This window comes from Dokdonella sp. (assembly GCF_035511235.1).
In the GTDB taxonomy this organism is placed as follows: Bacteria; Pseudomonadota; Gammaproteobacteria; order Xanthomonadales; family Rhodanobacteraceae; genus Dokdonella.
Genome location: NZ_DATKFQ010000021.1, coordinates 1 through 106,279 on the forward strand (window position 1 = coordinate 1; position 106,279 = coordinate 106,279).

The following is a 106,279-nucleotide window of genomic DNA, read 5'->3' on the forward strand; positions in this document are numbered from 1 at the left end:
CCTGCGTCATGCCCTGATAGTCGTCGGCCTCGATCCGCGCGATCAGCCGGACCGGCAGCTTCAACCGTGCCGCGACCTCATCGCGCGTCCAGCCCTTCGCCTCGCGGGCGGCACGCAGGTGCTGCCCCAGCGAACCCTCACCGGCGTCGATGTCCCCCTGAGCAGACGCCGCCGCCGGTACTCCGGTTGCGTCCGCAAGACTTTCCGATTCGATAGCCATTGCTGTGCCTGTGCTCTCGATTGTGTCCTGGCCAGTCTCCAGGTGCAGCGGCAGCTGGCCGTTGTCGTTGTCGTCGCTGGATCGTTCTCGCGCACGCGTCCCCCCTGCGACATCCCCGCGCGAGCCTGGGAGTGTCCGGTTGTTCATGTCACGACGTCCCCGGTGCATCCAGCATGCGAGCCTGCTGCGAGTTGGGGAAATCCTGCAGCAGGCGGCGGGTGTAATCCCTGACGCCGTCGGCATTGCCGAGCTGCAGTTCGATGTTGCGGCCGAGCATCAGCGTCTCCGGGCGCGCGCGCGCCATGCCCTCGTAGCGCTGCATGAACGCGCGCGCGCGAAAATACTCGCGCCGCGCATAGAGCACCGAAGCCATCTGGAACAGCGCCTCGGTATTGTTCTGGTCCTGCTCGAGCGCCACGCGCAGCTTCTGCTCGGCCTCGTCGTAGCGGCCGGCACGCGCCAGGCAGATGCCGGCATTGCCGAGCGCCAGCGCCGGCGTGCGGTAGAACGGGTCGGCGATCGCGCGGTCGAAGTACGCCGCGGCTTCTTCCGGCTTGCCGTTGTTGCACAGATACCAGCCGTAGTTGTTCGCCTCGGCGCCGCTGTCGGGCTTGAGCTGCGCGGCGCGGCGATAGTGCTCGCCGGCCTTCTGCGGATTGCCGATGCGCTCGTAGAGCACCGCGATCACGGTATGCGCGTCGGCATAGGCGCCGTCGGCCTCGAGCGCGCGCGTGAGCTTTTCCATCGCCAGTTCGAGCTGCCCCTGCTGCATGTAGCGCTGGCCGAGCTCGGTGTTGGTGCGCGCCGCTTCCTGCTTCCTGGTCGGGTTGTTGTTGTTCGATACGCCGCCGCCGCTGGTGGCGCAGCCGACCGTGCCGCACAGCAGCAGGGCGATCAGGGCCGGCCGGAGGCTAGGCCGCATCGGCCACTCCCCGCTCCAGCGTGCGCCGGAATTCGGCCTGGCGGCGCGTGCGGTCGACCACCTGCCCCTTGAGCTGGCCGCAGGCGGCGTCGATGTCGTCGCCGCGCGTGCGGCGCACCATCGTCAGCACGCCGGCGTCGAGCAGGATCTTCTGGAACGCGCGGATCGTGGCCTCGTCGGAGCGCTCGAAGCGCGTGCCGGCGAACGGGTTGAACGGAATCAGATTGACCTTGCTCGGCACCGTGCGCATCAGCTTGACCAACTGGCGCGCGTGCTCGGGCAGGTCGTTGACGCCCTTGAGCATCGTGTATTCGAACGTGATCGTCGTGCGCGGCCGCTTGGCCGCGTAGCGCCGGCACGCGGCCAGCAGCTCGGCAATCGGGTACTTCTTGTTGAGCGGCACGATCTCGGTGCGCAGCTCGTCGACCGGCGCGTGCAGCGAGACCGCGAGCGAGACGTCGCTGGTTTCCGACAGCTTGTCGATCATCGGCACCAGACCGGCCGTCGACAGCGTGACGCGCTTGTTGGCGAGGCCGAAACCGAGGTCGTCGCGCATGATGCTCATCGCGCGCACGACGTTGTCGAAATTCAGCAGCGGCTCGCCCATGCCCATCATGACGACATTGGTCAGCTTGCGCTGATGGTGCGGCACGTTGCCGAGATGACGCGCCGCCACCCAGACCTGGCCGATGATCTCGGCCGTGGACAGGTTGCGGTTGAAGCCCTGGGTCGCGGTCGAGCAGAACTGGCAGTTGAGGCCGCAGCCGACCTGCGAGGACACGCACAGCGTGCCGCGCGAGGTCTCCGGGATGAACACGGCCTCGATCGCGTTGGCGCCGTCCATGCCGAGCAGCCACTTGTGCGTGCCGTCGGCGGACTGCTTCTCGAACAGGACGTTCGGCGGCACGATCTCGGCGACCGCCTGCAGCTTCTCGCGCAGCGCCTTGCCGACGTCGCTCATCTGCGCGAAGTCGGTGACGTGACGGTGATAGACCCACTTCATGACCTGATCGGCCCGGTACGGCTTCTCGCCGAGCTGCGCGAAGAACGCACGCAGCTCGGCGCGATCGAACCCGAACACGTTGGTCTTGGGGGTCGTCACGGCGTCCATCTCAGCGCGAGACGACCTCGGTCGCCGCGAAGAAGTAGGCGATCTCGGCCGCGGCGGTGTCGGCCGCGTCGGAGCCGTGGACGGCATTGGCGTCGATCGAATCGGCGAAGTCGGCGCGGATCGTGCCCGGGTCGGCCTTCTTCGGATCGGTCGCGCCCATCAGCTGGCGGTTCTTGGCGATCGCGTCCTCGCCCTCGAGGGCCTGGATCATGACCGGGCCGGAGATCATGAACTCGACCAGCGCGTTGAAGAACGGACGCTCGCGGTGCACCGCGTAGAAGCCTTCGGCCTCGGCGCGCGACAGCTGCTTGTAGCGGGCGGCGACGATCCTGAGGCCGGCCTTCTCGAAACGCGTGTAGATCTCGCCGATCACGTTCTTGGCGACCGCATCGGGCTTGATGATGGACAGGGTGCGCTCCAGCGCCATGAAATGGTTTCTCCGGAAAGTGAATGCGTGGCCGCGCTGCGAGTGCGCGGCCGTGGGCATATGAAGAATCCGCGAACTTCCGCGGGGTTAGCAGATGTATGAACGGAAGATTCTAGCCGGTTCCGCCGCCCGGCGCCATGCCGGAATGGCGACTGAGCCACGTTTTTACACGCGCGGTGCCGCCCGGCGCGGGCGCACCGATGCTGCAGCGCGGTTTGACGGGGGTGACGGGACTGGCTTAGATTCAAACGGTCGTTTGATTCATCTCTCATGGGACCACCCGTGGACCTGACCCCGTTCTCGACCCGCCAGCGCATCCTCGGCGCTGCCGAGGAGCTGTTCGCCCGTCACGGCTTCGCCGGTGCTTCGCTGCGCCAGGTGACCGCCAGCGCCAAGGTCAATCTGGCCGCGGTCAACTACCACTTCGGATCGAAGGAGAACCTGATCGAGGAGGTGTTCCGGCGCCGTCTCGACGAGCTCAACGCACGCCGCACCGAACTGCTCGCGCAATGCCGCGAGCGCGTGGACCTGAGCCTCGAGGACGTGCTCGACGCGTTCGTGCGACCGGCGCTGGAGCTGTCGCTGAGCGATGCCGGCGGCGCGGCGTTCGTGCGCGTGCTGGCGCGTGCCTACGCCGAGCACGACGAGCGCCTGCGCCGCTTCCTGTCCGACAACTACGGCCACGTGCTCAAGGAGTTCGCGGTCGTGTTCGCGCGGCTGCTGCCGCAGCTCGACAAGGAAGAACTCTACTGGCGGCTGGACATCGTGTCCGGCGCCCTCACCTACGCGATGGCCGATTTCGGCGTGCTCAAGCGGCGCGGCGACGTCAGCGAACAGGAACATCGCGAGCGCACCGCGTCCCATCTGATCCGTTTCGCCGCCGCCGGCCTGCGCGCCGCGTGAGCGTCCCGCCTCTTTCACCATCCGCATCGGAGAGCTCGATGTCCGTCACCCCTCTGCTGATCCGCAAAGCCGCCGTGCTCGGTGCCGGCGTCATGGGCGCCCAGATCGCCGCCCACCTGACCAATGCCGGCATCGACACGATCCTGTTCGACCTGCCGGCCAAGGAAGGCGACAAGAACGGCATCGTCGCCAAGGCCCTGGCCAACCTGACCAAGCTGTCGCCGGCGCCGCTGGCCGATCCCTCGCTGGCCGCCGCGATCACGCCGGCCAACTACGAGGACGACCTGGAGCGCCTGCGCGGTTGCGACCTGATCATCGAGGCGATCGCCGAGCGCATGGACTGGAAGCTCGACCTGTACCGCAAGATCGCGCCGTACGTGTCGGACAGCGCGTTCATCGCCAGCAATACCTCGGGCCTGTCGATCAACACGCTGGCCGAGGCGCTGCCGGCCGCGCTGCAGCCGCGCTTCTCGGGCATCCACTTCTTCAATCCGCCGCGCTACATGCACTTGGTCGAGCTGATTCCGGCACGCGCGACCGACCCGTCGCTGCTGGCCGGGCTCGAGGCGTTCCTGACCACCCGGCTCGGCAAGGGCGTGGTCTACGCGCGCGACACGCCCAACTTCATCGGCAACCGGATCGGGGTGTTCTCGATCCTGGCCACGATGCACCACACCGAGCAGTTCGGCCTCGGCTTCGACGAAGTCGACGCGATCACCGGTCCGGCGATCGGGCGTCCGAAGAGCGCGACCTACCGCACCTCCGACGTGGTCGGCCTCGACACGATGGCGCACGTCATCAAGACGATGGCCGACACCCTGCCCGACGATCCGTGGCATGCCTACTTCAAGGCGCCGGCCTGGCTGCAGGCGCTGATCGACCAGGGTGCGCTCGGCCAGAAGACCGGCGCCGGCTTCTTCCGCAAGGTCGGCAAGGAGATCCGCGTACTCGACCTCGGCCTGCACGACTACCGCGCGGCCGACCGCGGCGCCTCGCCCGAGGTCGCCGCGATCCTCGCGATCCGCGATCCGGCCGAGAAGTTCGCGAAGCTGCGCGCCTCGCAGGACCGCCAGGCGCAGTTCCTGTGGGCGACGTTCCGCGACCTGTTCCACTACGCCGCGTATCACCTGGCCGACATCGCCGATACCGCGCGCGAGGTCGATTTCGCGATCCGCTGGGGCTACGGCTGGAAGCTCGGTCCGTTCGAGACCTGGCAGGCAGCCGGCTGGCGCCAGGTCGCGCAGTGGATCAACGAGGACATCAGCGCCGGCAAGGCGATGAGCACGGCGCCGCTGCCGGCCTGGGTCACCGACGGCCGCGACGGCGTGCACGGCGCCGACGGCTCGTGGTCGGCCAGCGCCGGCAAGCCGCTGCCGCGCTCGGCACATGCGGTCTACCGCCGCCAGCGCTACCCCGACGCGCTGCTCGGCGAGCGCTTCGACACCGGCACCACCGCCTGGGAGAACGACGGCGTGCGGCTGTGGCATCTCGGCGACGAGGTCGGCATCGTCTCGTTCAAGACCAAGATGAACACCGTCAACGACGCGGTGCTCGACGGCATCCAGCGCGCGATCGACGAGGCCGAGAAGGCGTTCAAGGCGGTCGTGCTCTGGCAGAGCGGCGAGCCGTTCTCGGCCGGCGCCGACCTCAAGGGCGCGCTCGGCCTGTTGCAGGCCGGCAAGATCGACGCGTTCGAGGCGATGGTCGCCAACTTCCAGGCGACCAGCCAGCGCATCAAGTATTCGCTGGTGCCGGTGGTCGCCGCGGTGCGCGGCATGGCGTTCGGCGGCGGCTGCGAATTCCAGATGCATTCGGCACGCACCGTCGCCGCGCTGGAGAGCTACATCGGCCTGGTCGAGGCCGGCGTCGGCCTGCTGCCGGCCGGCGGCGGACTCAAGGAGATCGCGTTGCGCGCGGCCAGCGTGCCCGGCGCCGATCCGTTCGACGCGATCAAGCGCATGTTCGAGACCGTCGCGATGGCCAAGGTGTCCGGCTCGGCGATCGAGGCCAAGCGCCTGGGCCTGCTGCGCGCCGACGACGTCGTCGTGTTCAACGCCTACGAACTGCTGCACGTCGCCGCGGTGACCGCCGCGGCGCTGGCCGACCAGGGCTACCGGCCGCCGCTGCCGGCCCGCGCGATCACGGTCGCCGGCGACGTCGGCACCGCGACACTGAAGATGCTGCTGGTCAACATGCTCGAGGGCCGCTTCATCTCGGCGCACGACTTCGACATCGCCAGCCGCATCGCCGACACGCTGTGCGGCGGCGCGATCGAGCGCGGCTCGCAGGTCGACGAGCGCTGGCTGCTCGACCTGGAGCGCCGGCACTTCGTCGAACTGGCGCAGACCGCCAGGACCCAGGAGCGCATCGCGCACACGCTCGCCACCGGCAAGCCGCTTCGCAACTGACGAGGGGCCCGGCGCAGGCGCCGCACGGCGCCGCGCCGGACCGCTTCCCGATCTTCTTCGGAGACTTCCAGATGACCAAGCAAATCCAGGATGCCTACATCGTCTCGGCGGTGCGCACGCCGGTCGGCAAGGCACCGCGCGGCGTGTTCCGCAATACGCGGCCGGACGACCTGCTCGCGCACGTGCTGCGCGGCGCGCTGGCCGCCGCACCGGGCGCCGATCCGGCCGAGATCGCCGACGCGGTGATCGGCTGCGCGATGCCGGAGGCCGAGCAGGGCATGAACGTGGCGCGCATCGGCGTGCTGCTGGCCGGCCTGCCCGACACGGTGCCGGCGCAGACGATCAACCGCTTCTGCTCCTCGGGCGTGCAGGCGATCGCGCTGGCCGCCGACCGCATCCGCACCGGCGACGCCGATCTGATGCTGGCCGGCGGCACCGAGTCGATGAGCATGGTGCCGATGATGGGCAACAAGATCGCGATGAATCCGGCCGCGTTCGCCGACGAGAACGTCGCGATCGCCTATGGCATGGGCATCACCGCCGAGAAGGTCGCCGAGCAGTGGAAGGTCAGCCGCGAGGACCAGGACGCGTTCGCCGCGGCCAGCCATGCCAAGGCGCTGGCCGCGATCGCCGCCGGCGCGTTCGCCGACGAGATCCTGCCGGTCACGCTGGACGACCATTATCCGGATCTGGCCCGGCGCACGATCATCACCGACGGCCGCACGATCGGCACCGACGAGGGTCCGCGTCCCGGCACCAGCGTCGAGACGCTGGCCAAGCTGCGTCCGGTGTTCCGCAACGGCGGCAGCGTCACCGCCGGCAACGCCTCGCAGATGTCCGACGGTGCCGGCGCGCTGCTGCTGGCCAGCGAGAGCGCGCTCAAGCGCTATGGCCTGACGCCGCTGGCGCGCTTCGTCTCGTTCGACGTCGCCGGCGTCAAGCCGGAGATCATGGGCATCGGGCCGATCGCGGCGATTCCCAAGGCGCTGAAGCTGGCCGGCCTGACGCGCGACCAGCTCGACTGGATCGAGCTCAACGAAGCGTTCGCCGCGCAGGCGCTGGCGGTGATCCGCGACGTCGGCCTCGACCCGGCCAAGGTCAATCCGCTCGGCGGCGCGATCGCGCTCGGCCATCCGCTCGGCGCCACCGGCGCGATCCGCGCCGCGACGCTGATCCACGGTCTGCGCCGCCGCAAGCAGAAGTACGGCATGGTGACGATGTGCATCGGCACCGGCATGGGCGCTGCCGGCATCTTCGAGGCGCTCTGAGCGAACCAGACCGGATGGCGGCCGACCGGGCCGCCATCCCGGGCAAGGCATCGCGGCGCCGATCAGCCCTCGACCGATCGACCGCCGCGCGTGCCGAGCCAGGCCCCGGCCAGCAGCACCACGAACGCCACCGCCTGCGTCCAGTGCGGCCGTGCCGCGCCGAAGACCAGCAGCAGCAGCGTCGACAGCAGCGGCGCCGCATACGACAGCGCGCCGAGCAGCGCGATGTCGCCGTGCTTGGTGCCGCGATCCCAGAGCAGGAACGCCGCGCCGACCGGCCCCAGCCCCATCACCAGCAGCACCGCCCACTGCATCGGCGTCGGCATCACGAACGATTCGAACAGGCCGTGCGCGGCCGCGCCCGCTGCGGCCACCAGCAGGCAGCTGCCGGCCAGTGCGCTGCTCGGCACGCCGGCGTAGCGGCGGTTGAGCACCGAATAGGCGGCCCAGGTCACGGCGGCAGCGGCGGCTGCGAGGTAGCCGGGCGCATATGCCGGATCGAGGCCGAGCCGCTCGCTGCGCGTGACCAGCAGCACCGCGCCGCAGAGGCCGAGCAGGGCGCCGCCGATCTGCCGCCAGCCCACGCGCGTGCCCGGCAGCAGGCCGGCGAACAGCACGATCAGCAGCGGCCACAGATAGTTGATCAGGTTCGCCTCGACCGCCGGCGCGCGCTTGAGCGCGATGAAGTACAGCGCGTGGTAGCCGAACAGCGCCGCGGTCGACAGCGCCAGCGCGGCGGCCGGCTGACGCAGTCCGGCCAGACCGGCGCGACCGCGCGCGAATGCCCAGCACGTGCCGGCGAGGCCGGCGATCGCGAACGTCGTGGCGAGCACCTGGAACGGCGGCAGGCCGTCGGTCGCGGTCGTCAGCACCGCCAGCGCGGACCACAGCACGATCGCCGCCAGGCCGCTCAGCGTCCCGCCGCGCAGCGCATGCTGCGCCGGCGAGGCCGCTGTCGCTACACTGTCGTCGCCTCGTCGCATCGATACGCCCCTGCACGGCCGGCGCGCATCTTGCGTCGCCGCGCCGATGCCGGCAACCCGTCCCGTCCTGCAACGCTCGAAACCATGCCCTATACGCCCATCGTCGCCACGCTCGGCTACGTTCTGTCGCCGGATCGCTCGCAGGTTCTGCTGGTCCATCGCAATGCGCGGCCGGACGACCAGCACCTGGGCAAGTACAACGGCCTGGGCGGCAAGATGGAGCCGGACGAGGACGTCGTCGCCTGCATGCGCCGCGAGATCCGCGAGGAGGCCGGCATCGAATGCACCGACCTGCGCCTGCGCGGCACGATCAGCTGGCCGGGGTTCGGCAAGCACGGCGAGGACTGGCTCGGCTTCGTGTTCCTGATCGACCGTTACGAGGGCGAGCCGCTCAACGAGAATCCCGAGGGATCGCTGGAGTGGGTCGCGATCGAGCGGATCTTCGAGCTGCCGCTGTGGGACGGCGACCGGCACTTCCTGCCGCTGGTGTTCGACGCCGACCCGCGCGCGTTCCACGGCGTCATGCCGTATCGCGACGGACGCATGGTGTCCTGGTCGCACAGCCGGATCTGAGGCGCCGGCGCGGTTCCGCCGCCGCTCAGCACGGCCGGCGCAGGCTGCCGCGATGACCGCGCCCGCCCCACCGCGTCGCCACGCCCGCACCAGTCGACGCGCAATCCGCCGGGCGGACCGCTACAATGGCGGGCTCACTCCGCTCACCGCGCTGCCGTTCCGGCGGCCCTCCAGGTGATACACCATGTCCGATCCCATCGCCGGTGACGCCACGGCAGCCGTCTCGTTTCGCGATCTCGCTCTCGGAGATGCCCTGCAGCGGGTGCTGTCCGAGGTCGGCTACGAGGCCCCTTCGCCGATCCAGGCGGCGACGATCCCGCATCTGCTGGCCGGTCGCGACGTGCTCGGCCAGGCCCAGACCGGCACCGGCAAGACCGCGGCGTTCGCGCTGCCGATCCTGGCGCGCCTGAAGACCGACGCGGTCAAGCCGCAGGCCCTGGTGCTGGCGCCGACGCGCGAACTGGCGATCCAGGTCGCCGAGGCGTTCCAGCGCTATGCCGCGCATCTGCCCGGCTTCCACGTGCTGCCGATCTACGGCGGTCAGAGCTACGGCCCGCAGCTGGCCGGCCTCAAGCGCGGCGCGCACGTGGTCGTCGGCACGCCGGGGCGCGTGATCGACCATCTGGAGCGCGGCTCGCTCGATCTGTCGCAGCTGACCACGCTGGTGCTCGACGAGGCCGACGAGATGCTGCGCATGGGCTTCATCGACGACGTCGAGACGATCCTCGCCAAGACGCCGCCGCAGCGCCAGGTCGCGCTGTTCTCGGCGACGATGCCGGCGCCGATCCGGCGCATCGCCCAGACCCATCTGCGCGACCCCGCCGAGGTCACGATCAAGACGCGCACCACGACCGCCGCCAACATCCGGCAGCGCTACTGGTGGGTCAGCGGACTGCACAAGCTCGACGCGCTGACGCGCATCCTCGAGGTCGAGACCTTCGACGCGATGATCGTGTTCACGCGCACCAAGCAGGCCACCGAGGAACTCGCCGAGCGGCTGCAGGCGCGCGGCCTGGCCGCCGCGGCGATCAACGGCGACATGCAGCAGCAGCAGCGCGAGCGCACGATCCAGCAGCTCAGGGACGGCAAGCTCGACATCCTCGTCGCCACCGACGTGGCCGCGCGCGGTCTCGACGTGGAGCGGATCAGCCACGTGCTCAACTACGACATCCCGCACGACACCGAGTCCTACGTGCACCGGATCGGCCGCACCGGCCGCGCCGGCCGCAGCGGCGAGGCGATCGTGTTCGTGACGCCGCGCGAGAAGCGGCTGCTGCAGGCGATCGAGCGCGCGACGCGCCAGCCGATCGAGGAGATGCAGCTGCCGACCGTGCAGACCGTCAACGACAAGCGCATGGACCGCTTCCTGCAGAAGATCACCGACACGCTCGCCGCCGGCGAGCTTGGCCTGTTCCAGTCGATGGTCGAGCGCTACCAGCAGGAGAAGAACGTGCCGGCGATCGAGATCGCCGCGGCACTGGCGCGCATCGTCCAGGGCGACAAGCCGCTGCTGCTCGAGCCGCCGGCGCGTCCCGAACGCAAGCCGTTCGCGCCCGCCGCCGGCACCGAGCGCGAGCGTCCGGAGCGGCGCGAGCGCCGCGAGCCGGGCGCGCGTCCCGAGCGCGCGGCACCGCGGCACGAACGCACGCCGCATGAGCGTGCGCCCCTCGAGCGCGCGCCGCGCGACACGCCGGCGTTCGCGCCGGCGACCTCCGGGGACGGTTTCGCGGCCGGGCCGGGCGATACCACGCGCACCGAACGTCCGCGCCGGCCGGCCGCGGCGCGCGCGCCGGAGCCGGGCATGGAGACCTTCCGGGTCGAGGTCGGCCACGTGCACGGCGTCAAGCCCGGCAATCTGGTCGGCGCGATCGCCAACGAGGCCGGGCTCGAAAGCAAGTACATCGGCCGCATCGAGATCGAGCACGACCACAGCCTGATCGACCTGCCCGAGGGCATGCCGCCGGAGCTGCTGTCGCACCTCAAGAAGGTCTGGGTGTCCGGTCAGCGGCTGCGCATCAGCCGCGTCAAGAGCGGCGGCGACGAAGGCGGCCGGCCGCCACGCCGGCCGGGTGCGGCGCCCAAGCGCAGCGGGCCGCCTAAGCGGCCGCGCTCGGACGGCTGATCGCGCCGACTTCACCCCGGCCCGGGTGTCGCGCGGCGCGGCGACGCCTCCTCGCCGGATCGCGCGCGCATGATGGGCATGGGACATGCCGCTGCATAGCAGACGCTGCGAATCTCATGGCCTTCCGCGAGCGCCGCGAGCCCGGTCGCACGATCGCAGCGATCGCGCCTGACAGGTGCCGCGCCCGGCGCCGACGCGCCGGATAGACCGGGATCATCACCGGCCGCCGCCGTGCGATCGCCGGCGGCGCAATCGTTCGAATGCCCGAGGCTGCGATCGAGCGCCTCGGGCGGGCAGCGCACACGCCGTGCAAGCGCGCCGCGACCACGCAACCGCCTCTGCACACGAGCGGCCTTTTCGTGTACCTCGAGCCCACTCGAAGCGGCGGCGAGGGATGCTACGGCCCGTCGAATCCGTCGCGCAGCAGGATGTCGTCCGGCTCGCGCACGTCCGGGACCGCGAACGGCGTGCCGAGCGTGCCGGGGCCGAGCGTCTCGCCTTCGATCACCTGCAACGGCGCGACGTCGCCGTCGGCCGTCGCATCGAAGACCAGCAGGCGGTTCGTCGCCGGATCGCCGTTGGAACTGATCGCGACCATGATCCGGTCCAGATCGGCGTCGTAGCCGAGCCCGGTCGGGTAGTACGACGTCGAGCTCGGAATCGACAGCTGCGTCGCCGGTCCGGCGATCGTGCGCAACGGCGCAGCGGTGCCCGCGGCGGCGGCGTCGAAGATGCGGATCAGCGCATGCCGGTCCGCGCCGGTCGTCTCCTCGGCCAGGATCATCAGCGTACCGGCGGTTGGATCATGCGCCATGCCGCGCGCATTGGCGGTGTGCGCGCTCTTGAGCACGCGCGTCGGCGCGACGAAGCCGTTGGCGGTGCGTGCGTGGAACACGATCTGGGTCGTGCCGTCGCCGTCGTAGTCGAGCACCGCGGCCTCGTCGCTGGCCGGCAGGTAGGTCAGCGCGAACGGATTGGCGAGCCGGGTCAGGCTGCCCTGCACGCCGCCCCAGTTGATCCGGCGCAGCGGCTCCACGTCGGCGCCGTCGCCGTCGATCGGATAGGTGTAGATGCAGCAGTTGGTCGAGATCACCAGCAGCTCGCCGTGCGCCGGCACCGGCGCGCTGGCGCGGGTCTGGGAGAGCGAAGGCGGATTGAGCACGCGCAGCGGCGCGACGTCGCCGCCGGCGCGCGCCGGATAGACGCGCACCGCCTCGCCGTAGAAGTCCGAGACGTAGATGACGCCTTCGCCCGGTTCGTAGACGCCGAACGCCGGCGTCAGCAGCTGCGTCGCCGGGCCTTCCAGCCGGCGCAGCGGCGCGGCGCTGCCGGTCGCGTCGCTGGCGAACACGCTCAGCGGATGCGTGGTCTGCTCGAACGGCGGGAAGCCGCCGATCAGGATTTCGGCTTGCGCCGCCGGCAGCGCGCCGGCCAGCATCCAACCCAGCAGCATACGGACTCGCATCGCGGCACTCTCCGATCGGATCATGCCGTCCTCTACGCAGATCGGTACCGCAAATCCCAACGCGGCCGCGCCGCGGCGCTGCGAGAAACCGCGCCGGCGCGCGATAATCGCGACCTGCCCCGTTCCGGAGAACCCGATGTCCGCCACCGGCAATCGCCTCGATCCCACCCGCACGATCCGTGCGCCGCGCGGCAGCCAGCTGTCGTGCCGCAGCTGGCTGACCGAGGCGCCGTTCCGCATGCTGCAGAACAATCTGGACCCCGAGGTGGCCGAGAACCCGGCCGCGCTGGTCGTCTACGGCGGCATCGGCCGCGCCGCGCGCGACTGGGCCTGCTACGACGCGATCCTCGCCGCGCTGCGCACGCTCGGCGACGAGGAAACCCTGCTGGTCCAGTCCGGCAAGCCGGTCGGCGTGTTCCCGACCCATGCCGACGCGCCGCGCGTGCTGATCGCCAACTCGAACCTGGTCCCGCACTGGGCCACCTGGGAGCACTTCAACGCGCTCGATCGCCAGGGCCTGATGATGTACGGCCAGATGACGGCCGGCTCGTGGATCTACATCGGCTCGCAGGGCATCGTCCAGGGCACCTACGAAACCTTCGTCGAGCTCGGCCGCCAGCACTACGGCGGCACCTGGAGCGGCCGCTGGATCCTGACCGCCGGCCTCGGCGGCATGGGCGGCGCGCAGCCGCTGGCGGCCTCGCTCGCCGGCGCCTGCAGCCTGACGATCGAATGCCAGCAGAGCCGCATCGACTTCCGCATCAAGACCCGCTACGTCGACGAGCAGGCGACCGACCTGGACGACGCGCTGGCGCGCATCGCGCGCTACACCGCGGCCGGCGAGGCCAAGTCGATCGCCCTGCTCGGCAACGCCGCCGAGGTGCTGCCCGAGCTGGTGCGCCGCGGCGTGCGTCCCGACGCCGTCACCGACCAGACCAGCGCGCACGATCCGGTGCACGGCTACCTGCCGATCGGCTGGAGCGTGGAGCGCTGGCAGGCCGAGCAGACCACCGATCCGGGCGCGGTGCGCGACGCGGCGAAGCGCTCGATGCGCGTGCACGTCGAGGCGATGCTCGCGTTCCATGCGCAGGGCATTCCGACGATCGACTACGGCAACAACATCCGCCAGATGGCCAAGGACGAGGGCTGCGAGAACGCGTTCGACTTCCCGGGCTTCGTGCCGGCCTGCGTGCGGCCGCTGTTCTGCCGCGGCGTCGGCCCGTTCCGCTGGGTCGCGCTGTCGGGCGATCCGGAAGACATCTACAGGACCGACGCCAAGGTCAAGGAGCTGATCCCGGACGAGCCGCATCTGCACCGCTGGCTCGACATGGCGCGCGAGCGCATCAGCTTCCAGGGTCTGCCGGCGCGGATCTGCTGGGTCGGCCTGGGCACGCGCCACAAGCTCGGCCTGGCGTTCAACGCGATGGTCCGCAACGGCGAGCTCAAGGCGCCGGTCGTGATCGGCCGCGATCACCTCGACTCGGGCTCGGTGGCCAGCCCGAACCGCGAGACCGAGGCGATGCTCGACGGCAGCGACGCGGTCTCGGACTGGCCGCTGCTGAACGCGATGCTCAACGTCGCCGGCGGCGCGACCTGGGTCTCGCTGCATCACGGCGGCGGCGTCGGCATGGGCTACTCGCAGCACAGCGGCGTCGTGATCGTCTGCGACGGCAGCGAGGCGGCCGACCGGCGCATCGCACGCGTGCTCTGGAACGATCCCGGCACCGGCGTGATGCGCCATGCCGATGCCGGCTACGAGATCGCGATCGACTGCGCGCGCGAACAGGGCCTCAAGCTGCCGATGATCTGAGCGCATCGATCGACCGCGCGCCCGGCGCGTACCGGGCGCCGGACGCTCAGGAACCGCAGCGCGCCGCTCAATCGGCGCCGCGCTGCGCCAGCCAGCGATCGAGCTGGTTCGCGAAGGCCTGCCGCTCGCGCGGTCCGAGCGGCGGCGGACCGCCGGTGGCGACGCCGGCGCCGCGCAGCTCGTCCATGAAGTTGCGCATCGACAGGCGCTGGCCGATCGTGTCGGCGGTGTAGCGTTCGCCGCGCGGATCGATCACCGCGGCGCCCTTCTCGACCACGCGCGCGGCCAGCGGGATGTCGGCGGTCACGACCAGGTCGCCCGGCTCGCAGCGCTGCACGATCTCGGTGTCGGCGACGTCCAGACCGGACGGCACCTGGATCGCGCGGATCCACGGCGACGGCGGCGTGCGCAGCCACTGGTTGGCGACCAGCAGCAGCGGCAGCCGCGCGCGTTCGGCCGCGCGGAACAGGATGTCCTTGATCGCGTTCGGACAGGCGTCCGCATCCACCCAGATCGTCATCGTTGATCCCGCCACCAGGGGCCGCGATGGTACGCGCTGCCGGCGCGGGCGCCAGCCCGGCGCAGGCGGCGCCGCCCCGCGACTTTCACCGGCGCCGACTTTTGCGCACACTCGCCGTTCCGGCCCGCCCGAGCGGCGGCCGGCCCGTTCCCGCAGCCGCCCAGGATTCCGGATGACCCCAGCCCGCCCCGCGACCGACCCGGCCGCGCGCATGCCGCGCCAGATCCCCTTCATCATCGGCAACGAAGGCTGCGAGCGCTTCAGCTTCTACGGCATGCGCAACATCCTCACGCCGTTCCTGATCACCTCGCTGCTGCTGCAACTGCCCGAGAGCGAACGCGCCGGCGCGGCCAAGGACGTGTTCCACACGTTCATGATCGGCGTCTATTTCTTTCCGCTGCTCGGCGGCCTGATCGCCGATCGCCTGCTCGGCAAGTACCGCACGATCCTCTGGTTCAGCCTGATCTACTGCCTCGGCCATGCCTGCCTGGCGCTGTTCGAGGACAACCGCGACGGCTTCTTCCTCGGCCTGGGACTGATCGCGCTCGGCGCCGGCGGCATCAAGCCGCTGGTCGCCTCGTTCGTCGGCGACCAGTTCACGCAGTCCAACAAGCATCTGGCCAAGATCGTGTTCGACGCGTTCTACTGGATCATCAACTTCGGCTCGCTGTTCGCCTCGATGCTGATGCCGATCTTCCTGCGCAGCTACGGCCCGGCCGTGGCGTTCGGCATTCCGGGACTGCTGATGCTGATCGCGACGATCGTCTTCTGGGCCGGCCGCCGCCGCTACGTGCTGGTGCCGCCGGCGCCGCCGAGCCCCGATTCGTTCTCGCGCGTGGTGCGCTCGGCGCTGCTGGCCGAACGCGCCGGCGCCGGCCGGCCGGGCCTCTGGTTCGCGCTGACCGGCTGCGTGCTCGCGCTGGCCTCGTTCGCACTGATGCCCACGCTCGGCTTCGTGATCTGCGCCTGCGTCGCGCTGGTGCTGTTCCTGGCCGGCATCGGCGGCGGCGCCTGGCTGCAGCTCGAACGTGCACGCGGCCTGCATTCGGACGCCGCGGTCGACGGCGTGCGCGCGGTGCTGCGCGTGCTGGTGATCTTCGCGCTGGTCACGCCGTTCTGGTCGCTGTTCGACCAGAAGGCCTCGACCTGGATCCTGCAGGGCAACCAGATGGCGATTCCGGGCTGGCTGCCGGACTGGCTGAACCAGCCGGCGCAGATGCAGCTGATCAATCCGCTGCTGGTGATGATCCTGATCCCGTTCAACAACCTCGTGCTGTATCCGGCGCTGCGCCGCATGGGCTACGAGCCGACCGCACTGCGGCGCATGACCGTCGGCATCGCCTTCAGCGGCCTGGCCTGGATCGCGGCCGGCGGATTCCAGCTGCTGATCGACGGCGGCGACCCGCTGTCGATCCTCTGGCAGATCCTGCCGTACGCCCTGCTGACGTTCGGCGAGGTCCTGGTCTCGGCGACCGGCCTGGAGTTCGCCTACAGCCAGGCACCCGCAGCGATGAAGGGCGTGATCATGAGCTTCTGGAACCTCACCACGACGGTCGGCAATCTGTGGGTGCTGCTCGCCAACGCGGCGGTGCGCAACGACGCGGTGATCGGCTCGATCGAACGGACCGGCCTGAGCGAGGCGGCGTTCCTGATGTTCTTCTTCGCCGGCTTCGCGCTGCTCGCGGCGCTCGCGTTCGGCCTGTATGCGCGGCGCTACCGCGAGGTCGACAACTACCGCGCAGCCTGACCGACGCCCCGGCACGCCGTCGCGAGGCGGCGCGCCGGGGCGATCTTCGCACCGACGGCCAACGGCGCGCAGCGCCGCGCCGCGGTCAACGGTCAGCGGTCAGGCCTGCCAGGGGTCGTAGCTGCCGAACCACCACAGATGCCCCTCCGGATCGCGGCACAGATAGCCGCGCCCGCCGTAGTCCTGGCCCGCGATGCCGATGAGGATCTCGGCACCGGCGGCCTTGGCGGTCGCGTAATGGGCATCGGCATCGGCGACGACCACGCAGCAGCTCTGCGTCTCGCGGCCGCCGATCTGGTCGGGCTGCACGATGTGCCTGCCCCATTCGCCGGCGTTCTGCGCCGAGCCGAGCATGATCATGCCGGCGCCATGCACGAGCTGGGCATGATGGACCACGTCGCCGTCGGCATAGACGGCCTGCTTCTCGAAGCCGAACGCGCGGCACAGCCAGTCGATCGCCGCGAGCGCGTCGCGGTAGCGCAGGCACGGAATGATCGTGGAGCCGGATGTGGTCATGGCATCTTCCTCGCGCGATGGCATGCGCGCGATCTTACTCCGCAGCCGGCTCCGCCGCGGCCCGCCGCGTCAGCAGCGGATGGGCGAACACCGCGCCGACGATGATCGCCACGCCGGCGTAGAACGCGGCACCGAGCTCGCGCTGCTCGTCGAGCAGGACGATCGCGAGCACGACCGCGTAGACCGGCTCGAGATTGACCGCGAGCTGCGCCGAGAACGCGCTCAGATGACGCAGCGCGACCAGCGACAGCGCGAACGGCAGCAGCGTGCACGCCAGCGCCAGCACGACCAGCAGCCAGGCATCGGTGCCGGTGGGCGGCGTGAACGTGGTCATGGCGCCCGGCCAGACCAGGGCCAGCAGGCCGAGGAACACCACGCCCGCGCCGAGCTCGACGCAGGTCACCGACAGCGGCGCGGCCTGCTCGACCAGGCGCTTGTTCAGCGCACCGAACAGCGCGACCAGCAGCGCCGAGACGATGCCGACCGCGATGCCGAGCCGCATGCCCGAGGGCACGGCGCCGACCACGCAGGCGACGCCCGGCACGACCGCGAAGCCGATGCCGAGCTCGCGCCAGTCGAACCGGCGCCGCGCCAGCAGCGGCTCGATCAGCGCCAGGAACACCGGCGCGGTCGCGATGCAGGTGGCCGCGACCGACGCGTTGGCGAGCTTGATCGCGCCGTAGAACGTCAGCCAGTGCAGCGCGACCAGGACGCCGATGCCGGCATAGGCCAGGATCAGGCGCACCGGCATCGCGCGCAGCCCGCGCCAGACCCACGGCAGCGCGATCAGCACGCCGACCACCAGCAGCATGCGCCACCAGACCAGGGCCAGCGCCGGCAGGCTGATCAGCTTGCCGAGGATCGCCGTGAAGCCCCAGAGCAGGACGCAGAAGTGGATCTGCCATTGGGCACGCGTATGGGCGCGCATCGAAGCTCCGCGGCTTGGCATCGGGGCGAGGGAAGGACCGGGCATCGCCGGCCGCCCGAAGACCCGCCTGCTCCGGCGGCGATTCTCGCAGAAGGCCTGCGCGCGCGGCACGTGCCGCCCGGATGGTGCGCTGGATCCCGGCGCGTAACCGGCCGGCGCGGCTTTCTTCAGTCCACGCGGACCCGGTAGCACGGCACGTAGCGCGTGCCGGGCAGCTTCATGCGCTGCTGCACGACGAAGCTGGCCAGCATCGCGTCGAGCGCGTGCATGACCTCGCGGTCGCCGTCGATCTCGAACGGGCCGTGCCGCTCGATCGCGCGCATGCCCTCCTCCTTGACGTTGCCGGCGACGATACCCGAGAACGCGCGGCGCAGATCGGCGGCCAGCCGGTGCGCGGGCTGGTCGCGGTGCAGGTTCAGCGCGGCCATCGCCTCGTGCGTCGGCCGGAACGGCACCTGGAAATCCTGCTCGATCGTCAGTGCCCAGTTGAAGAAGAACGCGTCCTTGTTGTCGAGGCGGAACGCGCGCACGCGCTCGATGCCCTTGGCGGCCTCGCGGCCGACTGCGGCCGGATCGTCGATGATGATGCGGTAGCGCCCGCTCACCGCATCGCCGAGTGCGAGCCGCAGAAAGCGGTCGATCTGCTCGAAGTACGCCGCCGACTCGCGCGGGCCGGTGAAGATCAGCGGGAACGGCATCGCCGCATTGACCGGATGCAGCAGGATGCCGAGCAGGTAGAGGATCTCCTCGGCCGTGCCGACGCCGCCGGGAAACACGACGATCGCGTGCGAGATCCGCACGAAGGCCTCCAGCCGCTTCTCGATGTCCGGCATGATGACCAGGTGGTTGACGATCGGGTTCGGCGATTCGGCCGCGATGATGCCCGGCTCGGTGATGCCGATGTAGCGGTTGCTGCGGCGGCGCTGCTTGGCATGGGCGATCGTCGCGCCCTTCATCGGCCCCTTCATCGCGCCGGGACCGCAGCCGGTGCAGATGTCCATGCCGCGCAGGCCGATCTGGTAGCCGACCTGCTTGGTGTAGTCGTACTCGCTGCGCGGAATCGAATGGCCGCCCCAGCACACCACCAGGTTCGGATCGACATTGGCGCGCAGCACGCGCGCATTGCGCAGGATCTCGAACACCGCGTGCGTGATGCCGACCGAGCTGCCGAGGTCGAACGCCTCGGCCTCCAGCTGCGCGGAGATGTAGACGATGTCGCGGATGACCGCATGCAGCAGCTCGTTGACGCCGCGGATGATGCGTCCGTCGACGAAGGCCTGCGCCGGTGCGTCGATCAGCTCGACCTTGAGGCCGCGGTCCTGCTGCAGGATCTGGATGTCGAAGTCCGGATAGCGCTCGAGCAGCGCGCGCGCGTCGTCGCTGTCGCTGCCCTGGGTCAGCACCGCCAGCGCGCAGCGGCGCAGCAGCGGATGCAGGCCGCCGGCGCTGGCGTCGCGCAGCCGCGCGACTTCGTGGCGGGACAGTATGTCCAGGCCGGGCGCGGGCGCCAGGCGCGCGCTGACCGTGGCGGTCGCCGGTATTCCGGCTGCGGTGGGCATCGTCATCGAGGTCTTGGAGTCCTTTTCGGGCCGGACATCCTACAACGTCGGCGCCGGCCGGGCCCGGCGGCAGCGGGCACGAAAAAGCCGGCGTCCTCGCGGACGCCGGCTCGGGTGTGGTCGAGCGGTCGAGATCAGAACCGGTAGCGGAAACCGACCTGGAGCGACCAGCGCGAGACGCCGGTGTTGACGCCGTCGCCGTTGACCTCCTGCGTGGTCAGGCGCTGCGCACCGGTGAAGCGGTAGACGTAGCGGCCGGTTTCCGGATCGATGCCGGCGAAGTTGGCGACCGCCAGGTTCGAGTTGAAGCCGGCGTCGTCGATCTGGCCCCATTTCTTGTTGAGCAGGTTGCCGACGTTCATGATGTCGAACCAGAACTCGGCCTTGTGCCCGTCGAAGAAGCCGGGCAGCTCCTGGCTGAAGCGCAGGTCGAACATGTTGAGCCAGCCGGCGCGCATCGCATTGGCCGGCATCACGCGGCCGCCGTAGCGCGCCACTTCCGGATGGTCGGCCAGCCACTCGAAGAACGCCGCTTCCTCGGCCGGGTTCGAGAAGATCACGTCGCCCGGACCCGACGGCACGTAGAACAGATCGTTGAACGAACGGCCGTCGCCGTTGACGTCGTTCCAGAACACGTAGCTGTACGGACGGCCGGTGCGGCCTTCGTAGACCAGCGAGGCGATCGTCTTGTTGTCGCCGAAGAAGTTGAACTCCTTGGTCAGCACGCCGGTCACGCGGTGCTTGAACGCATAGCGCGAGTCGTAGGCGACGTTCTCGTTGGCCTGGTAGATCAGCGTGTTGTTCCAGTTCGAGGTGTTCTGCGAGCTGGTCAGCGGGCTGACTTCCTTGGCCTGCGTGTGCGTGTAGGCGGCCATCCACGACCAGCCGCCGTCGTTCATCGGCTGGGCCAGGCTCAGCGTGATCTGGTTGCCGCCGCCCTTGTCGGTGTTCTTGGCGAGCATCACGTCGCCGATGTCAGACGGACGGTTGGCGCGCGCGAAGCCCGACGAGGGGCTGCCGAGGCAGCTCGAGCAGGTCCAGTTGGCCGGGTCCAGCGCGGCCGAGCTCCAGTAGATCGTGCGGCCGTCCGGGCCGGTCGCGGTCGGCGCGCCGAGATCGAGGCGCTCGAAGTACAGGCCGTCCTTGTTCCAGTACGCCAGGAATTCCACCGAGGCGACGATGCCGTTCCACGGCAGCTCGTGGTCGAGCGCGACATTGGCCTTCCAGACCGAGGGCATCTTGAAGTTGGGGTCGATGATGTCGACGTTCTGGCGCGCGCCGACGTTGCCGCTGATCGGCTGGTTGCGCGGATCGGGACTGAAGATCGGGCCGAGGCCACCGCTGTTGTTCTCGGTGTACTCCAGATAGTTCAGACCGGTGTTCTGGTAGACGCCGGCCAGCCAGACGTTCGGCGGGGCGCCCATGAACAGGCCCATGCCGCCGCGGACCTGGGTCGGACGGTCGCTGTCGAAGCTGTAGTTGAAGCCGAAGCGCGGCTGGATCACTTCCTTCTCGGGCAGGTGCGTGTTGTCGTAGCCGTACAGCTGCTGGATGCGCGCGTTGTACAGCGGCGTGCCCTTGAAGTCCGGCTTGTCCACGCGCACGCCGAAGGTCAGGTTGAGGTTGTAGTTGACGGCCCAGCTGTCCTGCACGAACAGCGCGTTGTTGGCGAGCTCGTAGGCGGCCGGGATGTCGGCCAGGCTGCCGCCCGGACGCGGTGCGCGGTAGGCGTACTCGCGCGGAATGCCCTGCTCGAACAGCTCCAGGCTGCCGAAGCGGTACACGCCGTTGAGGTTGCGGCCGTAGAAGTTGAAGATGTCGTTGTTGCTCCAGTCGAAGCCGAACTTCACCGTGTGGTCGCCGAGGAACAGGTTGCCGGCGAAGAACGCGCTCTTCTCCTTGGTCTGCACCGCGTTGACGTGGGTGTTCTGCTCGGTGCCGAACAGCAGCTGCTGGTTGCCGAAGTCGACGCGGATGTGCGGCAGGTACGAGTTCGGCTCGCGGATCGACTCGTAGTCGCGATAGGAGACCTTGATCTCGGTCGAGAACACGTCGCTCCAGTCGCTGAACAGCTCGCCGACGTAGCTCTCGAACGTCTTGGCCTGGTTGTACCAGTACGAGTTCAGCGAGATCTGGTTGTTGCTGAAGCCCGGCAGCTTGGCGACGTTCTGGTCCATCTTGCTGTAGCGGAACGAGGCGCGGTGGTTCTCGTTGATGTTCCAGTCGATCTTGCCGGCGTATTCCTCGATGTCGGTGCCGAGGCTGTTCACGCCGTCGAGCGAACCGGCGTCGAAGCCCCACACGTCACGCGCGATGCGCTGCACTTCGGCGATGTCCTCGGCGCTGATCGCACCGGTGCCGAACGGCGAGTTCAGCAGGTCCGGACCGGGCGCGCGGCGCTTGAACTTCTCGTAGTTGAGGAAGAAGAACAGCTTGTCCTTGACGATCGGACCGCCGAGCGTGAAGCCGTAGGTCTTCTCGTCCTTGAAGCCGGTGAAATCGCGGCCGTTGCGGTCCTCGCCGACCATGTTGTGGTCGCGATAGAGGCCGTAGACGCTGCCGTGGAATTCGTTGGTGCCGGACTTGGTCACCGCGTTGACGACCGCGCCGGTACCGCCGCTGGTGGTCACGTCGTAGTTGGCCAGACCGATGTTGATCTCCTCGATCGCGTCCATCGACACCGGCTGACGCTCGGTCGGCAGGTTGTTCGATTCCAGGCCGAACGGATCGTTGGTCGACACGCCGTCGATGCGGATCGCATTGAAGCGCGTGTTCTGGCCCATCGCCGAGATCGCGCCGTCGGCCTTGCTGACCTGCGAGATGCGCGGATCCAGGCGCATGTAGTCCTGGATGTTGCGGCCGATCGACGGCAGCGCCTCGATCTGCGCGAGCGACAGGTTGGTGCCGGTGCCCATGTTCTCGGCACTGAACACCGAGTTGGTCGCGCTGCCGGTGACGACCACTTCCTCGAGCTGCTCGGTCGCGCTCAGCGTGGCGCTGACCGTGTTGGCTTCGCCGAGCTGCAGGAACACGTTCTCGCGCACCTCGGTCTCGCCGCCACGGGTGATCGTGATCGTGTACGGACCGCCGACGCGCAGACCGCGCGCCGCATAACGGCCGGCGGCATCGGTGGCGGCGCGGCTGACCGTGCCCGACGCGCTGTGCGTGATCAGCACTTCGGCACCGGAGACCGGCTGGCCGCTGGCATCGGTCACGACACCGCCCAGCGAGGCCGACGTCGTCTGCGCATAAGCGCCCGACATCGCGAAAATCGAAGACAGCACCAGCGGCAGCAGCCGCACGCCAACCCGCTTGCTCAAACGCTCGCTCATGTGATCGCCCCGTGATTCGTCGCGAAAAAAAGGCGGCCGGGCCCTGAGCCGAGTCCGGAACCGCCGCTGTGTCCCCTGCCATGCTCGGGCGGCATCTGCGCACGCTCGAGCACCATTAACTACAGTTTAACAGTGTTTGATGACGGTTTTGTAACCTCAGGCCCGCCGATTGCTGCGATGCGACATCCTGCCCGAGGGCGCCCGCGACGGTCGGGCCGGGTCGACGAAGCCGCCATGTGCCCGCGTCGTGAAACCGGGAATCTTCATTGTAATCAACCAGATGACGCGCTGCCGTGAAAACGGCTCGGGCGCCTACGCCTCGTCGGCGGTATCGGAACGCAGCGCCATCCGCGGCTGTGCCGCACGCGATATGGACGTGCCGGTCGGCGCGCCCTGGAAACGAAAAAGGCGGGCCCGAGGCCCGCCTTTTCGATACGGCCGCAGATCGCGTCCGGATGTCAGGCCGCGCCTTCTTCCTCGGCGACCGCCTTCATCGACAGGCGAATGCGGCCCTGCTTGTCGACCTCGAGCACCTTGACCTTGACGATGTCGCCTTCCTTGAGCTTGTCCGAAACCTTCTCGACGCGCTCGTTGGAGATCTGCGAGACGTGGACCAGACCGTCCTTGCCCGGCAGGATCGTCACGAACGCGCCGAAGTCCATCAGCTTGGCGACCTTGCCCTCGTAGATGCGGCCCGGCTCGACGTCCGAGACGATCTGCTCGATACGGCGCTTGGCGGCGTCGGCCGCCTCGCGGTTGACCGAGGCGATCACGACCGTGCCGTCGTCGGTGATGTCGATCGTCGTGCCGGTCTCCTCGGTGATCGAGCGGATCGTCGCGCCGCCCTTGCCGATGACCTCGCGGATCTTGTCCGGGTGGATCTTGATCGTCAGCAGGCGCGGTGCGAACTCGCTCATCTCGGTGCGCGCACTGGTGATGACCTTGTTCATCTCGCCGAGGATGTGCAGACGGCCGCGCTGCGCCTGGGCCAGCGCGGTGCGCATGATCTCCTCGGTGATGCCGTCGATCTTGATGTCCATCTGCAGCGCGCTGATGCCTTCGGCAGTGCCGGCGACCTTGAAGTCCATGTCGCCCAGATGGTCCTCGTCACCGAGGATGTCCGACAGCACGACGAAATCGCTGCCTTCCTTGACCAGGCCCATCGCGATGCCGGCGACCGGTGCCTTCAGCGGCACGCCGGCATCCATCATCGCCAGCGACGAACCGCAGACCGACGCCATCGACGAGGAGCCGTTGGACTCGGTGATCTCCGAGACCACGCGCAGCACGTACGGGAACTGCTCGATGCTCGGCTTGACCGCCTGCACGCCGCGCTTGGCGAGACGGCCGTGACCGACTTCGCGGCGCTTCGGGCCGGCCATGCGGCCGGTCTCGCCGACCGAGAACGGCGGGAAGTTGTAGTGGAACAGGAACGTGTCCTTCGACTCGCCTTCCGGCGCATCGATGATCTGCGCGTCACGCGTGGTGCCGAGCGTGACCGTGACCAGGGCCTGCGTCTCGCCGCGCGTGAACAGCGCCGAGCCGTGCGTGCGCGGCAGGACGCCGACGCGCACGGTGATCGGGCGCACGTCGTCGAGATTGCGGCCGTCGATGCGCACCTTGGTCTGCAGCACGCTGTCGCGCATCGTGCGGTACTCGAGCTCGGCGAACTCCTTGGCCAGATCGGCGGCGGCCCAGCCGTTGGTCTCGGCGGTGTCCTTGAGCGAATCGAGCACCTCGCGCTTGAGCGCGGCGATCGCGTCGCGGCGCTGCAGCTTGTCGCGCACCTGGAACGCCTGGGCCAGATCGTTGCCGAGCTTGTCCTTGATCGCGGCGACCAGCGCCTCGTTGCGCGGCGGCGGCTGCCAGTCCCACGACGGCTTGGCCGCTTCCTGCGCCAGTTCGGCGATCGCGCGGATCGCGGCCTGCATCTGGTGGTGGCCGAACATGACCGCGCCGAGCATGACCTCCTCGGACAGCAGCTTGGCCTCGGACTCGACCATCAGCACGGCGTTGGTGGTGCCGGCGACGACCAGGTCGAGCTCGGAAGTCTTGAGCTCGGTGGCGGTCGGGTTGAGCAGGTACTGGCCGTTCGCATAGCCGACGCGCGCGGCGCCGATCGGCCCCTTGAACGGAATGCCGGCCAGCGACAGCGCGGCCGAGGCGCCGATCAGCGCCGGGATGTCGCCGTCGACCTCCGGGTTCAGCGAGAGGACGTTGGCGATGACCTGCACTTCGTTCTTGAACTCTTCCGGAAACAGCGGGCGCACCGGACGGTCGATCAGGCGCGAGGTCAGCGTTTCCTTCTCGGTCGGACGGCCTTCGCGCTTGAAGAAGCCACCGGGGATGCGGCCCGCCGAGTAGAACTTCTCCTGATAGTCGACCGTCAGCGGGAAGAAATCCTGCCCTTCGCGCGGCTTGGCCGCAGCGACCACGGTGACCAGCACGACCGTGCCGGACATGCTGACGACGACGGCACCGCCCGCCTGACGGGCGATTTCGCCCGTTTCCAGCGTGACCTGATGATTGCCGTACTGGAATGTTTTGCTGATCTTCGCCACTGCCATCTCCTGGATTGGGGTGCTCAGCGGCGCAGGCCGAGGCGTTCGATCAGCGACTTGTAGCGGTCGCCGTCCTTGTTCTTCAGATAGCTCAGCAGACGACGGCGCTGATTGACCATCTTCAGCAGGCCGCGACGCGAATGGTGGTCCTTGTCGTGGCTGGCGAAATGCTTGCTGAGGTGATCGATGCGCGCCGACAGCAGGGCGACCTGGACTTCCGGCGAGCCGGTGTCGTTGCCCGCGCGACGGTAGTCGGCAATGATCTGGTTGGTTTGTTCCGTGGTGAGTGACATGGTTTGAACCCTTGGAAACGAAAGACGGGACGCACGCTGGCATCCCGGAGAAATGAAGTCGGTCGGTAAAGCCGGGTATTGTAGCCTTGCAATGTTCGGCGGAACAAGGTTTTGCACCGGTCCGAGCTCACGGGGCCAGGCCGGGCGCGGGATCGGCCTGCCGGAAGCCGCGTACGGCGCGCAGCCGGCCGTCGGTCGAGACCTCGACCAGGGCGACCGCCCTGCCCTGCGGATCGATCGCCGCCGCCGCGCCGGGCCCGGCCGCGCCGGCCGCCCGGGCCGGCTGGCCCTGGCGCAGCCGTGCGGCGGCGGCCGCGTCGACGTCGACCCGCGGATAGGCCGCCAGCCCGGCCTCGAGCGGCAGCAGCAGCGGATCGAGCGCCGCCGTCCCGCCGTCCTCGGCCAGCGCCGCCAGCGCCTCGAACGTGAACATGCGCGGCTGCCGGAACGGCTCGACCCAGGTCCGGCGCAGGACCGTCACGTGCGCGCCGCAGCCGAGCCGCTCGCCGAGATCGCGCACCAGGCTGCGCACGTAGGTGCCCGATCCGCATTCGACGTGCAGATCGAGCCGGTCGCCGCTGCGCCCGCTCAGATCCAGCCGATGCACCTCGACCTCGCGCGGGGCCGCCGTGACGTCCTCGCCGCGGCGCGCGCGCCGGTACAGCGGCTCGCCGCCCTGCTTGAGCGCCGAGTAGACCGGCGGCACCTGGACGATGCGTCCGGTCAGCCCGGCCAGTGCGGCGCGCACGGTGTCGTCGTCGAGCGCAGGGACCGCGCGGCGCTCGAGCACGTCGCCGTCGGCGTCGTCGGTCGTAGTCGTGATGCCGAGCCGGGCCTGCGCCTCGTAGGCCTTGCGCGAGCCGAGCAGCAGGCCGGCGATCTTGGTCGCCTCGCCGAAGCACAGCGGCAACAGGCCGGTCGCCAGCGGATCGAGGCTGCCGGTATGGCCGCCCTTCTCGGCGCGCAACAGCCGGCGCGCCTGCTGCAGCGCCGCGTTCGAGCTCAGGCCGGCGGGCTTGTCCAGCAGCAGGATGCCGCTCACCTCGCGCCAGGCAGTGGTCCGGTTCGGACGGTCTGGTTGTTCCGGCACGGGGAGGATCGGAGAGGAACGAAATGGTCCGCGCATTCTAGCGTGACGGTGCGCGGGGCCGCGCTCGTGGAGGAGGAGAGAACGACATCACGATCGCATCGCGCGCGAGCCGGCGACGCGGCGGCGTGACCGCCGCGAGACGCGCGATGCTCGATCGCATCGTCTCGTTCGCTGCGCAGGCCCGGATCGTCCTGTGGACTGCACGGGCGGCAGATCGACGGCGCGATGCGCGGCACCCGGCGGCGACGGTCAGGTCGGTGCGTCGCCGCGCAGCAGCGACTCGATGCGCTCGCCGCGATCGACCGAGTCGTCGTAGCGGAAGCGCAGCTCCGGCACGCGGCGCATGCGCAGGCTGCGCGACAGGACACGCCGGAACTCGCCGGCCATCTCCTTGAGCGCGGCCACCGCCGCCGGCCCCTGCTCGGAGACCAGGGTCGTCACGTAGACGTTGGCGACGTCGAGTTCGCGGCTGACCTCGACGTCCGAGACGCTCGCCGACGGCAATGCGTGATCGCGCACCGCCGCATGGACCAGCACCGACAGCTCCTTGCGCAGCTGTACGGCGACACGATCGGAGCGGGTGAAATCGGCCATGAGGATATCCCGCTCCGGTCAGAACGTGCGCGCGACTTCGATGCGCTCGAAGCACTCGATCTGGTCGCCCGGCTTGACGTCGTTGTACTGCTTGACGCCGATGCCGCATTCGGTGCCGTTGCGCACCTCGTCGACGTTCTCCTTGAAGCGCCGCAGCGACTCGAGCTCGCCCTGGAAGATCACCGTGTTGTCGCGCAGCACGCGGATCGGCTTGTTGCGCTTGACCGTGCCCTCCACAACCATGCAGCCGGCGATCGCGCCGAACTTCGAGGAGCGGAACACCTCGCGCACCTGGGCGATGCCGATGATCTCCTCGCGCACCTCGGTGCCGAGCATGCCGCTGGCGACCTGCTTCACCTGGTCGATCACGTCGTAGATGATCGAGAAGTAGCGCAGATCCAGCCCGTTCGCCTCGATGATCCGGCGCGCCGAGGCGTCGGCACGCACGTTGAAGCCGATGATCGTGGCCTTCGACGCGACCGCCGAGTTGGCGTCCGACTCGGTGATGCCGCCGACGCCCGAGATGATCACGTTGATGCGGATCAGATCGTTGCTGAGGCCGACCAGCGCCTCGCGCAGCGCCTCGGCCGAACCCTGCACGTCGGCCTTGACGACGAGATTCAGCGACTGCTGCTCGGCGCCCTGGCCCATCTGCGCCATGATGTCTTCCATGCGGCTGCCGGCCTGCTTGACCAGGCGCGACTCGCGGCGCTTCTGCTCGCGCTGCTGTGCCACGTCCTTGGCCAGACGCTCGTCGGCGACGACGACGAAATCGTCGCCGGCCGCCGGCACGCCGGACAGGCCGAGGATCTGCACCGGGATCGACGGGCCGGCCTGGTCGACCTGACGTCCGGCTTCGTCGAACAGCACGCGCACGCGGCCGTAGTCGACGCCGCAGACGAGGAAGTCGCCCTTCTTCAGCGTGCCCTGCTGCACCAGCACCGTCGCGACCGGACCGCGCCCCTTGTCGAGGCTCGACTCGATCACCACGCCGCTGGCGCGTCCGTCGTGCACCGCGTTCAGCTCCATGACCTCGGCCTGGACCGAGATCGCGTCGAGCAGCGCGTCGACGCCGTCGCCGGTCTTGGCCGACAGCGGCACGAACTGCACGTCGCCGCCCCAGTCCTCGGGCACCACCTCGTACTGCACGAGGCCCTGCTTGACGTTGTCCGGATTGGCTTCCGGCTTGTCCATCTTGTTCATCGCGACGATCAGCGGCACCTTGGCCGAGCGCGCGTGCTGGATCGCCTCGATCGTCTGCGGCATCACGCCGTCGTCGGCGGCCACCACGAGCACGACGATGTCGGTCAGCTGCGCACCGCGTGCGCGCATCGACGAGAACGCGGCGTGGCCGGGCGTATCGAGGAACGTGATGACGCCCTTGTCGGTCTCGACGTGATACGCGCCGATGTGCTGGGTGATGCCGCCCGCCTCGCCGGCGGCGACCTTGGTGCGCCGGATGTAGTCCAGCAGCGAGGTCTTGCCGTGGTCGACGTGGCCCATGATCGTGACCACCGGCGGACGCGAGGTACGCTCGCCCTGCTGGTCGTCGTGATGCGCGAGCAGGGTCACCTCGGCGTCGTTCTCGGCGGCGCGCGTGACCTTGTGGCCGAGCTCCTCGGCGACCAGGACGGCGGTATCGTGATCGATGGTCTGGTTGATCGTTGTCATGACACCCATCTTGAACAGCGCCTTGACCACTTCGGCACCCTTGACCGCCATCTTCGCGGCCAGATCGGCAACCGTGATCGACTCGCCGACGGCGACATCGCGCACCACCGGTGCGATCGGCTTGGAGAAACCATGTCCGGCGCCCGAGCGCGACCCGGTGTCGGGCTGGCGCATATTGCGCGGCTTCTTGCGCCCGCCGGTACGGCGGGCGGCGCCCTCGCGCGACAGGTGCAGCTCGGCGCCGAAATAGCGCGGCGCCTCCTCGTCCGCGCCGCTTTCCTGCATGCGGTGCGAACCGTGCGTCTTGCCCTTGTGGCGATGCGGATCGCCCGGCGAACGGTCGTCCGGGCGGCGCGGCGGCGGCGGCGGCGCGGCGCGCTCGGCCTCGCGCGGCTCGGCCGCGGCGCGGCTCTTGCCGTCGGCTTCGGGGCGTGCGCCCTCCTCGGCGGCCTTGCGCTGCTGCTCTTCCTCGGCGGCCTTGCGCCGCGCCTCGTCGGCGGCGCGCAGCTTGGCGTCCTCTTCCTGTCGCCGCTTGTCGGCCTCGGCCCGTGCCAGCTCCTCGGACTCGCGCTTGAGCTGCGACTCCTGGAGCTTGCGCAGGGCGTCCTCGCGCTCGGCATCGGCCGGCGTCTGGTCGTCGACTAGGCTGCGCTTGACGTAGGTGCGCTTCTGGCGCACTTCGATGTTGACCGTCTTGGCCGCGCTGCCGCGGGCGCCGGTGGCGACCGTCAGCTCGCTGACCGTGCGCCGCCGCAGCGTCACCTGGCGCGGCGCCGCGGTCTCGGCCGGCGTCTCCTGCTTGCCGTGGGTGCGGCGCAGGAAGCCGAGCAGCTTGACCTTTTCGGTGCTGCTGATGACCTGGTCGGCATCGGTGAACGGCATGCCGGCCTCGGCGAGCTGGGCCAGCAGCTTGTCGACCGGCGTACCTACCACTTTGGCCAGCTGTTTGATCGTGACGTCCGACATGATTGCGCTTACTCCCGAACCTGCCTGCACTTGCCCTGCGATGCGCCGGACCGCTCACGGCCCGTCGCACGATTCCGACGCGGCGCCCGGCGCTCGATGCGCGGCCGGACGCGTCCCGTCAATACGGCAACGAACCACTCGTTGCCCGCCGGCGCTTCCTGCGTCGGCGTTGCGTCCACGACTATGAAATCTCCAGCTCGCGCGCCGCCATGATGATCGCCGAGGCGCGCGCCTCGTCGAGCCCCTCGATGCCGAGCTCCATCAGCTCGTCGGTCGCCAGGTCCGCGAGATTCTCGCGCGTGACGATGCCGTGCCGGGCCAGCTCGTAGCCGAGATCGTCGCCGACGCCGTGAACGGCGATCAGCTCGTCGGCGGGCTTGTGCTCCTCGATCTCCTCCTCGGCCGACAGCGCGTCGGTCAGCAGGGCGTCGCGGGCACGCGCGCGCAGCTCCTCGACGATGTCCTCGTCGAAGCCCTCGATCGCCAGCAGCTCGGCGGTCGGCACGTAGGCGATTTCCTCGACCGTCGAGAAGCCTTCCTGCACGAGGATCTGTGCGATCTCGTTGTCGACCTCGAGCTTGCTCATGAACAGCTGCAGCGCGGCCTCCTGCTCCGACTCGGACTTGGCGCGCACCTGATCGGCGGTCATCACGTTGAGCTGCCAGCCCGACAGCTTGCTGGCCAGGCGCACGTTCTGTCCGCCGCGGCCGATCGCCTGGGACAGCTTGTCCTCGGCGACCGCGATGTCCATCGAATGGCGTTCCTCGTCGACGATGATCGACTGCACCTCGGCCGGCGCCATCGCGTTGATGACGAACTGCGCCGGGTTGTCGTTCCACAGCACGATGTCGATGCGCTCGCCGTTGAGCTCGTTGGACACCGCCTGCACGCGCGAGCCGCGCATGCCGATGCACGCGCCGATCGGATCGGTGCGGCTGTCGTGCGCGAGCACGGCGATCTTGGCGCGGTCGCCGGCGTCGCGGGCACAGGCCTTGATCTCGACCAGGCCCTGCCCGACCTCGGGCACCTCGAGCTTGAACAGCTCGATCATGAATTCCGGCGCGGTGCGCGAGACGAACAGCTGCGGACCGCGGATCTCGGAACGGACGTCGTACAGATAGCCGCGCACGCGGTCGCCGGCGCGCACCGCTTCGCGCGGAATCGACTTGTCGCGCGGGATGTAGGCTTCGGTGTTGCCGCCCAGATCCAGATAGATGCTGCCGCGCTCCACGCGCTTGACGACACCGGTGATCAGCTCGCCGATGCGGTCGCGATAGGCGTCGACGATCTGCGCGCGCTCGGCCTCGCGGACGCGCTGCACGATCACCTGCTTGGCGGCCTGGGCGGCGATGCGCCCGAAGTCCGGATTCTCGATCTGCTCCTCGACGAAGTCGCCGACCTGCGAGCCGGGGCGCTCGTCCTCGGCATCCATCAGGCGGATCTGCCGGTCCGGCGATTCCATGACGACGTCGTCGGCGACCACCTCCCAGCGGCGGAAGGTCTCGTAGTCGCCGGTCTCCTTGTCGATCGCGACACGGACCGCGACGTCCTGATCGGGATAGCGCTTCTTGGCGGCGGAGGCCAGCGCGGCTTCCATCGCCTCGAAAATGACTTCCATCGGCACGCCCTTCTCGTTGGCGACCGCATCCACCACCAGCAACAGTTCTTTGCTCATCGCTTCCTACTCCACCGGGCGCCGGAAGGTCACCGGACCGGAAATGAACATCACGCCTTCTTCTTCGTCTTGCCCGGCGCAGCGCCGCCGGGCTTCTTCGCCGGCGCCAGGCCGAGCGCGACATAGTCGGGTACCAGGCGCGCCGCCTGGACGTTGCCATGCTCGAGCACGACCGACGTGCCGTCCTCGAGCGCCAGCGTCAGCGCGCTGCCCTCCACGGCCGTCAGGCGACCCTGGAAACGCTTGCGGCCGTTGACCGGCAGGCCGACCGTCAGCCTGACCTGCTCTCCGACGAACCGCGCGAACTGGTCCGGCGTGAACAGCGGCCGGTCGATGCCCGGCGACGAGACCTCCAGCGTGTAGCGCCCGCTGATCGGATCGTCCACGTCCAGCGCCGCCGAGATCTCCCGGCTGGCCGCCTCGCAGTCGTCCACGGTGACCGGCCGGCCGGCGACGTCGATGTAGACCCGCAACAGACTGTTGCCGGCGCTCGGGCGATATTCCACGCCCCAGCATTCCAGACCGAGGTCGGCCACGATCGGCGTCAATAATTGGGTCAGTTCCTCTTCTTTCACGTTGTCGCATCGCCCTGGGCGTACTTCAGGAAGTCTGCCGAGGCGGCACGGGCCGGCGAACCCAGGTCGGAAACAAAAACGGGGCCGAGGCCCCGTTCCTTAAGTCCGCCGTTGTCTTGCATCCGCTACATCGGCAACGTGCGCGTCCTGCGCTCAGCAAAAAGGCCACCGTGGTGGCCCTTCACTGAAGACCTGATGGCGGGGGCTCCGTCGGACAGCTGACGGAACCCGTCGAATCATCCACCGCCATATGGCAGGCCGCGCATGATAGCCGCATCGGCGCGCATCGTCCAACTGTTTCGGTCGCCGCGGCCGGCGGTGCGGACTCGTCCACGCAGGACCTGCGGGCGCCGGCGCCGGCCGCGCCTCCAAGCGCCATGCAGCCCCGGCCGGCGCGGCCCGGGAGGCGCGCCACGAACGCAAAGCAACCATTTGAATGTTCTGACATTTTTTAAAGGCGCACCAGCACACGGAGTCCCTGACGCCCGGGCGCTCGGAAGGACGCGCCGTTCGCGGCCGGAGGCCGCAGCTGCCGCCGCAGTCCATGGCCGAGCGGAGGGGCCGATCTTTCCCGACAGCCGCCGGCCGCGGCCGGTTGCAGCGCCCGCGCGGCGGCGCATCGCGCCCCGCCGCGCCATGGCCCGTGGCGGCGCGGACACGCGATGCGGACCGACGATTCACGCGCCGCCGGACTCGAGACGGCGGTCGCCGAGCAGCACGCGGCCGTGCGCGTCCCGCACCGTGACCGCGACATCGATGCCCTCGCGCACGCTCTGGGTGACCAGGCAGAACTGCTCGAACTGGTCCAGGATCCGCTCCAGCTGCGCATGCGTCTCGCCGCCCTCGGCCAGCCGGATATCGACGAAGGCCTGCGCAATGCGCCAGCGGCCCTGCGCGTTGCGCATCGGCGTGGCGGTGATCTCGGCGCGCAGCGCGCCCGGCGTATTGTGGTACTTGCGCAGTGCGAACAGCAGGCTCGCCGACAGGCAGTTGGCGACCGCCGCCAGCAACAGCCGCGCGGGATTGGGCCCGCGGCCCTCGCCGAGCGGCGCCGGCTCGTCGCCGAGCAGCGGCGCCATGCCCTCGTCGTCGAAGCGGATGCGAAAGGCGTAGCCGCCGTCCTGCTCCAGCGTGACGCGGATGGGTTGTTCTGTGCTCATGACCGTCCTCGAAAAGGGAATCATCATGCGCCGGCGGCGCGGCGCGCCTGCACGGCCGGCAGGCCGTAATACAGCAGCGGGATCACCATCAGGGTCAGCGCCGTGCTCACCAGGATGCCGAAGATCAGCGACACCGCCAGCCCGTTGAAGATCGGATCGTCGAGTATGAACAACGCGCCCAGCATCGCCGCCACCCCGGTCAGCACGATCGGCTTGGCCCGCACCGCGCACGCCTCGACCACCGCGTCCTCGGCGCTGCGCCCTTCGGCCAGTGCATGGTTGATGAAGTCCACCAGCAGGATCGAGTTGCGCACGATGATGCCCGCCAGCGCGATCATGCCGATCATGCTGGTGGCGGTGAACTGCGCACCGAGCAGCGCATGGCCGGGCATCACGCCGATCACCGTCAGCGGGATCGGCGCCATGATCACCAGCGGCACCCGATAGCTGCGGAACTGCGCCACCACCAGCAGGTAGATCAGCAGCATGCCGGCGGCGTAGGCGATGCCCATGTCGCGGAAGGTCTCGTAGGTGATCTGCCACTCGCCGTCCCATTTGACCGCGAAACCGCTGGTGTCCGCGGGCTGGGCGATGAAGGCCTGCTGCAGGCGCTGGCCGGCTACCGGCTCGCGGCGCAGCTGGCCCACCAGGTCGAACATGCCGTATAGCGGGCTGTCGAGCGCGCCGGCCTCGTCGCCGGTGACGTAGACCACCGGCAGCAGGTCCTTGTGGTGGATGGCGCCGTCCCAGGGCGCGCGCTCCACCTGCACCAGCTCCGACAGCGGCACCAGCTGGCCGGCGCCGCCGCGCACCTGCAGCGTCAGCAGGCGCTCGAGCTGTGACTGGTCGGCGGCGGGCAGCCGCAGGCGCACCGGCCGCGGATACTTGGAGGCGCCATCGTGCACGTACGTCGCATCCAGGCCCGAGATCGCCATCGCCAGCGCCTCGGCGACCGCCGCCTGCGGCACCCCGAGCCGCGCGGCGCGTGCCCGGTCGACCACCAGCGTCTCGCGCGGAGCGTCCGACTCCACGCTGCTGTCGACATCGACGATGCCCGCCGTGCGCTCGAAGCGTGCCTGCAGATCGCGCGCCAGTACGCGGCTGCGCGCGTAATCGGGACCGTACAGCTCGGCGACCAGCGGCGACAGCACCGGCGGCCCGGGCGGCACCTCGACCACCTTCACCGAGGCGTCATGGCGCCGGCCGACCGCCACCAGCAGCGGCCGCAGCGCACGCGCGATCTCGTGGCTCTGGCGCCTGCGCGCATGCCGGTCGACCAGGTTGATCTGCAGGTCGCCGGCGTTGCCGGCGCTGCGCAGGAAATACTGGCGCACCAGGCCGTTGAAGTTGATCGGCGCCGCGGTGCCGGCATAGCCCTGGTAGTCGAGCACCTCGGGCACGGCGTCGACCACGACGGCGAGCTCGCCCAACAGCGCGCTGGTGTCCTCCACGGTGCGGCCTTCGGGCAGGTCCACGATCACCTGCAGCTCGGACTTGTTGTCGAACGGCAGCATCTTCAGCACCACGCGCTGGAACACCACCAGCGACGCCGCCAGCGCCACCAGCGCCGCCATCCCGGCGAACAGCCAGCGGCGCCGGCGCGGCGCACGCGCGCCATGCAGGAACGGCCGCATCAGGCGCTCGAACAGGCGATGCAGGCGGCCGGCCGGCGCGCCGACGGCGTCGGACCGTCCGTCGACAGGCGCGTGGCGCGACAACAGCTTCAGCGACAGCCACGGCGTCACCACCAGCGCGATCGCCAGCGACAGCAGCATGCCGGCCGAGGCGTTGATCGGGATCGGCCGCATGTACGGCCCCATCAGCCCGGACACGAAGGCCATCGGCATCAGCGCCGCGATCACGGTGAACGTCGCCAGGATGGTCGGCCCGCCGACTTCGTCCACCGCCGGCGGAATCGCCTCGAGCAGCGACATGCCGCCGCGCGCCATGTGCCGGTGGATGTTCTCCACCACCACGATGGCATCGTCGACGAGAATGCCGATCGAGAAGATCAGCGCGAACAGCGACACGCGGTTCAGCGTGAAACCCATCGTCTTCGACGCGAACAGCGTCAGCGCCAGAGTCAGCACCACCGCGCTGCCGATCACGATCGCCTCGCGCCAGCCCAGCATCAGCAGCACCAGCACGACCACCGAACCGGTGGCGAACACCAGCTTCTGGATCAGCTTCTGTGCCTTGTCGGTAGCGGTGCGGCCGTAGTCGCGGGTGATCGTGACGCGCACGCCCTCGGGAATCAGTTCGCCCTGGAGCTGCGCCAGCCGGCGCGTGACCGCCGCGGTGATGTCCGATGCGTTGCTGCCGGGTTTCTTGGCGATGGCGATGGTCACTGCCGGCGCGGCGCCGGCCGCCGGTCCGTCGCGTCCGGGCGGCGCGCCGTGCCAGACGTAGCGGGACGGCACGTCGCCGCCGTCGCGGATGTCGGCGACGTCCGACAGGCGCAGCGGGCGGCCGCCGTCGAGCCCGATCACCAGATCCGCAACCTCCTCGCGCGAGGCCAGGAAACGCCCGGCCGTGACCGGCACCGCACCCTCGGCGGCGACGCGCTCGCCGGCGTGACGCACGAGGTTGGCAGCCTGCAGCGCCTGCGCCAGGTCGGCTGCGGCCAGCCCGTAGGCGGCGAGGCTGGCCGGATCCAGCGTCACCAGCAGCGCACGGTCGGGTGCGCCGATGGTGTAGATGTCGCGGGTGCCGGGAATGCGCTTGAGCTCGCTCTCCAGCGTATGCGCGACCTCGGCCAGCTCGGCGGCGCCGCGCTGCGCATCGTCGGTCCACAGCGTCAGCGCCATCACCGGCACGTCGTCGATGCCCTTGGGTTTGATCAGCGGCCGGCCGACGCCGACACCCTCGGGCATCCAGTCCTGGTTCGAATACACCTGGTTGTACAGGCGCACGATCGCCGGCTGCCGCTGCACGCCGACGACGTATTCGACGGTCAGCACCGCCATGCCCGGACGGCTGATCGAGTAGACGTGCTTGACCCCCTCGATCTCCGCCAGCTTCTGTTCCAGCGGCGTGCTGACCAGTTGCTCGACGTCGCGCGCGCTGGCGCCGGCGAACGGCACGAACACGTTGGCCATGGTCACGTCGATCTGCGGCTCTTCCTCGCGCGGCGTGGTCAGCACGGCCAGCGCACCGAGCAGCAGCCCGGCCAGCGCCAGGATCGGCGTCAGCGGATTGGCCTGGAATGCGGCCGCGAGCCGCCCCGACAGGCCAAGGCGACCGCCCTGCGGACCGTCGCCGCTCACGACGGGTCCACCGCCTTGCGCTGCGCGACGACTGCCTGCGCGGCGGCGACCGGATCGACGGCGATCACCTCGCCGGCGCGCAGGCCGGCGACGATCTCCACCGCATCGCCCAGACGCTGGCCGATGCGCACCTGGCGCAGTGTCAACCGCCCGCCGGCGAGCACGTACACGGCACTGACCTCGCCGCGCTGCACCAGCGCCGCGGCCGGAATCCGCACCGGCGGCGAGCGGGCGGCGTCGGGCGTGGCGGCGATCGGGAAGAGGATCTTCACGGTGGTCCCGGGCTGCGGCGCCGCGGCCACGTCCGGCAGCGCGATACGCACGCCGGTGCTGTGGCTGGCCGGATCGGCGGTGGGGAATACGGTCACGTCGGCGGCATCGAGCACGCGGCCATCGGCGAGCACGACCCGCGCACGCTTGGCCGCTCGGATGGCGGCGGCCTCGGACTGCGGCACCCTCACCTCGACCCGCAGCGCACCGGGTGCGTACACCGTCATCAACGGCTGCCCGGGCACCACGGTCTCGCCGGGCTCGACGTCACGGCGGCTGACGATGCCGGCGAACGGCGCGCGCACCACCGTGTACGCGGTCTGCTGCGTGGCCCGCGCCAGCCGCGCAACCTCGGCGGCCTGCGCCGCCCGCGCGCTGTCGCGCGCCGCGCGCGCCTGGTCGACCTGGGACTGGGAGACGTATCCGCTCGGGGCCAGCGCGGCATAGCGGCGGTAGGTCTGCTCCGCCTCGGCCGCTGCCGCCTGCGCGGCGCGCAGCTGCGCCTGCACGGTGTCGATGTCCGCCTGCTGCTCGACCGCGGTGATGCGCAGCAGTACGGCATCGCGTTCGACGCGATCGTCGAGGTCGGCTTCGACTGCGGTCACCCGGCCCGAGGTCTGCGCCGACAACGTCGCCTGCCGCACCGCCTCGACCACGCCGTCCCAGGCGCGCCCGCCGTCGCCGTCGACCGCGGCGGCGACCTGCGTCTCCAGCGGCGGCAGCGGCGGCGGCACACGGCGCTCCGGATCGCGGCCGCAGGCGGCCAGCGCCGCGAACGCCATGACAGCCAGGCAATTGCGCAAGGTCCGCATCGCAGCGTACCGCGTCCCGCTCAGCGGAACGCGCAGCCGCCGGGAACGCCCAGCTTGCGGAACACGATCGCCGCCGGACAAAAGCCGGTGAAGCTCGACTGCAGCAGATTGAGGCCGACGAAGGCGGTCAGCAGCAGCCACCAGGGCGAAAGGAGATAGGCAAGCGCGAGGCTGGCAAGAATCAGGGCGCCGGCAAACGCCATCACGGCACGGTCGATGTTCATGTTGGGCTCCTCGTGGATCGGTGATCAGGCATGGAACGCGGCGGCAGCACGGGCAGCACGGGCGTCTCGCGGATCGAGCGGGATGAAGCGACGTGGGCAGCGGCCGGCCGCGGCCGCCTCCCGCACGCGGCGCTCATGCCCGCGAATCCGGTTCCGATGACGACGATGCCCACCGCGACGCGCTCCTCATTCCGGGGTGACCGCCATGATGGGTGGCACGGCTGCAATCGGATTGATCCCGGTCAATCGATCGCAATCGAGACAAATTTTAGTGATGCCTAATATTAGAGTCAACTAATATATGATCCGTCACGGAGCGGATCGAAGGCGAAAGGTCCGAAATCCCCTGCCGTCCGGGCGGCCGACGTCCGCACGAGCGCCCGAATACGGACCGTCGGTGCTGTCGCAGATCCCGTGGATCGTGATTTACTGCCCGGCCGGCGGGTACCGCCGATGCCGGACCGCCGCCGAACCGCCCTCCATGGCCGCCCCTCTCTGAACAGACGACGCTCCAAGCTGGCCACGATCGATCCGGAGGCGATGCGCCATCACGCCGGTGACGCGGCACGCCTGCTCAAGGCCCTCGCCAACGAGACCCGGCTGCTGGTGTTGTGCATGCTGGCCGAAGGGGAGCGCTCGGTGGGCGAGCTCAACGCCCAGCTCGACCTCAGCCAGTCGGCGCTGTCCCAGCACCTGGCGGTGCTGCGCGAGGACGGGCTGGTTTCCACGCGGCGGCGCGGCCCGACGATCCTGTATGCACTGGCCGAAGGCCCGGCCCGGGAGGTCATCGCCACGCTGCATGCGATCTACTGCGGCAGAGGCCGCTAGCGAGCTGGGACCCAGCGACGGCGCGCACCCAGGGAGCCGCTCGGCGACGCCCGCATCGGCGCCTCCGGCACGCACGACGCAACGCAGTCACGGTGCGCTGCCGGTCCGGGCATGCGGCATCACCGCGCCGGAAAGCTCCGGCCGCGTCGGAGGTCGCGGAACGCAGATGGACGCCGGGAGCGGTCGCCATGCAAGGCGTTCGAGCCGGCACCGGCCTGTCCCGTATCCGGACCGCCGGCAACGGCCCGCGGCCGCGCCGGCTGCATTCGCGCCAATGCCGCCGTGCCGTCGAGGTCGTTGACGGGCATGCGAGCGCCAGATACGAAAACGGCGACCCCGTTGCCGAGGTCGCCGTATCGTTCCAATGCCGTGGTAGCGGGGGCAGGATTTGAACCTGCGACCTTCGGGTTATGAGCCCGACGAGCTGCCAGACTGCTCCACCCCGCATCAGAGCCCGCTATTGTAGGCACTATATCCGGCCGGCACAAGCCTGGCGATCGAAACGAACGCAAACCGCGCGTCCCGGACGCGGTGGCCGATCCGGCGAAAAAGGCTCAAACTATACGAAATACGCGCCGGAGCAATCCCTTACGCACGCGAAGGAGTGCGCAGCCATGAACATCCGAATCTCCGCACTGGCCCTGGCGATCGCCGCCTCACCGTTGGCGGCGGCAGCGCTGCCGCTGCTCGATCGCGGCTTCGCGCAGGACGGCGTCAGCCTGCTGCCGCGGATCGATGCACCGGCGAATCAGGCCAGCCTGCGCTCCGTGCGTGTCGCCGCCGACGGTTCGATCTTCCTGGCCGGTACCCAGGTGCGCGAGGGCGTACCGCTGCCCTACGTCGACAAGCTGACGCCGCAGGGCGTGCCGGATACCACCTTCGGCAGCGGCGGACGCTTCGCGCTGCCGCTCGACGCGACGGCCTACCCGTGGGGCGCCGAGCTCGGCGACGTCACCGTGCTGCCGGACGGCCGGATCGCGTTCGCGAGCGGCGTGCTCGGCCCCGGAGAGCAGCTCACGAGTACGAGTCTGATCGGCGTCGTCGCTGCCAACGGACATCTGGACCCCGGCTTCGCCGGCATCGGTTATGCGCGCTTCGACTACGGTCCACAGGCGACGCAGCCGACCGGTACGCCCTATCTCGGCACGCTGGTCGCCGACGCGCAGCAGCGTCTGCTCCTGGCCGCCCCGACCGGACAGCCGGCGGCAGCCGTCGCGCGGTTCCGGTCCGACGGATGGCTCGATACCGGCTACGGCAGCCAAGGCATCGCCTGGCTGCCCGCGCCGACGACGTCGCGGCGCCTGCAGCTGGATGGGGCCGGGCGATTGCTGGTCGCCGGCGCCACGCGCATGACCGGCGAAGCGCCGCGACTGGCGCTGGCCCGGCTGGCGACCGACGGCACGCTCGATACCGGTTTCGGCGGCGGACTGGTGACGCTGGACGGCGCGTCGTCCGCCTCGGACGTCCTCGGCGTCGGCTCGCTCGAGCTCGATCGCGCCGGCCGTCCGGTCGTCGGACACGAATTCGTCTCGACGGTCAGCCTGTCGTTCTCGCTGGATGTCGCACGCTTCACGCCGGCCGGCAGCGTCGATGCGCGCTTCAACGCGGCCGCGCAGCAGCCTGGTCGCCCCGGTCTCGCCCGCCTCGTCAACGACGCCGCCCTGCTATCCGGCACGTTCGCAATGCCGACCGCCGACCGCCGGCTCGTCGTCCTCGGAACCGCCGACACGTTTGCCGAGCCGGCCGGCCTGGCTTTCGTGCGGCTGCGCGACGACGCCTCGACCGATCCTTCATTCCCGGCGGGGAGGCAGGGCCCGGCTTACCTGATGCCGGTACTCGGGACGGACGGCAATGCCGACCGGATCGCCGGCGTCGACGCCGACGGCCGCGGCGGCCTGATCGTCGCCGGCCAGAGTTCAGGACCTGCCGGCACCTGCCATTTCGTGCTGCGCCTGATCGGCGACCGCCTGTTCGCGGATGGCCAGGATCCGAACTCGCGCCCGACGAGCTGTCCGACGCCCTAAGCCGGCGCCGGGCCTGCAGCTCGGTTCGAAAGCGCCGCCGTCAGACGCCGAACGAGCGGCGGCACCAGTCGAACAGCGGACCCCAGGCGATGCCGAGCGCGAGCAGCGCGAGGCCGTTGACCGACAGCGCCCAGCGCATCGGCCGGTCGCGCGGCAGCAGCAGCGGCACCGAATCGGCCGGCTCGTCGAAGTACATGACCTTGACGACGCGCAGGTAGTAGTAGAGGCCGATGATCGCGAACGCGATCGCGACGATGACCAGCCAGATCTGCCCGGCGTCGACGGCGGCCTTGAGCACCATCAGCTTGGCGAAGAAGCCGAATAGCGGCGGCACGCCGGCCAGCGAGAACATCACGATCGCCATGATGCCGGCGTACCACGGGTTGCGGCGGTTCAGGCCCTTGAAGTCGTCGATGTCGCCGGCCTCGAAGCCGGCACGGGCGAGCAGCAGGATCATGCCGAACGCGACCGCGGCGGTGATCGCATAGCTGACCGCGTAGAACAGCGCGGCGGCGTAGCCTTCGGGTGTCGCGGCGATGAAGCCGAGCAGCAGGAAGCCGACGTGCGAGATCGTCGAGTACGCGAGCAGGCGCTTCAGATTGGTCTGCGCGATCGCGAACACGTTGCCGACCGCGAGCGAGAGCACGATCAGGAATGCCAGCATCTGCGTCCAGTGCGGCGACAGTCCGCCGAGACCACCGTCGAGCAGGCGCCAGGCCATGCCGAATGCCGCGAGCTTCGGCGCCGAGCCGATGAACAAGGTGACCGCGGTCGGCGCGCCCTGGTAGACGTCGGGCAACCACATGTGGAACGGCGCCGCGCCGAACTTGAACGCGATGCCGACGACCAGGAACACCAGGCCGACCGCCAGCAGGTTCGGATGCGGCACGTTGCCGATCGAGGCATGGATGCGCGAGAGGTCCAGCGTGCCGGTCGCGCCGTAGATCATCGACATGCCGTACAGCAGCAGGCCCGAGGCCAACGCGCCGAGCACGAAGTACTTGATCGCCGCTTCGGACGCATCCTTCGAGTCGCGGTTCAGCGCGACCAGCGCGTACGAGGACAGCGTCAGCAGCTCCAGACCGAGATAGACCATGATCAGACTGCCGGCCGAAACCAGCAGCAGCATGCCGAGCGACGCGAACAGGACCAGCAGGTAGAACTCGCCGACCAGCAGATGGCGCTCGCGCAGATACTCGCGGCCGTAGACGAAGGTCAGTCCGCTCAGCAGCAGCACGAACAGCTTCAGCACCGTCGCGACGGCATCGCGCTGGAACATGCCGCCGAACGCCGACCAGCCCTGCCCGGCCGCCGGCGCATCGCGCCAGACCAGGGCGGCCGTCACCGCCAGGATCAGCAGGGCCAGCCAGTGCGTGATCGCCCGCTGGCTCGGTTTCAGGAACAGGTCGATCAGCAGCAGGGCGAACGTCGCCGTCAGCAGGAACAGCTCCGGCAGGATCACCAGCAGGTCGTTGGGGTCGAACGCGGTCATGTTCATGCCTTGGACATCATCAGCGTGCTGACGAGCTGTTGTACCGAAGTTTCCATCAGATCGGTCAGCGGCTTGGGCCAGAGGCCGATCAGCAGCACCGCCGCCGCGAACGAACCGAGCACGATCCACTCGCGACCGTTCAGATCCTTGAGCTTGGCGACCTTGTCGTTGCCGACCTCGCCGAAGATCACGCGCTTGACCAGCCACAGCGTGTAGGCCGCGCCGATGATCAGCGTGAACGCGGCGACCAGGGCAATCCAGACGTTGTCCTGGAACGCCGCCAGGATCACCATGAACTCGCCGACGAAGCCGCTGGTGCCGGGCAGGCCGCAGTTGGCCATCGCGAACAGCACGAAGAACGTCGCGTACCACGGCATCACGTTGGCGACGCCGCCGTAGTCGCGGATCATGCGCGTATGCAGGCGGTCGTAGAGCACGCCGATGCACGAGAACATCGCGCCGGACACGAAGCCGTGCGAAATCATCTGCACCATCGCGCCCTGCATGCCCAGACGCGCCGCGTCCGGATTGCCGTGCACGCGGACCAGCGCCATCGCGATGAAGATGCCGAGCGTGACGAAGGCCATGTGGGCGATCGACGAATACGCGATCAGCTTCTTCATGTCGTCCTGGACCAGGGCGACGTAGCCGATGTAGACCACCGCGATCAGGCTCATCGCGATGACGACCCAGGCGTACTCCTGCGAGGCGTCGGGCACGATCGGCAGCGAGAAGCGGATGAAGCCGTAGCCGCCGACCTTCAGCATGATCGCGGCCAGCACCACCGAACCGCCGGTCGGCGCCTCGACGTGCGCGTCCGGCAGCCAGGTGTGCACCGGCCACATCGGCACCTTGATCGCGAATGCGATCAGGAACGCGAAGAATATCCAGAACTGCTCGCGGGCACCGAGGCCCGCGTTCGCGAACGCGGCCAGCGAGAACTCGCCGGTCTTCATGTGCAGGTAGATCAGCGCGACCAGCATGAAGATCGAGCCGAGGAACGTGTAGATGAAGAACTTCAGCGTCGCATAGACGCGGCGCGGACCGCCCCACATGCCGATGATGATGAACATCGGAATCAGCATGCCTTCGAAGAACACGTAGAACAGCAGCGCATCGGTCGCCGCGAACACGCCGATCAGCAGGCCCTCGAGCGCGAGCATCGCGGCCATGTACTGCGAGACGCGCTCGTCGATCGAACCCCACGAGCCGATCACGACCAGCACCGAGGTGAACGTGGTCAGCACGATCAGCGCGACCGCGATGCCGTCCACGCCGAGCGCGTAGTGGACCTTGAGCGCGTCGATCCACAGATGCGACTCGACGAACTGCGTCGTGGCCGGACCGATCGCGCTGGCGTCGTAGCCGGTGTAGAGCGGGATGCTGAGCGCGAACGTGGCGAGCACGACGAGCACGGTCAGCCAGCGCGCGGCATCGGCGCGGCGACCGAGCGCGAGTACCGCGACGGCGCCGGCGATCGGCAGCCAGATCAGGAGACTGAGCAGGGGCCAGTGATGAGCCATGATGATCGTAAGTCCGGTCCGTTCAGCCGTTGGTCCGCGCGAGGAACCATCCCAGCCAGCCGAGCAGCAGGACCAGGCCGAGGATCATCGCGAACGCGTAGTGGTAGAGATAGCCCGATTGCAGCCAGCGCACGGTGGCGGCGATGCGCGCGACCAGGCCGGCCGAGCCGTTGACGAGGGCGCCGTCGATCACGCCCGCGTCGCCGGCTTTCCACAGGCCGCGGCCGAGTGCGAGACCGCCGCGCGCGAACACCGCCTGGTAGAGCTCGTCGATCCAGTACTTGTTCGACAGCAGGTTGTAGACCGGGCGCAGCGCCGTTGCGGCACGGTCGGCGATGCGCGGGTTGAACAGCCAGACGTAGGTGGCCACCGCGAAGCCGGCCAGCGCGAGCCAGAACGGCGGCATCGACAGGCCGTGCAGCACGAAGCCGAGCGCGCCGTGATAGCCGTGCTTGAGCTCGCCGATCACGTCGTGGGCGGCATTGATGTGGATCGCCTGGCCGAAGAAGTCGCCGAACAGCATCGAGCCGATCGTCAGGCCGCCGATCACGATCGACGGAATCGCCAGCAGCACCAGCGGCAGCGTGACCACCCACGGCGATTCGTGCGGCGGATGCGCGAGGTGGCCCGGAGCATAATGCCCGTGGTCGGCGTGCGCATCGTGGTCATGACCGTGCCCATGGCCGTGGCCGTGATCGACCACGAAGCGCTCCTGGCCGTGGAAGGTCAGATACAGCAGGCGGAAGCTGTACAGCGCGGTGACGAAGACGCCGGCCATCACGCAGAAGTACGCGTAGCCCGAACCGAAGCGGTGCGACTCGTGGACGGCCTCGATGATCGCGTCCTTCGAGAAGAAGCCCGAGAAGAACGGCGCGCCGGCCAGCGCCAGCGAGCCGATCCACATCGTGATCCAGGTCACCGGCATGTACTTGCGCAGGCCGCCCATGTGGCGCATGTCCTGCTCGTGGTGCATCGCGATGATCACCGAGCCGGCGCCGAGGAACAGCAGTGCCTTGAAGAAGGCGTGCGTCATCAGGTGGAACACGGCGGCCGAATACGCCGAGACGCCGAGCGCGACCGTCATGTAGCCCAGCTGCGACAGCGTGGAGTACGCGACGACGCGCTTGATGTCGTTCTGCACGATGCCGATCAGGCCGGTGAACAACGCGGTCGTCGCGCCGATCACCAGCACCACCGACAGCGCGACCTCCGACAGCTCGTACAGCGGCGACATGCGCGCGACCATGAAGATGCCGGCGGTCACCATCGTCGCGGCGTGGATCAGCGCCGAGATCGGCGTCGGGCCTTCCATCGAGTCGGGCAGCCACACATGCAGCGGCACCTGGGCCGACTTGCCCATCGCGCCGATGAACAGGCAGATGCACACGATCGTCGCCACGTGCCACGGATGGCCGGCGATCAGCTCGACCGTGCGCAGGCCGATGTCGTTGGTCGGGTTGGTCGCGATCATGAAGACCGTGGAGTAGTCCAGCGATCCGAACCAGAACAGCACGCCGCCGATGCCGAGCAGGAAGCCGAAGTCGCCGACGCGGTTGACCAGGAACGCCTTCATGTTGGCGAAGATCGCCGTCGGACGCTTGAACCAGAAGCCGATCAGCAGGTACGAGACCAGGCCGACCGCCTCCCAGCCGAAGAACAGCTGCAGGAAGTTGTTGCTCATGACCAGCATGAGCATCGAGAACGTGAACAGCGAGATGTACGAGAAGAACCGCTGGTAGCCGGGATCCTCGTGCATGTAGCCGATCGTGTAGACGTGCACGAGCAGCGAGACGAACGTCACTACGACCATCATCATCGCGGTCAGCCGGTCGACCAGGAAGCCGATGTGCGCGCTGATCTCGCCGACCTGGAACCAGGTGTAGAGATTCTGGTTGAACGTGATCGCGCCGCCCCAGACCAACAGGTACAGCACGTAGACGCTCAGCGCGCAGCTGATCGCGACGCCGGCGATCGTCACCACGTGGGCGCCGCTGCGGCCGATCTGCCGGCCGAACAGGCCGGCCAGCACCGCCCCGAGCAGCGGGGCCAGCACGATCGCGAGAAGGATGCCTTTGGAAAGTGCCATCGGGTCAACCCTTCAAGCTGTCGATTTCGGTGACGTTGATCGTCGCGCGGTTGCGGAACAGCACGACCAGGATCGCCAGGCCGATCGCCGCTTCGGCGGCCGCCACGGTGAGGATGAAGAACACGAACACCTGGCCGGCGGCGTCGCCGAGGTAGCGCGAGAACGCGATGAAATTGGTGTTGACCGCCAGCAGCATCAGCTCGATGCACATCAGCAGCACGATGACGTTCTTGCGATTGACGAAGATGCCCGCCACCGCGATGCAGAACAGGATCGCCCCGACGATCAGATAGTGGTCCAGCGTGATCACGGCGCACCCTCCCCCTTGGTTTCGGCCGCCATCTTGACCAGGCGCACGCGGTCTTCGCGACGCACGCGCACCTGCCGGGACGGGTTCTGGGTCTTCAGACCGCTGCGCTTGCGCAGCGTCAGCGGAATCGCCGCGATCAGGCCGACGGTGAGGATCAGCGCGGCGACCTCGAACGGCAGCAGGTACTCGCTGAATAGCACGCGCGCGATCCATTCGACGTTGGAGCCGCCGGCCGCGATCGCCGGGTCGGGCCCGGCCGCGATCTTGAGCGCGCGCATGCCGGCCAGCGCGACGATCTCGACCAGCATGATCACCGCGACCGCAATGCCGACCGGCAGCAGCCGCATCGTGCCCTCGCGCAGCGGCGCGATGTCGACGTCGAGCATCATCACCACGAACAGGAACAGCACCATGACCGCGCCGACGTAGACCAGCACCAGCGCGATCGCCAGGAACTCGGCGTCGGCCAGCAGCCACAGGCAGGCGGCCGAGAAGAACGTCAGCACCAGGCACAGCGCGGCATGCACCGGCTGGCGCACGCTGATGACCGCGAGCGCCGCCAGCACGGTGACCGCGGAGAAGCCGTAGAAGCACAGCGATTGGAACGTCATGGTCGGATGCTCTCCCCGTCGCTCACCGGTACGCCGCGTCCTGGGCGCGAGCGGCGGCGATCTCGGCCTCGAAGCGGTCGCCGATCGCCAGCAGCTGCGGCTTGGTCACGACGTTCTCGCCGCGCTTCTCGAAGTGGTACTCGTGTACGTGCGTCTCGACGATCGAGTCGACCGGACAGCTCTCCTCGCAGAAGCCGCAGAAGATGCACTTGAACAGGTCGATGTCGTAGCGCGTCGTGCGGCGCGTGCCGTCCTCGCGCACGGTCGAGTCGATCGTGATCGCCAGCGCCGGGCAGACCGCCTCGCACAGCTTGCAGGCGATGCAGCGCTCCTCGCCGTTCGGATAGCGGCGCAGCGCGTGCAGACCGCGGAAGCGGTTCGACTTGGGGATGTGCTCTTCCGGATAGCGCATCGTGTACTTGGGCTTGAACATGTAGCGCAGCGTCAGCCACAGGCCGGCCAGCAGCTCCAGCAGCAGCAGGCTCTTGAGGTATCCGATGATTCTGTTCATGGCTCGCGTGTCCTCAAGCTGGCTCATGCGCCGATCGTGACCCAACCGAAGTACTTCATGCAGCCCGCCACCATGACCCAGAACAGCGTGATCGGAATGAAGACCTTCCAGCCCAGGCGCATGATCTGGTCGTAGCGGTAGCGCGGGAACGAGGCGCGAAACCACAGGTAGCAGAACGCGAAGAAGAACGCCTTGGCGAACAGCCACAGCCAGCTCGGCGCGCCGATCCAGCCCCAGGACTGCGGGAACGGCGACAGCCAGCCGCCCAGAAACAGCACCGGCGCCAGGAACGAGATCAGGATCATGTTGGCGTATTCGGCGAGGAAGAAGATCGCGAACGCCGATCCGGAATACTCCACGTGGAAGCCCGCCACGATCTCCGACTCGCCCTCGGCGACGTCGAAAGGCGCGCGGTTGGTCTCGGCGACGCCGGACACGAAATAGATCACGAACATCGGCAGCAGCGGCCACATGAACCACTCGGCGATGCCGTGCGGACCGGACTGCGCGGTGACGATCGCCGACAGGTTGAGGCTGCCGGACAGGATCAGCACGCTGACCAGCGAGAAGCCCATCGCGATCTCGTAGGAGACCGTCTGCGCCGCGGCGCGCATCGCACCGAGCATCGCGTAGCGCGAATTGGACGCCCAGCCGGCGATGATGATGCCGTACACGCCCATCGAGGTCATCGCGAGCAGGAACAGCAGGCCGGCGTTGACGTCGGCGAGCACGAGTCCGTCGTCGAACGGGATCACCGCCCAGGCCGCGAACGAGGGCACCAGCGCGATCAGCGGCGCCAGGTAGAACAGCGTCTTGTTCGCCTTGGTCGGCCGGATCACTTCCTTGAACAGCAGCTTGAAGACGTCGGCGAACGCCTGCAGCAGGCCGAGCGGGCCGATCTGGTTCGGCCCCATGCGCGCATGCATCCAGCCGATGACCTTGCGCTCCCAGTACACGAACATCGCGACCGCGACGATCAGCGGCACCGCGATCGCCAGGATCTTGAGCACGGTCCAGACGACCAGACCGGCATCGCCGAAGGCGAGGAAGAACTCACGCAGCAGGTCGGTCACGCCTCAGGCCCTCGCAATCGACAGGGCGGCGCCGTGCGAAGGCAGGCCCGCGGTTTCGGCATAGCCCGCCTCGATCCAGGCGGCGCCGCGAGGCACCCGCGGCGTCAGCTCGACCGGCAGCACGACCGACCCGATCCGCGCCGAACCGCCCTGCCCGATGCCGAGCGCGAGCGCGTCCTGCGGATGCAGCGCGACGCGCGCGCCACGGGTCAGCGGATGCGCATTGAGCGCCGTGCTCCGGCGCAGCACCGCGTCGCCGCGATAGATCGCCGTCGTCGCGATCCGGACCAGGCCGTCGGCCGGCGCCGGCATATCGGCCAGCCGGCCGTTGACCGCGCGCGGCGCGGCCGGTGCCAGTTGCGCGCGCAGCTCGCCGATCTCGACGAAGTCGAAGCCCGGCACCGACAGTGCGGCGCCGAGCGCACGCAGCACGCGCCAGCCCGGACGCGCCTGGCCCGGCAGCTTCGCGCCCGGCACGACGGTCTGCGCGCGGCCGTCGAGATTGACCAGGGTCGCATCGATCTCCGGCAGCAGGCCGATCGGCAGGATCACGTCGGCGACCTGCCTGAGCGATTCGCTGGCGAAGGCCGAGAACGCGACGACGCTGTCGGCGTCGATCAGGGCGCGCCAGGCGGCCGCGTCGGCCAGATCCTCGGCCGATTCGATGCCGTAGAGCAGATAGGCCTTGCGCGGCGTCGCGACCATCGCGCGGGCGTCGAGCCCGTCGCCGTCGGGCAGCACGCCGTGGGCGGCCAGACCGATCGCATTGGCGCCGGGCGGAATCTCGTCGTAGGCCGCGCCGGTCGCGGTCGCGACGAAGCGCGCGGCCGCGCGCAGCACCGAGGCCTGCGGATGCAGCGTGGCCATCTCGCCGAAGACGATCGCCGCCGAGCCGGCCTCGGCGAGGCGCTTGATCAGCGCCGCCGCATCGCTGCCCGCATCGCGGCCCGCGATCGCAGCGGCGAGCGCGCCCGACTCGGGCAGATGCCCGCCGTCGTTGGCGGCCTTGGCCAGATCGAGCAGCGCGCCGACCAGGGCCGCCGGCGCCAGCACCTGCTTGCCGGCCAGCGGATAGGTGGCGTCGAAATCGAGCGAGCCGATGACATGGACCTGCGCGCCGCGCCGCACCGCCTTGCGCAGACGCGCGTTCAGCAGCGGCAGCTCGCTGCGCGGATCGCAGCCGATCAGCACGACGACACCGGCCTGCTCGATCTCGGCGTAGGGACGCGCGAAGGGTACCGCCGCGGCACCGTCGGACAGGTCGAGCGGGCGCAGGCGATGGTCGATCGAGCGACTGCCGAGGCCGCGCACGAGGCGGCCGAGCAGGTGACCTTCCTCGTTCGACGTCGCCGGATGCACGAGCGCGCCGAGCGAGGTGCCGGCGTGGCGCTTGAGCGCCTCGGCGGCGACCGCGATCGCGTCGTCCCACTCCACCTCGGTCCAGGCGCCGTTGCGCTTGACCTGCGGCTTCGTCGCGCGGTCGGCCGCGTACAGGCCCTGATGGCTGTAGCGGTCGCGATCCGAGAGCCAGCACTCGTTGATCGATTCCTCGTCGCGCGGCACCGTGCGCAGCACTTCGCCGCGGCGCGTATGCAGCCAGAGGTTGGAGCCGAGCGCGTCGTGGTAGGCGATCGACTCGCGCGCGATCAGCTCCCATGGGCGGGCCTGGAAGCGGAACGGCTTGTTGGTCAGCGCGCCGACCGGGCAGACGTCGATGACGTTGCCGGACAGCTCGCTCATCAGCGGCTTGCCGACGTAGGTGCCGATCTGCAGGCGCTCGCCGCGCTCCATGCCGCCGAGCTCGTAGGTGCCGGCGACTTCGGACATCACGCGCACGCAGCGCGTGCACTGGATGCAGCGCGTCATCTCGGTCTGCACGAGCGGGCCGAGATTCTCGTCGGGGATCACGCGCTTGCGCTCGGCGAAGCGGCTGACCGAGCGGCCGTAGCCCATCGACAGATCCTGCAGCTCGCACTCGCCGCCCTGATCGCAGATCGGGCAGTCCAGCGGATGGTTGATCAGCAGGAACTCCATGACGTTGCGCTGTGCCGAGAGCGCGCGCTGCGACTGCGTGAACACCTTCATGCCGTCGGCGACCGGCGTCGCGCAGGCCGGTTGCGGCTTGGGCATCGGCCGGCCGCCCATCTCGACCTCGACCATGCACATGCGGCAGTTGGCGGCGATCGGCAGCTTCTCGTGATAGCAGAAGCGCGGAATCGCGATGCCGGCCTTGTCGGCGGCGGCGATGATCATCGAGCCCTTCGGCACCGCCATCGAGCGGCCGTCGATCTCGATCGAGACGTGGTCGGGCGGCAGATTCGGATCGGCAGGCTGTGCGCTCACGCGGCCACCTCCAGCTGAGCGTCGACCAGCGAGCGGCCGTTCGCGATGTAGTACTCGAACTCGTGCCAGAAATGACGCAGGAAGCCCTGTACCGGCCAGGCCGCCGCTTCGCCGAACGCGCAGATCGTATGGCCCTCGATCTGGCCAGCCGCCGCCTTGAGCATGTCCAGGTCGCCGAGCACGGCCTTGCCCTCGACGATGCGCGTCAGCAGCCGGTACATCCAGCCGGTGCCTTCGCGGCACGGCGTGCACTGGCCGCAGCTTTCCTTGAAGTAGAACCGCGCGATGCGCTGGCAGGCCCGCACCATGCAGGTGGTCTCGTCCATGACGACGACCGCGCCGGAGCCGAGGCCGGAACCGGCCTTCTGGATCGCGTCGTAGTCCATCGTCAGGCCCATCATCGTCTCGGCCGGCAGCACCGGCATCGAGGAGCCGCCCGGGATCACCGCCTTGAGCTTGCGGCCGCCGCGCATGCCGCCGGCCATCTCGAGCAGTTCGGCGAACGGCGTGCCGAGACGGATCTCGTAGTTGCCGGGCTTGGCGACGTGGCCGGACACCGAGAAGATCTTCGGACCGCCGTTGTTCGGCTTGCCCTGGGCCAGGAACCAGTCCGCGCCCTTGCGCAGGATCGCCGGCACCGAGGCGTAGGTCTCGGTGTTGTTGATCGTGGTCGGGCGGCCGTACAGGCCGAAGTTGGCCGGGAACGGCGGCTTGAAGCGCGGCTGGCCCTTCTTGCCCTCGAGCGATTCCATCAGCGCGGTTTCCTCGCCGCAGATGTAGGCGCCGGCGCCGAGCGCGGTGTGGATGTCCACGTCGATGCCGCTGCCCTGGATGTCCTTGCCGAGCAGGCCGGCCGCGTAGGCCTCCTTCAGCGCGGCCTCGAAGTGCTCGAACGGCTCGTGGTGGAACTCGCCGCGCAGGTAGTTGTAGGCGACCGTCGAGCCGGTGCAGTAGCAGGCGATCGCCAGGCCCTCGATCACCGCATGCGGGTTGAAGCGCAGGATGTCGCGATCCTTGCAGGTGCCGGGCTCGGACTCGTCCGAGTTGCACAGGATGTACTTCTGGCCGGGCGCCGTGCGCGGCATGAACGACCACTTCAGGCCGGTCGGAAAGCCGGCGCCGCCGCGGCCGCGCAGCGAGGATTTCTTGATCTCCTCGATCAGCGCGGCCGGATCGGGCTTCTCGGCCAGGATCTTCTTCCAGGCCTGCCAGCCGTCGACCTTGAGGTAGCTGTCCATCGACCACGGCTGATCGAAATGCAGCGTGGTGTAGACGACCTGGTGTTCCGCGGGGGCGGGACCGACTGCCATCGGAGTGCTCGCTTACTTCAGTTCGTCGAGAATCTCGTCCACCTTGGCGGCGTCGAGATTCTCGTGGTAGTGGCCGTTGACGACCATCATCGGCGCGCCGCAGCAGGCGGCCAGGCACTCTTCCTCGGTCTTGAGGTAGATGCGCCCGTCCGGCGTGCTCTCGCCGAGCTTGATGCCGAGCCTGTTCTCGCAGTGCTTGACGATGCCCTCGGCACCGTTGAGCCAGCAGGAGATGTTGGTGCAGATCGCGACATTGTGGCGGCCGACCGGGCGCGTCTCGAACATCGAGTAGAAGCTCGCCACCTCGAACGCCCAGATCTGCGGCAGGTCCAGATAGCGCGCGACCGCGACGATCAGTGCATCGGTCAGATGGCCGCCGTTCTGCTCCTGCGCCGCGAACAGCGACTGGATCAGCGCCGAGCGCTTGCGGTCCGGCGGGAACTTGGCGACCCAGTGGTCGATGTGGTGGCGCGTGTGCTCGCTGAGCAGTGCCAGCGGATCGACGTCCTTGATCTCGTCGTAGGTCCCGGTCGCTTTCATCGGTCGATCTCTCCGAACACGACGTCGTAGGTGCCGATCATCGCGACGACGTCGGCCAGCATGTGGCCGCGCACGATCGCGTCCATCGACGACAGGTGCGCGAAGCCCGGCGCGCGCAGGTGCACGCGGAACGGCTTGTTCGCGCCATCGGACACCAGATAGCAGCCGAACTCGCCCTTGGGCGCCTCGACCGCGGCGTAGGTCTCGCCGGCCGGCACGCAATAGCCTTCCGTGAACAGCTTGAAGTGGTGGATCAGGGCTTCCATGTCGTCCTTCATCTCCTCGCGCTTGGGCGGGGCGACCTTGTAGTTCTGGACGATCACCGGGCCCGGATTGGCGCGCAGCCATTCCACGCACTGGCGGATGATGCGGTTGGACTGGCGCATCTCCTCGACGCGCACCAGATAGCGGTCGTAGCAGTCGCCGTTGCTGCCGACCGGAATGTCGAAGTCGACCTCGGCGTACTTGGCGTAGGGTAGCTTCTTGCGCAGATCCCAGGCGATGCCCGAACCGCGCAGCATCGGGCCGGACATGCCCCAGGCGTGTGCGAGTTCCGGCGAGACCACGCCGATGTCGACGGTGCGCTGCTTCCAGATGCGGTTGCCGGTCAGCAGTTCCTCGTACTCGTCGACCTTGGTCGGGAAGTCCTGCGTGAACGCATCGAGGAAGTCGAGCATCGAGCCTTCGCGCCAGGCGTTGCGCTGCTTGAGGTCGTTGCCCTTGTGCCAGCGCGATTCCTTGTACTTGGGCATCCGGTCGGGCAGATCGCGATAGACGCCGCCGGGACGGTAGTAGCCGGCGTGCATGCGCGCGCCCGATACCGCCTCGTAGCAGTCCATCAGCTCCTCGCGCTCGCGGAACGCGTACAGCATCACCGCCATCGCGCCGAGATCGAGCGCGTTGGAGCCGATCCACATCAGATGATTGAGGATGCGCGTGATCTCGTCGAACATCGTCCGGATCCACTGCGCACGCTCGGGCACCTCGACGCCGAGCAGGTTCTCGATCGCCCGCACGTAGGCGTGCTCGTTGCACATCATCGACACGTAGTCGAGACGGTCCATGTAGCCGATCGACTGATTGAACGGCTTGGACTCGGCGAGTTTCTCGGTACCGCGGTGGAGCAGGCCCACGTGCGGGTCGGCGCGCACGACGGTCTCGCCGTCCATCTCCAGCACCAGGCGCAGTACGCCGTGCGCAGCCGGATGCTGCGGGCCGAAGTTCATCGTGTAGTTGCGGATTTCCTGCATGGCCTACTGTCCGCCGCGTTCGGCGGCGGCCTGTTCGTAGCGCGAATCGTCGCGAATCGTGCGCGGCACCAGCACCCGCGGCTCGACCGAGCTGACCGGCTCGTAGACGACGCGGCGCTTGTCGGGGTCGTAGCGGACCTCGACGTTGCCGATCAGCGGGAAGTCCTTGCGGAACGCATGACCGACGAAGCCGTAGTCGGTCAGGATGCGGCGCAGGTCCGGATGGCCCTCGAAGACGACGCCGAACAGGTCGAACGCCTCGCGCTCGAACCAGTTGGCGCCGGCCCAGATGCCGGTCAGCGAGGGAATCGACGGCAGCTCGTCGTCGGCGCAGTAGGCGCGCAGGCGCAGGCGCCGGTTGTGGCTCAGCGACAGCAGGTGCACGACCACCGCGAAGCGGTTCGGGAGGTCGATCGCGCGCGGCCGGTCGTTCCAGCCGAAGCGCCCCGCACTCTCGCCCTCGACGCCGCGCGAGAAACCCTGCGACGAGACGTCGGTGGTGTCCCACTCGATCTGGCCGTAGCTCAGGTAGTCCATGCCGCACAGATCGATCAGCTGCTCGAACGCGAACGCCGGCTCGTCGCGCAGGATCTGCGCGACCGCGAGCCAGTTCTCCGGCAGCACCTCGATCGTCAGCTGGCCGCCGGACGCGTCGGCACGCACGAGCTTCTGGCCGAGGCGTGCCTCGAGCTGGGCTGTGAACGGACTCGGTTCGGACATGGGCGGTCTCAGCGGGCAATCGTGTTGGTGCGGCGGATCTTCTTCTGCAGCTGCAGAATGCCGTGGATCAGCGCCTCGGCCGTCGGCGGGCAGCCCGGCACGTAGACGTCGACCGGCACGATGCGATCGCAGCCGCGCACCACCGCGTACGAATAGTGGTAGTAGCCGCCGCCGTTCGCGCACGAGCCCATCGAGATGACCCACTTGGGCTCGGGCATCTGGTCGTAGACCTTGCGCAGCGCCGGGGCCATCTTGTTGACCAGGGTGCCGGCCACGATCATCACGTCGGACTGGCGCGGACTGGGGCGGTAGATCACGCCGTTGCGGTCCAGGTCCAGGCGCGCGCAGCTGGCGTGCATCATCTCCACCGCGCAGCAGGCCAGGCCGAACGTGACCGGCCACATCGAGCCGGTGCGTGCCCAGTTGACGAGCTCGTCGAGGCGCGCGGTCACGAAGCCGCGGTCGAGCAGCGGGTTGTCGTCGCCCGGACGCAGGATGTCGTCGACGACGTTGACCGGCGCCGGATTGTGCATCGTCCGGCTGATCGAATCGATCATTCCCATTCGAGTGCCCCTTTCTTCCAGACGTAGACGAAGCCGATCACCAGCATGCCGAGAAACACGCCCATCTCGACCAGGCCGAGCAGGCCGAGCTCGCCGAAGACGGTGGCCCACGGGAAGACGAAGGCGATCTCGAGATCGAAGATGATGAACAGGATCGCGACGAGGTAGTAGCGCACGTCGAAGCGCATGCGCGAATCCTCGAACGCTTCGAAGCCGCACTCGTAGGCTTCGAACTTCTCGGCGTCGGGCTTCTTCGGACCGAACAGATTGCCGAGAACCAGCAGGGCCACGCCGATCACGGCTGCCACCGCCAGAAACAACAGGACGGGGAAATACTCGGAAAGCACACGCACCTCCGCGCCGACGGCGCATCAGCGGCTGCCGCGGAGGCCGCGGCAACGACGGTTACCTAAATTGGTGCCCAAGGGGGGACTCGAACCCCCACAGCTTTCGCCGCTACCACCTCAAGGTAGTGCGTCTACCAATTCCGCCACCTGGGCAACGCTATCAAGCTCCGTCCTTCTTGCCCGGCTCCGGCTTGGATTCGTCCGGCTTGCCTTCGGCAGGCGGCGTCTCCGGGACCGGCGCTGGTTGTGCCGCCGGTGTGTCGCCCGCCGCCGGTGCCGAGGCCGCCGGCACGTCCCCGCTCGGAGCGGGTGCCGGTGTCTCGGGCGGCGCCGGTGCGGTCACGCCGGCCATCACGCCCAGGTCGTCCGTCGGTGCCACTGCGGGACGACTGTGGTAAATGCCCATGCCGAGGCTGAGCAGGAAGAACAAACCGGCCAGGACCGCCGTGCTGCGCGACAGGAAATTCGCCGAACCGCGCGCACCGAAGACGGTTGCCGATGCGCCGCCACCGAAGCCCGATCCCGCCGCGGCGCCGGCGCCGCGCTGCATGAGGATCAGGACGATCATGGCGATCGCCACCAGCACATAGAAGACGTAGGCAATGATGGTCAGCATCGTTTGCTTGGCTTTCAGATGAACCGGGCGCCAGGGCGCGCCGGCCGCTCGACTAGCGTCGCGCCGTACCGGCAGCGGCGATAGCCAGAAAATCCGTGGCGACCAGTGACGCGCCGCCGATCAACCCGCCGTCCACGTTCGGTTGCGCGAAGAGCTCCACGGCATTCGAGGCCTTCACGCTTCCGCCGTAGAGAATCCTCAGCGAGCTCGCAATTGTAGCATCCCGTCCGGCCAATGTGTCACGGATGAATGCATGAACCGCCTCGGCCTGTTCCGGCGTCGCGGTGCGGCCGGTGCCGATCGCCCAGACCGGCTCGTAGGCGAGGACCGCCCCGGCCAGCGCGCCGATGCCGGCCGCGTCCAGCACGGCGTCGAGCTGGCGCGCGACGACCGGTTCGGTGCGGCCCGACTCGCGCTCCTCGAGCGTTTCGCCGACGCACAGGATCGGCGTCAGGCCGGCGCCCTGCGCCGCGACGAACTTCGCCGCGACCAGCGCATCGGATTCGGCATGGTACTGGCGACGCTCCGAATGTCCGACCAGCGCGTAGACGCAGCCGACGTCGGCCAGCATCGCCGCGGAGACCTCGCCGGTGTAGGCGCCCTGCGCATGCGCGCTGAGATCCTGTGCGCCGAACGCCAGGCGGTCGCCGTGCGCGCCGATCAGCTCGGCCAGATACGGAAACGGCGGCAGGATCGCCAGATCGACGTCGTCCGGCGCGGCGGCGAGCACGGCGCCGACCAGCTCGGCGGCCATCGCCCGCGAACCGTGCATCTTCCAGTTGCCTGCCACCAACGTGCGGCGCATCGAGGTCTCCCGTCGTTAGCCGCCTAGCATAGCCGGCGGCTCGGCCACGGACAACGCCGGACCGACGCAACCTCGGCCGCCGGCGAGTGCGCGCAGGACGCCCCGCGGGGGCATCGGAGCACCGGCCGATGCGGCCGGACCCGACCGCTCTCCTGCGCCGCGGACATGCCGGCGCGAGGCATGCCGCGATCTGAGGCGGCGAAGCCGCCGGTACCGCCGCAGCGACGGCGGCAGGACGGCCGGTCCGTCAGCGCGGCCTCGGCGCCGACGCGCCGCGACCGCGGTCCGTACTCGTCACACCAGCTTGATCTCGCGCAGGCGCTGCATCAGATAGTCGTTCGCGGTGATCGGCTCGGGGTAGCGGTTCGGATGCTCGGCGCTCACGCACGAGGGCAGCACGTCGAGCACGACGTCCGGGTTCGGATGCAGGAAGAACGGCACCGAATAGCGCGATACGCGCGCCTGCGCATTGGCCGGATTGACGACGCGATGCGTCGTCGACGGATAGACGTGGTTGGTCAGCCGCTGCAGCATGTCGCCGATGTTGACGACGATCGCATCGCCGCGGGTCGTGATCGGCAGCCAGTCGCCCTCGCGCGTCAGCACCTCCAGGCCCTCGGCGCTGGCGCCGACCAGCAGCGTGATCAGATTGATGTCCTCGTGCGCGCCGGCGCGCACGTTCGGCACGTCCGGCGCGGTGATCGGCGGGTAGTGCAGCGGCCGCAGGATCGAGTTGCCCGAGTCGGTGCGGCCATCGAAGAAATGCTCGGGCAGGTCGATGTGCAGCGCCAATGCGCGCAGCACGCGCGAGCCGAGCTGGTCGAGCGCTTCGTAGAGGCCATAGCCGTACTCGCGGAATCCGGGCACTTCTTCCGGCCACAGATTCGGCGGCATGACCGCGGCATGCACCGAATCGCGCGGAATCTCGCGGCCGATGTGCCAGAACTCCTTGAGGTCGGGATGGCGCGAATCCTTCGCGGTCTCGATGCCGAACGGCGTATAGCCGCGCGCGCCGCCGGAGCCCGGCACGTGGTAGCGGCGCTTGACCGCCTCGGGCAGCGCGAAGAAGCGCCGGAACGCCTCGTAGGCGCCGTCGATCAACCCGGGCGCGATGCCGTGGCCGCTGATGCAGCAGAAGCCGAACTCGCGATAGGCCGCGCCGAGTTCGGCGACGAAGGCGTCGCGGTCGGTGTCGTAGCGGCCGATGTCGAGCGTCGGAACCTGGCGGCTCATGCGCGCGTCTCCGCGGCCGAACGCACCGCCGCGGCCAGCTCGTCGACCAGACGCCGCACCTGGTCGGCGTCGTCGGCCTCGACCGTGACGCGCACCAGCGGCTCGGTGCCGGACGGGCGCAGCACGACGCGCCCCTTGCCTTCGAGCTCGGCCTGGACGCGCCGCAGCACGCTCTGCACGGCAGCGTCGGCGACCAGGGCGGCGCCGCCGGCCGCGCGGATGTTGACCGTGGTCTGCGGCACCTTGCGCATGCCGGCGACCGCCTCGTCGAGCGAATGTGCGTTGCGCGCGAGCACATCCAGCACCTGCAGCGCGCTGACGATCGCGTCGCCGGTGCTCGCGCGGTCCAGGCACAGCATGTGGCCGGAGGTCTCGCCGCCGAGCACGCCGTCGTGTTCCTTGAGCGCCTGCAGCACGTAGCGGTCGCCGACGCGCGCGCGCAGGAACGGCACGCCGAGCGCGGCGACGGCCTGCTCGAGTCCGAAATTGCTCATCAGCGTGCCGACCACCGGGCCGCGCAGCCGGCCGCTCGCGGCCCAGTCGGTCGCCAGCAGGTACAGCAGCTGGTCGCCGTCGATCAGGCGGCCGTGGCGATCGGCCATCTGCAGGCGATCGCCGTCGCCGTCGAAGGCGATGCCCAGATCGGCGCCGGACTCGACCACGGTGCGGCCGAGCGCGGCCGGCGCGGTCGCGCCGCAGTCGCGGTTGATGTTGAGTCCGTTGGGCTGCGCGCCGATCGTCGTCACCTGGGCGCCGAGCTCGTCGAACAATACCGGCGCGATGTGGTAGGTCGCGCCGTGCGCGCAATCGAGCACGACGTGCATGCCGTGCAAGTGGAACGCGCGCGATACCGAGGACTTGCAGAACTCGATGTAGCGCGCCGCGGCGTCCTCGATCCGCACCGCCTTGCCGAGCCGGTCCGACGGCACGGTCGTGAACGGCGTCTCCAGCTCGCGCTCGATCGCCTGTTCGACCGCGTCGTCGAGCTTCTCGCCGGTCGAGGAGAAGAACTTGACGCCGTTGTCCTGATACGGATTGTGCGAGGCACTGATCACGATGCCGGCATCGGCGCGCAGCGACCGCGTCAGATAGGCCACCGCCGGGGTCGGCATCGGTCCGAGCAGCCGGACGTCGGCACCGGCCGCGAGCAGGCCCGCCTCCAGCGCCGATTCGAACATGTAGCCCGACACGCGCGTGTCCTTGCCGATCAGGACCAGCGGGCGATCGCTGCCGCCGGCGAGCACGGCGCCGGCGGCGCGGCCGAGCTTGAGCATGAACTCGGCCGTGATCGGCCATTCGCCGACCCGGCCGCGGATGCCGTCGGTTCCGAAGTAGGTGCGTTCGCTCATCTGCAAGCCTTCCCCTCGTGGTCCGGATACTCGCTGCGCCCAAACGCAAACGCCCCGCAAAGCGGGGCGTCGCGGAGGAGGCACGCGGCGGATCAGTCGCCCATCTGCTTCTGGCGATGCTCCCAGCGTTCCTGCGCGTCGAGACTCAAGGTCGCGATCGGGCGCGCCTCCAGGCGCTCCAGGCCGATCTCCTCGTCGGTCTCCTCGCAGAAGCCGTAACGGCCTTCCTCGATTCGCTTGAGCGCCTTGTCGATCTTGGCGATCAGCTTGCGGTAGCGGTCGCGGGTGCGCAGCTCCAGCGAGTTCTCGGTCTCGCGCGTCGCGCGCTCGGCCTCGTCGCCGACGTCGCGGACTTCGTCGCGCAGGTTCTCGATCGTCTGCTTGGATTCCTCGACCAGGTCCTCGCGCCAGCGCTGCAGCTTGCGGCGGAAGTATTCCAGGTGCTTGGGATTCATGTACTCCTCGCCGGCGGACGGCTTGAAGCCGACCGGGAGGTCGATGCGCACGGTCGCCGGCAGGGCGTAGTGGCCGTCCTGCAGGGTGATGCCCGAATCGGCGGCGTTCGGCACGACGGCGCGCGCCTTGACGCCTGCGGCGCTTGCTTTGCTGCTGGTATTCGTACTACTCACGGCACCCTTGGATTTGCTGGTTGCAGCTGACGGTTGAGGCGCCGGCGGCGGCGATTTCGCGGCCGGAGCCGGCTTGGCTTTGGCGACCGTCCTGGCCGGGGCCGGGGCCTTCTTGACCACCGGTGACGGCTTCGCGGCCGGTTTGGCGGCCGCGGCGGCCGGCCGGGCCGGCGCGGACTTGGCCGCCGCACGCGCAGGCACCTTGACGGCCTTCTTGGCCGGCGCCGGCGCGGGCTTCTTGACGATCGCCGTCTTCTTGGCGGGCGGCTGGGCCGCCTTCTTCACGGATTTCTTCGCAGCCGCCTTAACGGCCGCCCCCGCCGCCTTGGCCTTCGGCGCGGGCTTGGCCTTGCCGGCAGCCGCGGACTTTCCTTTGGATTTCGCCATCTGCCTCATGACCTTGTGACTTGGCGGCGGGGTGTTATAGCCTAAGCCGCCTCCACCAGCAACCGCCGGGGCGGTCGCCTCCAGGCGAGTCGCCAGCAGCGTGCCGCGAGCCCTCATCTTCCTATTGGATTGTTACCAGCGCGGGTTGAGCCCGCTGCTCGGACGCCGCTGCCGCTTCCATCCAAGCTGCTCGCAGTACGCGCGCATCGCGGTGGCGCGCTTCGGCAGCCTGCGCGGCAGCTATCTGGCCGTGCTGCGCGTGCTGCGCTGCCAGCCGCTGTGCCGCGGCGGTCACGATCCGGTCCCGATGCGCTTCGTCTGGTGGCCGCGTCCCTCCGAACAACCGACCGGGGAACATCAGCATGACTGACTGGCTCATCGTCAACGCCGAAATGATCAACGAAGGCAGGCGCTTCCACGGCGACCTGCGCATCCGCAGCGGCCGCATCGAGCAGATCGGCAGCGGCCTGTCGGCACGCGACGGCGAGCAGGTGCTGGACGCCGCCGGGCGCTGGCTGATGCCGGGCATGATCGACGATCAGGTCCACTTCCGCGAGCCGGGCCTGGAACGCAAGGCCGACATCGAGTCCGAATCGCGCGCCTGCCTGGCCGGCGGCATCACCAGCTACATGGAGATGCCCAATACCAAGCCGCCGGCCGTCAACGCCGAGGCGGTCGCCGACAAGTACCGCCGCGCGGCCGAGAAGTCGCGCGTCAACTACGGCTTCTATCTCGGCGCCACCAACGACAACCTCGAGGACATCCGCCGGCTCGACCCGCGCAGCGTGCCCGGCATCAAGGTCTTCATGGGGTCTTCGACCGGCAACATGCTGGTCGACGATCCGGCCACGCTCGAAGCGATCTTCCGCGAGGCGCCGACGCCGATCATCACGCATTGCGAAGACACGCCGACGATCGAGGCCAACGAGGCGCGCGCGCGCGAACGCTGGGGCGATGACATCCCGCCCGAGCAGCATCCGCTGATCCGCTCGCGCGAGGCCTGCATCAAGTCCACGCGCCTGGCGCTGGAGCTGGCGCGCCGCCACGGCACGCGCCTGCACGTGCTGCACCTGTCCACCGCCGAGGAAGTCGCGCTGTTCGAGCCGGGCCCGGTCGCCGGCAAGCGCATCACCGCCGAGACCTGCGTGCATTTCCTGCATTTCAGCGACGAGGACTACGCGCGGCTCGGCCATCTGATCAAGTGCAATCCGGCGATCAAGACCGCCGCCGACCGCGACGCGATCCTGACCGCGCTGGCCGAAACCCGCGTCGACGTGCTCGCGACCGACCACGCGCCGCATCTGCTCGAGGAAAAGCGCCAACCGTACACCTCGGCGCCGTCCGGCCTGCCGCTGGTGCAGTTCGCGCTGCAGTGCGCGCTGGAGCGCGTGTTCGACGGGCGCCTCACGCTCGAGCGCGCGGTCGAGGCGGTCACGCATGCGCCGGCAACGCTGTTCGACGTGCACGAGCGCGGCTATCTGCGCGAGGGCTATGCCGCCGACCTGACCCTGGTCGACCCGACCAGGCCGCATACGGTGCGGCGCGAGGAGGTGCTGTCCAAGTGCGGCTGGTCGCCGTTCGAGGGCACGACGTTCCGCTCGAGCATCGCGGCCACCTTCGTCAACGGCCTGCTCGGCTATCGCGACGGCCGGCTCGACGACGCCACGCGCGGCACGCGCCTGGAATTCGCGCGGTGAGGCCAGGCCTGCTGGCCTGCCTGCTCGGCATCGCCGCGGCAGGCCCGGTCGCAGCGGCCGACGAGGCCCGCATCGTGTTCCCGCCGCGCGCCTCGCAGGGCGCGCTGGTGATCGGCAAGGTGCCACCGGGCGCGAGCGTGCACTACGCGGGACGCACGCTGCGGGTCAGCCCGTACGGCAGCGTCGTGTTCGGCGTCGGCCGCGACGAGCGCGGCCCGCTGACCGTGACGGTCGACAATCCCGACCGCGGCCGGCGCGAGCTGCGCATCGAGGTGGACGCGCACGACTGGCCGGTCGAGCGCGTCGACGGCGTGCCGCCCAAGACGGTCGAGCCGCCGCCCGGGATCGCCGAGCGGATCCGCCGCGAGCAGGCGCGCGTCGCCGAGGCGCGGCAGCTCGACGGCCCCAATACCGATTTCGCAACGGCGTTCGTGCAGCCGGTCAGCGGGCGCATCAGCGGCCGCTTCGGCCGCCAGCGCATCTACAACGGCAAGCCCGGCTCGGCACATTCGGGCCTGGACGTCGCGGCGCCGGCCGGCACGCCGGTCGCGGCGCCGGCCGGCGGCGTGGTGACGTTCGCCGATCCGGACCTGTACCTGACCGGCGGCACCGTCGTGCTCGATCACGGCTACGGCATCAGCTCGAACTTCCTGCATCTGTCGCGCATCGACGTCGCGGTCGGCGACCGCGTCGAGCAGGGCACCACGATCGGCGCCGTCGGCGCGACCGGCCGCGCGACCGGACCGCATCTGCACTGGGGCATGAACTGGTTCGACGTGCGCATCGATCCGCAGCTGGTGCTGCAACGCACGCACTGAACCACGGCGTCACCACAGCGTCGCGGCCGGCGCCGATGATGGACAATGCGCGCCTCGCGCCAGCCGGAGCCTGCCCCGATGTCCCCGACCGCCCTCCTCGCCGCCGGCCACGCGCTGACCGGCCGCGCCCTTGCCGTCCGGATCGTCGCAGCCGCAGCGCTGCTCGCCGCCGTGCTCGCGACCGGCTGCGCGGGCGAGCGCAGCCGCACCGATGCGCGCATCACCGACGAGGGCGCGCGCGCGACGCTGGCGATCCTCGAATCGACCGACATCCACGCCAACGTGCTCAGCTACGACTACTACAAGCTGGCCGAGGATCCGTCGCTCGGCTTCGAGCGCCTGGCCACGCTGATCCGCGCGGCGCGCGCCGAGTACCAGAACAGCCTGCTGTTCGACGGCGGCGACACGATCCAGGGCACCGCGCTGGCCGACTGGCAGGCTTTGGCCTCGCCGCTGCCGTGCGAGCGCAAGCTGGCCGTCTACAAGGCGATGGACGCGCTCGGCTACGACGGCGGCGTGATCGGCAATCACGAGTTCAACTACGGCCTGCCATACCTGGCGCAGGTGACCGGGCGGCGCCTGCAGGCCGAGGGCGCCGATCTTCGCACCTGCAACGGCCCGGACTTTCCGCTGGTGCTGGCCAACGTAATCGCGACACGCGACGGCGAGCCGCTGTTCGCGCCGACCGCGCTGCTCGAGCGCCGCGTCGAGGCGCGCGATCGCGACGGCCGCAGCCGCGAACTGCCGATCCGGATCGGCATCATCGGCTTCACGCCGCCGCCGATCATGGTCTGGGACCGCAGCCACCTCGAAGGCCAGGTGACCGCGCTCGGCCTGGTCGAGGCCTCGCGCCGCTACGCACCGGCGCTGCGCGCGCAGGGCGCCGACCTGATCGTCGCGATCTCGCACGGCGGCATCAATCCGGGGCCGTACTCGCCGCAGATGGAGAACGCCAACTGGCATCTGGCGCAGGAGCCGGATATCGACGTGCTGCTGCTCGGCCACTCGCACCAGGCGTTCCCGGCACCCGGCGACGCCCGTTCGCGCTTCAACGACATGCCCGGCGTCGACAACCGGCGCGGCTTCATCCACGGCAAGCCGGCAGTGATGGGCAACTTCTGGGGCAAGAGCCTCGGCGTGATCGAGCTCGGCCTGGTCCGGCAGGGCGGCCGCTGGACGATCGATCCGGATGCGACGCATGCCGAAGTGCGCGACATCCGCCGCGCCGACGGCAGCTTCGTCGCGCCGGATCCGGCGATACGCGACCTGGTCCGCGACGAGCACCAGGGCGCGATCGACTACGTCTCCACGCCGATCGGCGAGGCCGACTTCGCGTTGACGACCTATTTCGCCGCGGTCGGCGACGTCAGTGCGCTGCAGCCGGTCAATACCGCGCAGCGGCTGTGGGTCGAGCGCTACATCGCCGCCGAGCTGCCGCAGTACGCCGGCGTTCCGGTGCTGTCGGCGGCCGCGCCGTTCAAGGTCGGCTTCGGCGGCCCGACCGACTATGCCGCGATCGAGGCCGGTCCGCTCGCGATCCGCAATGCGGCCGACCTGTACCCGTTTCCGAACACGCTGACCGCGGTCAGGATCGACGGCGCCGGCCTCAAGGCCTGGCTCGAGCGCTCGGCCGGCTACTTCAACCGCATCGATCCGGACCGGCAGACGCCGCAGGAACTGATCAACCGTGCCTTCGCCGGCTACAACTTCGACGTGATTCAGGGCGGCATCCGCTACGTCGTCGACGTCACGCGCCCCGAAGGCGAGCGCATCGTCGATCTGCGCTACCACGGCCGTCCTGTCGATCCGGCCGAGCCGTTCATCGTCGCGACGAACAACTACCGCGCCAGCGGCGGCGGCGGCTTTCCAGGCCTGGACGGCTCGAACATCGTCGTCGAGGCGGCGGTCGCCAACCGCGACGCGCTGATCGAGTGGATGCGCGCGCGCGGCCACCTGACGCGCGAGGAGGACGGCGCCGACCGCCCCTGGCGCTTCGCCGCGGTACGCACCGCCGGGCCGGTGGTGTTCCGGTCGGCAGCCGGCCGGATCGGGCTGGCGCGGGCGGCCGGCCTGGACTTCGTGCACGCGCTCGAGGACGGCGCCGGCGGCATGGCGGCCTACCGGATCGATCTCGGCGCCGCGCGCTGAACGACCCGGCGTCCGCCGGTTTCGGCGCGCCGCTGCGTTTATGCTTCGGTCTCTGTCCGACCGGGAACCGCGCGTGAAACCGATCGCCTCCGCTCGCCACGGCCGCCGGCCGCCACTGACCGCGCTCGCCGCCGCGCTCGCGCTCGGCCTGCCGCTGCCGGCCTCGGCCGATGCCCTCGCCCCGTCCTGGCCGCTCGGCGGCGAACGGCGCGATCAGATGACGCCGCTCAAGATGCAGCGCGAGGCGCTGCGCCGGCTGCGCCGCGCCGATGCACCGGCCGGCGGCGCGACGCGGACGGTCGCCCATTGCGACGACGACGGGCCCGGCTCGCTGCGTGCCGAGGTCGCCGCGGCCGCCGACGGCGACCGCATCGATCTCAGCGCGCTGGCCTGCAGCCGCATCACGCTGACCAGCGGCGCGATCGAGATCGAGGTCGACGGCCTGACGCTGAGCGGCCCGGGGCGCGGACGCCTGGTCATCGACGGCAGCGGCAGCCAGGACCGCGTGCTGATCCATTTCGGCTCGGGCGACCTCGTGATCGAGGACCTGACGATCGCCAACGGCCATCCGATTGCCAGCGGCACGCGCATCGGCTACGGCGGCTGCATCGCCTCGGTCGAGAACGTCGTGCTGACGCGCAGCACGGTCAGCGGCTGCACCGCGCAGGGCGTGGGCAGCTACGGCGGCGGCATCCTGGCCGAGAAGCTGACGATGCGCGAAAGCACGCTGTCGGGCAACGTCGCCTTCGGCGACCATCCGACCAACAGCACGGCGGCCTACGGCGGCGGCGCCTTCGTATACGAGGTCGACATCCAGGACAGCACGATCGCCGACAACCAGGCGCGCGGTACGCACAACCCGCCGCTGACGCGCTGGGAGATCGGCGGCGGCCTGTTCATCGCCGGCGGCGGCACGATCGAGCGCACGACGATCGAGCACAACCTGTCGTATCTGTACGCCGGCGGCCTCGCCAACGAGGACGACGTGATCCTGCGCAACTCGACGGTCTCGGGCAACGTCGCGCGCGACGGCGACGGCGGCGGCCTCCGGATCCGCCGCTTCACCTCGCTGCTGCTCGAGAACTCGACCGTGACCGGCAACAGCGCCGGCACCGCCGGCGGCGGCATCTCGTTCGCGCGCTATGCGCATGCCTCGACGCTGCGCAGTTCGATCGTCGCCGGCAACGCCGCGCCGGTCGCCGCCCAGGCCGATCTGACGACCGTGGATCCGCTGCCGATCGGCGGTTCGCACAACCTGATCCGGCGCGCCTCCGCACTGCTGCAGCTGCCGGCCGATACGCTCGATGCCGACCCGCTGCTGCAGCCGCTCGCCGCCAACGGCGGATACGGCCGTACCCACGGGCTCACGACGCTGAGCCCGGCCTACAACCGCGGCGAGAACAGCGCCGGCCTCGGCAGCGACCAGCGCGGCGCGCCGTGGCAACGCGATGTCGGCGGCGCACCGGACATCGGCGCGCTCGAGCTGCAGCGCGATCCGACGCCGGCCGAGCCGGTGCCGGCGCTGTCGGCCTGGGCGGCCGCGCTGCTCGCCAGCCTGCTGGCCTGGTTCGGCCGGCGCCGGTACTCGCAGCGGCCGCACTGACGGTGCCCGCTCGCTTCGCGGTGCCGGCGATTTCGGCACGTTCCACCCGGATGGTCCGCGGCTGCGCGGTTGACTCCTCCGGGGATGCCTCCATCTGGAACGGCTCCGCGAGCGGCCAGCGATGACTCACGCCTTGTTCCCGATCTCTGCGAGCGCCCCGTGCGCGACCCGCCGCCGACGCGCGGCGGCCGAGGAGCGATGAACGCACCCGGCGGCGTGCTCGACGTAGCCCGCCGGCTCTGGCCGGAGGTCTGGACGCACCGGCGCCGCGTCGGCGTCGCGCTGGCGTTCCTGGTCGCGGCCAAGCTCGCCGCGATCGGTGTGCCGCTGCTGCTCAAGCAACTGGTCGATACGCTCGACCGCACGCCGGCGCCACTGGCGGTGCCGCTCGGCCTGCTGATCGGCTACGGCGCGCTGCGCCTGGCCACGACGCTGTTCCAGGAGCTGCGCCAAGTGGTGTTCGCGCGCGTGCTGGCGCGCACCTCGCGGCAGCTCACGCTGCGCGCGTTCGAACATCTGCACGCGCTGAGCCTGCGCTTCCACCTGGGCCGCCGCACCGGCGCGGTCGCGCGCGACGTCGAGCGCGGCATGACCGCGGTGTCGGACCTGCTCGACTGGACGCTGTACACGATCCTGCCGACCCTGCTCGAGGTCACCCTGGTCTGCAGCTTCCTGATCGTGCGCTACGACTGGACGTTCGCGCTGATCACGCTGTCGACGCTGGGCGCCTACATCGCCTACACGTTCGCGGTCACCGAATGGCGAATCCGCTACTACCGCGCAGCCAAGGACTCGGACACCGAAGCCAACGCGCGCGCGGTCGATTCGCTGCTGAACTACGAGACCGTCAAGTACTTCGGCAACGAGCAGCACGAGCTGCGCCGCTACGACGCCAGCCTGATCGGCTACGAGAACGCGACCGTCAAGAGCCTGAAGACGCTGGCCCTGCTCAACGTCGGCCAGTCGGCGATCGTCGGCATCGGCCTGACCCTGCTGCTGTGGCGCGCCGCGGCCGGCGTGGTGGCCGGCACGATGAGCCTGGGCGATCTGGTCCTGGTCAACGCGTTCCTGCTGCAGCTGTCGGTGCCGCTGAACTACCTCGGCATGGTCTACCGCGAGGTCAAGCAGGCGCTGGTCAACATCGAGCGCATGTTCGAGCTGATCGCCGAACCGCAGGAGGTCGGCGACCTGCCCGGCGCGCCGGCGCTGGCGGTGCGCGGCGCCGAGGTGCGCTTCGAGCACGTGGACTTCGGCTACGAGGCGGCGCGGCCGATCCTGCACGACGTCGATTTCACGATCCCGGCCGGCCACACGGTGGCCGTGGTCGGCACCAGCGGCGCCGGCAAGTCGACGCTGGCGCGCCTGCTGTTCCGCTTCTACGACCCGACCGGCGGGCGCATCACGATCGACGGCCAGGACATCCGCGCGGTCACGCAGGACTCGCTGCGCCGCGCGATCGGCATCGTCCCGCAGGACACCGTGCTGTTCAACGACAGCATCTACTACAACATCGCCTACGGACGCCCCGACGCGACGCGCGAGGAGGTCGTCGCGGCGGCGCGTTCGGCGCACATCCATGATTTCGTCGCATCGCTGCCGGACGGCTACGACACCCCGGTCGGCGAGCGCGGACTGAAGCTGTCCGGCGGCGAGAAACAGCGCGTCGCGATCGCACGGACCGTGCTCAAGAACCCCTCGATCCTGGTCTTCGACGAGGCGACCAGCGCGCTCGACACGCGTACCGAGAAGTCGATCCAGGCCGAACTCGCCGCGATCGCGCGCGAACGCACGACGCTGATCATCGCGCACCGGCTGTCGACGATCGTCCACGCCGACCGCATCATCGTGCTCGATCACGGCCGCATCGTCGAAAGCGGCAGCCATGCCGAGCTGCTCGCGCGCGGCGGCCGCTACGCCCAGCTCTGGGCGCTGCAACAGCGCGAACGCGCCTCGGCCGCACCCGCCTGAGACGGGGCGCCGCGGCCGCGCCCGCGCTGCGACGTCCGCCACGACGCAGCGGCGATCGCGGCGCTATGATCCGCGGCCCTTCGTCGCACCGGAGTAGCCGATGCCTGCGTGTCCGCGCCCGGGATGGGCGATCGCCGTCCTGAGCGCACTGAGTCTGTCCGCCTGTGAACGCCCGGCGCCGCCGGCCGCGACCACCCCCACCGACTGCCTGACCCGCGCCGCGGCCGATCCTCCGGTCCTGCCGTGGACCTCGCTGCACGCGCGCGAGCTGGCCGGCGCGCCGCTCGACGCGAGCGGCCGCGACTGCATCGCCGGCGTGCTCGGCGCCACCCGTTTCGCGGCGCCGCAGGCCTACGATGCCGATGCCGCAGCGGCGCAGCGGCTGCCCGGCGAGGACGCCGATCTGCGACTGGGCCCGCCGCCGCTGGCGCGCGGCCGGCTGGTCCGCCTCGATTCGGCTGCCGATCGCGGCATCTGGCTGCTGCGCATCGAGACCGGCCCGGAAACGGCAGGCGGGCGCTACGATCTGCTGTTCACGACCGGCGCCGACGGCCGTCTGCGCGACACCGTGCTGATCGGCGCCGACCGCGCGCACTATCGGCGCGACGCGAATCTGCTGCGTGCCGACCGCTTCGCGGTGATCGAGCAGACCGGCGACGAGCAGGCGCACCGCCCGACCTATGCGGCCGCCTTCACGATCGACCGCGACGGCCGCATCGCGCTCGACCCGTCCGGCACCGCCGAACTGCGGGCCGCGCTGCCGCCTGCGGTACCGGCCGGAACCGGCGAGCCGGACGCCGCCGGCCGCAGCGGCGGCTGAACGTGGCCGGCGCGCGCCTCATGCAGCCGCCGGCCGCGCGCCTCGCCGCCGCCCTGCCCGACTCGATCACCGCGGCGATCTTCCTGTCGCTGTGGATCGCGCCGCTGTGGCTCGGTCGCGGCGGCGTGCGCAACGCGATGCTGGTGATGCTGGTCGAGTTCATCCTCGTGCACGCCTCGGTGTTCCTCGGTTCGGCCGTGCTGAGTACGGCGTCGACCGCACGCCGCCTCGCGACGCTGCTCGGCTTCACGCTGTTCTACGGCCTGTTCGTCGCCGCGTTCGCGCTCGCGTTCAAGGCCTGGTGGCCGTTCGCGGCCTTCGCCTGGCTGCTGGTCGGCAAGGCGACGATCGCGCTCGACTGCAGCCGCAGTGCACCGCAGCGCCTGCGCCGCATGCAGTCCGAGCAGGGACTGGCGACGATCGCGTATCTCGGCGGCGTGTTCGCGACGACGCTGCTGCCGCTGCCGCGGCTCGGCCTCGGTGCGGAGGTCGTGCCCCAGCTCGGCCTGCCCGGCGGCGGCCTCTGGGTCGACCGGCCGCATACGGTGATCGCGTTCGGCGTGTTCTATTTCGGCCTGCTGGCCTGGTCGAAATGGCGCGACTGGTCGCTGCCGCCCGCCAAGCCGCCGGCGCCGGCCTGAGCGGTCCCCGGCACGCCGCCGCCCCGCCCGCCTTCGGCTCGGCTTAAGCTGCGCTCGGCTAGGTTCGGTTCACCATCGCCGCGAGGTTCCTGCCATGCGCCGAGCCGGCCTGTGTGCCCTTTCGCTCGCAATTGCGAGCAGCGCCCTCGCCGAGGGCCTGCACGACCCGGACGTCCGGCTGGCCCAGGTCCGGACCGACTACGTGGCACCCGACGAGGGCACCGCGGCCAACCCGCTGACGATCGTGCATCCGTGCCTGTGGCCGGACGGCACGCCGGGCCTGCTGGTGCCGTGCTTCGCCGGTCCGGACGTGTTCGCGCGCAGCAACGCCTATCGCTTCCCGGGGCTGGCACCGCTCTCGCCGCGGCACTGGCTGCTGCTGCTCAACAACGAGCCGTGGATCGCGCCCGGCAACTCCGGTCCGCCGGACCAGTCGCTGCCGCGCGCGCTGCCGGGCACCGGCGTCATGGGCTTCGCCGCATCGCCGGCCTTGAGCCTCGCCGACGGCCTGTACTGGCGCTTCCATCTGGCGCTGAGCCATCTGCACGACAACCCGGTCGGTCCGTACGCGATCCCTTTCCTGTCGATCGGCGCGGCCGCCGCGCGCGGCAACGGCGGCCCGGTCGGCGCGCTCAACGATCCGGAGCGTCCTCACGTCGTGCGCTTCCATTCGCGCCTCGATGCGGTGTTCGGCTCGACGCCCGATCAGCTGTGGACGCTCAGCCATTTCCTGTGGACGACCGCCGACTGGGGCGGCAAGCCGCGCATGGCCTTCGTGCATCTCTACCACGCCGGCTATCTGCACGACGGCTCGCCGTTCGAGTTCTCGACGCCGACCAGCCCGGGCGGCATCAGCCGCTGGAACTGGCCGATCGCCGAGTCGGCGCTGTTCCCGGGCGCCGAGGTCGCGTTCATCGACGCCGAGGACACGCAGGTCCACTGCGGCTTCGAGACGCCGGCGCTGACCGCCCCCGGACAGACGCTCGAGGCCGAGATCGATCTGCAGGCGCTGTATCGCTGCCTCAGCGATCTCGGCTTCTACGACGAGCCGATGCCGGAGCAGGACGTGGTGCCGATCACCGGCGTGCACTGGGCCAACGAGCTGACCGGCGAACGCGTCGCGATCGCGGCCACGGTCTGGGGCATCGACGTCGTCAGCGCCGCCGAGGCGGCTGCGAAGCGCGACGGAGCCGGTCCGGACTTCGGACAGGTCGTGCCGGGTGCCGAGACCGCGCAGATCGTCGCCGGACTCGAACGCGCGTGCGAGGCCGACCTGAGCTGCCGCACCCGGCGCGCGATGACCCCACAGCAGCCGCAGCCGGACAGCGGCCGCGCCGCCGGGCCCGCGCAGCTGCAGGCGCGGCCGGAACAGCCCGCCTTCCGTTCGCGTGCGGTGGTGCCGCTGCGCAATCGGTGATGAACGCCGCGCCGCGACCGGCGCCGCATTCACGGCCCAGCGCGACGGACGCAGGCACAGTCCTCGCCAGTGCGGCCGACGCGCGGCGCCCGGCATCAGGGCGACGCATTCGCGCGACGGACCGACGCCTTCACGTCGCCACCGGAGAGATGCCATGTCCCCTGCCCGTTCCGCCGCCTCGCGCACCCGTGCCACTGCCGCCGAACAACGGCGCATCCAGGACAAGACCGACCAGCGCAAGCCGAGCACCGGCAAGGCGGCGAAGAAGGGTGCCGGCAAGCCGCCCAAGCCGGTCCAGGCCGGGCCGCGCCGCCAGCCGGCCAATCCGCTGCCGGAGCAGCATCTGCGCAAGCCCGGCAGGGAGTCCGATCTGAGTCCGGCGCCGCGCTTCGATGCGCCGGACTATCGCGGCAGCGGCAAGCTCGAAGGCCGCGTCGCGCTGATCACCGGCGGCGACTCAGGCATCGGCCGCGCCGTCGCCGTGCTGTTCGCGCGCGAAGGCGCCGACGTCGCGATCGCCTATCTGTGCGAGGACGCCGATGCCGACGCGACCGCCGCCAGCGTCGAACGCGAAGGCCGCCGCTGCCTGCGCCTGCGCGGCGACGTCACCGAGATGGCGTTCTGCGAGAAAGCGGTCAAGCGCACGCTCGACAGGTTCGGCCGGCTCGACGTTCTGGTCAACAACGCGGCGTTCCAGGAACACGCCGAGTCGATCGAGGCGCTCAGCCTCGAGCACTTCGATCTGACCGTGCGCACCAATCTCTACGGCTACTTCCAGATGGCCAAGGCGGCCCTGCCGCATCTGCCCAAGGGCGGTTCGATCATCAATACCGGCTCGGTGACCGGCATCGCCGGCAGCAGCCAGCTGCTCGACTACTCGGCGACCAAGGGCGCGATCCATGCGCTGACCAAGTCGCTCGCCAGCAACGTGATCGACCGCGGCATCCGCGTCAACGCGGTCGCGCCGGGACCGGTCTGGACGCCGCTCAATCCGGCCGACCGGCCGGCCGAGGAAGTGGCCAAGTTCGGCCAGGACACCGACATGCACCGGCCGGCGCAGCCGGAGGAGATCGCGCCGGCCTACGTGTTCCTGGCCGCACCGGCGTGCTCGAGCTACATCACCGGCATCGTGCTGCCGATCACCGGCAGCGTCGGCTGAGCGCGACGGGTCGCGCGCCGCGCGCGGGGGCTCACTCGGACGTGGTCGGATCGATCACGCTGCGCACGCGCGCGACGCTGTTGGCCGGAAAGCCGCCACGGCTGGCGTGCTCGCGCACCGTCGCCTCGTCCGGCGCGATGTAGAGGCAGTAGATCTTGTCGTCGGTGACGTAGCTGTGCAGCCACTGGATCTGCGGCCCCATCTCGCCGAGCACGCCGCAGGACTTCTGCGAGATCGCCTGCAGGTCCTGCGCCGACAGCTGGCCGGCGCCGGGCAGTTCACGTTCGATGACGAATTTGGGCATGGCCGTTCCTCGTGTGGGGAGCGGCATTGTGCGCCAGCCTGGCGCGGTCGCGCTCGCCGCAGGGCAGCATGCGCCGCGCATGGAGGCGTCGTGGCAGCGACAGCGCAGTGGCGCGCGGCCTGAGGCTGCACCGGTTCAAGCATCGAGCGCAGCGTGCCGGCGCGACCGCTGCGCAGTCCGCGCGACGACGCGATCGCGGCCGCGCGCCTTGGCCGCGTACAGCGCGCGATCGGCGACCGCGATCAGGCTGCTCGGCAGCCCCGCACCATGCGGCCGTACCGCCGCGACGCCGACGCTGACGGTCAGCCACGGTGCGACCGGCGACGCCGGATGGGCCAGTCCGCGCGAGCGCACCTGCCGGCACAGCCGGTCGCCGAACCGGCGCGCCTCGCCCGCATCGGCGCCCGGCAGCACGATCGCGAACTCCTCGCCGCCGTAGCGCGCGACCAGAGCCTCGGTGCCGGCGAAGACCTGCTCGCACACTCGTGCGACCTCGCGCAGGCATTCGTCGCCGTAGAGGTGTCCGCAGGCGTCGTTGAGCCGCTTGAAGCAGTCCGCGTCGACCAGCAGCAGGGCCAGCCAGCAGCGCTCGCGCGCGTGCCGGCACCAGGCCTCGTCGAGGTGCGCGTCGAAGCAGCGGCGGTTGGCGATGCCAGTCAGCCCGTCGCTCATCGATAGCTGCCGCAGCTTGCGATTGGCCTGTTCGAGCTCGAGCACGACGCGCGCCAGATGGATCGTGCCGGCGATCTGCGCGGCGACCGCGTCGAACATGCGGCGCACCCCGGCCGTGAAGAAGCCGGCCTGCGTGCTCTCGAGATTGAGCACGCCGTGCAGGCGGTCGCGGTGTCGGATCGGCACCAGGTATTCGGACCGCACGTCGCGATGACCCGGCACGTAGTCCGGATCGCGCCGCACGTCGGCGATCAGCTGGGCGCGGCCGCTGCGCGCGCAGCGGCCGGCGGCGCCGACCGTCACCGGCCAGGGCAGCGTGCCCGGCAGCGCAAGGTCGATGCGACCGGCCCAGACCTCCTGGACGAAATGGCCGCCGTCACCGTCGAGCAGGATGATGCTGGCGATCGCGACCGGCAGCCGTGCGGCGAGGCAGTCGACGATGCGCTGCAGGATCGCCGGCAGATCCTCGCCCTGCGCCGCTTCGCCGGATACCTGCGCGAGGATCTCGGCGAACACGCCGCCGCGCGCCGCCGCAGCGTCCCCGCCGCGCCTGATCCGGTCCGCCCCGCGCGTGCCGCGACCACTTCCGCTCATGCTCTCCCCAGCGCACTGCGTTCCCGTCAGACGGCGCCAGTCTACGACGCATGGACGCCGACCGATCGCCGCTGCATGACAGGAACCGTCCCGCCATTGCGTATTCGATCCGTAGTGGGAGCGCCGACGGCGGCACAGCGCACCGGATGCCGCCGTGGTCCGCGCCGCACCCACCCGTTTCCACGGCCCTTACACGAGGATCGATCATGCATGCCATCCATCGGGCAGTCGCCGTCGCCGCCTGTGCCGCCGCGCTCGCGGTACCGCGCCCCGGCTGGGCCGACGTCTACTGCGTCGGCACGGCCGACGAGCTGCGGCAGGCGCTCGGCGCCGCGGCGGCGTCCGCGGCCGACGACCAGATCCGTCTGCGCGCCGGCACCTATGCCGCGACGCAGACCTTCACCTACCCGGCCGCGACCTCCGGCTGGCTCGAACTCAGCGGCGGCTGGATCGACGAGGCCGGCGTGCCGTGCGCGCGCACGTCGCAGCGCGCCGGCGACACCGTGCTCGACGGCCTCGGCGAGCGCCAGGTGTTCAATCTGTTCTACAACCCCAAGGTGCCGCCGGCGACGGCCCCGCGCTTCGCGCTGGCGCATCTGAGCGTGCGCGACGGCCTCGGCGCCGGCTTCACGCGCGGCGGCGGCCTGGCGCTGCAGTCCAACAGCGAGGGGCCGGTCGAGATCTGGCTCGACAACGTCGCGGTCACCGGCAGCCGCGGCTATTTCGGCGGCGGCGCCCATCTGTATCTGAAGAAGGGCCTGCTGCGGATCGCCAATTCGCTGTTCGCGAACAACGAATCGCCCGAGTCCGCTTACGGCCATGCCGCGATCACGGTGCTCGGCGGCGAGACCGCGTATTCGGTGCTGATCGTCAACAGCACCTTCGTCGGCGGCCGCTGCCCGGGCCAGGGTACGCGCGGCTGCGGCATCGGCGGCGCCCTCGGCGCGGGCGCGCATATGGGCGTCGTCAACAGCGTGTTCGCCGACAACGCGCTGTCGGACGTGTCGATCGAAGGCCTCGCCGTGATCGGGCTCGGCAGCGGCAGCGCCGCCTTCGACCACAGCCGCATTCCGGTCAGCAGCGGCAATATCGCACCACAGGTGTCGGCAGCGATCGAGGACGAGCCGCGCTTCGTCGGCCCGGCGGACTTCCGTCTCGCCGACGACTCGCCGCTGCTCGATCGCGGGCGCGGCCTGATCCCGATCTTTCCGCTCGGTGATGCCGACCTCGACGGCCGGCCGCGCCTGCGCTATGCGGCGCTCGATCCGGGCGCCTACGAGAACCAGTCCTGGGACACCCTGCTCGCCGACGATTTCGAGCCGCAGGACTGAACGTGCGGCAGCGTCGCCGCCGGCCGGTGCCGGCGGCGCGGCACCGCGGCGCGCGGGCCGCACGGCCACGCTGCCGCGATGTCCCGGATGCGCGCCGCGCTGCGTATCCGAAGCATCCCATCAGGAGACGCACATGACCGCTGCCCGCCTCGCTCCTTTGCTCGCCCTCGTCTTGCTGGGGGCCGCCGCGGCGGTGTCCGCCGATACGCCGCAGCAGTTCAGTGCACGCGTCGGCGATGCCGTCTTCACCAGCGACGACGACGGCATCACGCTGATCCCGATCGGCAGCCGCTTCACGCTGAGCGCATCCACCGCCGGCGCCAGCGCCTATCCGCCGCCGAAGACCCGCATCGACCGGCTGTCGATCGTCTGCGACGGCTTCGTGCCGGGCCAGCCGTTCCGCCTCGACGCCGCGGCGTTCTCGCGCAGCACCTGCGATGTCCGCTACGTCTACGGCACGCGGCCGTTCGGCGAGGCGCCCGAGGCCGAGTACCCGCTCGACACGTCCAGCGACGACCAGCTGTTCGAGGTCACGGCGGCCCGCGGCAAGGTCATCGAGGGCCGCTTCCGCTTCCAGCTGCGCGACGCGGCCGGCCGGCGCCTGCCGGTCGTCGACGGCCGCTTCGTCGCCGAGGACCGGCAGTACTGAACGCGGCGGGTCGGCGCAACCGCCCGCATCGTCTGCGTATCTGCGTCTGCGCCGCGACCTGCGGCGTGATGGCGAGGTGGCCCCGATGCAGACGCGCGACCAATCCTTACCCGCATCAACGGCGCGGCGGCGCCTGATCGGACTGGCCCTGGCGGCACCGGCGGCGCTCACGCTCGGCGCCGCCGAGGCCGGACCGGCCGAACGCGACGGCGATCCGATCGCCGCCCTGGCGGCCGAAGGCGACTTCAGCGGCTCGATCCTGGTGCGCAGCCGCGGCGAGGTCGTCTATGCACGCAGCTTCGGGCTGGCCAGCCGCGCGTTCGCGGTCGCCAACACGCTGCGCATGCGCCATCCGATCGCCTCGATCACCAAGACGTTCACGGCGACGCTGATCCTGGATCTGCACGAGCGCGGCCAGCTCGACCTGCACCGGCCGGTCGTGGCGTATCTGCCGGAGTTCCGCCGCGAGGGCACCGCCGCGATCACCGCGCATCATCTGCTGAACCACACCGCCGGCCTGCCGAACTTCGACGCCGGCAACAGCCTCGAGCGCGCGCTCAGCGAGGGCCTGCCGGCCTACCAGCGGCCGATGACGCGCGCGCAGCTGTTCGAACGCGCCTGCAGCGGCGCGCCGGTCGCGGCGCCGGGAACCGCGTTCGACTACAACAATGGCGACTACATCGTGCTCGGCGCGCTGATCGAGCGCCTGCACGGCCGGCCGTTCGAGGCGGTGCTGGCCGGCCGCATCCTCGAGCCGCTCGGCTTGGCCGACACCGGCCTGCTGCGCCAGTCCGACGTGATCGAACGGCTCGCGACCGGCTATTTCTATCGCGACGACCTGTCCGCCTTCGTCAACGACCTGCCGGCCTATCCCGAAAACTGGTATGCCGCCGGCGCGATGTACTCGACCGTCGGCGATCTGCTCGCCTTCGCCGACGCGCTGTTCGGCGGCCGCGTGATCGGCCCGCCGGCGCTGGCGCTGATGCTGAAGCCGGGCCTGGACGACTACGGCTACGGCCTGTGGTCGTACACGATCAAGATCGGCCAGCGCCGCTCGCGCGTCGCCAAGCGCCCGGGCCGGATCATGGGCGCGCAGGGCCAGCTGTTCCGGATGCTCGACGAGGATGTCACCGTGGTGCTGCTGAGCAATGCGGCGCGCGGCGACCTGGACGCGCTGGTCGCACGGATCGGCCGCCTCTACGCGGCCTGACCGGCCGCGCCGGGCAGCGACCGCCGCGCCGGCGGAACTGCGTCACGCATTGCCGGGCGAACGGCGGTCTAGCATGATCGCCGCCGAGGAGGGGATGCGCATGCTCGACACCGCCGTACCGGTCAAGACCGCCAGTGGCCGCAGCGAGATCGCCGATCGCCGGCATGCGCTCGGCGCGCGGCAGCGCATGCTGCTGATCGCGATCAACGGCGAGCAGACCGTGCGCGAGATCCGCGAGCGCTTCGGTTCGCTCGGCGACGTCGACATGCTGCTGGCCGAGCTGGCGACGGCCGATCTGATCGACGTCGCCGGTACGCCGGCGGCACCCGCCGCCACCGTATCGGGCCGGGCCGCCGCTACGCAGTCCGGCGCGAGCGAGCCCGAATCGCCGATCGCACAGGCGCGCCAGTTCATCAACGACAGCGTGGTCGCGCATCTGGGCCTGCGCGCGTTTCTGTTCACGCTGAAGATCGAGCGCTGCTATTCGAAGGATGCCCTGCTCGATCTGCTGCCCGAGTACCGGCGCGTGCTCGGCAAGGCCGTCACGCCGGCCGAGGTCACCGCGCTCAGCCAGCGCGCCGAGCTGCTGATCGCGCGGATCTGAGCGCCGGCGGCGGCCGCGCGTTCATTCCGGCCCGGCACCGAAGAACATCAGATAGACCAGCCGGCCGTTCTCGAGCGAATCGCCGAAAGCCGGGCCGGCCGTGTGCCACAGCCACGGTCGCAGCAGGACCAGGCGGTTGAAGCGCATCGGCACCTGCTGGGTCAGTTCCCACTGGCTGTCGTTCATGCCGTCGCGCTCGATGATGTCGCGGTGCATCGCGTCGATCGACGCATAGCCCATCGCGGCCAGCTCGGCGGCGTTGATCGGTCCGCGATCGGTGCCGGTGCGCCGGTGCCGGAAGAACTCGGTGCCGCCGTAGCAGTCCTCGGGCCGGCTGAGGTACAGGATGCCGGACCAGTAGGCCTTGTCGATGTGGACCTTGGCGCGGCCCTGGTCGGCGGCCAGACTGATCCGGCACTTGGCATGCGACTGCAGCGGCGAGATCGGCCGCACCGGTTCGCCGACCAGGCGCGAGACCTGCTGGGACAATCCCGGCAGGGTGATGCGTTCGAGCGAGTTGCGGCCCGGGAACGCGCCGTCCTGCTCCGGATAGGTCAGCTTAAGGGCGGCCTCGCGCAGCTGCTCGGCGCCGTCCAGGAAGTCGTCGACGACGATCAGGGTAGTGTGCATGGGCGCGCAGTCTAGACGTTTCCGCGCCGCCGCGATCGCGGTATCCGGCCGATCCGCCGGCGCGAAAGCGTACGGCGGCGAACGCCGGACCGTCCGTTCGCGGACGCCCGCCTCGCGCCCGGGGGCCATTCCGGCCGAATCGCCGCCATGGCATGGTGCTTGCTCCTTCTTCGTCACCCGACGAACCGGAGCCGAGCCATGCTGCATTCGACGATCGCCGCCTGGCGGAGGCTGCGCCGCCCCGGCAACCGCGGCTACGCATTGGCCGCGCTGGCGACGCTCACCCTTGGCGTGGCATCGGTCGTCACCGTCTACGCGCTGCTGCACCGCGTGCTGCTCGAACCGCTGCCGGTCGCCGACGAGACCACGCTGATGGCGATCTCGGGCCGCAACGATGCACGCGGCGTCACCGGCTTCGCGGTCTCCGAGCCGGACTTCCGCTCCTGGCGCGAAGCGGCCCGCTCGTTCGAATCGATGGCCGCCTACAAGCGCCGCGGCGTCAGCGTGCGCGGCAGCGACGGCGCCGACCGCCTCGACGCGCTGCTGGCGACGCCGCAGCTGGCCGCGGTGCTCGGCGTGGCGCCGCTGCTCGGCCGCAGCCTGCTCGACGATGAGGGCGACCGCGCCTCGGCGCTGCTGATCGCCGCATCGGTCTGGCGCGACCGCTACGCCGCCGATCCCTCGGTGCTCGGCCGCAGCCTGATCGTCGAGGGCCGCGAGCGGACGATCGTTGGCGTGATGCCCGACGACGTCGGCATCGCGACCGATGCCGCGCTGTGGCTGCCGATCGAGTTCACGCCGCGCGAGCAGGACAACCGCGGCGACCGCCGGCTCGACGTCGTCGCGCGGCTCGCGCCCGGCGCCAGCCGCGCGCAGGCCCAGGCCGAGATGGATGCGATCAGCGCCGAGCTGGCACGCCAGTTCCCGCCGAGCAATGCGGATTGGGCCGCCACCGTCGCGCCGCTGCGCGAGCAGCTGGTCGGCGCCGACGAGCGCACGCGGCTGTGGATGCTGCTCGGCGCGGTCGGCCTGCTGCTGCTGGTGACCTGCAGCAATCTGGCCGGCCTGCAGATCGCGCGCGCCGCCGATCGCCAGCACGAGCTCGGGGTCCGCCAGGCGCTTGGCGCCGGCCGCGCGCGGCTGCGCCTGGACGTCGTCGCCGAGACCGCCCTGCTGGTCGCCGCCGGCGCCGCCCTCGCGCTGCCGCTGGCCGCCGCCCTGCTGCGGCTGGCCACGCAGACGCTGCAGGCGAGCCAGCCGCGGCTGGCGACGCTGGCGATCGACCCGCGCGTCGCGGCCACCGCGCTGGCGGCCTGCGCGATCACCGCGCTGGCGTTCGCGGCGATTCCGGCCGCGATCGCCGCGCGCGCGGCACCGACCGCCGCGCTGAACCGGGCGCGCAACGCGCTCGGCCGGCGCAGCGCGCCGCTGCGCGCCGGACTGGTGGTGGTGCAGTTCGCGATCGCGACCGTGCTGCTGAGCGGCGCGCTGGCGCTCGGCGGCCGGCTCTGGACGCTCGCGCATGCCGAACTGGGCTATGCCACCGAGCGCCTGCTGACGGTGCGCATCGCGCTGCCGCGGCTCGACGGCCCGGAGGCCTTCGACGCCCAGCGGCGCGCGCTGGCGACGCTGGCCGACGAGGCGCAGGCGATCCCCGGCGTGCGCAGCGCGACGATCGTCAGCGAGGCGCCGCTCGGCACGGTCGACACGCAGTCGGAAGTCGCGCCGGGGCCGATGCCGGCCGAGGTCTCGCCGCCCGAACGCCGCGTCCAGGCGTCCTGGCGCATCGTCGACGCGTCGTACTTCGAGACCTTCGGCGTGCCGCTGCTGGCCGGGCGCGCATTCGCGCGCGAGGACGAGCCGACCGATCACATCATCCTCGGCCGCAGCGTCGCCGAACGGGTCTTCGGCAGCATCGACGTCGTCGGCCGCATCGTCACGATGGGCAACGGCCAGCGCCGCGAGGTGGTCGGCGTCGCCGAGGACACCTATCAGCGCAACGTCGCCGCCGGTGCGTCGCCGACGGTCTACATGCCGATCACCTGGTATCTGTGGGAGACGATGACGCTGGCCGTGCGTACCGAGAGCGATCCGTCCACGGTGGTCGCGGCGATCCGCGAGCGCGCCGCACGCGTGATGCCGGAGCGTCCGCTCTACGACGTGCGCACGATGGACGAGGCGGTCGCGCTGTCGACCGCGGGCCCGCGCCTGCAGGCGGTGGTGGTCGCGCTGTTCGCGCTCGCCGCGGCGCTGATCGCCGCGGTCGGCATCGGCGCGATCACCGCCTATCTGATCGCGCGGCGCACCGGCGAGCTGGCGCTGCGCTTTGCGCTCGGCGCCTCGCCGCTGCGCGTGCGGCTGCGCGTCCTCGGCGGCGCCGGCGCGCTGGCGGCGGCCGGCGTCGCGCTCGGCGCGCTCGGCCTGCTCGCGTTCGAACGGCTGGGCCTGCAGCGCGACGCCGGCGCCGAGCATCTGCCGGCGGCGTTCGCGGTCAGCGTCGCGGTCCTGCTGACGACCTGTCTCCTTGCCTGCTGGTGGCCGGCACGCCGCGCCGCGCGCATCGACCCGGCGCTCGCGCTGCGCGGCGAGTGAGCACGCGCCGCGCGGATCGGACCGTACCGACCGCGCCCGGACGCGACAGCGCCTGCTAAAATCACGCGCTTTGGCGACGAACACCGGAGCGATGCAGGACCGATTGCCGTTGTGGATGCGCGACTGGTTCGACGTGCTGGTGCCGTCGGTGCAGATCGTGCTGATCGTGCTGGCCGCCTGGTTGTTGCGGGCGTTGGCGCGCCGCCTGATCGGCCGCCTCGGTACCCGCTACGGTTTGCCGCCCGAACTCCTCGTCGGCGCGCGGCGGCTGGTGGGCTTCGTCGTCACGACCGCCGCGCTGCTGGCGGTGCTCGACCGCCTCGGCGTATCCGGCACCGTGCTGTGGACCGCGTTCACGGGCTTTGCCGCCGTCGCGGCGGTGGCGTTCTTCGCCGCCTGGAGCGTGCTGTCCAACATCTTCTGCGCGCTGCTGATCTTCACCGCGCGCCCGTTCCGGCTGCACGATCACATCGAACTGATCGAGAACGGCGAAAAGCCCGGTTTGAAAGGCCGCGTGATCGACATCAATCTGATCTACACCACGCTGCAGGAGATCGACGAGGCCGGCACGGCCCGCACGCTGCAGATACCGAACAGTCTGTTCTTCCAGCGGGTCACGCGCCGCTGGCCCGACGACCCGCGGCGCAGCTAGGCCGGATCACGCGCCGCACTCGGAAACGGCACCTTGCGCGCCTCGCGCGCGAGCCGAGTCTGCCGCCCGATGCCGGCGCGACCGGATCGACGCGACGGACCTCGCGGCCGATCGCGATCGATACTCCGGAGCGCTATCATGAGGCGCTTGCCTCCTGTCAGGGCTCGGTGGGCCGCACGGCGCGCCTCCGCGATGACCGGCACGGAAAAAAGAGCGCTCAGCCTCGCATGGAATCAGACCAGCGCCGGACGATCCCCGTAAGCGACCCGCGCAGCAACGGTCTGCTGGCCGCCTTGCAGGAAGAGGAGTGGCGACGCTGGCATCCGCAGCTCGAGCGGGTCGACATGCCGCTGGGCGCGGTGCTCTACGAATCGGGCGGTCCGCAGAGCCATGTGTACTTTCCGACCAGCTCGATCGTTTCGCTGCTGTACGTCATCGATGACGGCAACTCGGCCGAGATCGCCGTCGTCGGCAACGAGGGCATCGTCGGCATCTCGCTGTTCATGGGTGGGGGTTCCACGCCCAGCCGGGCCATCGTGAAGAGCGCCGGCACAGGCTTCCGTCTGACGGCGCGGGCACTGATGAACGAGTTCGACCGGACCGGACCGGTGATGCACCTGCTGCTGCGCTACACCCAGGCGCTGATCACGCAGATGGCGCAGACGGCGGTATGCAACCGCCACCACTCGCTCGATCAGCAGCTGTGCCGCTGGCTGCTGCTGAGCCTGGATCGCCTGAGCGGCAACGAGCTGGTCGTGACACACGAACTGATCGCGAACATGCTCGGCGTCCGGCGCGAGGGCGTGACCGGGGCAGCCCTCAATCTGCAGAAGGCCGGCCTGATCCGCTATGCGCGCGGACGCATCACCGTGCTCGATCGCAGCGGCCTGGAGGCGCGCACCTGCGAATGCTACGCGGTGGTCAAGCGCGAGTACGACCGCCTGCTGCCGCAATAGGTGCACGGCGCCGCATCTGTCGCGTCGTCCACACGATGTGCCGGACCGGTGAGCCGGCACCGCCCGAAAGGCAGTCGGCATCTGCGCGCGCAGCGAGCGCGCACCGGGGTCTCCTTCGTCACAGGCCTCGAAGGGGGCGCCGCATCGGGCGTGCCCGCCGCCGCAGTGGGGAGGCTTGCGGATCGGTCATGCCGACCGGTCCGGCCGGTTCGGTGCGGCAGCGTACAGACGCCCGCGCCGCAAGCGCGCATCCTGCGCATCACCGATGCCTGCGCCCGATGCGGCAGACATCCACTTCTACACCGCCCCATGGTGCACCGCCATCGGAGCGGCACACCGCCGAGCGCTGACCACAGCGCGACCCGACGTGCCGTCCATGCCGACCACCGCCACGACGTGCACGGGCGCCGTCCCGCAGGTCTGAGCCGGTTCCAGCGCATGGGACTGCGACGGCCGTCACGCCTCCGGCCGGTTCGATCGAACCCGGTCCGGTGGTTCGCATGTCAATGGGGAGACAAGGAGTTATGGATAAGACCACGCGCATCGGCCGGGACATGCCCGGCTATCGGGTCGCCGTCGCCGCGATGATCGTCCTGTGCAGTGCTGCGCCGGCGTGGAGTCAGGTCAGTCCACCACTGGGGCAGGCGCAGAGCTTCGCGGTCCTGGGCGGATCGACCGTGACCAATACCGGCGCGACCGCCGTCATCGGCGACCTCGGCGTCAGCCCCGGTACCGCGGTCACCGGTTTTCCCCCCGGCCTCGTCACCGGCGGAACGATCCACTCCAACGACGGCGTCGCGCAGCAGGCCCAGGCCGACCTGACGTTCGCCTACGACTTCGTCGCCGGCCAGGCCTTCGACGCCGACCTCACCGGCCAGGACCTCGGCCTGCTTCCGGCACTGGTACCGGGCGTCTATCGCTTCGCCACATCGGCGCAGCTGACCGGGACGCTGGTGCTCGATGCGCAGGGCGACCCGGACGCCGTCTTCATCTTCCAGATCGGCTCCACGCTGACGACCTCCAGCGGAGCGCGCGTAGAGGTGATCAACGGCGGCTCGGACTGCAACGTGTTCTGGCAGATCGGCAGCTCCGCGACGATCGGCACCACCAGCCAGTTCGCCGGCAACATCCTGGCGCTCACCAGCATCACGATGACGACCGGAGCCACCGTCTCAGGGCGCCTGCTCGCACGCAACGGCGCGGTGACGCTGGACTCGAACACGGTCACCCTCTGCGCCGCCTGCAAGCCGATCGGTCTGTCGCCTGCGACACTCCCGAACGGCACGCTCGGCGTCGCGTACGACCAGACCCTGACCGCCAGCGGCGGCACTGCGCCCTATCTCTTCACCGTGATCGAAGGATCGCTACCGCCCGGCCTTTCGCTGTCATCGTCCAGCGGAGCGATCACCGGCACGCCGACGGCGATCGGCAGTTTCACGTTCACCGTCCGCGCCGTCGACGACGCCGGCTGCTTCGCCACCCAGATCTACACGATCGTCATCAACGGCCCCACCTGTCCGACCATTGCACTGTCACCACCCATGCTGCCCGCCGCGATCCAGGGCCAGCCGTACAGCGAGCTGGTCACTGCCAGCGGCGGCACGGCGCCGTACACGTTCGCGATCACCGACGGCGCGCTGCCGCCGGGGCTCATGCTCTCGCCCAGCGGCACCTCCGGCGCGCTGATCTCCGGAACGCCGACCGGCAGCGGAACTGCGAGCTTCACACTGACCGCCACCGACGCCGACGGCTGCTCTGCCGCACTCGTCTATACGATCGTCATCAACGGCCCCACCTGTCCGACCATCGCACTGGCACCGCCGCTGCTACCCGCAGCGATCCAGGGCCAGCCATACAGCGAGCTGGTCACCGCCAGCGGCGGCACGGCGCCGTATACGTTCGCAATCACCGCCGGCGCGCTGCCGCCGGGGTTCATCTTGACGCCCAGCGGCGCCTCCAGCGCGCTGATCTCCGGCACGCCCGCGGCCGGCGGAACGGAAACCTTCACGCTGACCGCCACCGACGCCGACGGCTGTGCGGCGGCGATCCTCTACACCATCGTTATCGACGGTTCCACCTGTCCGACCATCGCGCTGGCGCCGTCGGTACTGCCTGCAGCGATCCAGGGCCAGCCGTACAGCGAGCGGGTCACCGCCAGCGGCGGCACGGCGCCCTACACGTTCGCGATCAGCGCCGGTGCGCTGCCGCCGGGGCTGACGCTGGCGCCCAGCGGCACCTCCACCGTGCTGATCTCCGGAACGCCGACCGGCAGCGGACCGGCCAGCTTCACACTGACCGCCACCGACGTCGACGGCTGTGCGGCGGCGATCGTCTACGCGATCGGCATCGCCGGCGGCGGCACGCCGGTGCCGGCTCTCTCGGCGTGGGCATGGCTCCTGCTGGCCGGCCTGCTGGCGCTGGCCGTACGCGCGACCTCGAGGAGCGCAGGACGCGCGTGACGCGCCGATGCGAAGAGCCGATCGGCGACGTTGCCGATCAGCTCGAATCGGGCCGTCGGCAACGGTAGCGGCTCGGCCGACACGATCCGATCCGCCCGATCCGCTCGGCGACGGCCCGCCCGATCTGCGCCGGACCGCCGGGAACGAGGCAGGTCCGCGCGATGATCATGGCCGGCGCGGCGGGCCGATGCGCTAGCATCGGCACTTTCCGCCGACCGGAGCCAAGCGCATGCCGATGCGTCCGTGGTGCCTCGCGACCGCCGCGGTGCTGAGCGTCGCGCTCGGCGCCTGCCGTCCCGCCGCCGAACCGCCCCCGCCTCCCGCCGCCGCGCCCGAGGCCGCGGCGACCGCCGCCTCGAGCCGCGACGTCGCCGCCAAGGTCGCCGCCTATGCGCCGGTCACGCTGAGCGCGGACCTGTCGCACCTGGCCGACGGCGACCGCGAGGCGCTGGCGCTGCTGCTGGACGCCGCCGAGATCGTCGACGGCCTGTTCTGGCAGCAGGTCTGGGGCGACCGCGACGCGCTGCTGCAGCGGATCGACGATCCGGACGTGCGGCGCTTCGTCGAGATCAACTACGGCCCCTGGGACCGGCTCGACGGCGACGCGCCGTTCGTCGAGGGCATCGGGCCGCGCCCGCCGGGCGCGCGCTTCTATCCGCAGGACATGACGCGCGAGGAATTCGAGCGCGCCGATCTGCCCGGCAAGTCGAGCCTCTACACGCTGATCCGCCGCGACGCGGCCGGTGCGCTGACCGTGCTGCCGTACCATCAGGCCTACCGGCCCGAACTCGAGCGCATCGCCGCCAAGCTGCGCGAGGCGGCGTCGGTCGCGACCGACGCCGGCTTCCGCCGCTACCTGCAGCTGCGCGCCCAGGCCCTGCTCGACGACGACTACCGGCCCAGCGACATGGCCTGGATGGACATGAAGACCAGTCCGATCGATGTCGTGATCGGCCCGATCGAGAGCTACCAGGACGCGCTGTTCGGCACCAAGACCGCCTACGAGGCGTTCGTGCTGGTCAAGGACGTGGCCTGGAGCGAACGCCTCGCGCGCTTCGCGCAGCACCTGCCGGCGCTGCAGCGCGGCCTGCCGGTGCCCGAGGCGTACAAGCGCGAGATGCCCGGTACCGACGCCGATCTCAATGCCTACTTCGCGCTGTACTACGGCGGCGACGCCAACGCCGGCGCCAAGACGATCGCGATCAACCTGCCCAACGACGAGACCGTGCAGCTCGAGAAGGGATCGCGCCGGCTGCAGCTGGAGAACACGATGCGCGCCAAGTTCGACGCGATCCTGGTGCCGATCGCGCGCGAGCTGATCGCCGAGGACCAGCAGGCGCAGATCACGTTCGAAGCGTTCTTCGACAACGTGATGTTCCACGAGGTCGCGCATGGCCTGGGCATCAAGAACACGCTCGACGGCAAGGGCACGGTGCGCGAGGCGCTGACCGACCTCGCCAGCGGCTACGAGGAAGGCAAGGCCGACATCCTGGGCCTGTACATGATCGGCGCGCTCGGCCGGCTCGGCGAGCTCGACGCGGCCAAGCTGCCGGATCACTACGTGACGTTCCTGGCCGGCCTGTTCCGCTCGGTGCGCTTCGGCGCGAGCAGCGCGCACGGCCAGGCCAACATGGTCGCCTTCAACTTCCTGCGCGAAGCCGGCGCGTTCAGCCGCGACCCGGCCAGCGGCCGCTACCGCGTCGACGTCGAGCGCATGCGCGCGGCGGTCGATGCGCTGTCGGCGAAGATCCTGACGCTGCAGGGCGACGGCGACTATGCCGGCGCGAAGGCGCTGCGCGATGCGCTCGGCCGCATCGAGCCCGAGCTCGCCGCCGACCTGGCCCGGCTCGAGCAGCGCGCGATCCCGGTCGACATCGTGCTGACCCAGGGCCGCGCCCAGCTCGGCCTCTGAGAGCGCGGCACCGCGCTCAGGCGCCCGGTAACAGCGGCCAGCGGCCGAGCACGTCGTGGCCGGCTCGCCCCTGGACGCTCTGGACCAGCTCGAAGTGGTGCGGGTGCCACTGGACCGGATCGATCGTCGGCAGCGCCGGTTTCGGATCGGTGTAGGCGATCGTCACGTGCGGCAGCAGCGCACTGCCGGCCTGCCCGAGCCTGAAGCCGCGCTCCAGGCAGCGCCGGCGTAGCGTCTCGTGCAGGACGCGCAGCGCATCGGGCACGTCGGCGGCCAGCGCCAGCGCCGGCCGTGACGGCGTGCCGAGCGCGGCCAGACGATCGAATCGCAACGTGAATGCGGCCGTGGTCAGCCCGACGGCGGCCTCGTGCGCGCGCGACGCCCAGTCCGGCCGCTCGCCGGCGTTCTCGCCCAGATACAGCAGCGTGGCGTGATAGCGCGCCGGCGCGACCCAGCGTGCGCGTGGATGTACGACGCGCAGCGGCGCGGCGACGCGCTCGATCGCCGCGGCGGTCGGTGCATCCGGGCGCAGCGCGAAGAACAGGCGATGCAGCGGCCCGGTCGGGAACAGATCGACGTGCATCGTCTCAGACCTCGCGCCCGCGCGGCCGCCGCGCCTTCATCGACCCACCGTCCGAGCGCCGCGCGACGATGCGCCGTCAGCCGCCGCGGCCGGCAGCGGCGGATACAGCGCCGGCAGCACCTCGGGCGCCAGCGCGCGATAGATCGTCGCATGGCGCAGGTCGGGCCGCGGCACGGCCTGCCAGCGCAGCTGCGGCGGCGCATGCCGGCGCAGCATCTGGGCCAGCCGCTCGGCCGGCGGACCGATGTCGGTCTCGTCGGCCCAGGCCAGATACAGCGTGGCGGGCTTCTCGGGCCAGGCGGCCAGCGGACCCGCCGCGCCGTCGACCAGCGCGGCGCCGTTCCACCACAGGCTCGGGCTCAGCGCGATCGACACGTCGAACAGACCCGGCTGGACCAGGAAGGTCTCGACGACGAACCAGCCGGCCAGCGATTCGCCGACGATGCCACGCTCGCCGCTGGCGCGGTAGCGGCTCTCGACCTGCGCGATCAGCTCCTCGGCGATGAACGCACGGAACGCCGCCGAGCCGCCGATCCGCGGCGCGACCCGGCGGTCGCTCTCGACCGTGGTCGGGCCGGTCATGTCGCGGCGCCGCTCGGTGTTCTCAATGCCGGCCACGATCAGCGGCCGCATCCGGCCGGCGCGGATCGCCGCGTCGACGGTCGTGGCGAGGTGCGGAAAGTCCTCGGCGAGGCCGCCGTCGGGCATGTACAGCACCGGATAGCGCGTGGACGCAGCGGCGCCGTAGTCCGGCGGCAGGTAGACGTTGATGCGGCGCGTCTCGGCCAGATGCGCCGACGGCAGATCGAAGTGCTCGTGCGCCGGCGCGGTCTCGGCGACCGGCGCCGGCGCGCGGCCGCAGGCGGCGATCGCCACGCACAGGATGGTCAGGAGGAGGTGGACGGCCTTGCGCGACATATCGGCGGCTGCTCGATCGGACAGCGCACTACTGTGCCGTGCGCGCGCGCATTTGGCACCGGCCGCGTGCGCCGGGACGCCGCGACGGGCGATCCGGGACTGCACATACCGTACCGAATGGTAGCGATCGCCGCGCGGCCCCGGCACCGGTGCCGTTGAATCCTCGCGCTGTTTTCCCGACAATCGCCGGCTCGTCCGCGTCTCGTCCAGATGCCGACGTGCCCGCATCGCCGCGCGAACGATCCGCACGGGATGCGCCCGCCCCCACAGCAGAACCCTTCATGTCGCGACCCTCTTCGCTCGACCACGAACAGCTCCTGGCCTGCGCGCGCGGCGAGCTGTTCGGGCCCGGCAACGCCCGTCTGCCGGCGCCGCCGATGCTGATGTTCGACCGCATCACCAACATCGACGATCGCGGCGGCGCATTCGGCAAGGGCCTGATCCACGCCGAGCTCGACATCCGTCCGGACCTGTGGTTCTTCGGCTGCCATTTCGAAGGCGATCCGGTGATGCCGGGCTGCCTGGGCCTGGACGCGATGTGGCAGCTCACCGGCTTCTTCCTGCCGTGGCTCGGCGAACCCGGCCGCGGCCGCGCACTCGGCGTCGGCCAGGTCAAGTTCAGCGGCCAGGTGCTGCCGACCGCGCGCCAGGTCCGCTACGAGATCGACATCCGCCGCGTCATGCGCGGCAAGCTCGCGCTGGTGATCGCCAACGGCCGGACCCTGGTCGACGACCGTCCGATCTACGCGGCCGACGACCTGCGCGTGGGCCTGTTCCAGTCGACCGAGGGCTTCTGAGCCGATGCGCCGCGTGGTCGTGACGGGAATCGGCATCACCTCGTGCCTCGGCGACACGCCGGCCGAGGTCGAACAGGCACTGCGCCACGGCAGCAGCGGCATCCGCGCCGCACCCGAGCAGGCCGAACACGGCCTGCGCAGCCGCATCGCCGGCGCGCCGCGAACCGACCTGGTCGGCACGATCGACCGCAAGCTCAAGCGCTTCATGGGCGACGCCGCGGCTTACGCCTATGTCGCGATGCGCGATGCGATCGCCGATGCCGGCCTGTCGCCGGACGCGATCAGCCATCCGCGCACCGGCGTGATCGCCGGCTCCGGCGGCGGTTCGGCGCAGTGGCAGATCGAGACCGGCGACCTGCTGCGCCAGAAGGGCGTGCGCCGCATCGGTCCATACATGGTGCCGCGCACGATGTGCTCGACGGTGTCGGCCACGCTGGCGACCGCGTTCGGCATCCTCGGCCTCAGCTATTCGATCTCGGCGGCCTGCGCGACCTCGGCGCACTGCATCGGCGCCGCGGCCGACCTGATCCGCCACGGCGCCCAGGACGTCATGTTCGCCGGCGGCGGCGAAGAGCTGCACTGGGGCATGACCTCGCAGTTCGACGCGATGGGCGCGCTGTCGACCGCCTACAACGACACGCCCGAGCGCGCCTCGCGTCCGTACGACGCCGGCCGCGACGGCTTCGTGATCGGCGCCGGCGGCGGCATCCTCGTGCTCGAGGACTACGAACGCGCGCGCGCGCGCGGTGCGCAGATCCATGCCGAGCTGGTCGGCTACGGCGTCACCTCCGACGGCGGCGACATGGTCGCGCCGTCCGGCGAGGGCGCGGTGCGCTGCATGCGCATGGCGCTGCGCGACGTGACCGCGCCGGTCGACTATCTCAACACGCACGGCACGGCGACGCCGGTCGGCGACATCGTCGAGCTCCAGGCCGTGCGCGAAGTGTTCGGCGACGCGGTGCCGCCGCTGTCCTCGACCAAGGCGCTGACCGGCCATTCGCTCGGCGCGGCGAGCGTCCACGAGGCGATCTACAGCCTGCTGATGCTGCGCGGCGGCTTCCTGGCCGGCTCGGCCAACATCGAGACGCTCGACCCGGAGGCTGCCGGCTTCCCGATCCTGCGCGAGAGCCGCGAGGCGGCGCCGGCGATCGTGATGTCCAACAGCTTCGGCTTCGGCGGCACCAACGCCACGCTGGTGTTCGCGCGGGTCTGACCGCGCGGCGCCGGCGCGCTGCAACCGATCGCGGTATCGGCGCATCTCCGACAGCGACCCCCGCTGCCCACGGAGCTGCCTCATGTCCCTTGCCGTATCGATCCTGCGCCTGGCCTCGGCCGTGCTGTGCACGGCGCTCGCCGTCACGGCGGCCGCCGCCACCGATCCGCGTGCCGCCGTCGGTCGCGTCGCCGATGCGATCGAGGCGCACTACTACGATGCGCAGCGCGCCACCGAGGTCGCGCAGGCGCTGCGGACGGCCGCGGCGGACGGCCGTTTCGACGCGCTGACCGATCCCCGCGACCTGGCGACCGCACTGACCGACCGGCTGCGTCCGGCCGATGCGCATTTCGGCGTCACGTGGAGCGATCCGGCCGCCGCGCCGGCCGCGACCTCCGCGGCGCCTGCAGCGCCGGTGTCGCAAGCCGAGAGCGAGCGGCGCGGCAACTACGGCATCCAGCGCGTGGAGGTGCTGCCCGGCAACGTCGGCTACCTCGATCTGCGGATGCTGGCCGGCTTCGAGTTCGGCGAACCGGACCAGCCGGCGCGCGAGGCGATCGAGGCGGCGCTGCGGCTGCTTGCGCGCACCGACGCGATGATCCTGGACCTGCGCGCGAACCCGGGCGGCTCGCCGGCGATGGTCGGCTATCTGACCAGCGCGTTCACGACACGCGGCCAGGACGTCTTCAACACGTTTCACGGCCGCGGCGGCCGCACGCTCAGCGAGGCGCCGCTGGACTGGTATCCCATGCCGCGGCCGGACATCCCGCTGTACGTGCTGACCAGCGGACGCACCGGCTCGGCCGCCGAGGCGGTGGCCTACACGCTGCAGCAGGCGCGCCGCGCGACCGTGGTCGGCCAGACCACGATCGGCGCGGCCAACCCCGGCGGCGAGATCGAGGTCGGCGACGGTTTTCGCGTCTTCGTCTCGGTCGCCACGCCGATCAATCCGATCAGCCGCGACAACTGGGAAAGTCGCGGCGTGGTGCCCGACATCGCCGTGGAACCGGACCTCGCGCCGGAGCGCGCGCAACGCGAGGCGCTGCAGGCGATCGTCGAGCGCCGGCCCGACGCGGTCCGCGCGCGCTGGGTGCTCGAAGCGCTGCAGGCCGCCGACGCGGCGCGCACGGTCGATGCGAGCGCCTATGCCGGCCGCTACGGCGAGGTGACGATCGCGGCCGAAGCCGGCCAGCTCGTGCTGCGCCGCGACCGGCGGCCCGCACTGCGCCTGCTGCCGCTCGGGGAGGACCGCTTCAGCGTGATCGGCGAGCCGACCCGGCGCATCGGCTTCGATCGCGACGCGGCCGGCACGATCGTGGCGCTCGAGAACAGCGTCGCCGAAGGCCCGTCCGTACGGCACCGGCGCGACGCTTCAGCGGACCAGGAACAGGATCAGGACCGGGATCGCGGCACCCGGCCGAGCCGCAGCTGACCGTCGCGAACGGCGCCGCGTGCACTGCCGCGGCGAGCCGTTCGCATCCGGATCGACCGCTCGCCGCTGACTGGTGACGTCGCGGCGAGCGGACGGGCTGGGCGCACCATCGCAGCGGCCGTCCGTCATCCGCCCTTCGCAATCGCCGCGGCGGCGATGCGGATCTTCGCGTCACGAGGCCGGCGCCGAGGCGACCTGCTCAGAGCTCCTCGAACGCCACCACGCGGTTGCGCCCGCAGGACTTGGCCGCGTACAGCGCGCGATCGGCCGCACGCAGCGTGTCCTCGTAGGTCAAGGCCGGCTCGTGGACGGCGGTGCCGATGCTGGCGGTCACGCGCAGCTGGCGGCCGTTGTAGTCGACGCTCAGGTGCTCGATGTCGGCGCGCAGCGTCTCGCACCACGGCACCAGTGCCGGGCCCGCGCTGTGGTCCATCACGATCAGGAACTCCTCCCCGCCCCAGCGCCCGACCAGGGCCGCCGCCGGTACGCGCGCGGCGAACAGCTCGGACAAGGCCTGCAGCACGACGTCGCCGGCGGCGTGGCCGAGCGAGTCGTTGACGCGCTTGAAGTTGTCGAGGTCGACCATCGCGACGCCGAAGCCGTGTCCGGCGCCGGCTTCGGCGTCCTGCCGCTCGAGCCGCTCGATCAGCGCGCGCCGGTTGGCCAGACCGGTCAGCGGATCGGTCCGCGAGACGCGCGCCAGGGTCAGGTTCAGTTCCTTCATCTGGGTCTGGAAGCCGTCGCTGATCCGCGACATCTTGTGCAGGCGCCGGCTGAGCTTCTGGTAGTCGCCGCTGAGCCGCACGTAGGCGTCCCGGAGCGGATGGCCGGCCCAGGCCGGTTCGGCCTCGATCGCGGCCAGGCGCGCGCGCTCGGCTGCGTCCTCGCCGTCGCTGCTGCGGACCGGCGGCGGCGCGCCGCTGTCGGAGCGGCGCGCGCAGGACGGACAGCGCCCGCGCGCGAGCACCGCATCGGAATGCCGCGCGATATAGGTCTCGACCTCGTCCCAATAGCCGGCGTCGTCGCGGATCTTCTTGCAGCACGAGCAGATCGGAATGAAGCCGCCGAGCGTGCGGACCTCGCGCAGGGCCGCGGCGAGCCGCTCGTTGGCAGCGGTCAGCTCGGCATTGGTCGCGCGCAGATCGGCCTGGTAGCGGTCGGAGATCCGGCTGATCCTTTCGAGCCGGTGATGCAGGCGCTGCTGGTCGGCGATCAGGTCGCGGCACAGGTCCGCCAGCGCCGAGTCGCGCGCCTCGGGCGTCTCGAGCAGATGGGCCAGTCGTTTTTCGGCGTTCATCGCAGACCCTCTACAGCGCGACCGGCACGATGAAGAACGGCAGCGTCACCTCTTCCTTGAATTCCTCGATCATCTCCAGCGCGCGGTCGTTGTCCTCCGGATAGCTCCAGCGCACGGTCACCGTGCGGCCGGCGCGGTGACCCGCCTCGAGCAGGTCGAGCAGGTCCATCACGCTCTTGATGCTGGAGGTGTTGAGATAGCTCAGCGCCAGCTCGGCGACCACCGGCGTGGTGCCGCGCTCGACGTAGGCGGCGACCCAGGCCAGCAGCGGCCGGAAGAAGTCGAACGCGTTCTCGGGATAGGACTCGCCGGAAAGCTGCAGCACGCCGGTGTCCGGGTCGAAGTCCACCGTCGGGGTGGAGCTGGTGGCGGCCAGATGGAGTTTGTCGATGCTCATGCTCAGATCTCGACGCAGAGGCTGAAGTAGGCGCGTCCCTCGGCCAGTGGCGTGAAGCTGTATTCGAGCGGCCGGGTCGCGCGCCTCGCGATCTCGATCAGGCCCAGGCCCGCGCCGGACTGGTCCGGTCCGCGCTCGCGCCGCAGCTGATCCTTGTAGGCCGCCTTGAGCGCGGCCTTGTCCATCGCCGCCAGCGCGTCCAGACGCCGGCCCAGCGCCTCGGTATCGGCCGCTTCGACGACGTTGCCGGCGTAGATCCGGTAGTGCGAATCGCGCCGGGCGATCACGACGATGCTCGAATCGGCATCGGACTGGCCGCGCTGCTCGGTGTAGTTGCGCACGTTCTGCGCGGCCTCGATGTAGACCGAGAACACGTCCATGATCGCGCTCTTCTGGATGTCGGCGCGTTCCAGATACTTCTTCACCGCGGTCCCCAGCTCCTCGATGATGCTGTGGCTGAACGACCCGGTGAAGCTGATCAGAATGCCGGCCTCGCGCAATTGCTCCTTGAGGGCGAACAGGTTCATGCCGAACTCCGTGAGTTGAAGGAATGGCGGTCCAGCGACACCGCGACCAGGGTGATGTCGTCGCGTTGCGCCAGCGCGCCCCGATAGTCCGACAGCCGCTGCGCCAGCGTCGCCGCGAGGCCGGCCAGCGGCTGCCGCCGCGCGTCGCCCAGCCACTCGGCCAGACGCGCCCGGCCGACCGCGAACCCGCGCTCGCCGCCGTTCTGGTCGAGGATACCGTCGGTGAAGAGGTAGTGCCGCTGTCCCGGCCGCAATGTGAGGGGCTGGTTCGTGAACACCGCATCGGCCGGAGTGCGCCGGTAGCCGACGCTATGGCGGTCGCCCTTAAGCGCGAGCAGCGTGCCGTCGGCTTCGCCGATCCACAGGCCGAGCTTGGCGCCGGCGAACGTCGCGCGGCGGCGGCCGGGGGCGACGTACAGCAGCGCCAGGTCCAGGCCGTTGTCGCCGCCGGCGCCGCGGCCGCTTTCGAGCAGCGCGCGCAGGCCGCGGTTGAGATCGGCCAGGATCGCGGCCGGGTCGTCCACGCCGCGTTCGGCGACCGCGCGATCGAGCAGCGCCTTGGCCGCCATCGTCATGCAGGCGCCGGGCACGCCGTGGCCGGTGCAGTCGCCGACCGCGAGCAGACAGCCGTCCTCGCCGTCGGCATAGAGCGCGTAGAAGTCGCCGCCGACGACGTCGCGCGGCTGCCAGAGCACCGCGCCGTCGTCGAACAGGCGCGCGAACTCGGCCGGCTTGGCCAGCAGCGCGGTCTGGATCAGCCGCGCGTACTCGATGCTGTCCATGATCTTGCGGTTGCTGGCCTCGAGCAGCGCATTGGCGCGCAGCAGCGCGTCGGTGCGCGCGGCGACCTTGTCCTCGAGATTGTGCGTGTAGTCGCCGATCGTCGCGGTCATCTCGTTGAACGAAGCGGTGAGCTGGCCGATCTCGTCGGGCCGGTCGACCGCCAGCGCGGTCGTGTAGTTGCCGGCGGCGACCTCGCGCGTATGCCGCGTCAGCCGCGCCAGGCGCGCGAGCACCAGCCGGTTCAGCAGCCACGAGACGATCAGGATCGTCGCCAGCAGCGCCACGCCGAGCACGATCAGGATCGGCCGGAACGTCTCCAGCCGCACGACCTCGGCCGGATCGACGACGACGATCGTCGCCCAGTGGATTTCCGGCAGGTAGCTGATCGCGGCGAGCCGGCGCCGGCCGTCGACGCTCAGGACCAGCTGCGCGTCGCCCGGTTCGCCGGCGCGCGCCAGCGCGTCGAGGGCGGCGCGTAGCTGCGCGCGCTCGGTCTCGTCGGTGACCAGGTCGTAGACCGTCTTGCGCAGCCGCTCGTCGTGCGTCGCCGCGTTGCTCTGGATCAGCGCGCCGTCCGGATGGCCTTGCAGCGTGCCGTCGTCGTCGGTCAGCCAGACCTCGACGCCCGGATCGGTGCTGCGCACGATCTCGCGCAGGAACGCCGACAGGTCCAGGCCGCTGCCGCCGACGCCGAGCTTGGTGCCGTCCGCGCCGCGGACGATCGCATTGATCCAGATCTTGGTGACGCCCAGCTGCGGATTGTTGTCCACGTGCAGATCGAAGTGTTCGACCTTGGCGATCGTCGCGAAGTACCAGGCCAGCGTCGGATCGGCCGGATCGAGCCGGTAGCGCAGCTCGCGGCCGGCGAACTCGTTCTGGGCATTGTTGAAGTAGTAGTTGCGCGAGCGGTCGATCGCGAAGAAGTAGCTGTGGTCGGCGAACAGCTCGCGATAGCTGTCGAGCTCGGCCAGCGCCAGCCGGCGCAGGTCCGGATCGTCCTCGTCCGCCGCCCACTGCCGCAGCAGCGGCGAGGCGACCAGCTTCTGCGCGAGTACCAGCTCGCGCTGGATGCGGGCCAGGATGCTGCCGCGCGACTGGCTGGCGTACTGCCGGGCGTAGCCGGCGCCGAGGCTTTCGATGATGCCGTCGGCGACCCGCAGGAACCCGGCCACCGACAACGCGCCGACGCCGAAGAAGACGCCGACGACCAGCAGCAGGAAGCGGCCGCGCAGGCTCGAGAAGCGCGCCGCGCTCATGGCAGCGCCCGCTTGAGCATCAGCTGCGGCACGCTGACCGCGAGCGCGTCGTTGCGGTGGTAGTACCACTCCAGGCCCGCGTACCAGCGGTCCGGCCGGCCGCCGAAGCGGCGGCCGATGTCGTGGAGCAGGCGCGGCTGGAACACGATGTCGGTGCCGTCGTGATCAGTGCCGGCCAGATCGAGGAAACCCTCGCTCGACCAGCCCGAATCGGCGCCGCCGACCGGCGCGCTCCAGAACACGGTCAGCTGGGCGGTCGGCCGGTTGATGCTGTCGTCGCGCCAGTAGAGGTTGGCGCCGAACGCGGCGAAGCCGGGCAGCGCCAGATCGGTACCGATGCCGATCAGCCCGGCGCGGAAGCCGTCGTCGCCGGCATTGACCTGCCCGGCCAGATAGACCGCGCGCAGTGCGCCGCCGTCCGCGCCCGAGCCCAGGCGCAGGCGCGGCTGCCATTCGGCGTAGATCTGGGCCGAGCGGTCGCGACGGGCGCCGTCGAAGTCGACCAGCCGGCCGCCGTTGACGTCGACGAACAGAAAGCTGTCGCCCCAGTCGCGGACGCTGAGGGTCTCGAGCGTGAACGTGGCGAGACCGCCGCCGCCCGAGTTGGCGCCGGTGTAGCGGTCGTCGAATCCATGGCCATAGAGCAGCTGGACGTTGCTGCTGTCCCAGTCGTCCGCGATCGCCGTGCCGAGGCTGCCGATCAGCCAAGCGCACGCCAGCGATGCGCCGGCACGTAGAACCATCGATTGCCCCCGAGGAGCCTGGCCGCTTCAGGTCGGCACTGCGCTCTCTTCATGCAATCGGCACGCCAAGGTGAGAAACGTGGGTACGGCGCGCCGCGGGCGCGCCAGGCGCCCTGCCACCGCCTCCCGATGCGCGGCCGCTGTCAGACCTTGACGTTGCGGCGTCTCAGCGCGCGAGCCAGACCAGCTCGAGCAGGCGGCCGGTGATCGACTGCACGGCGTACGGGTCGATCCCGCCGGCCGCACTGTTGGCCATCGCCACGACCACGTACGGATCCTCGCCGGCGTTCTCGAGCATCCAGGCATGCGTCAGCACGTGATCGCCGGCGCCGGAGGCGAGACTGCCGCCCTTGTACCAGACCCGGTCCCACCGGCCGCGCACGTCGGGCTGGGCGGCCTGCGCACCGAGTGCCGCGTCGACCGTGGCCAGGGCCTCCGATCCCTGCGGCAGCCGGCGCAGCTGGCCGAACGCGCGGCACACGTCGAGCGGACTGGCGCGCCAGGTGCCGCTGGTCAGCAGGTCGGTGTGGAAATACGCGCCGCCGCTGTTCGGGCCGAGCGGCTCGATCCGTTCGGTCAGGAACTGCTGCTTGTAGGCCTGGCTGCCCTGGACGTAGCCGAGCGCGTCGGCGAGCGGGAACGAGCGGAACAGGTGGAACTGCTCGCTGATGTTGAGGAACGGCAGCAGCAGATCCGGCTCGGCCACTGCGTAGGCGGCCACCGTCTGGCTCAGCGCGGCACGGCCGACGCGCTCGTGCAGCAGGTCGGTCGCGGTGTTGTCGCTGATGCCGATCATCAGCGCCGCCAGTTCGGCGATCGTGAACGGCGTGCCGACCGGCTCGGCATTGATGACGCCGCCCGGCGCGATCTCCGAGGCGACCATCGGCAGCGATTCGGCCGAGGCGATCGGTCCGGCGGCGATGCCGCGGCCGAGCGCACCGAGCACCCAGATCTTGAAGATCGACGCGGTCGCCCGCGGCGTGTCGGGCTGATGTCCGTCGATCGCGCTGCAGACGCCGCCGGCGCCGATGCGGCCGACCAGCAGCGCCGGGCTCGACGACAGCGTCGCGAACTTGGCGACCGCCTGACTCATCGTCAGCGTGCGGTCGACCGGATACTGCACGCTGCCGCCATAGCTGCTGACGCCGAGCAGGGTGATCCGGCCGCCGCCGGTGTAGCGCGTGCCGAACGAGACGAAGCCCGACGGCGGACCGCTGCCGGGCGAGTCGATCACGACAGTCGCCCGCACCGGCGTCAGGCCGATCACGTCGGTGATGCGCGCATCCGGATAGCGGGTGCGGACCGCCTCGATGAAGCTGCGGGTCGCTTCGGCCGAGGTCTGCGCGAGCCAGGCCGGATCGAAATGTGCTTCGATCTCGGGGATCGTCGTGGTCTGGCCGGCGGCCAGTTCGCCGATCAGCCAGCCCAGCTGATCGGCGGCCGGCCCCGGCGGCAGCTGGAACTGGCCGTTCGCGACCGGGAACAGCGGTGCGATCGACGGCGGCTCGAAGCCATCGACGTACAGCGGCCGCGCCTGGGCGCAGGCCGCGATCAGCAGACCGAACAAGACCCCGATACGACGATTCATGCGCGCGCTCCCGACAGGAAAGGCCCGGTCGCGGCGCGAATCGCCGGCGGGCCTGCTGTCCATGGCGCAAAACCGTGGCGGGTCGGCTCACGGACGCGCGGTGCGGGGCACCGGCCCTGAGCGCAGGGCGGGCAATCATGCGGATCACCAAACGCGGCAGCCGGCGGCGGCCGGCGTCTCAGCGCAGCTGGCTGTCCTTGCTGCCGCGCCGGTTGTAGCCGCTGAACACGGCCTGCTCGCGGTCGTGCGCTTCCTGACAGGCGACGCACAGGCGCACGCCGGGCACGGCCTTGCGCCGCGCCTCGGGGATCGGCGCCTCGCATTCCTCGCAGGTGCGCAGGCTGGCACCGCGCGGCAACTGACTGCGCACGCGCTCGATCGCATCCTTGACGGTCGCGTCGATCTGGTCCTGAACGGCACCGTCGCCTGCCCACCCGGTGGCCATCGCCTGTCTCCCAGCAGCTTCGCCGCGACACCGCGGCCCGAATCCGAAGATGGCATCGCCTGCGGCGAAGTCAAGCCGAACGCGCACCGAACGGCACCCGACGGGCGCGTCCGCTGCGCGGCGGCACCGCCGCGGCACGCCGTCTGCGCGTCGAGCTGAACGTGCGCTGTTCACGCACGTGCGGCGTGATAGCGACCGGGCCGGCGTTCCGTTCTCTGGTTCAACCGCGCAGGACGCGCCGAACGGCGAAGCGCGGTCGACCTTCAATACACCCGGGAGAAACCCTCATGCTCGTGCGTTCCGTATTCTTCGTCGCCCTCGCCGGCGGCGCGCCGATGGCCGCTGCGGCCAGCTACACCGTATCGAACCTCGCCGACGGCGGCGCCGGCAGCCTGCGCGACGCCGTCGCCCAGGCCAATGCCGCGCCGGGCGCCGACACGATCGTGTTCCAGCCGGGCCTGGCCGGCGCGATCGCACTGGCCAGCGGCCAGATCACGATCACCGACAGCGTGACGATCGCCGGCCCCGGCAAGAACGTCGTGCGCGTCGACGCGGGCGGCGCCAGCCGCGTCTTCCACATCGACAATCTCAACGGCCAGCCGAAGACCTTCGCGATCTCCGGCCTCACGGTCACCGGCGGCGCGATCAACAGCGGCGGCCAGGACAGCGGCGGCGGACTGTTCTACGAGGATTCGGGCGGCGACCAGATCACGCTGGCCGACATGACGTTCAATGCGAACACCGCCGGCCGCCGGGGCGGCGCGATCAGCGTCAGCGGTGCCGGCCTGCGCCTGGTCCGCGTCGACCTGCTCGACAACCACGTGCGCGAGGGCTTCCAGCCGTCCGGCGGCGCGCTCTATTACGATCGCGGCCTGGTCCAGCTCGAGCACTGCCGCGTGATCGGCAATACTGCCGAACTCAACGCCGGCGGCATCCGCCTGTCCTCGCCGGGCGTCAGCGCGATCATCAGCGACAGCCTGATCCAGGACAACGTCGCCTCGCACACCGGCGGCGGCATCCTCGCCGATCGCATGAACCAGCTGACGATCGCGCGCAGCGCCTTCGTCGGCAACGTCACCGGCCAGCCGTACGGCGGCGGCCTCTACCTGGCGGCCGTGACCGACGCCGGCTCGCCGCAGAACGTGATCGAGAACAGCACGTTCTCCGACAACCGTTCGCTGCACGACAGCGGCCGCGGCAGCGCGCTGGCGCTGTGGAGCGGCAACCTGACGCTGCGCAACAGCACGATCGCGAACAACAAGACCGGCCCGCAGACCGCGCCGACCAACAACGCCGGCGGTGCGGTGTGGGTCGGCAACGGCGCGACCACGCAGCTGAGCGTGCAGAGCACGCTGTTCGCCGGCAACACGCACGGCAATCTCGACGGCCGCTCGGACCTTACGCGCCTGCAGGGCAGCCCGAACAGCCTGCTCGACGTCGATCACAGCGCCTTCGAAACGATGCCCGACGCCGGCACGATCAACGGCCTCAACCAGGCCAATCTGTTCGCGATCAACGCGCAGCTGCAGCCGCTGACGACGACGCACGGCCGCGGCCTCGTCCCGCTGCACCCGATCGCCAGGACCAGTCCGGCCGTCGACCAGGGCGCCAATCCGGCCAACCTGCTCAACGATCAGCGCGGCCCCGGCTTCCATCGCGCGTTCTCGTGGCCGAACAACCCGCACGGCGTAGCGGACATCGGCGCTTACGAACTCTACGGCGACACGATCTTCCGCAACGGCTTCGAATGACCGTCACGGCCTGATCGATACCGCGCCCGGCGCCGCAGGCGTCGGGCGCATCGCGTTTGCGGCGCCGGGATCGCCGTCGCCGCAGCGTCCGGCCCGGCCGCGCGATTCGCGGCAGCAGGCACCGACGTCCGCAGCCGACGGGTTCCACGGCGCGACGCGCGCGGCATCGGCGAAGCGGATCACGGCCTGCGCGACGGCCGATGCAAGCGGGCTCCGCCAGGCCGGTGTCGAACGCGCCGCAGCGGCACCTCCGGCAGCGGCGCGAGCGCATGCGACGACACCTGGCCTGCGCGATCGCGCGATGGTTCCGCGGCCGATCCTTGGGCCGCTCGCGTGCGATCGGTTAGACTGGCTGCCGGGTGCCGCGGCCGTCGCCGCGGTCAGGATCAGCGCAGGTCGGGCCGCCGCGCGGAGCAGCCGTGCCGATGTCCGACCCGATTCCTTCCTTCGCGTTTTCGCGTACCCGCCGCGTCGCCGAGCGCGCCGCGCTCGCCCTCGAGCGCTTCCTCCACGTCGAAGCCGCCAGCGGCATCGTGCTGCTGATCGCCGCGGCGCTCGCGCTGCTATGGGCCAATTCGCCCGCCGCCGACGGCTACCACGCGCTGTGGCACCTGCCGCTGACGCTCGGCATCGGCGATTGGGTCCATGTGCAGTCGCTGCACTTCTGGATCAACGACGGCCTGATGACAGTGTTCTTCCTCGTCGTCGGCATGGAAATCCGGCGCGAGATGCACGACGGCGCGCTGTCCAACCTGCGGCTGGCGGCGCTGCCGATCGCCGCCGCGCTCGGCGGCGTCGCGGCACCGGCGCTGATCTATGTCGCCTTCAATGCCGCGCCGCCGACGCATGCGGGCTGGGCGATACCGACCGCGACCGACATCGCGTTCGCGATCGGCGTGCTCGCCTTGCTCGGCCGGCGCGTTCCCGCCAACGTGCGCGTGTTCCTGCTGGCGCTGGCGATCATCGACGACATCGTCGCGGTGCTGATCATCGCGCTGTTCTATTCGGGCGGCCTCGATGTCGACGGGCTGGCGATCGCCGCCGCCGGCATCGGCCTGGTCCTGGCGCTGCGTGCGCTCGGCGCCGCCTCGGCCTGGGCCTATGTGCTGCCCGGCGCGGTGGTCTGGGTCGGCCTGCTGCGTCTGGGCGTGCACCCGACGCTGTCCGGCGTCGTGCTCGGCCTGATGACGCCGGTGCTGCCGATGCCGCGCCGGCCGGGCGCGGCGAACGACCCGCCGACACCGTTCGATGAAGCGCCGTGCACGCGCGTGCAGCACGCGCTGCATCCCTGGGTCGCCTATGGCGTGATGCCGCTGTTCGCGCTCGCCAATGCCGGGGTCAGCCTCGGCGGTGTCGATGTTGGCGCGCCCGCGGCACATGCGGTGCTGCTCGGCGTGCTGCTGGGGCTCGTCGTCGGCAAGCCGATCGGCATCGTCGCGATCAGCTGGCTCGCGATCCGGTTCGGCGGCGGCCGTCTGCCGCCCGGCGTCTCCTGGGGCGGGCTGTGGCTGATCGGGCTGCTCGCCGGTATCGGCTTCACGATGTCGATCTTCGTCGCGATGCTCGCCTTCGACGACGCCGCCCTGCTCGCCGCGGCCAAGCTCGGCGTGCTGCTCGCCTCGGTGATCGCCGCCTGCGTCGGCCTCGGCTGGGGCTGGCTGCACCTGCGCGCGCCGGCGGACACCGCGCGTACCGATACGGCCTGAGCGGCGCCGCGACGGTCGCGACACCAGCGAGGGACCGTGCGGCTACGCTCGCCGCCGTGCCGGACCGGCTACGCACGGAGGCACGCGCTCGCTACGATCGCGGTGCCGGCCGCATACCATCAGCACCGACACGATGAACCCGCTCGATTCCGGCCCTGGCCGGTGGTTTCTTTACCTGATCGAATGCCGCAACGGCGCCTACTACGCCGGCATCGCGATCGACGTGGAAGCGCGCTATGCGGCGCACCAGCGCGGCGCCGGTGCGCGCTACACGCGCGCCAACCCGCCGCTGCGTCTGCTCGGCTGCCGCGCGTACCCGGACCGTGCCTCGGCCTCGCGCGCCGAGTGGCGGATCAAGCAGCTGCCGCGCTCTGCCAAGCTCGCCTATCTGCTGGATGTACGCGACGAGGCCGGCGGCATCTGACCGCAGCGACCCTCGCCGCGATCGGCTGACGCCGCCGGGCAGCGCGCGCCCGCTCCGCGTCGGAGCAGACGCTCGCCATCACGTCTCCGTGCCAGCGGCAACGGCACCTGGGAGTACCGCGCTGCGGACCGGCCCGTCGGCCGGCCACGCGCGAGCGCGCCAGCTGCGACGACGCGCGAGGCGGTCCGCTCGGCGTATCGACCGCTGTGGGCGCCCGGCTTCCACGAACGGCGGCGTCGATCTCGATCGACGGCGGACGGCCGGCCGCGGGCCGGACTTCGGCGATCGCGGTCGCATGACCGTAGCAAGCGGCAAGGCCGGAGCGGACCGGCTGCGTCGCCCACCGTGCATCCCCGACCGGGCGGCGCGCGCCACGAGGCGCGCGCCGCAGCGGGACTCAGCGCCGGCGCGTGATCTGCACCGCGGCGGCCATCGTCAGCACCAGCGCCATCAGCAGCCGCATCCAGTGCGCGTCGACCGGCACCGCCACCGGTTCGGCGGCCGGCGCCGCATTGACCACCGTGGTGGCCGACGAGGCGTTGTTGGCCGGCGTCGGATCGACGGTCTGCGCCACCACCGATGCGGTGTTGACGATCGGCCCGCCCGCGTAATCGGCCGGCACGCGGAACTGCGCGGTCACGGTGACGCTCGCGTTCGCGGCCAGCGTGCCGAGCGCGCACGGGAACCCGCCCGCGCACGGCGCGCTCGCCGAGACGAAGCTCAGGCCCTGCGGCGCCTGATCGTCGAGCACGACCTCGCTCGCCGCATCCGGGCCGCTGTTGCGGACCACCAGCGCGTACGCGAGCGTCTGCCCGGCCGTCACGGTCGCCGGACCGCTCTTGGCGATCGACAGATCGGCACTCAGGCGACCGATCGTCGTCGTCGCACTGCCGGCGTTGTCGGCCGGGTTCGGATCGGGCGTCGCAGCGGCGACGCTCGCGGTGTTGACGACGCGGTCGCCGGCGTAGTCGGCCGGCACCGCGAGCGCGACCTCGATCGTCGCCGAGCCGCCGGCGCCGAGCGTGCCGAGTGCGCACGGGAAGCCGCCCTCGCACGGCGCGCTCGCCGACACCAAGCTCAGGCCGGCCGGCGTCGGATCGTCGACGATCACGCCCTGCGCCGCGGACGGGCCGGCATTGCCGATCGCCAGCGTGTAGAGCAGCGTCTGGCCGACGATCGCCGAGGCCGGGCCGGTCTTGACGATCGCGAGGTCCGCGCTGGCGCCGATCGGCGTGGTCGCGGTGCTGGTGTTGTCGCCGAGATTCGGGTCGGGCGTGGCCGACGCGACGCTGGCCGTGTTGAGAATCGGATCGGATCCCTGGTAGTCGGCCGGCACCGCGAACACCGCCTCGACCGAGATCGCAGCGTCCGCGGCCAGCGTGCCGAGCTCGCACGGGAAGCCGCCCTGGCACGGTGCGCCGGCCGACACGAAGACCAGCCCCGGCGGCGTCGCATCGCTGAGCACCACGTCGGCCGCTTCGGACGGACCGCCGTTGGCGACGTCGATCGTGTAGGCCAGCGTTTGGCCCGGCGTCGCACTGCCCGGCCCGTGCTTGATCACGAACAGATCGGCCGCGGCGCCGACCGGCGTGGCGACGGTGTCGCTGTCGTTGGCCGGGTTCGGATCGAAGCTCGTCGCCGTGACCGACGCGAGGTTGACGATCGGGCTGCCGGCGAAATCCGCATCGACCGCGAAGGTCGCCGTGACCGTCACCTCGGCGCCGACCGCGAGCGCACCGATCGCACACGGGAAGCCGCCGGCGCACGGCGCGCTGGCCGACACGAACGTCAGACCGGCCGGCGTCGGATCGTCGAGCATGATGCCCTGCGCGACCGACGGGCCGGCATTGGCGACCGTCAGCGTGTAGCTGATCGGCTTGCCGGCCGTCGCCGACAGCGGGCCGGTCTTGTCGACCGACACGTCGGCGCTGGGACCGGCGAGGACGGTCGCGCTGGCGCTGTCGTTGCCGGCATTGGTATCGGTCTGGTCGCTGGCGCTGCGCGTGGCGGTGTTGATCCAGGTGCCGTCCTCGGCGACGGTCGCACGGACCGTCAGCGTCGCGGTCGCGGACGGGCCGGCGATGCCGAGCGCGCCGATCGTCCACTCGCCGCCCGCCGGATCGTAGCTGCCCTGCGAGGCCGCCGCGTCGACGAACGTCAGACCGCCCGGCAGCAGGTCGGTCACGACGACGCCGGTCGCCGCGCTCGGGCCGTTGTTGCTGACCGTCACCGTGAACGTCACCGTGTCGCCGACCGTCGGTGCGGCCTCGTCGACGACCTTGACCACCTGGATGTCGGCGGCCTGGCCGTTGACGACCACGCCGGACTGATCGTTGGCCGGATTCGGGTCGTGCTCGGTCTGGGCGGTCTTGATCGCCAGATTGGTCACCGCATCGGTCGTCTGGACGAGTGCGTCGATCGTCAGCGTCTGCGCCGTGCCGGCGGCGATCGTGCCGATGGCCCAGTCGCCATTGGCCGGGTTGTAGCTGCCCTGCGAGGCCGTCGCCGACTGGAAGCCGAGACCCGCCGGCAGCAGGTCGCTGACCACCACGCCCGATGCATCGTTGGGACCGGCGTTGTGCGCGGTGATCGTGAACGTCACCGCGGTGCCGAGGTTCGGCGTCGCATTGCTGACGGTCTTGTTGATCTGCACGTCGGCCGAGGGCTGGCCGTTGATCGCCGCGACCGCGCTGTTGTTGGCCGGATTCGGGTCGGTCTGGTCGGCCGCCGTGCGCGTCGCCGTGTTGACGATCTCGCCCGGCGCCGTGACGGTCGCCGTGATCGTCAGCGTCGTGTCGCTGCCGGACGCCAGCGCGCCGACCGTCCACGCGCCGGTCGCCGCGTCGTAGCTGCCCTGCGCCGCGCTCGCCGAGACGTACGAGAGACCGGCCGGCATCGCGTCGGTCACGACGATGCCGGTCGCATCGCTCGGGCCGAGGTTGGCCGCGGTGATCGTGAACACCACCGGCTCGCCGACGTTCGGCGTGTCGGCATCGACGGTCTTGGCGATCGCGATGTCGGCGCTGGCCAGCGCCGGCGTCGTCACCGTGGAACTGTTGCTG

At 70.3% G+C, this 106,279-nt stretch carries 88 protein-coding genes and 2 tRNA genes; 34 read left to right on the forward strand and 56 right to left on the reverse strand.

Annotated features, from left to right (window positions below):
* The 4 genes from VMR06_RS09875 to ndk all read right to left on the reverse strand — a co-directional run.
* Window positions 1–220 (reverse strand): helix-turn-helix domain-containing protein (locus tag VMR06_RS09875; protein WP_325375719.1); only part of this gene is annotated, 220 nt, incomplete at its 3' end.
* A gap of 148 nt (window positions 221–368) precedes the next feature.
* Window positions 369–1,142, reverse strand: coding sequence for a type IV pilus biogenesis/stability protein PilW (gene pilW, locus VMR06_RS09880; RefSeq protein WP_325375721.1), 774 nt, complete (start codon window positions 1,140–1,142; stop codon window positions 369–371).
* Window positions 1,132–2,253 carry a 23S rRNA (adenine(2503)-C(2))-methyltransferase RlmN gene (gene rlmN, locus VMR06_RS09885; protein ID WP_325375723.1) on the reverse strand — a complete coding sequence of 374 codons (1,122 nt, stop codon included), beginning with the start codon at window positions 2,251–2,253 and terminating at the stop codon, window positions 1,132–1,134. The genes pilW and rlmN overlap by 11 nt, the downstream gene beginning before the upstream one ends.
* A 1-nt stretch (window position 2,254) precedes the next feature.
* On the reverse strand, window positions 2,255–2,680 hold the full coding sequence (gene ndk, locus VMR06_RS09890) for a nucleoside-diphosphate kinase (protein WP_325375725.1): 426 nt from the start codon (window positions 2,678–2,680) through the stop codon (window positions 2,255–2,257).
* A 270-nt stretch (window positions 2,681–2,950) separates the two neighbouring features.
* Here ndk and VMR06_RS09895 point away from each other — a divergent pair, with 270 nt between their 5' ends.
* From VMR06_RS09895 to VMR06_RS09905, 3 genes are all read left to right on the forward strand, one after another.
* A complete protein-coding gene (locus tag VMR06_RS09895) occupies window positions 2,951–3,583 on the forward strand; it encodes a TetR/AcrR family transcriptional regulator (RefSeq protein WP_325375727.1) in 633 nt (210 codons plus the stop codon).
* Window positions 3,584–3,621: 38 nt separating this feature from the next.
* Window positions 3,622–5,991: a 3-hydroxyacyl-CoA dehydrogenase/enoyl-CoA hydratase family protein gene (locus tag VMR06_RS09900; RefSeq protein WP_325375729.1), complete on the forward strand. Its 2,370-nt coding sequence runs from the start codon at window positions 3,622–3,624 to the stop codon at window positions 5,989–5,991.
* 71 nt (window positions 5,992–6,062) lie between these two features.
* Window positions 6,063–7,259, forward strand: coding sequence for an acetyl-CoA C-acyltransferase (locus VMR06_RS09905; RefSeq protein ID WP_325375731.1), 1,197 nt, complete (start codon window positions 6,063–6,065; stop codon window positions 7,257–7,259).
* A 62-nt stretch (window positions 7,260–7,321) separates the two neighbouring features.
* Here the strand turns inward: VMR06_RS09905 and VMR06_RS09910 are convergent, their stop codons facing one another.
* Window positions 7,322–8,242 carry a DMT family transporter gene (locus tag VMR06_RS09910; protein ID WP_325375733.1) on the reverse strand — a complete coding sequence of 307 codons (921 nt, stop codon included), beginning with the start codon at window positions 8,240–8,242 and terminating at the stop codon, window positions 7,322–7,324.
* A gap of 84 nt (window positions 8,243–8,326) precedes the next feature.
* On the opposite strand from VMR06_RS09910, the gene VMR06_RS09915 reads away from it, so the two are divergent.
* Entirely contained in the window at window positions 8,327–8,815 is a 489-nt protein-coding gene (locus tag VMR06_RS09915) for an 8-oxo-dGTP diphosphatase (RefSeq protein WP_325375734.1), read from the forward strand.
* Window positions 8,816–9,011: 196 nt separating this feature from the next.
* Complete coding sequence (locus VMR06_RS09920; protein WP_325375892.1) at window positions 9,012–10,937, forward strand: DEAD/DEAH box helicase; 1,926 nt, start codon at window positions 9,012–9,014, stop codon at window positions 10,935–10,937.
* Between the two features lie 397 nt (window positions 10,938–11,334).
* On the opposite strand, the gene VMR06_RS09925 is transcribed toward VMR06_RS09920, so the two are convergent.
* Window positions 11,335–12,402 (reverse strand): hypothetical protein, encoded by a 1,068-nt coding sequence (locus VMR06_RS09925; protein WP_325375736.1) that lies wholly within the window; start codon window positions 12,400–12,402, stop codon window positions 11,335–11,337.
* A gap of 136 nt (window positions 12,403–12,538) precedes the next feature.
* Here VMR06_RS09925 and hutU point away from each other — a divergent pair, with 136 nt between their 5' ends.
* On the forward strand, window positions 12,539–14,212 hold the full coding sequence (gene hutU / locus VMR06_RS09930) for a urocanate hydratase (protein WP_325375738.1): 1,674 nt from the start codon (window positions 12,539–12,541) through the stop codon (window positions 14,210–14,212).
* Between the two features lie 67 nt (window positions 14,213–14,279).
* Here hutU and VMR06_RS09935 read toward each other — a convergent pair whose 3' ends face one another.
* On the reverse strand, window positions 14,280–14,732 hold the full coding sequence (locus VMR06_RS09935; protein ID WP_325375740.1) for a YaiI/YqxD family protein: 453 nt from the start codon (window positions 14,730–14,732) through the stop codon (window positions 14,280–14,282).
* Between the two features lie 172 nt (window positions 14,733–14,904).
* Here VMR06_RS09935 and VMR06_RS09940 point away from each other — a divergent pair, with 172 nt between their 5' ends.
* Window positions 14,905–16,479: an oligopeptide:H+ symporter gene (locus VMR06_RS09940; RefSeq protein WP_325375742.1), complete on the forward strand. Its 1,575-nt coding sequence runs from the start codon at window positions 14,905–14,907 to the stop codon at window positions 16,477–16,479.
* 99 nt (window positions 16,480–16,578) lie between these two features.
* Here the strand turns inward: VMR06_RS09940 and VMR06_RS09945 are convergent, their stop codons facing one another.
* The 15 genes from VMR06_RS09945 to VMR06_RS10015 all read right to left on the reverse strand — a co-directional run bounded on the left by VMR06_RS09945 (window position 16,579) and on the right by VMR06_RS10015 (window position 37,971).
* Window positions 16,579–16,995 carry a VOC family protein gene (locus tag VMR06_RS09945; RefSeq protein WP_325375744.1) on the reverse strand — a complete coding sequence of 139 codons (417 nt, stop codon included), beginning with the start codon at window positions 16,993–16,995 and terminating at the stop codon, window positions 16,579–16,581.
* 34 nt (window positions 16,996–17,029) lie between these two features.
* A complete protein-coding gene (locus tag VMR06_RS09950; RefSeq protein WP_325375746.1) occupies window positions 17,030–17,923 on the reverse strand; it encodes a DMT family transporter in 894 nt (297 codons plus the stop codon).
* Between the two features lie 167 nt (window positions 17,924–18,090).
* Window positions 18,091–19,482, reverse strand: a complete 1,392-nt coding sequence (ppnN, locus tag VMR06_RS09955; RefSeq protein WP_325375895.1) for a nucleotide 5'-monophosphate nucleosidase PpnN — start codon at window positions 19,480–19,482, stop codon at window positions 18,091–18,093.
* 134 nt (window positions 19,483–19,616) lie between these two features.
* Window positions 19,617–22,814: a TonB-dependent receptor gene (locus VMR06_RS09960; RefSeq protein ID WP_414648103.1), complete on the reverse strand. Its 3,198-nt coding sequence runs from the start codon at window positions 22,812–22,814 to the stop codon at window positions 19,617–19,619.
* A 458-nt stretch (window positions 22,815–23,272) separates the two neighbouring features.
* Window positions 23,273–25,375, reverse strand: coding sequence for a polyribonucleotide nucleotidyltransferase (pnp, locus tag VMR06_RS09965; RefSeq protein ID WP_325375748.1), 2,103 nt, complete (start codon window positions 25,373–25,375; stop codon window positions 23,273–23,275).
* 23 nt (window positions 25,376–25,398) lie between these two features.
* Window positions 25,399–25,668: a 30S ribosomal protein S15 gene (gene rpsO, locus VMR06_RS09970; RefSeq protein WP_325375750.1), complete on the reverse strand. Its 270-nt coding sequence runs from the start codon at window positions 25,666–25,668 to the stop codon at window positions 25,399–25,401.
* A 127-nt stretch (window positions 25,669–25,795) separates the two neighbouring features.
* A complete protein-coding gene (gene truB / locus VMR06_RS09975) occupies window positions 25,796–26,758 on the reverse strand; it encodes a tRNA pseudouridine(55) synthase TruB (RefSeq protein ID WP_325375752.1) in 963 nt (320 codons plus the stop codon).
* Between the two features lie 249 nt (window positions 26,759–27,007).
* A complete protein-coding gene (rbfA, locus tag VMR06_RS09980) occupies window positions 27,008–27,352 on the reverse strand; it encodes a 30S ribosome-binding factor RbfA (RefSeq protein ID WP_325375754.1) in 345 nt (114 codons plus the stop codon).
* 18 nt (window positions 27,353–27,370) lie between these two features.
* Window positions 27,371–29,989, reverse strand: a complete 2,619-nt coding sequence (infB, locus tag VMR06_RS09985) for a translation initiation factor IF-2 (protein WP_325375756.1) — start codon at window positions 29,987–29,989, stop codon at window positions 27,371–27,373.
* Window positions 29,990–30,170: 181 nt separating this feature from the next.
* The gene (gene nusA / locus VMR06_RS09990) at window positions 30,171–31,664 is read right to left on the reverse strand and encodes a transcription termination factor NusA (RefSeq protein WP_325375759.1); all 1,494 of its coding nucleotides are present in this window, start codon (window positions 31,662–31,664) and stop codon (window positions 30,171–30,173) included.
* Window positions 31,665–31,714: 50 nt separating this feature from the next.
* Window positions 31,715–32,239, reverse strand: coding sequence for a ribosome maturation factor RimP (gene rimP / locus VMR06_RS09995; protein ID WP_325375761.1), 525 nt, complete (start codon window positions 32,237–32,239; stop codon window positions 31,715–31,717).
* 677 nt (window positions 32,240–32,916) lie between these two features.
* A complete protein-coding gene (locus tag VMR06_RS10000) occupies window positions 32,917–33,399 on the reverse strand; it encodes an OsmC family protein (protein WP_325375764.1) in 483 nt (160 codons plus the stop codon).
* Window positions 33,400–33,422: 23 nt separating this feature from the next.
* Entirely contained in the window at window positions 33,423–36,665 is a 3,243-nt protein-coding gene (locus VMR06_RS10005; RefSeq protein WP_325375766.1) for an efflux RND transporter permease subunit, read from the reverse strand.
* Window positions 36,662–37,747, reverse strand: a complete 1,086-nt coding sequence (locus tag VMR06_RS10010; RefSeq protein WP_325375768.1) for an efflux RND transporter periplasmic adaptor subunit — start codon at window positions 37,745–37,747, stop codon at window positions 36,662–36,664. The genes VMR06_RS10005 and VMR06_RS10010 overlap by 4 nt, the downstream gene beginning before the upstream one ends.
* A gap of 20 nt (window positions 37,748–37,767) precedes the next feature.
* Complete coding sequence (locus VMR06_RS10015) at window positions 37,768–37,971, reverse strand: DUF2892 domain-containing protein (RefSeq protein WP_325375770.1); 204 nt, start codon at window positions 37,969–37,971, stop codon at window positions 37,768–37,770.
* A gap of 540 nt (window positions 37,972–38,511) precedes the next feature.
* On the opposite strand from VMR06_RS10015, the gene VMR06_RS10020 reads away from it, so the two are divergent.
* Window positions 38,512–38,799, forward strand: coding sequence for a metalloregulator ArsR/SmtB family transcription factor (locus VMR06_RS10020; protein ID WP_325375900.1), 288 nt, complete (start codon window positions 38,512–38,514; stop codon window positions 38,797–38,799).
* Between the two features lie 370 nt (window positions 38,800–39,169).
* On the opposite strand, the gene VMR06_RS10025 is transcribed toward VMR06_RS10020, so the two are convergent.
* Window positions 39,170–39,246, reverse strand: a tRNA-Met gene (locus VMR06_RS10025).
* Between the two features lie 167 nt (window positions 39,247–39,413).
* On the opposite strand from VMR06_RS10025, the gene VMR06_RS10030 reads away from it, so the two are divergent.
* The gene (locus VMR06_RS10030; protein ID WP_325375772.1) at window positions 39,414–40,823 is read left to right on the forward strand and encodes a delta-60 repeat domain-containing protein; all 1,410 of its coding nucleotides are present in this window, start codon (window positions 39,414–39,416) and stop codon (window positions 40,821–40,823) included.
* Between the two features lie 40 nt (window positions 40,824–40,863).
* On the opposite strand, the gene nuoN is transcribed toward VMR06_RS10030, so the two are convergent.
* The 20 genes from nuoN to dksA all read right to left on the reverse strand — a co-directional run bounded on the left by nuoN (window position 40,864) and on the right by dksA (window position 60,530).
* Window positions 40,864–42,321: an NADH-quinone oxidoreductase subunit NuoN gene (gene nuoN / locus VMR06_RS10035; protein WP_414648104.1), complete on the reverse strand. Its 1,458-nt coding sequence runs from the start codon at window positions 42,319–42,321 to the stop codon at window positions 40,864–40,866.
* Window positions 42,318–43,838: an NADH-quinone oxidoreductase subunit M gene (locus tag VMR06_RS10040; protein WP_325375774.1), complete on the reverse strand. Its 1,521-nt coding sequence runs from the start codon at window positions 43,836–43,838 to the stop codon at window positions 42,318–42,320. Before VMR06_RS10040 ends, nuoN begins: the two co-directional genes overlap by 4 nt.
* 22 nt (window positions 43,839–43,860) lie before the next feature.
* Window positions 43,861–45,924, reverse strand: a complete 2,064-nt coding sequence (gene nuoL, locus VMR06_RS10045) for an NADH-quinone oxidoreductase subunit L (protein ID WP_325375776.1) — start codon at window positions 45,922–45,924, stop codon at window positions 43,861–43,863.
* 4 nt (window positions 45,925–45,928) lie between these two features.
* Window positions 45,929–46,234: an NADH-quinone oxidoreductase subunit NuoK gene (gene nuoK, locus VMR06_RS10050; protein WP_325375778.1), complete on the reverse strand. Its 306-nt coding sequence runs from the start codon at window positions 46,232–46,234 to the stop codon at window positions 45,929–45,931.
* Window positions 46,231–46,845 carry an NADH-quinone oxidoreductase subunit J gene (locus VMR06_RS10055; RefSeq protein ID WP_325375780.1) on the reverse strand — a complete coding sequence of 205 codons (615 nt, stop codon included), beginning with the start codon at window positions 46,843–46,845 and terminating at the stop codon, window positions 46,231–46,233. The genes nuoK and VMR06_RS10055 overlap by 4 nt, the downstream gene beginning before the upstream one ends.
* A gap of 22 nt (window positions 46,846–46,867) precedes the next feature.
* Window positions 46,868–47,356, reverse strand: a complete 489-nt coding sequence (gene nuoI / locus VMR06_RS10060; RefSeq protein WP_325375782.1) for an NADH-quinone oxidoreductase subunit NuoI — start codon at window positions 47,354–47,356, stop codon at window positions 46,868–46,870.
* Window positions 47,357–47,379: 23 nt separating this feature from the next.
* Window positions 47,380–48,420, reverse strand: a complete 1,041-nt coding sequence (gene nuoH / locus VMR06_RS10065; RefSeq protein WP_325375904.1) for an NADH-quinone oxidoreductase subunit NuoH — start codon at window positions 48,418–48,420, stop codon at window positions 47,380–47,382.
* 12 nt (window positions 48,421–48,432) lie between these two features.
* A complete protein-coding gene (gene nuoG, locus VMR06_RS10070) occupies window positions 48,433–50,772 on the reverse strand; it encodes an NADH-quinone oxidoreductase subunit NuoG (protein WP_325375785.1) in 2,340 nt (779 codons plus the stop codon).
* Complete coding sequence (nuoF, locus tag VMR06_RS10075; protein WP_325375787.1) at window positions 50,769–52,082, reverse strand: NADH-quinone oxidoreductase subunit NuoF; 1,314 nt, start codon at window positions 52,080–52,082, stop codon at window positions 50,769–50,771. The genes nuoG and nuoF overlap by 4 nt, the downstream gene beginning before the upstream one ends.
* Window positions 52,083–52,094: 12 nt before the next feature.
* Entirely contained in the window at window positions 52,095–52,622 is a 528-nt protein-coding gene (gene nuoE, locus VMR06_RS10080) for an NADH-quinone oxidoreductase subunit NuoE (protein WP_325375790.1), read from the reverse strand.
* On the reverse strand, window positions 52,619–53,872 hold the full coding sequence (locus VMR06_RS10085) for an NADH-quinone oxidoreductase subunit D (RefSeq protein WP_325375792.1): 1,254 nt from the start codon (window positions 53,870–53,872) through the stop codon (window positions 52,619–52,621). Before VMR06_RS10085 ends, nuoE begins: the two co-directional genes overlap by 4 nt.
* A 3-nt stretch (window positions 53,873–53,875) precedes the next feature.
* Complete coding sequence (locus VMR06_RS10090) at window positions 53,876–54,592, reverse strand: NADH-quinone oxidoreductase subunit C (RefSeq protein ID WP_325375794.1); 717 nt, start codon at window positions 54,590–54,592, stop codon at window positions 53,876–53,878.
* A gap of 8 nt (window positions 54,593–54,600) precedes the next feature.
* Window positions 54,601–55,155, reverse strand: a complete 555-nt coding sequence (locus VMR06_RS10095; protein ID WP_414648105.1) for a NuoB/complex I 20 kDa subunit family protein — start codon at window positions 55,153–55,155, stop codon at window positions 54,601–54,603.
* A complete protein-coding gene (locus VMR06_RS10100) occupies window positions 55,146–55,502 on the reverse strand; it encodes an NADH-quinone oxidoreductase subunit A (RefSeq protein ID WP_325375799.1) in 357 nt (118 codons plus the stop codon). The genes VMR06_RS10095 and VMR06_RS10100 overlap by 10 nt, the downstream gene beginning before the upstream one ends.
* 68 nt (window positions 55,503–55,570) lie before the next feature.
* A tRNA-Leu gene (locus VMR06_RS10105) sits at window positions 55,571–55,655 on the reverse strand.
* A 7-nt stretch (window positions 55,656–55,662) separates the two neighbouring features.
* Window positions 55,663–56,118 carry a preprotein translocase subunit SecG gene (gene secG / locus VMR06_RS10110; RefSeq protein ID WP_325375801.1) on the reverse strand — a complete coding sequence of 152 codons (456 nt, stop codon included), beginning with the start codon at window positions 56,116–56,118 and terminating at the stop codon, window positions 55,663–55,665.
* Window positions 56,119–56,170: 52 nt separating this feature from the next.
* Complete coding sequence (gene tpiA / locus VMR06_RS10115) at window positions 56,171–56,923, reverse strand: triose-phosphate isomerase (protein ID WP_325375803.1); 753 nt, start codon at window positions 56,921–56,923, stop codon at window positions 56,171–56,173.
* A gap of 294 nt (window positions 56,924–57,217) precedes the next feature.
* Complete coding sequence (locus tag VMR06_RS10120) at window positions 57,218–58,156, reverse strand: isopenicillin N synthase family dioxygenase (protein WP_325375805.1); 939 nt, start codon at window positions 58,154–58,156, stop codon at window positions 57,218–57,220.
* Complete coding sequence (gene glmM / locus VMR06_RS10125) at window positions 58,153–59,505, reverse strand: phosphoglucosamine mutase (RefSeq protein ID WP_325375807.1); 1,353 nt, start codon at window positions 59,503–59,505, stop codon at window positions 58,153–58,155. Before glmM ends, VMR06_RS10120 begins: the two co-directional genes overlap by 4 nt.
* A 92-nt stretch (window positions 59,506–59,597) precedes the next feature.
* Complete coding sequence (dksA, locus tag VMR06_RS18190; protein ID WP_414648107.1) at window positions 59,598–60,530, reverse strand: RNA polymerase-binding protein DksA; 933 nt, start codon at window positions 60,528–60,530, stop codon at window positions 59,598–59,600.
* Window positions 60,531–60,621: 91 nt separating this feature from the next.
* Between dksA and yidD the strand changes: the two genes are divergently transcribed.
* The 10 genes from yidD to VMR06_RS10185 all read left to right on the forward strand — a co-directional run bounded on the left by yidD (window position 60,622) and on the right by VMR06_RS10185 (window position 72,792).
* The gene (gene yidD / locus VMR06_RS10140) at window positions 60,622–60,891 is read left to right on the forward strand and encodes a membrane protein insertion efficiency factor YidD (RefSeq protein ID WP_325375813.1); all 270 of its coding nucleotides are present in this window, start codon (window positions 60,622–60,624) and stop codon (window positions 60,889–60,891) included.
* On the forward strand, window positions 60,884–62,218 hold the full coding sequence (locus VMR06_RS10145; protein WP_325375815.1) for a dihydroorotase: 1,335 nt from the start codon (window positions 60,884–60,886) through the stop codon (window positions 62,216–62,218). Before yidD ends, VMR06_RS10145 begins: the two co-directional genes overlap by 8 nt.
* Window positions 62,215–63,036, forward strand: coding sequence for a M23 family metallopeptidase (locus tag VMR06_RS10150; protein ID WP_414648108.1), 822 nt, complete (start codon window positions 62,215–62,217; stop codon window positions 63,034–63,036). Before VMR06_RS10145 ends, VMR06_RS10150 begins: the two co-directional genes overlap by 4 nt.
* Window positions 63,037–63,114: 78 nt before the next feature.
* On the forward strand, window positions 63,115–65,184 hold the full coding sequence (locus VMR06_RS10155) for a bifunctional 2',3'-cyclic-nucleotide 2'-phosphodiesterase/3'-nucleotidase (RefSeq protein ID WP_325375817.1): 2,070 nt from the start codon (window positions 63,115–63,117) through the stop codon (window positions 65,182–65,184).
* A 73-nt stretch (window positions 65,185–65,257) separates the two neighbouring features.
* The gene (locus tag VMR06_RS10160; RefSeq protein WP_325375819.1) at window positions 65,258–66,787 is read left to right on the forward strand and encodes a right-handed parallel beta-helix repeat-containing protein; all 1,530 of its coding nucleotides are present in this window, start codon (window positions 65,258–65,260) and stop codon (window positions 66,785–66,787) included.
* Window positions 66,788–66,985: 198 nt separating this feature from the next.
* Entirely contained in the window at window positions 66,986–68,755 is a 1,770-nt protein-coding gene (locus tag VMR06_RS10165) for an ABC transporter ATP-binding protein/permease (RefSeq protein ID WP_325375821.1), read from the forward strand.
* Between the two features lie 100 nt (window positions 68,756–68,855).
* Window positions 68,856–69,575 carry a hypothetical protein gene (locus VMR06_RS10170; RefSeq protein ID WP_325375823.1) on the forward strand — a complete coding sequence of 240 codons (720 nt, stop codon included), beginning with the start codon at window positions 68,856–68,858 and terminating at the stop codon, window positions 69,573–69,575.
* Between the two features lie 20 nt (window positions 69,576–69,595).
* On the forward strand, window positions 69,596–70,216 hold the full coding sequence (locus VMR06_RS10175; protein ID WP_325375825.1) for a hypothetical protein: 621 nt from the start codon (window positions 69,596–69,598) through the stop codon (window positions 70,214–70,216).
* Window positions 70,217–70,310: 94 nt separating this feature from the next.
* A complete protein-coding gene (locus VMR06_RS10180; RefSeq protein ID WP_325375827.1) occupies window positions 70,311–71,633 on the forward strand; it encodes a hypothetical protein in 1,323 nt (440 codons plus the stop codon).
* A 154-nt stretch (window positions 71,634–71,787) separates the two neighbouring features.
* Entirely contained in the window at window positions 71,788–72,792 is a 1,005-nt protein-coding gene (locus tag VMR06_RS10185; protein WP_325375829.1) for an SDR family oxidoreductase, read from the forward strand.
* 31 nt (window positions 72,793–72,823) lie between these two features.
* Here the strand turns inward: VMR06_RS10185 and VMR06_RS10190 are convergent, their stop codons facing one another.
* Both VMR06_RS10190 and VMR06_RS10195 read right to left on the reverse strand, forming a co-directional pair.
* Window positions 72,824–73,096, reverse strand: coding sequence for a DUF4242 domain-containing protein (locus tag VMR06_RS10190; protein WP_325375831.1), 273 nt, complete (start codon window positions 73,094–73,096; stop codon window positions 72,824–72,826).
* A gap of 135 nt (window positions 73,097–73,231) precedes the next feature.
* Window positions 73,232–74,284, reverse strand: a complete 1,053-nt coding sequence (locus VMR06_RS10195) for a diguanylate cyclase domain-containing protein (RefSeq protein WP_325375833.1) — start codon at window positions 74,282–74,284, stop codon at window positions 73,232–73,234.
* Between the two features lie 284 nt (window positions 74,285–74,568).
* On the opposite strand from VMR06_RS10195, the gene VMR06_RS10200 reads away from it, so the two are divergent.
* The 4 genes from VMR06_RS10200 to VMR06_RS10215 all read left to right on the forward strand — a co-directional run bounded on the left by VMR06_RS10200 (window position 74,569) and on the right by VMR06_RS10215 (window position 78,156).
* Window positions 74,569–75,693: a hypothetical protein gene (locus VMR06_RS10200; RefSeq protein ID WP_325375835.1), complete on the forward strand. Its 1,125-nt coding sequence runs from the start codon at window positions 74,569–74,571 to the stop codon at window positions 75,691–75,693.
* Between the two features lie 133 nt (window positions 75,694–75,826).
* A complete protein-coding gene (locus VMR06_RS10205) occupies window positions 75,827–76,342 on the forward strand; it encodes a hypothetical protein (protein ID WP_325375837.1) in 516 nt (171 codons plus the stop codon).
* An 85-nt stretch (window positions 76,343–76,427) separates the two neighbouring features.
* Entirely contained in the window at window positions 76,428–77,552 is a 1,125-nt protein-coding gene (locus VMR06_RS10210) for a serine hydrolase domain-containing protein (RefSeq protein ID WP_325375839.1), read from the forward strand.
* Window positions 77,553–77,652: 100 nt separating this feature from the next.
* On the forward strand, window positions 77,653–78,156 hold the full coding sequence (locus VMR06_RS10215) for a hypothetical protein (RefSeq protein WP_325375841.1): 504 nt from the start codon (window positions 77,653–77,655) through the stop codon (window positions 78,154–78,156).
* 21 nt (window positions 78,157–78,177) lie between these two features.
* On the opposite strand, the gene VMR06_RS10220 is transcribed toward VMR06_RS10215, so the two are convergent.
* Complete coding sequence (locus tag VMR06_RS10220; RefSeq protein WP_325375843.1) at window positions 78,178–78,786, reverse strand: DUF6445 family protein; 609 nt, start codon at window positions 78,784–78,786, stop codon at window positions 78,178–78,180.
* 198 nt (window positions 78,787–78,984) lie between these two features.
* Here VMR06_RS10220 and VMR06_RS10225 point away from each other — a divergent pair, with 198 nt between their 5' ends.
* From VMR06_RS10225 to VMR06_RS10245, 5 genes are all read left to right on the forward strand, one after another.
* Window positions 78,985–81,378, forward strand: coding sequence for an ADOP family duplicated permease (locus VMR06_RS10225; protein WP_325375845.1), 2,394 nt, complete (start codon window positions 78,985–78,987; stop codon window positions 81,376–81,378).
* A 91-nt stretch (window positions 81,379–81,469) separates the two neighbouring features.
* On the forward strand, window positions 81,470–82,030 hold the full coding sequence (locus tag VMR06_RS10230; RefSeq protein ID WP_325375847.1) for a mechanosensitive ion channel family protein: 561 nt from the start codon (window positions 81,470–81,472) through the stop codon (window positions 82,028–82,030).
* A 167-nt stretch (window positions 82,031–82,197) separates the two neighbouring features.
* On the forward strand, window positions 82,198–82,986 hold the full coding sequence (locus VMR06_RS10235) for a Crp/Fnr family transcriptional regulator (protein ID WP_325375849.1): 789 nt from the start codon (window positions 82,198–82,200) through the stop codon (window positions 82,984–82,986).
* A 524-nt stretch (window positions 82,987–83,510) separates the two neighbouring features.
* Window positions 83,511–85,445, forward strand: coding sequence for an ice-binding family protein (locus VMR06_RS10240; RefSeq protein ID WP_325375851.1), 1,935 nt, complete (start codon window positions 83,511–83,513; stop codon window positions 85,443–85,445).
* 229 nt (window positions 85,446–85,674) lie between these two features.
* The gene (locus VMR06_RS10245; RefSeq protein ID WP_325375853.1) at window positions 85,675–87,357 is read left to right on the forward strand and encodes a dipeptidyl-peptidase 3 family protein; all 1,683 of its coding nucleotides are present in this window, start codon (window positions 85,675–85,677) and stop codon (window positions 87,355–87,357) included.
* A 16-nt stretch (window positions 87,358–87,373) separates the two neighbouring features.
* On the opposite strand, the gene VMR06_RS10250 is transcribed toward VMR06_RS10245, so the two are convergent.
* Both VMR06_RS10250 and VMR06_RS10255 read right to left on the reverse strand, forming a co-directional pair.
* Window positions 87,374–87,940: a 2'-5' RNA ligase family protein gene (locus VMR06_RS10250; RefSeq protein ID WP_325375855.1), complete on the reverse strand. Its 567-nt coding sequence runs from the start codon at window positions 87,938–87,940 to the stop codon at window positions 87,374–87,376.
* A gap of 36 nt (window positions 87,941–87,976) precedes the next feature.
* Window positions 87,977–88,858: an alpha/beta hydrolase gene (locus tag VMR06_RS10255; RefSeq protein WP_325375857.1), complete on the reverse strand. Its 882-nt coding sequence runs from the start codon at window positions 88,856–88,858 to the stop codon at window positions 87,977–87,979.
* 281 nt (window positions 88,859–89,139) lie between these two features.
* On the opposite strand from VMR06_RS10255, the gene fabA reads away from it, so the two are divergent.
* The 3 genes from fabA (at window position 89,140) to VMR06_RS10270 (ending at window position 92,300) form a co-directional block, all read left to right on the forward strand.
* A complete protein-coding gene (gene fabA, locus VMR06_RS10260) occupies window positions 89,140–89,655 on the forward strand; it encodes a 3-hydroxyacyl-[acyl-carrier-protein] dehydratase FabA (RefSeq protein ID WP_325375859.1) in 516 nt (171 codons plus the stop codon).
* A gap of 4 nt (window positions 89,656–89,659) precedes the next feature.
* Entirely contained in the window at window positions 89,660–90,868 is a 1,209-nt protein-coding gene (gene fabB, locus VMR06_RS10265; protein ID WP_325375861.1) for a beta-ketoacyl-ACP synthase I, read from the forward strand.
* Window positions 90,869–90,950: 82 nt separating this feature from the next.
* Window positions 90,951–92,300: a S41 family peptidase gene (locus VMR06_RS10270; RefSeq protein WP_325375863.1), complete on the forward strand. Its 1,350-nt coding sequence runs from the start codon at window positions 90,951–90,953 to the stop codon at window positions 92,298–92,300.
* A 199-nt stretch (window positions 92,301–92,499) separates the two neighbouring features.
* Here the strand turns inward: VMR06_RS10270 and VMR06_RS10275 are convergent, their stop codons facing one another.
* From VMR06_RS10275 to VMR06_RS10305, 7 genes are all read right to left on the reverse strand, one after another.
* On the reverse strand, window positions 92,500–93,597 hold the full coding sequence (locus VMR06_RS10275; protein WP_325375867.1) for a diguanylate cyclase: 1,098 nt from the start codon (window positions 93,595–93,597) through the stop codon (window positions 92,500–92,502).
* A 10-nt stretch (window positions 93,598–93,607) separates the two neighbouring features.
* A complete protein-coding gene (locus tag VMR06_RS10280; protein WP_325375870.1) occupies window positions 93,608–93,994 on the reverse strand; it encodes a DUF1987 domain-containing protein in 387 nt (128 codons plus the stop codon).
* Between the two features lie 2 nt (window positions 93,995–93,996).
* The gene (locus VMR06_RS10285; protein WP_325375874.1) at window positions 93,997–94,521 is read right to left on the reverse strand and encodes a SiaB family protein kinase; all 525 of its coding nucleotides are present in this window, start codon (window positions 94,519–94,521) and stop codon (window positions 93,997–93,999) included.
* Window positions 94,518–96,560: a SpoIIE family protein phosphatase gene (locus VMR06_RS10290; RefSeq protein WP_325375876.1), complete on the reverse strand. Its 2,043-nt coding sequence runs from the start codon at window positions 96,558–96,560 to the stop codon at window positions 94,518–94,520. Before VMR06_RS10290 ends, VMR06_RS10285 begins: the two co-directional genes overlap by 4 nt.
* The gene (locus VMR06_RS10295) at window positions 96,557–97,303 is read right to left on the reverse strand and encodes a hypothetical protein (protein WP_325375878.1); all 747 of its coding nucleotides are present in this window, start codon (window positions 97,301–97,303) and stop codon (window positions 96,557–96,559) included. The genes VMR06_RS10290 and VMR06_RS10295 overlap by 4 nt, the downstream gene beginning before the upstream one ends.
* Window positions 97,304–97,469: 166 nt before the next feature.
* Window positions 97,470–98,891, reverse strand: a complete 1,422-nt coding sequence (locus VMR06_RS10300) for a serine hydrolase (RefSeq protein ID WP_325375880.1) — start codon at window positions 98,889–98,891, stop codon at window positions 97,470–97,472.
* A 178-nt stretch (window positions 98,892–99,069) separates the two neighbouring features.
* Complete coding sequence (locus VMR06_RS10305) at window positions 99,070–99,336, reverse strand: DksA/TraR family C4-type zinc finger protein (RefSeq protein ID WP_325375882.1); 267 nt, start codon at window positions 99,334–99,336, stop codon at window positions 99,070–99,072.
* A gap of 287 nt (window positions 99,337–99,623) precedes the next feature.
* Between VMR06_RS10305 and VMR06_RS10310 the strand changes: the two genes are divergently transcribed.
* The 3 genes from VMR06_RS10310 (at window position 99,624) to VMR06_RS10320 (ending at window position 103,217) form a co-directional block, all read left to right on the forward strand.
* Window positions 99,624–101,087, forward strand: coding sequence for a right-handed parallel beta-helix repeat-containing protein (locus VMR06_RS10310; RefSeq protein ID WP_325375884.1), 1,464 nt, complete (start codon window positions 99,624–99,626; stop codon window positions 101,085–101,087).
* 425 nt (window positions 101,088–101,512) lie between these two features.
* Window positions 101,513–102,793, forward strand: coding sequence for a Na+/H+ antiporter NhaA (gene nhaA, locus VMR06_RS10315; protein ID WP_325375886.1), 1,281 nt, complete (start codon window positions 101,513–101,515; stop codon window positions 102,791–102,793).
* Window positions 102,794–102,926: 133 nt separating this feature from the next.
* Entirely contained in the window at window positions 102,927–103,217 is a 291-nt protein-coding gene (locus tag VMR06_RS10320; RefSeq protein WP_325375888.1) for a GIY-YIG nuclease family protein, read from the forward strand.
* Between the two features lie 397 nt (window positions 103,218–103,614).
* Here the strand turns inward: VMR06_RS10320 and VMR06_RS10325 are convergent.
* On the reverse strand, window positions 103,615–106,279 hold a 2,665-nt coding region (locus VMR06_RS10325), incomplete at its 5' end, for a DUF11 domain-containing protein (protein ID WP_325375890.1).

Excerpts from the sequence above, each read along its gene's own strand:
- rbfA (WP_325375754.1), bottom strand. The coding sequence starts at position 27,352 with ATGGCCGATTTCACCCGCTCCGATCGTGTCGCCGTACAGCTGCGCAAG.
- dksA (WP_414648107.1), bottom strand. The coding sequence starts at position 60,530 with ATGAGGCAGATGGCGAAATCCAAAGGAAAGTCCGCGGCTGCCGGCAAG.
- VMR06_RS10210 (WP_325375839.1), top strand. The coding sequence starts at position 76,428 with ATGCAGACGCGCGACCAATCCTTACCCGCATCAACGGCGCGGCGGCGC.
- nhaA (WP_325375886.1), top strand. The coding sequence starts at position 101,513 with ATGTCCGACCCGATTCCTTCCTTCGCGTTTTCGCGTACCCGCCGCGTC.
- VMR06_RS10010 (WP_325375768.1), bottom strand. The coding sequence starts at position 37,747 with ATGCGGACCTTGCGCAATTGCCTGGCTGTCATGGCGTTCGCGGCGCTG.
- infB (WP_325375756.1), bottom strand. The coding sequence starts at position 29,989 with ATGTCGGACGTCACGATCAAACAGCTGGCCAAAGTGGTAGGTACGCCG.
- ppnN (WP_325375895.1), bottom strand. The coding sequence starts at position 19,482 with ATGCCCACCGCAGCCGGAATACCGGCGACCGCCACGGTCAGCGCGCGC.
- nuoE (WP_325375790.1), bottom strand. The coding sequence starts at position 52,622 with ATGAAAGCGACCGGGACCTACGACGAGATCAAGGACGTCGATCCGCTG.
- VMR06_RS09950 (WP_325375746.1), bottom strand. The coding sequence starts at position 17,923 with ATGCGCGCCCATACGCGTGCCCAATGGCAGATCCACTTCTGCGTCCTG.
- VMR06_RS10240 (WP_325375851.1), top strand. The coding sequence starts at position 83,511 with ATGGATAAGACCACGCGCATCGGCCGGGACATGCCCGGCTATCGGGTC.
- VMR06_RS09900 (WP_325375729.1), top strand. The coding sequence starts at position 3,622 with ATGTCCGTCACCCCTCTGCTGATCCGCAAAGCCGCCGTGCTCGGTGCC.
- VMR06_RS09940 (WP_325375742.1), top strand. The coding sequence starts at position 14,905 with ATGACCCCAGCCCGCCCCGCGACCGACCCGGCCGCGCGCATGCCGCGC.
- VMR06_RS10095 (WP_414648105.1), bottom strand. The coding sequence starts at position 55,155 with ATGGGAATGATCGATTCGATCAGCCGGACGATGCACAATCCGGCGCCG.
- VMR06_RS10220 (WP_325375843.1), bottom strand. The coding sequence starts at position 78,786 with ATGCACACTACCCTGATCGTCGTCGACGACTTCCTGGACGGCGCCGAG.
- VMR06_RS10310 (WP_325375884.1), top strand. The coding sequence starts at position 99,624 with ATGCTCGTGCGTTCCGTATTCTTCGTCGCCCTCGCCGGCGGCGCGCCG.
- VMR06_RS10185 (WP_325375829.1), top strand. The coding sequence starts at position 71,788 with ATGTCCCCTGCCCGTTCCGCCGCCTCGCGCACCCGTGCCACTGCCGCC.
- VMR06_RS10320 (WP_325375888.1), top strand. The coding sequence starts at position 102,927 with ATGAACCCGCTCGATTCCGGCCCTGGCCGGTGGTTTCTTTACCTGATC.
- VMR06_RS10085 (WP_325375792.1), bottom strand. The coding sequence starts at position 53,872 with ATGCAGGAAATCCGCAACTACACGATGAACTTCGGCCCGCAGCATCCG.
- VMR06_RS09910 (WP_325375733.1), bottom strand. The coding sequence starts at position 8,242 with ATGCGACGAGGCGACGACAGTGTAGCGACAGCGGCCTCGCCGGCGCAG.
- nuoL (WP_325375776.1), bottom strand. The coding sequence starts at position 45,924 with ATGGCACTTTCCAAAGGCATCCTTCTCGCGATCGTGCTGGCCCCGCTG.
- nusA (WP_325375759.1), bottom strand. The coding sequence starts at position 31,664 with ATGAGCAAAGAACTGTTGCTGGTGGTGGATGCGGTCGCCAACGAGAAG.
- VMR06_RS10280 (WP_325375870.1), bottom strand. The coding sequence starts at position 93,994 with ATGAGCATCGACAAACTCCATCTGGCCGCCACCAGCTCCACCCCGACG.
- fabA (WP_325375859.1), top strand. The coding sequence starts at position 89,140 with ATGTCGCGACCCTCTTCGCTCGACCACGAACAGCTCCTGGCCTGCGCG.
- VMR06_RS10090 (WP_325375794.1), bottom strand. The coding sequence starts at position 54,592 with ATGTCCGAACCGAGTCCGTTCACAGCCCAGCTCGAGGCACGCCTCGGC.
- rlmN (WP_325375723.1), bottom strand. The coding sequence starts at position 2,253 with ATGGACGCCGTGACGACCCCCAAGACCAACGTGTTCGGGTTCGATCGC.
- VMR06_RS10015 (WP_325375770.1), bottom strand. The coding sequence starts at position 37,971 with ATGAACATCGACCGTGCCGTGATGGCGTTTGCCGGCGCCCTGATTCTT.
- VMR06_RS10275 (WP_325375867.1), bottom strand. The coding sequence starts at position 93,597 with ATGAACGCCGAAAAACGACTGGCCCATCTGCTCGAGACGCCCGAGGCG.
- VMR06_RS10155 (WP_325375817.1), top strand. The coding sequence starts at position 63,115 with ATGTCCCCGACCGCCCTCCTCGCCGCCGGCCACGCGCTGACCGGCCGC.
- VMR06_RS10165 (WP_325375821.1), top strand. The coding sequence starts at position 66,986 with ATGAACGCACCCGGCGGCGTGCTCGACGTAGCCCGCCGGCTCTGGCCG.
- glmM (WP_325375807.1), bottom strand. The coding sequence starts at position 59,505 with ATGAGCGAACGCACCTACTTCGGAACCGACGGCATCCGCGGCCGGGTC.
- VMR06_RS10040 (WP_325375774.1), bottom strand. The coding sequence starts at position 43,838 with ATGGCTCATCACTGGCCCCTGCTCAGTCTCCTGATCTGGCTGCCGATC.
- VMR06_RS10200 (WP_325375835.1), top strand. The coding sequence starts at position 74,569 with ATGCATGCCATCCATCGGGCAGTCGCCGTCGCCGCCTGTGCCGCCGCG.
- rpsO (WP_325375750.1), bottom strand. The coding sequence starts at position 25,668 with ATGTCACTCACCACGGAACAAACCAACCAGATCATTGCCGACTACCGT.
- VMR06_RS10225 (WP_325375845.1), top strand. The coding sequence starts at position 78,985 with ATGCTGCATTCGACGATCGCCGCCTGGCGGAGGCTGCGCCGCCCCGGC.
- VMR06_RS10190 (WP_325375831.1), bottom strand. The coding sequence starts at position 73,096 with ATGCCCAAATTCGTCATCGAACGTGAACTGCCCGGCGCCGGCCAGCTG.
- ndk (WP_325375725.1), bottom strand. The coding sequence starts at position 2,680 with ATGGCGCTGGAGCGCACCCTGTCCATCATCAAGCCCGATGCGGTCGCC.
- VMR06_RS10270 (WP_325375863.1), top strand. The coding sequence starts at position 90,951 with ATGTCCCTTGCCGTATCGATCCTGCGCCTGGCCTCGGCCGTGCTGTGC.
- pilW (WP_325375721.1), bottom strand. The coding sequence starts at position 1,142 with ATGCGGCCTAGCCTCCGGCCGGCCCTGATCGCCCTGCTGCTGTGCGGC.
- hutU (WP_325375738.1), top strand. The coding sequence starts at position 12,539 with ATGTCCGCCACCGGCAATCGCCTCGATCCCACCCGCACGATCCGTGCG.
- VMR06_RS10205 (WP_325375837.1), top strand. The coding sequence starts at position 75,827 with ATGACCGCTGCCCGCCTCGCTCCTTTGCTCGCCCTCGTCTTGCTGGGG.
- VMR06_RS10230 (WP_325375847.1), top strand. The coding sequence starts at position 81,470 with ATGCAGGACCGATTGCCGTTGTGGATGCGCGACTGGTTCGACGTGCTG.
- VMR06_RS10290 (WP_325375876.1), bottom strand. The coding sequence starts at position 96,560 with ATGAGCGCGGCGCGCTTCTCGAGCCTGCGCGGCCGCTTCCTGCTGCTG.
- VMR06_RS10055 (WP_325375780.1), bottom strand. The coding sequence starts at position 46,845 with ATGACGTTCCAATCGCTGTGCTTCTACGGCTTCTCCGCGGTCACCGTG.
- VMR06_RS10295 (WP_325375878.1), bottom strand. The coding sequence starts at position 97,303 with ATGGTTCTACGTGCCGGCGCATCGCTGGCGTGCGCTTGGCTGATCGGC.
- VMR06_RS10245 (WP_325375853.1), top strand. The coding sequence starts at position 85,675 with ATGCCGATGCGTCCGTGGTGCCTCGCGACCGCCGCGGTGCTGAGCGTC.
- VMR06_RS09945 (WP_325375744.1), bottom strand. The coding sequence starts at position 16,995 with ATGACCACATCCGGCTCCACGATCATTCCGTGCCTGCGCTACCGCGAC.
- VMR06_RS09935 (WP_325375740.1), bottom strand. The coding sequence starts at position 14,732 with ATGACGATCTGGGTGGATGCGGACGCCTGTCCGAACGCGATCAAGGAC.
- VMR06_RS10020 (WP_325375900.1), top strand. The coding sequence starts at position 38,512 with ATGCGCCATCACGCCGGTGACGCGGCACGCCTGCTCAAGGCCCTCGCC.
- VMR06_RS10180 (WP_325375827.1), top strand. The coding sequence starts at position 70,311 with ATGCGCCGAGCCGGCCTGTGTGCCCTTTCGCTCGCAATTGCGAGCAGC.
- nuoF (WP_325375787.1), bottom strand. The coding sequence starts at position 52,082 with ATGGCAGTCGGTCCCGCCCCCGCGGAACACCAGGTCGTCTACACCACG.
- VMR06_RS10000 (WP_325375764.1), bottom strand. The coding sequence starts at position 33,399 with ATGAGCACAGAACAACCCATCCGCGTCACGCTGGAGCAGGACGGCGGC.
- VMR06_RS09895 (WP_325375727.1), top strand. The coding sequence starts at position 2,951 with ATGGGACCACCCGTGGACCTGACCCCGTTCTCGACCCGCCAGCGCATC.
- VMR06_RS10215 (WP_325375841.1), top strand. The coding sequence starts at position 77,653 with ATGCTCGACACCGCCGTACCGGTCAAGACCGCCAGTGGCCGCAGCGAG.
- VMR06_RS10285 (WP_325375874.1), bottom strand. The coding sequence starts at position 94,521 with ATGAACCTGTTCGCCCTCAAGGAGCAATTGCGCGAGGCCGGCATTCTG.
- VMR06_RS10145 (WP_325375815.1), top strand. The coding sequence starts at position 60,884 with ATGACTGACTGGCTCATCGTCAACGCCGAAATGATCAACGAAGGCAGG.
- secG (WP_325375801.1), bottom strand. The coding sequence starts at position 56,118 with ATGCTGACCATCATTGCCTACGTCTTCTATGTGCTGGTGGCGATCGCC.
- VMR06_RS09905 (WP_325375731.1), top strand. The coding sequence starts at position 6,063 with ATGACCAAGCAAATCCAGGATGCCTACATCGTCTCGGCGGTGCGCACG.
- VMR06_RS10175 (WP_325375825.1), top strand. The coding sequence starts at position 69,596 with ATGCAGCCGCCGGCCGCGCGCCTCGCCGCCGCCCTGCCCGACTCGATC.
- nuoI (WP_325375782.1), bottom strand. The coding sequence starts at position 47,356 with ATGAACAGAATCATCGGATACCTCAAGAGCCTGCTGCTGCTGGAGCTG.
- VMR06_RS10255 (WP_325375857.1), bottom strand. The coding sequence starts at position 88,858 with ATGTCGCGCAAGGCCGTCCACCTCCTCCTGACCATCCTGTGCGTGGCG.
- tpiA (WP_325375803.1), bottom strand. The coding sequence starts at position 56,923 with ATGCGCCGCACGTTGGTGGCAGGCAACTGGAAGATGCACGGTTCGCGG.
- nuoN (WP_414648104.1), bottom strand. The coding sequence starts at position 42,321 with ATGAACATGACCGCGTTCGACCCCAACGACCTGCTGGTGATCCTGCCG.
- VMR06_RS09925 (WP_325375736.1), bottom strand. The coding sequence starts at position 12,402 with ATGCGAGTCCGTATGCTGCTGGGTTGGATGCTGGCCGGCGCGCTGCCG.
- fabB (WP_325375861.1), top strand. The coding sequence starts at position 89,660 with ATGCGCCGCGTGGTCGTGACGGGAATCGGCATCACCTCGTGCCTCGGC.
- VMR06_RS09915 (WP_325375734.1), top strand. The coding sequence starts at position 8,327 with ATGCCCTATACGCCCATCGTCGCCACGCTCGGCTACGTTCTGTCGCCG.
- VMR06_RS10300 (WP_325375880.1), bottom strand. The coding sequence starts at position 98,891 with ATGAATCGTCGTATCGGGGTCTTGTTCGGTCTGCTGATCGCGGCCTGC.
- VMR06_RS10250 (WP_325375855.1), bottom strand. The coding sequence starts at position 87,940 with ATGCACGTCGATCTGTTCCCGACCGGGCCGCTGCATCGCCTGTTCTTC.
- VMR06_RS10030 (WP_325375772.1), top strand. The coding sequence starts at position 39,414 with ATGAACATCCGAATCTCCGCACTGGCCCTGGCGATCGCCGCCTCACCG.
- VMR06_RS10170 (WP_325375823.1), top strand. The coding sequence starts at position 68,856 with ATGCCTGCGTGTCCGCGCCCGGGATGGGCGATCGCCGTCCTGAGCGCA.
- VMR06_RS10120 (WP_325375805.1), bottom strand. The coding sequence starts at position 58,156 with ATGAGCCGCCAGGTTCCGACGCTCGACATCGGCCGCTACGACACCGAC.
- VMR06_RS10305 (WP_325375882.1), bottom strand. The coding sequence starts at position 99,336 with ATGGCCACCGGGTGGGCAGGCGACGGTGCCGTTCAGGACCAGATCGAC.
- VMR06_RS09960 (WP_414648103.1), bottom strand. The coding sequence starts at position 22,814 with ATGAGCGAGCGTTTGAGCAAGCGGGTTGGCGTGCGGCTGCTGCCGCTG.